The organism is Massilia sp. CF038 (genome assembly GCF_900129765.1).
GTDB lineage: Bacteria > Pseudomonadota > Gammaproteobacteria > Burkholderiales > Burkholderiaceae_D > Telluria_A.
Map to the genome: position 1 here is coordinate 56,763 of NZ_FQWU01000004.1, position 112,363 is coordinate 169,125.

Here is a 112,363-nt window from a genome sequence, read left to right on the forward strand (position 1 = left end):
TGGCAGCGGTCGCGTCGCGATCGCACAGATCGACTTCAAACAGGTCGGGGCCCGGCTCCTCGCCGGGCAGGATGGTGCCGAACACGCGATAGCCTGCCTGGCGCAGCTCCTGCTCCAGATAGCGGCCGGTGAAGCCGCGCACGCCGGTGATCAGGGCACGCTTGCCCTGGCCTTCGCCGTTCAGTTCCAGGGCTGCAAAACGCTCACTCGCGGTCCCGCTCATGTCAGAAGGAGAAGCCGATTTCGTTGCGGCGCATGTCAGCGTCAACCATCATCTGGCACAGCTGTTCCAGCGTGGTATGCGGCTCCCAGCCGAGTTCCTTGCGCGCCTTGGCCGGGTCGCCGATCAGCAGCTCGACTTCGGCCGGGCGGTAGAATTTCGGGCTCACGCGCACCAGCAGCTTGCCGCTCTCGGCGCAGTGACCGGTTTCGTGGTCGCCCGTGCCTTTCCATTCGATGCCGATCTTGGCTGCCTTGAAAGCCATGGTCACGAAGTCACGCACGGTCTCGGTGCGATTGGTGGCCAGAATGAAGGTGTCTGGCGCGTCCGCCTGCAGGATGCGCCACATGCCTTCGACGTAATCCTTGGCGTAACCCCAGTCGCGTTTGGCGTCCAGATTGCCCAGCTCGAGCACGTCGAGTTTGTTGAGCACGATCTTGGCGACCGAATCGGTGATCTTGCGGGTGACGAATTCACGGCCCCGCAGGGGCGACTCGTGGTTGAACAGAATGCCGCTGGAACCGAAAATGTCGTAGGACTCACGGTAATTGATGGTCATCCAGTGCGCGTACAGCTTGGCCACACCGTACGGGCTGCGCGGATAGAACGGGGTGTCTTCCAGCTGTGGCACCGCCTGCACTTTGCCGAACATTTCCGAGGTCGAGGCTTGATAGAAGCGCACCTTCGGATTGACGATGCGGATCGCTTCGAGCAGGTGCACCGGGCCCAGGCCGGTGATGGCGGCGGTGGCCACTGGCTGTTCGAACGAGACACCGACGAAACTTTGCGCAGCCAGGTTATACACCTCGTCGGGCTGGGTGGTCTGGATCAGGCGGATCGACGAGGACAGATCGGTCAGATCGTATTCGACCAGGCGCAGCTTGGGATGGTTTTCGATGCCCAGCTCTTCGATGCGCCAGAAGTTGACGGAACTGGAACGGCGGTACGTGCCCGTCACTTCATAGCCTTTTTCAAGCAGCAATTGCGCAAGGTAGGCGCCATCTTGGCCAGTAATGCCGGTGATCAAGGCTTTTTTCGTGATTTGCATAAGTAGAGGTCGTTGGTATTGGGCAGGGCGGCGGCCGCACACCCGAGGAAATGGCGTGATTAATCTCGGGATTATATCAGAATCGTCTGTACGTATCTTGCGGAGGGGCAACAAAATATAAAAAAAACATGGTGCGCGGGAGTATTATGCCCCTGTTCGACGCGCAGGCAGCACGCCATTACCGTTTGTTACGCATCCCACTAACTTGTATGACAAATTAAATACTGGGGTTTTACAAAAGACAATAAAAAATTGGGAAACCGCCGCCAGGGCGCTTTCCCATTTTTTTTAGAGACAGCAGTCTAACGGTCGGAAATGGCGTCCACCACGCACAGCGCCGTCATGTTCACAATGCGGCGCACGGTAGCCGAGGGCGTCAGAATATGCACCGGCTTGGCACAGCCCAGCAGAATCGGACCGATCGCGATGCCGTTGCCAGCAGCCGTCTTGATGAGGTTGTAGGCAATGTTGGCACTGTCGATATTGGGCATGACCAGCAGATTGGCGTCGCCCTGCAAGGTCGAGTGCGGCATCAGGGTCTTGCGCAGCTTGGCGTCGAGCGCCACGTCGCCATGCATTTCACCGTCGATTTCCAGGTCCGGCTTGTGCTGCTGCACCAGCGCCAGGGCGCTGCGCATCTTTTTGGCCGAGTCGCTGTTGGCCGAGCCGAAGTTCGAATGCGACAGCAAAGCCGCGCGCGGGATCAGGCCAAAACGGCTCATCTCGTCAGCAGCCATGATGGTGATTTCGGCCAGCTGCTCGGCGCTCGGGTTTTCGTTGACGTGGGTGTCGACGATGGCCATCTGGCGCTCGGGCAGGATCAGGAAATTCATGGCGGCGTACACATTGGCGCCGGCGCGCTTGCCCAGAACCTGGTCGATGTAATGCAGGTGCAAATTGGTGGTGCCAAAAGTGCCGCAGATCATGCCGTCTGCATCGCCCTTGTGGATCATCATCGCGCCGATCAGGCTGTGGCGGCGGCGCATTTCCAGCTTGGCGTATTCTTGCGTGACGCCCTTGCGCATGGTCATCGCGTAATACGTCTGCCAGTAGTCGCGGTAGCGGTCTTCGTGGTCCGGATTGATGACCTCGAAGTGCTCGCCCTGCTTGAGGCGCAGGCCGAATTTTTCGATGCGCTGTTCCAGCACGCTGGGGCGGCCCACCAGGATCGGGCGCGCCAGTTTTTCATCGACCACCACTTGCACGGCGCGCAGAACGCGTTCGTCTTCGCCCTCGGCATACACGATGCGCTTGAGTTCGGGCGGGGCCTGCTTGGCCATGGCGAACAAGGGCTTCATGAAGGTGCCGCTGCGGTACACGAATTGCTGCAGACTCTCGGCGTACGCTTCCAGATTGGTGATCGGGCGCGTGGCCACGCCCGACAGCTCGGCCGCCTTGGCCACGGCTGGCGCGATGTGCATCAGCAGGCGCGGGTCGAACGGCATCGGAATCAGGTATTCAGGACCGAACGACAGGTTGCTGATGCCGTAAGTGGTGGCCACCACGTCCGACTGCTCGGCATGGGCCAGGTCGGCAATCGCGTGCACGACCGCGATTTCCATTTCACGCGTGATGGTGGTGGCGCCGCAATCGAGGGCGCCGCGGAAGATGTACGGGAAGCACAGCACGTTATTGACCTGGTTCGGATAATCCGACCGGCCGGTGGCAATGATGGCGTCGCCGCGGACCGCCTTGACTTCTTCGGGAAGAATTTCCGGGGTCGGATTGGCCAGCGCCAGGATCAGGGGATTGGCCGCCATTTCCTTGACCATATCCTGCTTGAGCACGCCGCCTGCGGACAAGCCAAGGAAGATGTCGGCGCCCGGCATGACCTGGGCCAGCGTGCGCAGCGGGGTATCCTGGGCAAAGCGTTCCTTGTCCGGATCCATCAGTTCGGCGCGGCCCTTGTAGACCACACCGGCCAGATCGGTGACGAAGATGTTCTCGATCGGGAAGCCGAGGTCGACAATCAGTTCCAGGCAGGCCAGCGCGGCAGCGCCAGCGCCTGACACCACCAGCTTGCAATCGCGCATTTGCTTGCCAACGACCTTGATGCCGTTCAGGATCGCGGCGCCGACAATGATGGCGGTGCCGTGCTGGTCATCGTGGAAGACAGGAATCTTCATGCGCTCGCGCAGCTGGCGTTCGATGTAGAAGCACTCAGGTGCCTTGATGTCTTCCAGATTGATGCCGCCAAAGGTCGGCTCCAGCGAAGCGATGATGTTGACCAGCTTGTCGGGATCCTGCTCATTGATTTCAATATCGAAGACATCAATGCCGGCAAATTTCTTGAACAGCACGCCCTTGCCTTCCATCACAGGCTTCGATGCCAGCGGGCCGATATTTCCCAGGCCCAGCACGGCAGTCCCGTTGGTGATTACTGCCACCAGATTGCCGCGCGCCGTGTATTTATAAGCGTTTCCCGGGTCCTTGACGATTTCCTCGCAGGGCGCCGCGACGCCGGGCGAATAGGCCAGGGCCAGGTCGCGCTGGTTGAGCAACTGCTTGGTGGGAGTGACGCTGATTTTGCCCGGACGCGGGCATTCGTGGTATTCGAGCGCTGCCTGGCGCAGTTGCTGGCGTAATTCTTCTTTCTTGTCCGATGACGAATCCATGCTGGTGCGGCCTTCTCTGTTGCTGTCGGGGATCATTGATTTTAGCAGACGTGCGAAAACAGCAAACTACGTATTTTTACCAACAATCCCTGTCTATACAGATATCGCGGACGCAGGGGGCGAAAAGTTGACATTTACATCAGTGCGTTTATGCTGTGCTTCCATTTTTATGAAATGCGTTCACCAGCATGGGCTATCACCTTACCATCATGCGCACCAGCGGCGCGCAGCATGTACCCATCTTGCGCCACGAGATCATGGCGGCGCTGCCGGCGCTGAATGGACGGCTGACGCCCTGGCCTACGGCAGGGTCGGAATTACAGTTGGTCGACCCGCAGGCAGGTGAGGCCAGTGCGCTGCTGGTATTCGATGAGGCGGCAGGCGAACTGTGGAGCAGCGGGCCGGACGACAGCTTCCTGGCGCGGATGCTTGCCTTGGCCGGCCAGCTCGGCGCCCGGGTGCGCGGAGACGAAGGCGAGACCTACCGCACGGCCCAGGAGACTTACCGCCACCCCGACGACGGGCCGGCAGCGCCGGCTGCCAGCGCCAGGCGCCGCTGGAGCATCTGGCATTGGCGCGGCTTGTTCTTCGGCGTGTGGGCGCTGGGGATGGCAATCATGATGGTGTGGAAGCGGCTGGGCGGGGCGTGACACGCAGAGGCTATCACATCAATAACATCTATTGATTTTCAAAATTGATCCAATAAAGCTATTATCCTCCCACTATATATCGGGGAGAACAGCATGGCTTTCACAATCGCGTTCGGACTGGCCTTTGCCGACCTGCTTGACAGCGCGCGCACCGTCTTGCGCGGGCCCTGAACCAGATCCCCTAGCGCCGTCCATTGGGCAGAAACAGATAGCGCCGCATGCGCAGCCGCGCACGGATCGCCAGCACCAGCATGTACCCCAAGCCCAGGGTGAGCATGCCGACCGCCAGCGGCGCACCGTAGCTGAACCACTTGTCGCCGGCACCGGTGTCCAGCAGCGACTGGCCCGGATTGTGAGGATTGTAAAAGACCGGATTCAGCGCGCCCGGCGCGAACCTGGGTGCCTTCAAGCGCTTGGCCTGTTTGCTGGTGCATGCGACGGCGTATTGATTGCTGTAAGCGCGTCCCGCAACGCTGTAGTGATAGCGCACTTCGGCGCCGCTCCGACCGTTCGGACAAGCCCCTTGCGTCGGCAAGCCTTCGATCACGCTGCTGGTCTGCGGCCAATCGCGACGGATGCCGTACTCGCTCCAGGCATTCGCTGCCAGCGCGGCAGTCAGGGAAGCGAACAGTAACGCAAGCGCGCCCATGGACAAGGTCAAGGCGGCAAATTTGAGCGGGGATAGAACGCGCGGGCCAGTGGCGGACATGGATGCAATCGAATCAACAAGCCGGCCAGTATAAACGGCGGCGGGATCGCGCCGCCAATTCGGTAGAATGCGCCCATGCTCTCCGAATTCGACCTCATCAAACAATACTTCCAGCGCGCCCGCCCCGGCCGCGCCACGCTTGGCATTGGCGACGATTGCGCCCTGCTCTCTCCCACACCGGGGCGCCAGATCGCCATCTCCTCGGACCTGCTGGTCGAAGGCCGCCACTTCTTTGCCGGGGCCGACGCGCGCATGCTCGGTCACAAATGCCTGGCCGTGAATTTGTCGGATCTGGCGGCCATGGGCGCCACCCCGGTGGCGTTCACGCTGGCGCTGGCCTTGCCGGGGGCCGATCCGGCCTGGCTGGCCCCATTTGCCGACGGCTTGTTTGCGCTGGCCGACCAGGCTGGCTGCGAATTGATCGGCGGCGACACCACCAAGGGGCCGCTCACTATTTGCATCACCGTGTTCGGTGAGACCCGGCCTGGCCACGCGCTGCGCCGCGACGGCGCCCGTGCCGGCGACGATGTCTGGATTTCCGGCAGCCTGGGCGATGCACGTCTGGCGCTGGCGCACTACACCAGGGAGCTGCAACTGAGCGAAGCACAACTGGCCCTGGCCGCCCCGCGCATGCACATGCCGTCGCCGCGGGGCGCACTGGGCATGGCCTTGTCGGCGGTGCCACTGGCGCACGCGGCGATTGATATTTCGGACGGTCTGGCCGGCGACATTGGTCACATCCTGGCCGCCTCCGGGGTGGGCGCCACGCTGAACGCCGACGCCCTGCCCGCCGGCCCCGTGCTGGCCACGCAGGAAGCGGCCTTGCGGCGCCGTTTTTGCGCCGCCGGCGGTGACGATTACGAGTTGTGCTTCACGGCGCCGGCGAGCGCACGCGCAGCCGTGCTGGCCGCAGCGGAAAGCGCCGGCACGCCAGTCACGCGGGTCGGCCGAATCGAGGCCGAACCCGGCCTGCGCTGGACCGACGCTGGCGGCGTCCCCTTGTCACTGGCGCTGCGCGGGTTCGATCACTTCGTCAGCTAACAAAGGGCCCAGGCGCTCGCGCGGATAGCGCCGCTCGTCGCGGGCGCCATTCACCAGCCAGTAGTGGTGGAAGGCGAGCCGGATATTGTCGCGCAGCTGCGTGTCGTCCCAGGGCTTGGTATAGAAGCGGTAAATGGCGCCGCGGTTGATCGAATCAAGCACCGCCTCCAGGCCCGTGTAGCCGGACAGGATGATGCGGATCGTTTCGGGATACATCTCCTTGACCTTGCTTAAGAATTCCGTGCCGCTCATGCCAGGCATGCGCTGGTCGCACACAATCACATGCACCTGGTGCAGGGCCAGCATTTCGAAGCCTTCTTCAGGCGAGAGCGCAGTCAAAATCTTGTAGTTGTCACGTCTGAACAGGCGGTGCAGCGAGGACAGCACGTTGGCATCATCATCGACCAGCAGCAAGGTCTGGCGGTTCGATTCGCGCGCTTCTTCTTCCGACGGCAAGGCGCGGTTGGCCACCAGCAGCTCGCCCATTTCGCGCGGCGGCAAGGGGCGGCTGAAATGAAAACCCTGGATCTCGTCGCAGCGGTGGCGCCGCAAGTACGCCATTTGCGCGCGCGACTCCACCCCTTCGGCAATGACCAGCATCTTCATGCTGTGCGCCATGCTGATGATGGCCAGCGCAATGGCGGCATCGTCCGGACTGACGGTGATGTCGCGCACAAACGCAATGTCGATCTTCAGTTTGTCGATCGGGAAGCGCTTGAGGTAAGCCAGGCTGGAGTAACCCGTGCCGAAATCGTCAATCGCCACCTTGATGCCCAGCGCTTTCAGGTTGCTCAACACGCCGATGGTGCGCTCGGCGTTGCTCATTAAAGCGCTTTCGGTCAGCTCCAGTTCCAGCAGCGCCGGGTCGATATTGTGGCGCGTGATGGCGGCGCGCACATCGGCCTCGAGGTCGCCCTCGACGAACTGGCGGCTCGAGACATTGACCGCCACGCGCAGCTCGCCCACGCCGTCACTGATCCACTGGGCGATCTGGCGGCATGCCTCATCAATGATCCAGGCGCCGACCCGCACAATCAGGCCGGTTTCTTCCATCACGGGGATGAACTCGGCGGGGAAGACCAGGCCATAGCCGGGCCGGTTCCAGCGCAGCAGAGCTTCGACCCCGCTGATATGACCGGTCGAGAGCTTGATCTTGGGCTGGTAGTACAGCATCAGCTCCCGGTTTTCCAGCGCGCGCCGCAACGCCAGTTCCAGATCCAGCCGCGCCAGCACTTGCACGTTCATGCCGGCCGTGAAGAAGCGGTAGCCGTCACGCCCGGCTTCCTTGGCCCGTACCATGGCCGTGTCGGCGTAGCGCACCAGCGTTTCGGGATCGGTGGCGTCGTCCGGATACATGGCGATGCCAATGCTGGTGGTCAGGCCCACGTGCTGGCCCTGCAGGTCAAACGAGGCGCGCAGCGCTTCGCGCACATCATTGGCGACATTGACCGCATCTTGCTGGTTGCGCGTCATGGTCAGGATCAAGCCGAATTCGTCGCCGCCCAGGCGTCCCACCGTGTCGCGGATGCGCACGCATTGCACCAGGCGGTTGCTGAACTGGCGCAGCAATTCGTCGCCCAGCGCCGCGCCCAGCGAATCGTTGACGATCTTGAAGCGGTCCAGCGCGATGAACAGCACGGCGATGCGCCACTGCTTGTCCTGCGCGATTTCAATCGCTTCACGCAAGGTCTGATAGAACAGGGTGCGGTTGGGCAGGCCGGTCAGTGTGTCGTAACTGGCCAGGTGCTTGAGACGCTGGGCTGCCAGCAGGCGCTCGGTAATGTCGCGCGCCACGGCGATCAGCACGCGGGTGCCGCCCAGGGTCTGTACCTGCCAGTAGGTTTCCACTGGTACCAGGGTGTCGTCAATGCGGCGCAGCTTGGCTTCGACCAGTTCGGCCTCGCTGCCGTCGTCGGTGCGCGCGGCCTGGCGCGCCAGCTCTTCCGGGCTGGCAATGCCCAATGCGGCCGGCGCCATGCCAAGCAACTGCTCACGCTCGAAACCGAGCATGCGGCAGGCGCCTTCATTCACATCAACCAGGGCCATGCCCGCCATATCGATCAGGAAGATGGCGTCGGCGGTGGCATCCATGGCACTGCGAAAGCGCTGCAGTTCGGCGGTGCGTTCGCGTACGGTCTGCTCCAGCAGGACGCCGTAGTCGCGCGATTCACGGTGCATCAGGCGCACCTCGAGCATGTTGCGGATGCGGGTGAGCACTTCAATCGGATCGAAGGGTTTGCTGACAAAATCGCGCGCGCCGGCATCAAGTGCGGCCAGCTTCTTGTCCGGTTCGGCCGTCACCACCAGCACTGGCAGATAGGCGCCGCTCTCCATTGGCTTGAGCGCTTCCATCACCTCGAAGCCGCTCATGCCGGGCATGTGCAGGTCCAGGATGATCAGGTCGTAGCGGTTTTGCGCATGCCAGGGCGCGACCACGGTGGGGTCGGTGGTACTGCTGACATTGGTGTACCCGGTATTGGTGAGCAGGTACTCTAGCAGCTGTACGTTGACGCTCTGATCGTCGACGATCAGGATGCGCGCCGCATGGATATCGTCCAGGGAGATCATGACTGCCCCGCTTTCGGTTCATTGCGCTGTTGTTCGATCAAGGCCAGCGTGGCATCGATGGCGTCATTGAATTCATCGATGTTGATCGGCTTGGTGAGGTAGCGGTAAAAGCCCGCGCTGATGCCCTTTTCCACATCGCGCGGCATGGCATTGGCGGTCAGCGCCAGCACCGGAATGTGGCTGGTGCGCCGATCGCGGCGCAGCTCGGCCAGGGCATCGATGCCGCTCATGCCGGGCAGGTTGATGTCCATCAGGATCAGATCCGGGGCATGGGCCTTGGCCATCTCGATGCCGAGGTGGGCGTCGTGCGCGGTCAGCAGGCGCAGCTCGGGCCGGAAACCGACGATTTCCTGCACCAGTTTCAGATTGGCTGGGTTGTCTTCCACATACAGCAGCGTGTGGCCGGCAGCGGGACGGGCCTGATCGCGCCGGCCCAGCGCCAGCACCGTGCCCGAAGCCAGGGCCGATGGTACCGGCTGGGTCAGTTCCAGCTCGATCCAGAACACGGTGCCCACGCCAACGCTGCTGGTCACGCCGATGGCACCGCCCATCAGTTCGACCAGGCGGCGCGTGACCACCAGCCCGATGCCGGTGCCCTCCTCGCTGCCGTTTTCCTGGCCCAGGCGGTTAAACGGCTGGAACAAGGCGTCGACCTGGTCCGGGCGCAGACCCAGGCCGGTGTCCTGCACCGACAGGCGCACCCGGTTCGGTCCTTGCGGGGTGCAGTCGAACACCACTGCCCCCATCTCGCGATTGTATTTGACCGCGTTTGAAAACAGATTCAGCAGCACCTGCTTGAGGCGGGTGCGGTCGGCCAGCAGCACGGCCCCGGTATGATCGGGGAACAGCATGCGGATGCGGCGCGCGCGGCCCATCGGCTCGACCATGTCGCGGCATTCGGCCAGCATGTCGTCCAGCGCCACCGGTTCCATCGACAGCGCCACGGTGCCCGATTCCACCTTGGCCAGGTCGAGAATCTCGTTGATCAGGGTAAGCAGGTGGCGGCCCGACTTGAGGATGTGGTTGGCGAATTCCTTTTTCTGCGCGGTGGTCGTGGGCAGCGTATCGGAGGTCAGAATCTGGGCAAAGCCCAGGATGGCGTTGAGCGGGGTGCGCAGTTCGTGGCTCATGGACGACAGGAAGGCCGACTTGGCGGCGTTGGCGCTCTTGGCAGCCTCCATGGCCAGCTCCAGCTCGTGGTTGATGACTTCCAGCTGGCGCGTGCGCTCCTGCACCCGGCCTTCCAGGCGCTCGTTCAGGCGCATCACTTCTTCCTGCGCCGCGGCGCGCTCTTCCGACTCGCGCGCGATGGTCTGGTTCGATTCCTCCAGCGCGCCCGTGCGCGCCTCGATCTCGGTCAGCATGGCGTTGAAGGACTGCACCAGTTCGCCCGCTTCGTCGTTGCTGATGCGCTGGGCGCGCTGCGAATAGTCGCGTGAACTGACCACCTCGCGCGCGACTTCGGTGATCGAGGTGATCGGGGTCGTCAGCGCGCGGCCCAGGCGATGGGCCAGCAGCCAGGCGATGATCAGCGCCAGCGCAATGACCACCAGCGCCACCAGCGCGTAGTCGAGCGTGCGCGCCAGCAAACCATATTCGGCGCGCAAATACACGGTACCGAGACGCTCGCCGTTTTCAAACACGGCCTTGGTGATCAACAGCGCATCGCCGTCGACCCGCACACTGGGTTCAAAGGCGCGCGGCGGCAGGGGCAGCGTTTCGCCGGGCGCGGTGTAGGTGGCAAACAGGGCGCCGTCGGCGTCATACAGGGCGCCGGCGCGCACGCCGGGGCGGATGCGCAGCAAGGCCAGGTTGTCGCTGGCCAGGCGCTTGTCGTCAAAGGTAAGGGCCGCCGCCGTCATGCGCCCCAGCAGTTCGGCCTGGGTCGACATGTCCGACAGCAGCGCGCGATGGTAGGCGCGCAGGTCGTACACAATCAGGGCGCTGATCGACACCACCAGCGCGGCCAGGGTGGACAGCAAAACCACGGTGACCAGCTTTTTACGGATCGAGCGGATGCGGATCATGCCGCCCCCTGCGCAGGCGCGCGCCGCGCCGGCCAGGCCCGCGGGCGCAACAATTTTGGCATCCGGCTCAGTTCTGCCATGAACGCTCCGTGATCATGAGAATGGACGGCATTTTTATCAGTTTCAACAGCGCTCAGTCTTCTTACTCAAACGCAATTGAAGAATAGCAGGCTGATGAGCGGGGACGGCGCACGGCTGGCGAACGATCCTGATCAAGATCAAGACACTCTACGCCGCTTTATGATCGCGTGCTAAGCTTTTTGCAAACATTGCTTCCGGAGCAGGGGACATCTTTCGAGGCTGCATGGTAAAGTAGCCTCACCCGACGACCAGCACAAAAAGGAGCTCACGTGACGAACGACATTATCGATCTGGCGGCCAGGGTAGGCCGCGCGCTGCAAGACAAGGGTTTGCTGCTGGCGACGGCCGAATCATGCACGGGCGGCGGTGTGGCCCAGGCCATCACGGAAATCGCCGGCTCGACCGGCTGGTTCGACTGCGGCTTTGTCACCTATTCCAACGCGTCCAAAACCGAGCTGCTGGATGTGTCCGCCGCGCTGATCGCCCAGCTGGGCACGGTCAGTGAAGAGGTCGCTGCCGCCATGGCGCAGGGCGCGCTGGCCAACAGCAATGCGCATGTGGCGCTGTCGACCACGGGCATTGCCGGCCCCACTGGCGCAGTGCCGGGCAAGCCGGTCGGGACGGTCTGCTTTGGCTGGACCCGTGGCGAGCACACCCACACTGAGCGCCTGGTATTTACAGGCGACCGCCAATCGGTGCGCGAGCAAACCGTGATTCATTCTCTGCAGGGGTTGCTGCGGTTTATTGAATAGACAAGAACGCAAATTACCGCCACATCGTCCTCGGGCTCGGCGGCCCCCTTGGCGGGGACCCATACCATGCTGAACAACTTCGGTGACGTGCTATGGGTCCCCGCCTGCGCGAGGACGATGCATTTCAGCGAAAATGGGCGACAATAGCGCCACAGCATACTTCTCGGGAGTTCCTCGATGCACAACACGGTTCATTTCATCCTCCAGGGCAAGGGCGGCATCGGCAAGACGCTGGTCTCGACCATCCTGGCGCAATGGCTCGCGACCAAGGACGAACGGCCGCTGCGCTGCTACGACACCGACCAGGAAAACGCCACCTTTTCGCGCTACAAGGCGATGGACGTCAAGCATGTGCCGGTGATGACCGACAGCCGCAATATCGACCCGAAACGCTTTGACGCGCTGATGATCGATCTGCTCGAGGAAGAAGGCAACTGCGTGATCGACAATGGTGCCAATACCTTTTCGCCCCTGATGGGCTACCTGCTGGAAAACGATTGCTTCGATCTGCTCAAGGAATCGGGCCGCAAGGTCTACATTCACAGCATCGTGGGCGGCGGCGACACCCTGCACGATACCGCCATGGGGTTTGTTTCGACTGCCAAGTCGACCGATGTGCCGCTGGTGCTGTGGGAAAACGAACACTTCGGCCTGCTGCAATCGGCCACCGGCAAGGTATTCACCGAATCGCAAACCTATGCCGACCATGCCGCGCGTGTGGTGGGACGGGTGGTGCTGGCCCAGCGCAACGCCGATACCTTCGGGGCCGACATCAAGAAAATGAACATCGCCCGCCTGACCGCCAACGAAGTACGCGAAAGCGACAAGTTCAACGTCATGGAAAAACAGCGCATCAAGGTCGTGTTCCGCGACCTGTTTGAACAACTCGACAACGTCAGCTGGTAACGCGATGGACCAGCAAAAACTGCGCACCCTGGTATTTGAAAAGACCGGCGTCAAGATCGATATTGACGACCCGATCTTTGCCCTGGTGGCGCTGAACGAGGCCGTGCTGGCCGAAGCCGTGGAGCGCCACGTGGCGCTGCTCGATCAGGCCAGCGCCAGGCTGGCGGACCAGGCCGGTCTGCCGCAGGACGCTCCGCCTGCCTGGCGCGCCGAGGGCGACAGCACCAGCGCGCCGCCTGCGCCGCTGCCCAAGCCCGCCTTGGCGGCACCGTCAGGCAAGCAAGACTGGCACCAGCCCGCCACTGCCGCTGGCGCCGCCCTGCTGGGCGCCGTGCTGGTGCTGCTGGGCCAGGCGCTGTGGTTCAAACCAGCGCCGATACCGCCTTCAACCGTGATCGCGAAGGAACTCACGCCCGAACAGGCGCAGGCGATCCGCAACGGCGAGAAGCTGGGCGCGATCGTCCAGAAGCTCGACGCCAAAACCCGTAATGCCATTCAGGCAGAAATGCAAAAGCCGTGACCAAGTCTCCCCTTTCCTTGCTGGCCGTGCCCGCCCTCGTGCTGGGCCTGGGCGGCGCCGCACCCGCACTGGCCGTACCCGCACTGCCGATTGAAAAATACACCCTGCCCAACGGCCTGGAAGTGATCCTGGTCGAAGACCACAAGCTGCCGCTGGTGACCGTCAATATCTGGTACCACGTGGGCGCGGCCAATGAGACGCCGGGCCTGACCGGCTTTGCCCACCTGTTCGAACACATGATGTTCGCCGCCACCAAGCACGCGCCGCGCGGCCTGGTCGACAAGCTGCTGGAAGGCGCGGGCGTGACCGATTCGAACGGCAGCACCGACTTCGACCGCACCAATTACTACGATACGCTGCCGTCGAACCAGCTGGAACTGGCCCTGTGGGCGCACTCGGACCGCATGGGCTACCTGCTCGATGTGCTGGACCAGAAGGCGCTGTCGAACCAGCAGGACGTAGTGCGCAACGAGCGCCGCGAAAGCGTGGAAAACGAACCGTATGGCGTGGTGGCCGAAGCACTGCACCACAATCTGTTCCCGAAAACGCACCCGTACCACGGCAACATCATCGGTTCGCATGCCGACATTCAGGCTGCGCGGCTGTCCGATGTGCGCGCCTTCTTCACGCGCTACTACGCGCCCAACAACGCCAGCATGGTCATTGCCGGTGACATTGACAAGGCGGCCGTGCGCAAGCTGGTCGAGAAGTACTTCGGCAGCTTCCAGCGCGGCGCCGATGTGCCCAAGCCGAACGTGGTCACCCCGCCCATCACGGCCGAGCGGCGCGTGGTGGTGACCGACCGGGTCGAACTGCAGCGCGTGATCATGGGCTGGCTGACTTCCCCCGCCTACCAGAAGGACGACGCCGAACTGTCGATTGCCGCGCAAATTCTGGCGGGCGGCAAAGCCAGCCGCCTGTACCACGCGCTGGTCTACGACAAGCAGCTGGCACAGGATGTCAGCGCGGCCCAGCATGGCAGCGCCCTGACCTCGGTATTTGAAATTGACGTCACGGCCCGGCCCGGCCACACGGCCCAGGAAATCGAAGCGGCCATCGACGCAGAACTGGACCGCCTGCGCAGCGCCGGCCCGACCGTGCAGGAAGTGCAGCGCGCCCAGTATGCCATCGAGACCGCGCTGTTCGCCTCGATGGAAAAGCTGGGCGGCGATGGCCTGGCCGATCTGCTCAACGAATACAACCAGTTCGTGGGCGACCCGAACTATCTGGCGCGCGATCTGGCCCGCTATCGCAAGGTCAGCCCGGCCGATGTGCAGCGCGTGGTCGCCGCCCAGCTGGGCAAGCAGGCGCGCGTGGTGGTCCACGGCGTACCAGGCACGCCCCAGCTGCCGCCGGACGTGCCGGTGACCAAGCCGGCCGGCCGTCAGTCCAAGCCGACCGCGGTCAACCGCGATCAAGACTGGCGCCACACGGTGCCGGCGGCGGGACCGGCGCCGGAAGTCAAACTGCCGGCAGCGCAATCGTTCAAGCTGGCCAATGGTCTGACCGTGCTGCATCACTACAACCCGGCGCTGCCCCTGGTGGCGGCCGAGATCGTGGTCAAGGCAGGCGCCAGCGCCAACCCGGCCACCCTGCCCGGCCTGGCCAGCTTCACGGCCAGCATGCTCGATGAAGGCACGGCCACCCGCAGCGCCCCCCAGATCGCCGAAGAACTGGCGCAATTGGGCGCGCACCTGAGCGCGGGCAGTGGCGCCGAAACCTCGCTCATTTCGCTCATGTCGCTCAAATCGAATTTCGGCAAGACGCTGGCGATTGCGGCCGACGTGGTGCGCAACCCGGCCTTCCCGCCCGCCGAAGTCGAACGCCAGCGCGCCAGCCGCCTGGCGGACCTGGGCCAGCAGCAGGACGACGCAGCAGCGATTGCCGACGAGATGGCGGCGCTGGCCGTGTACGGCAGCGCCCACCCCTTCGCCTACGGCGGCCTGGGCACGGAAGCAGCACTCAAGGCCACCACCGGGTCCGACTTGCGCAGCTTTTGGCAGCAGCATTACGTACCGAACAATGCCGCCCTGGTCCTGGTGGGCGATCTGACCCGCGACGAGGCACAGGCACTGGCCGAGACGTACTTTGGCAGCTGGCAGGCCGGCGCCGTCACCCGGCGCGAGACGGCAGCGCCGGTGGCCGGCAGCACGCGCGTGATCGTGGTGCCCAAAGCCGACGCCAGCCAGACCGCCCTGCAAGTGACCCTGCTTGGCGCGGCCCGCAACACGCCCGACTACGCCGCACTGGAAGTGATGAACGCGGCCCTGGGCGGCCTGTTCACCAGCCGCATCAACACCAATCTGCGCGAAGACAAAGGCTACAGCTACGGCGCCTACTCGCAGTTCGACTACCGCCGCACGCCAGGTCCGTTCGAGATCGTGACCAGTGTGCGCACGAATGCCACCGGCGCGGCCGTGAGCGAAATCTTCAAGGAAGTACGGGCCATGCGCGAGCACCCGCTGCCCGAGCAGGAGCTGCACAACGCCATCAATGCGCAGGTGCTGTCGCTGCCTGGCCACTTCGACACCAACGAAGGCATCGGCGGCAGCCTGGCCAGCATTTTTGCGTACGACCTGCCGCTCGACTATTACAGCACCCTGGCGCAGCAGTACCGGGCCGTGACGGCACAGCAGGTGCAGGCCGTGGCGCAGCAGTACCTGGTGCCGGAAAAAATGGTGGTGGTCGCGGTGGGCGAGCGCAAGAAGATCGAGCCGCAGCTGAAAAAGCTCAAGCTCGGCCCCATCGACGTGCGCGCGGCCGACGCCAGGCCGCACTGACAGCAGCACTTTTTTGAATTGACTGAAACGCGCAATGACATCTGCCCCACACGAACACCACGACCACGATCACCACGATCACGATCACAAGCACGATCACAAGCACGATCATGGTCACGACCATCATGGCCACGGTCACGGCCATCATCACCATCATGCAGCGCCCAACGGCAATGAACGTGCCTTCGCGCTGGCGATCGGTCTGAACACGCTGTTCGTGGCGATTGAATTCGGCTACGGCTTCATCGCCAACTCGACCGCGCTGATGGCCGACGCCGGCCACAATCTGTCGGACGTGCTGGGCCTGATGCTGGCCTGGGGCGCCGCCGTGCTGGCCAAGAAGTCACCCAGCGGCCGGTATACCTATGGCCTGCGCAGCTCCTCGATCCTGGCCGCCCTGCTCAATGCGCTGCTGCTGATGCTGGCCTGCGGCGCGATCGGCTGGGAAGCGATCCAGCGCATCACCAACCCGGCCCCGGTGGTCGGCATGACGGTGGCCATCGTGGCCCTGATCGGGGTGGCCATCAACGGGTTTTCGGCCTGGTTGTTCATGGCCGGCAGCAAGGATGACATCAACATCCGCGGCGCCTACCAGCACATGGCAGCCGATGCCGTCATTTCATTGGGGGTGGTGGTGTCGGGCCTGGCCATTCTGGGCACCGGCTGGACCTGGATCGATCCGGTGGCCAGTATCGTGATTGTGCTGTTCATTCTGGGCAGCACCTGGGCGCTGCTGAAGGAATCGCTGCGCATGGTGCTGGCAGCGGTGCCCGACAATGTCGATCCAGCCAAGGTCAGCGCGTTTCTGCTGGCGCAGCCAGGCGTGAGCACCATCCACGATTTGCACATCTGGGCCATGAGCACGACCGAAAACGCGCTCACCGCCCACCTGGTGATTCCCTCGGGGTATCCGGGCGATGCGGCGATTGACACCATCGTCGCCCATCTGAAACAAGAGCATGCCATCCACCACGTCACGCTGCAGGTGGAACAAGGGACCACCGTGCACGCTTGCACGCTGCACGGCGAGACCCACTAGGCCAACTCAAGCAAGATTGGCGTACAGCGCAGTCGAGAGGTAGCGTTCGCCGAAGGAAGGAATGATGGTCACGATCAGCTTGCCCGCGTTTTCAGGGCGGCGCGCCACCTGCAGCGCGGCCCACAGCGCTGCGCCCGACGAGATCCCGACCAGCAAGCCTTCCTGGCTGGCTGCCGCGCGTGCGGTGGCAAAGGCATCGTCGTTCTTGACGGTGATGACTTCATCGTAGCTGTGCTGGTTGAGCACGGCCGGCACGAAACCGGCACCGATACCCTGCAGCGGGTGCGGTCCCTTGGTCCCCTTCGACAGCATGGGTGATGCTTCCGGTTCCACCGCAATGGCTTGAAAGCCCGGCTTGCGCGACTTGATCAACTCGCTCACACCCGTGATGGTGCCGCCGGTGCCAACACCGGCAATCAGGATGTCGACCTGGCCATCGGTATCGCGCCAGATTTCCTCGGCCGTGGTGCGGCGGTGAACCTCGGGGTTGGCCGGGTTGTTGAATTGCTGCGGCATGAAGTAGTTGGGGTTGGCCGCCACCATTTCTTCAGCCGTGCGGATCGCGCCCAGCATGCCTTCGGGGCCTGGCGTGAGCACCAGCTCGGCGCCATAGGCGCGCAGCAGGATGCGGCGCTCGCTGCTCATGGTTTCTGGCATCACCAGCTTGCAGCGGTAGCCGCGCGCAGCACACACCATGGCCAGTGCGATGCCAGTGTTGCCACTGGTAGGCTCGACAATCACGGTGTCGGGGCCGATTTTGCCGGCCGCCTCGGCCGCCTCGATCATGGCCAGGCCGATCCGGTCCTTGACGCTGTGCGCCGGGTTGTAGAACTCCAGCTTGGCCAGCACTTCCGCGCCAGCCCCCTTGGCCAGACTGCGAATCCGTACCAGCGGTGTATTGCCGATCAGTTCGGTGACGTCGTTTGCGATTCTCATGCTCTGACTCCCACGTTGGCCTGTTAAATTATTTCACGTCTACCAGTTGTACATCGAAGATCAGGTCGGCGCCCGGGCCGATCATGGTGCCGGCGCCACGCGTACCGTAAGCCAGGTGGCTCGGAATGATCAGGGTGCGCTTGCCGCCCACGCGCATGCCCTTGATGCCCTGGTCCCAGCCTTTGATCACGCGGCCGCTGCCGAGCACGAACTCAAGCGGCTCGCCGCGGCTGATGGACGAATCGAACTGGCGCCCGCGCTGACGCGGTGCCATGGGCTTGTACAGCCAGCCGGTGTAATGGACGAATACCTTGGAGCCGGGCATCGCTTCTGCGCCCTTGCCAATCACGGTGTCGGTTTTGACCAGCGGCTCGAGCACAGGTTCAGCCGGCACCACGGGGGTCGGCGCCACCACCGGCGCGGGTGGCACAGGGGCGACTTCGGGCGTCGGCGCTGGCGTCGGGACCGGCGCTGGTGTTGGCACTGTCGTTGGCGGCAGGGGGGCAACGGGCGAGACCGGCGTTTCTTGCGGCTGAGCCGTCGCACTGGCGGACGCGTTCTGGCCGGCATTCTGGGCCATCGCTGCACCAGCGGCGCAGATCATCAGGACAAACAGGGAACGACGCATCATGTGTGTACTTTCAAATTAGAAAAAATTGGACTTGCACGAGGCTATCATAACAAGGCAGGGTCAGGCTGCACAGCCTGCGTTCTGACAGCTTGCGCAAGCTGGTTCAGCACATGTCCCGCGGCGATCATGCCAAATGTGGCGGTGACCACCATACTCGAGCCAAACCCGGCGCAATTGAGACCGGTGACGGCGTCGATCTCGCAACTGCCATCGGTTTCCGGCATGGCCAGCGGCTCCATCGAAAACACGGCGTCGACGTGGAACTTGGTTTTCAGGCTGCGCGGAAAACCGTAGTCGCTGCGCAGGCGCTTGCGCACCATCTTCAGCAGCGGCTCCTGTTCCGTCTTGGACATGTCGCGTACTTCAATCTTGGCGGCATCGGTCTTGCCACCGGCGCTGCCAATGGTCACTACCGGCAACTGGTGATCACGGCACCAGGCAATCAAGGCGGCCTTGGCGCGCACGCTGTCGATGGCATCGACCACATAGTCGAAATTCTTCCCGCCCAGCATTTGATCGAGATTGTCGGGATCAATGAAGTCTTCGACCAGATGCACGCGGCAAAATGGGTTAATCTGGACAATGCGCTCGGCCAGGGCCACGATCTTGGCCTGACCGATGGTATTGCTCAGGGCCTGGATCTGGCGGTTGATATTCGATTCGGCCACGTTGTCGAGGTCAATCAGCGTCAGCTGGCCAATCGCACTGCGGGCCAGGGCTTCGACAATCCAGGAACCGACCCCGCCCACGCCGATCACACAAATGTGGGCGCTGCGAAAACGCGCCAGCGCGTCCTGGCCGTACAGGCGGCCTATGCCGCCAAAGCGGCGCTCGGCGTCGATGGGTTCGGCGTCGTCCTGGAAAATATGGGTGTTGATGGTATTCATCCCCCCATTTTAACGGACGCGGCCGTTCCGACTGCTCTAAAATACCGCTTGTATCCAGACTGGCAACCATCGAAAGCTCCCCATGACGAACGCCCTTCCCGACAGCGCGCCCGGCTTTGACCAGCCAATTGCCGTGCTCAAGCACTGCCATGACCGTATTCGCAAGCAACTGGCCACCCTCGAGAAACTGCTTGCGCACCTGCCTGCCCATGGCGCAGACGAACAGGCGCAACAGGCGGCCGCGGCCGTGATCAAGTATTTCGACAAGGCGGCGCACCTGCACCACGAAGATGAAGAGCAGGATTTGATTCCGATGTTGCAAGCGACGGCGCAAGGCGACGATGCCGCCCTGCTGGGCCAACTGGTGCCCCTGATTCTGAGCGAGCACCATCAGATGGATGCCATGTGGCAAAACCTGCACGAAGCGCTGAGCGGCATTGCCAACGCCAGCGCGGCGACGCTGAACGCCAGCGAGGTGCAGCGCTTTGTCCACATGTACAGTGGCCACATGGAGCGCGAGGAAAGCCATGTTGCACCGATGGCCAAGCGCCTGTTCAGCGCACAGCAAATGGCGCAGCTGGGCCAGGCCATGCAGCTGCGGCGGGGCATTGCCGTGCCCGTGGCGGCGGGCGATGCCGTGGCCGGCTTGCGCAAAGACTATGGCCAGGCCACGCTGAGCGAGAACGATGTTGCTGCCGATCCCATCGTCCAGTTCAATCAGTGGTTCGAACAGGCACTCAAGGCGGAGGTCAATGAACCGAATGCCATGAGCGTGGCGACCGTGGACGAGCGCGGGCGGCCCAGCTCGCGCATTGTGCTGATCAAGCAATTCGACGCGCGCGGCTTTACCTGGTACACCAACTACGACAGCCAGAAGGGGCGCCAGCTGGCTGCCCAGCCATTCGCCGCCTTGTTATTCTTTTGGCCTGAACTTGAACGCCAAATCCGCATCGAAGGAAGAGTGGAGCGCACGGGCGCAGATGAAAGCGACAAGTATTTCCACAGCCGGCCACTAAAAAGCCGGCTGGCCGCCATTGCATCGGCGCAAAGCATGCCCATCGCAAGCCGTGCAGCACTGGAACACAATTACGACGCCGTGGCGCAGCAATACGGCGAGGAACCACCACGTCCCGACAACTGGGGCGGGTTCCGCCTGGTACCGGAACGGCTGGAATTCTGGCAGGGTCGCCGTTCCCGTTTTCATGACCGCATCGTGTACACGCTGCAGCCGGACGGCAGCTGGGCGCGGGAGCGCTTGCAACCCTGACGCAGACCTGCGCCGCCTGGCGCATGCCGCCTGCGCCAGTCATTCGCAGGAGGTAAGGTGTTCGATCAGATTCGTCTCGATGCCTGGAGCACCGGGCTGCGCAGCAAACTGACTCTGCCCTTGCGGGTGGAATTATGGAACGGGCAGCAGCTCGATTTTTCTGCCGAGCCGCCGCGCGTGACCTTGCGCATTCCGCACGCGCGCGCGCTGCGCTATCTGCGCTCGCCATCGCTGTACAACCTGGGCCGAGCTTACGTGGAGGGCGCCATCGATGTGCGCGGGCGCGCGCGCGACATGCTCGAGGTGGTGGGGGCGCTGGCCGCCCACAGCGTGCCGCGCAACGGCTTGCTGCGGGCCTGGCGCCGGGCCACCCACACGCGCGCCATCGATGCCGCTGCCGTGCGCTACCACTACGATGTATCGAATGCCTTTTATCAGGCCTGGCTCGATCCGGCCATGGTCTACTCGTGCGCGTATTTCGAACACGGCAACGAAACGCTGGCCGAAGCCCAGTGCAAAAAAATCGACCATATTTTGTGCAAGATCGGGCTGCGCCCTGGCCATACCCTGCTTGATATTGGCTGCGGCTGGGGCGCACTGGCGATCCGCGCAGCCCAGCGCCATGGGGCGCGCTGCGTGGGCATCACCCTGTCCGACAATCAGGCCCGGCTCGCGCGCGAGCATGTGGCGCGTGCGGGCATGCAGCATCTGGTCGAGATCCGGCTCGAAGATTACCGCGATGTGGGCGGCACCTACGACCGCATCACCAGCGTCGGCATGTTCGAGCATGTGGGCTTGCGCCATCTGCCGGCGTACTTCCGGCGCATGGCAGGCCTGCTGCGCGATGATGGCGTGGCGCTCAACCACGGCATTACCACCACAGATACTGCCAGCAAGGCGGCGCCGTATGGCGGGGGTGAATTCATCAGCCGCTACGTGTTTCCGCATGGCGAGCTGGGGCACCTGGGCACGGTGCTGCGCGCCATGCAGGAAGGCGGCCTGGAAGCGCGCGATGTGGAAAATCTGCGGCGCCACTATGCGCGCACCTGCGCCATCTGGACCGATAACTTCGAGAGCAATGCGGCGCGCATTCAGACCCTGGCAGACGCGCGCACCTTTCGCATCTGGCATGTGTATCTGGCCGGCTGCGCGTATGCCTTCATGCACGACTGGATCAGCGTGTATCAGGTGGTGTGCAGCAAGGCGGGCAAGGGGCCGGGGGAGATACCGTGGTCGCGCAGGTATATGTATCAGTAGGCGCGTAAATTACCCTCGCAGCTGCCGCCCCCACCACATCGTCCTCGCGAAGGCGGGGACCTATAGCACGCTGAACGACTTCGGAAACGTGGAATGGGTCCCCGCCTTCGCGAGGACGATGTGCGGCTTATTTGCCCATCGCTTCGGGCCCGGCCGCGATCAAGGCATGCAATGCCGCATACACTTCATCAACTGCCCCGCCCAGCTCCTGCGCCTGGCCGCGCCACTGCGCCGCTTGCGCCGGTTCATGCAAACTGGTCGACAAACGCTCGGCTTGCGAAATGGCGCGCTGCGCGCCAAAGTTGACCAGCACGCCCTGCAAACTGTGCACGGCCCGCTGCGAGGCAGGCAAGTCGTCGGCAGCGAGCGCCTGGTACAAGGTCTGCATCAGCTGCGGCCCGTCGTCAATGAACAGTGCCGCCAGCTCCAGCAACAGGCCAGTGTCGCCATCGAGGCGCAGCAAGGCCGCGCGCCAGGCCAGCACGGGACCGGCCTGCTCCACATGGAAGCGGCTCACCAGCTGGCGCAAATGTTCGCTGTCGATCGGCTTGGACAGGTAATCGTCCATACCGGCTTCCAGGCAGCGCTCGCGGTCGCCCTGCATGGCACGCGCCGTCATGGCCACAATCGGCACATGGCCGCCATGCGCCAGTTCCCACTGGCGGATGCGGCGCGCGGCACTGAGGCCATCCAGCTCGGGCATCTGCACATCCATCAATATCAGGTCAAAGCCACCCTGCATGGTGCGCGCCAATGCATCCTGGCCGTTGTCGACCAGGGTGATGCGATGCCCCATTTTTTCAAGCAGGCGCAACGCCAGGCGCTGGTTGACCGGATTGTCTTCGGCCAGCAAGATGCGCAAGCCGCTGCCGCCGCTGTCGGGCGCCTGCACCTGCGGCAAGGCGCTGAGCACCAGATCGGGCGCCACCGGCGCGTCAGGCGCCGCCAGCACGCTGCGCGCCATCGGATCCTGGGTCGCGTGGCGCAGCGGCACACTGAAGCGGAAGGCACTGCCCTTGCCGGGCGCGCTGTCGACCGCGATGTCGCCCTGCATCAGGATCACCAGGCGCCGGCAAATGGTCAGTCCCAGACCGGTGCCGCCAAACTGGCGCGTGGTGGAACCGTCGACCTGGGCAAACGGTTCAAAAATCATTTGCTGCTTTTCCAGGGGAATGCCAATGCCGGTATCCGTCACGATGAATTCGATCTCGCAGCGGTCTTCCGTTTCAAAGCCTTGAACCAAGTCGAGGGTCACGCTGCCCTGCTGGGTGAACTTGATGGCGTTGCCAAGCAGATTAAGCAGCACCTGGCGCAAGCGCCCCGGGTCACCCTTCATCATGCGGGGAATTTGCGGCGGCATGTCGCAGCTGAGCTGCAAACCTTTTTTCTGCGCGCGCGGCGTGAGCGAGCGGATGGTTTCGCGCACCAGCTGGCGCAAGTCGAAGGGCACTTCCTCCAAGTCCAGCTTGCCTGCCTCGATCTTCGAGAAATCCAGAATTTCGTTGACGATGGTCAGCAGCGCATCCGCCGACGCCTTGACCAGGGCAATATCGTCGCGCTGCTCGGGCGCCAGCGGCGACTCCAGCACCAGTTCGGTCATGCCCAAAATGCCGTTCATGGGCGTGCGAATTTCGTGGCTCATGTTGGCCAGAAACTCGCTCTTGGCGCGGCTGGCGGCCTGGGCCGATTCCACCGCGCGCTGCATGGCGTCGCGCGCGGCGCGCTGCTCGCTGATGTCAATTGAAAAACCCAGCAGGTACGATTCGCCGCCACTGTGGATCACGATGCGATTGACCACCAGGTCGACCGGCGGATCGATCTGGGTCACGCGCCGTTCGCTGCTGACCATCAGGCCGGTGCGCCAGGCCAGGGTGTCTTCCTGCTGGGTCACGCTGGCCCAGGCCGGCGGGGTAAAGTCTTCAATGCGCGCGCCCATCAATTGCTCGCGCGTGAGCTGGTAAAACTGCTGGAACTGGCGGTTAAAGCGCACGAAGCGGCCTTCGCGGTCCTTCAGGAATACCGGGATGGGCAACTGGTCCAGAATCTGTTCGGTCAGCTCGCGCGCTGTTTCGCGTTGCTGCACCAGTTTTTCCAGCGCGTGCGTCAGGCCCAGCAAGTCATGGTCGGCGTCCGCTGGCGCCGGCTCGGGCGTGCCGCCCGCATCGAAGGTCAGGCGCTGGACGCTGGACTGGAGCGATTGCAGCACCTGGCGCTGGCGCGCGCCTTCGGCACGCAATTGGGCGTTGGCGCTGAGCAGTTCCTCGGAGCTGATCTCGAGCATGCGCGTGCGCACTTGCAGGTCACGGTCATATTCTTCGTAGCTGCGCTGGATCGACACCAGCAGCGATGCAATGCCGTGCGCCAGTGGCGCGTGCCCGCCGGCCGCAATCTGACCCAGCATGTCCTGCAGCGCCTGTTCGCTTTCGACCCCGAAGGCGCGGCGCACCTGGCGCACAAGTTTCTTGTGGCGCATGCTTGGCGGCTCAGGCCGCGTCCTGGGCGGCGCTGTCGTCAAGGCGCTCGCGGATGGCCAGCACATCGCTCCAGCGGCGCATCAGTGCCTCCACGCAGTTCGGATCAAAATGGCTGCCGCTATTTTCCAGCAGGAAGTTGCGCGCTGCATCGAGCGACCAGGCTGTTTTGTAGGGACGCACATTGGTCAGCGCGTCGAACACATCGGCCACCGCCACGATCCGGCCAGCCAGGGGAATCGCTTCGCCCTTGAGGCCGTTGGGATAGCCGCTGCCATCGTAGCGTTCGTGGTGCGAGTAGGCGATCTCGGCGGCGAGCTGCAGCATGCGCGTTTCGCTGCTTTTCAAGATGTTGTACCCAATTAAGGCGTGCTGGCGCATCACTTCCATCTCGTCCGGATTGAGGCGTCCCGGTTTCAGCAAAATGGTGTCGGGCGTGCCGACCTTGCCAATGTCGTGCATGGGCGCGGCATTGAGGATGTGTTCCTGTTCTTCCTCCGACATGCCGAGCTCGGCGGCAATGAGGCGTGAATAGTGCGCCATGCGCTGGATGTGGGCGCCGGTTTCAGGGTCGCGGTATTCGGACGCCCGGCACAGCAGCACAATGGTTTCCTGCTCGCGCGCGCGCAAGGCGGCCGTGGCCTTGGCCACTTCGCTGGCCAGCCAGCTGGCGCGGCTTTGCAGTGCCACCGTGGCACGGCGCAGCTCGAGCATGTTGCGCGTGCGCGCCAGAAATTCCACCTTGTCGATGGGTTTGATCAGGAAATCGTTGGCCCCATTTTCCAACGCGCGGTGGCGAATTTCCACATCCTGGCTGGCGGTCACCATCAGCACCGGCGGGCGCGCGCGCAGGTCGGGGTCGAGCCCGGCCATGAATTCAAGCCCGTTGATATCGGGCATCATGTAGTCCAGGATCAGCAAGTCGTACGGATGGGCGCGGCACCACTCCAGCGCCTCGCGCGCGGACTGAAAGGCCACGGTCGAGACATCCTCGAGCTTTTCCATCAGGCGCGACATCAGCACGAGATTGATGTGCGTATCGTCGACGATCACTACCTTCATCGAGAGTCCGATCCGGTTACAAATTAAGACACCTTGCGGCAAGGTGTCAGGCGGTCGCTATTTTAACCTGTCGGTAAATGTCTTACGAAATTTGGCGACTTTCGGTGCAACCACAAAGGCGCAATACCCTTGCAATGGGTTCTGGGCAAAATAATTCTGGTGATAGGCTTCGGCCTTATGCCAAGTGGCAACCGGCGACACTTCCGTCACGATCGGCCCATCCCACACCACCGCCATCTCGGCAATGACCTTGCGCGCGACCGCTTCCTGCTCCGGCGAATCGGTAAAAATTACCGAGCGGTACTGGGTGCCGACATCATTGCCCTGGCGATTCAGGGTGGTGGGATCGTGGATGGTGAAAAACACTTCCAGCACGTCGTGGTAACTGACCTGCGCGGGATCGAAGGTGATCTTGACCACTTCGGCGTGGCCGGTGCCGCCATTGCAGACCGCGTCGTAGGTCGGTGCCGGGTCGTGTCCGCCCATGTAACCCGATTCCACCTCAAGCACGCCGCGCATTTCGAGAAACACCGCTTCCAGACACCAGAAGCACCCGCCGCCCAGCACGGCTGTTTGTGATCCAGACTGGCTTGTCATTGCACACCTCAATCGACAGAAATCATGGTCTCAACTGTAACGCAAAAGCGCGCCGATGTGCCACGGTGCAGCCGTGGCTGGCCAAAATTTGGCATAATGTCATATATTACACAGCGCCATGCGGCGCAAGGCAACGATGAACACTAGCTCCCCCCGCGCGGCCGCGCGCGACTTCGACGAAGCCCAGTTTCGCCAGGCACTGTCGCAGTTCGCCACTGGCGTTACCGTGATCACCACCCGCCTTGCCGACGGCAGCTTCCGCGGCCTGACGGCCAGCTCCTTCAATTCGGTCTCGCTCGACCCGCCCCTGGTCCTGTGGAGCCTGGGGAACGTGGCCAACAGTTTGCCTGTGTTTAGCGGCAACTCCCACTATGTGATCAATGTCCTCGGTGCCGAGCAGGCCGAACTGGCCAAGCGCTTTTCGCGCCGCGGCGAGAAACCCTTCGAGGGCGTCGATTACGAATTGTCGCGCACTGGCCAGCCCATTCTGAAAGGGGTGTCGGCCTGGTTTGAATGCCACAACCGCAGCCGCTATCCGGAAGGCGACCACGTGATTTTTGTGGGTGAAGTCGAGGATTGCGCAGTGCACCCGCAAGCGTCGCTGATTTTTCACAGCGGACAGTTTGGAAGCACCCAAACGCGGTAAAATTATGGATTCGGCAAGTAGTCTATACAACTTGCCACCCGCTTTACAATATGACGTCAAACTGAGACAGGAACTGCCATGAGCCAAGCCAAAGCCCAATTTCACTGGGATGATCCCCTTCTGCTGAACAACCAGTTGTCCGACGACGAGCGCATGGTGCGCGACGCCGCCGCTTCGTATTGCCAGGACAAGCTGGCGCCGCGCATTCTGGAAGCGTTCCGCCACGAGAAGATGGACACCCCGATCTTCCGCGAAATGGGCGAGCTGGGCTTGCTGGGACCGACCATCCCGGAGCAGTACGGCGGCCCTGGCCTGAACTATGTGGCGTATGGCCTGATCGCGCGTGAAGTCGAGCGCATCGATTCGGGCTACCGCTCGATGATGAGTGTGCAGTCGTCGCTCGTCATGGTACCCATCTACGAGTTCGGCACCGAAGAGCAGCGCCAGAAATATCTGCCAAAACTGGCCACCGGCGAATGGATCGGCTGCTTCGGCCTGACCGAACCGAACCACGGTTCCGATCCGGGTTCGATGATCACTCGCGCCAAGAAAGTACCCGGTGGCTATGCCCTGACCGGCGCCAAAATGTGGATCACCAATTCCCCGGTGGCCGATGTGTTCGTGGTCTGGGCCAAGGACGATGAAGGCGCCATCCGCGGTTTCGTGTTGGAAAAAGGCATGGCCGGCCTGTCCGCGCCTGCCATCCATGGCAAGTTTGGCCTGCGCGCTTCGGTGACCGGCGAAATCGTCATGGACAATGTGTTCTGCCCGGAAGAAAACGCCTTCCCCGACGTGCGCGGTCTGAAAGGCCCGTTCACCTGCCTGAACTCGGCCCGCTACGGCATCGCCTGGGGCGCACTGGGCGCGGCCGAAGCATGCTGGCATACGGCGCGCCAGTACACGCTGGACCGCCACCAGTTCGGCCGGCCATTGGCTGCCAACCAGCTGGTGCAGAAAAAGCTGGCCGACATGCAAACCGAAATCACCCTGGGCCTGCAAGGCTGTTTGCAACTGGGCCGCATGAAAGATGCCGGCACGGCTGCCGTGGAAATCACGTCGATGATGAAGCGCAATTCCTGCGGCAAATCGCTGGACATCGCCCGCGTGGCGCGCGATATGCTGGGCGGTAACGGCATTTCCGACGAGTTCGGCGTGATCCGGCACATGGTCAACCTTGAAGTGGTCAACACCTACGAAGGCACGCACGACATTCATGCCCTGATTCTGGGACGGGCCCAGACTGGCATTCAAGCGTTCCAATAAGCAGTCACCCAACCCGCTTCGGCGGGTTTTTTATTCCATGGAACATAACATCTTCGTCCCCCTGCTGGCTGTTTGCGTACTCGCGCTCTACCTGTACGTGGACGTGCCGCGCGGGTACCGGCGCTGGGCCTTCCTGTTCGTGTTCCTGCTGCTGCCATTCCTGTTCGGCTCGCCTGTGCGCGACTTGCGCCTGGCGTTCTGGGGCGTAAAGGTCACGGGGACCGTGCTGGAAGCGCGCTGCGTGCGTGGCAAGGGCAGGTACATGCTGCTCACGTATGGTTTTGTTGCCGATGGGGTGAGGATGACGGGCCAGGGTCGCGCCGGTCAGGGCAATGGCGGCTGCGAGATGCAGGTCGGCGATCCGGTCTACGTGAACTATCTGCCCCAGGAACCGACCGTCAGCCAGGCCGTGCGCAATCCCATGCTGGCGGCTCTGGGCAAACTGCTGGTGTGGCTGGCGGCATGCCTGTTCCTGACCTGGATGAAAACGGACCAGGCCAAGCGCTTCAAGGAGCATCTGAATCAGTTCTCGTTTTTCAGGCGCTGAGCATGCCATCTGCCGATAGCGCCCCGCAGAAATGAAAAAACCCGCCGTGGCGGGTTTTTCCTGCTGACTGGGCGCCGGGTTCAGAACTTGTAGCCCACACCCAGCGTCACTGCCTGCGGATCGAGTTTCATGTCCTGGGTCTGGCCCGAGGAGAACGAGACCTTGGTCTTGAGCCAGGTCTTGCTGATGTTGCCGTCGATGAACCAGCGCTCGTTGAGCGCCCACACCACGCCGATTTGCAAGGTCGCGGCCAGCTTGTTCTTGATCGAGAAGGTGGTCGGTGGACCGCCAATGTCGGACAAGGTGGTCAGGCGGCCGGATCCGGTTTCGCTGGCGAAGTAGGCATACGTGGCGCCCAGGCCAGCATACGGACGGAACTGCGCGTCGGGCTTGAAGAAGCGGTAATGCGCAAACAGGGTGGGCGGCAAGGACTTGACGGTGCCAATCACGCCCACGCCTTCAATCGCGCCTGCGCCCGAGATCTCGTGCTTGTAGGGCAAGCCCAGGTCCAGTTCCAGCGAGACGTTGTCGGTCAGGCCGTAGGCGACCGCAAAGATCGGTTTGGTGTCGGCGCTGACCGCGCCCTTGCTGCCAGGCAGCGCCGGTGCGCTGACGTCGCCGCTGGTGACTTTGGGCGTGATCTTGCCCAGACCGCCCTTGACAGTCCATTGTCCGGCAGCCTGCGCCGCGGCGCCCTGGGCCACGGCCATGGCGGCAATGGCGGCCAGCACGCGCAGTGCGCTATTCAAACGTAATTTCATGTGTTCTCCGTATTCTTATGGGTGCGGGGGCTTACAGCCAGCCCTTGACGATCATGCGCTCGGCCACATACTTGGCAATGAGCGAGTTTTCATACGGCGTCGGCAGCACGTCGTCGGCGAACATAAAGTGACTCACGTCGCCAGCGATCAGATTGCTGCCATTGCACACCAGTGAAGAATTGCTCAGCGCGTTGGGGCCACAGGCGGCCGTGGTGGTGTTGGTCAAGCCATACGGCGCCGGGTTGATGATCTGGTCATGGCTGGTGGCAAACAGATCCACGTACAGGATCTTTGTTTCACCAGCCACGCCGTTCATCAATTGCGTGTTGTAGGTCGACACCATCGTGTTGATCAATGCTTGCGTCGAGGCATCCTGTGCCTTGCCAGCCGGCGCGCCGCCCAGATCAGGCAAGTTGTTGACCACAACATAGTTGGCGCCCTTGGCCACCAGCTGCGTTTTGACCAGGCCAGCCAGTTCGGCGCCGGCGACCCCCATGGCTTGTACCAGTGCCGGCGCTTGCGCGGCAGCGTAGGCGGCCGCAGCCGCTTTGCCGGCGGCAGCGCCTGCCGTGGCACCGGCTGTTTCGGCAGCCGTCTGCGCCTTGACGACCATCGGTCCGTACACTTCAGGCAGCCCCACGGCAGCGTTACCCGGCTGCTGCGCCGCGGCGGTGACCGCAGCATTGGTGATCGTGACATTGGTCGCGCCGGGGGTTTGCGCGGCAGTCTGCAAAGCGGTGCCAATGGCCACGGCAGCGGCGCTCGGGTCGGTCGCGCCAGCGGCCAGCAAAGCAACCAGGGTGCTGGCATACGTCTGAGCACCGACCTTGGCGCCTTCTGCCGCACCGGCCGCCTGGCCGGCGGCCGTGGCGCCAGCGGTCAGCTGGCCCAGCAGCGCCAGCACATCATTACCGCCGGCGGTGACGAACACCACCTCGGTTCCACTGAATTTGCCGCCCACCTTGGCCAGGTGATTAGCAATCTGCGTGGCCACCGGCACTGTCAGCATACCCAGGGGCGAACCGGTGAGCTTGTGGCCAGGGCCGACAGGATTGCTGACGCGGGCGCCACCCTGGGCGTAACTGAGGCATTCGGGGTGGTTCACCACTGGCACCGAGAAACCTTTGGTAGGGTCCCCATCCAGACCGGTTTGCGCGGCGCAGGGCGCAGGCAGGCCGAACTGGGTGGCCATCAGCTCGGTCCAGTTTTTGCCGGTCAAGGTGGGCGCCTTGGCGGTGTTGTTGCCATTGATGGTGAACTTGCCGCCACCCAGGGCCGTGATGGTGCCGACGTTGTAGCTGCCGACGTCCGACAGGCTGTCGCCAAAGTTGACCATGGAACTGAATTTGGTGCGAAGCGTTTGATCGCCGGGTTTTTCTTCGCCGGCGCCGCCGCCGCAGGCGGACAGCAGCGCGGCTGTGATCATTGCCAGCGCTAATTTGGTTTGACGCATTGTATCTCCTGGTGTTGTACTTTTTAGACATGCGCAAGCGCGCAGCGGGCCTGTTGCCACGCATAGCAGACTACGTAGCGGCCGGGTTCGCGTCTTGCTCTTTTGTGACAAAGCACTTGCGATAACATGCCAGCGGCCAGTCACCCTGCATGAAATCGTGTTCCCAGATGCAAAATGCCGTCCAGTGTGAACCGGACGGCATTCTGGGGGCGCACCGCTAGCAAGCGCGGTGTGCAGGATACGGCGGTATTACAGCCAGCCGCGCGCCTTCATCTGATCGGTCACGTACTGTGCGATCAGGGTGTTGGCGTAAGGCGTCGGGTGCACCGTGTCGGCAAACATGTACTTGCTCACGTCCACGCCGGCCAGGGTGTTGGTCGCGTTGCAGACCAGCGAGGTGCCGCCCAGCAGGTTGGTGCCGCAGGCAGCCGCACTGGTGTTGGTGTAACCGTAGGTGGCAGGGTTGGCCACTTGCAGCTGGGTTTGTGTGAACAGGTCGACATACAGGACCTTCGATTCCAAACCATCGATGCCGACGCGCAGCGCGATGTTGAAACCGTTGACCATGCCGGCGATCAGCTGCTGGCTCGAGGCCGACTGCGATTTGGCCGATGGCGAGCTGGCCAGATCAGGCAGGTTTACCAGCACCACGTACTTGGCGCCCTTGCCAACGATCTGGTTGCGCACCAGGTCGGCCAGTTCCTTGCCCGCTTGCGCCATGACTGGCACCAGTGCAGGTCCGTTGGCCGCGCCGTAGTCAGCGCCGGCCTTGGTACCGGCATCGGCCGCTGCCTGGATGATCGGACCGCGCACCGCAGCATCGGTGCTCATGCCTTGCAAAAACGCGGCGTTCACGGCAGCAGCCGTGATGGTGGCCTGGGTCGCGCCTGGCGCGACCGATGCCGTTGCCACGGCGCTGGCGATGGCAGGGCCAGCAACCGCAGGATTGGCGGACTTCGCGGCCAGCCCCTGGATCAGGGTGCTGAAGTAGACCTTGCCGCCTTCAGCCGTGGATGCGGCCGTCAGATCGGCCAGCAATTGCAGCGCATCGTTGCCGCCTGCCATGACATACACGACATCGGTGGCGCTGAAGGTGCCGCCTTTGCGGGCCAGGTGACGCGTAACCTGGTCAACCACTGGATAGGTCAGCTGGCCCAGGGCCGAACCGGCCGCCAGGCTGCCCGGGCCCTTGGGATTGGTCACGCGCGCGCCACCCATGGCGTACGAATTGCAGCTTGGGAAATCGGTCACTGGCACGACGAAGCCAGGATTGACGGCGGCATTGCCGGTCAGGCCGGTCACGGCCGGGCAAGGTGCGGCCAGGCCGGCATTGGCGGCCATGATTTCGGTCCAGTTCTTGGCAGTGGCGCCATTGACGGTGTACTTGCCGCCGCCGAGCGCGGCGACGGCGCCAACTTTGTACGTGCCAACGTCCGACAGGCTGTCGCCGAACGAAACCTGCGCTGCGAATTGCGGTTTTGGCTGGGCGGCCGGGGTGTCATTATCGCTGCCGCCGCAAGCCGAAAGAACGGCTGCCGTGAGAATAGCCAGCGCAAGATTGGTTTGACGCATTTTGTCTCCTAGGTGTTAAATATTTTTTGGTATAAAACGAACGCGCGTGCTATTCGTATCCCAGCTAATATGCCAGTCTTCCCCAGTCTTGTATAGGAATAAACGAGGCATAACGTCAGTTCAATACAACATCATCGGAAGCAAGTTTTTAGCCGGTGGATGTCGCTGAAATTATACCAATCGAAATCGGCCTCTGGCGTTCAGACAACGCGCTTATTTAACAAACCGTGCACGATGCCAACGGAGCCATGGGCAGCGCGGCGCAAGCGGTCATTCACGCCCAGCCAGGCACCATCTTGCGGGGGCGCTTCCACCAGAATCAGCTCGGCGCCAGCCGTGTCCATGGCGCGCAGCGCCGCGTACAAGGCATGGGCAAACCCGTCGGGATGGGCAGGCAGGCGGATGGCGGCGTGGGTCGGCGCAAAATCGGAGTAATGCACCAGGGCGACGCGGCGTTGCGCCGCTGCCAGGGTGGCGAGCGTGCTGGCCAGTTGCGCACTGTCTTGCATGGCAACCGGCGTGTGCGGCGCGTAATGCGATTCGAGCGTGCCGGAGGCGCGCGGTGCGGCGGCATCGGCGCCCACCGGCAGCATGTCGATCACGGCGGCAATCGCATCCGCGCTGATCTGGCCAGGACGGAGCAGCACCGGACCGTGGGTCGCCAGGCGCGACAAGTCAACAATGGTCGATTCGATGCCGACCTGGCTCTGGCCGCCGTCCAGAATCGCTGCCACGCTGCCGTCGGCGTCAAATTCATCGCGGACATGCTGGGCCGTGGTGGGGCTGACGTTGCCAAATTTGTTGGCGGAGGGCGCGGCCACCCCGCCCTGGCCCCCCTTGAATGCCTGCAGCAAGGCAATGGCAACCGGGTGCGCGGGGCAGCGCAGACCGACTGTATCCTGCCCCCCCGAGACGGCGTCGGGAATGCCGGGCGCGCGCTTGAGGATCATGGTCAGCGGGCCTGGCCAGAAGGCATCGGCCAGCTGGCGCGCGGCAGCGGGAATGTCCGTGGCCCAATGGTCAAGCGCGGCGCCTGGCGCCAGGTGCACAATCACGGGATGGTCTTGCGGGCGGCCTTTGGCGGCATAAATGCGCGCCACCGCTTGCGGATTTTCCGCGTCGGCACCGAGCCCGTACACGGTCTCGGTTGGCAGGGCCACCAGCTGGCCCTGTTCGAGCAGGCGGGCGGCAGCCGCAATGGCGGCCTGGTCCAGGGTAACGTCCATGTCAGGGAGCAATGCCAAGCAAGGCGCAGGCCGCCTGCAGTTGTTGCTGCGCCTCGGCCAGCGTCGGTGCAATGAAAGTCACGTGGCCCATTTTGCGTCCGCGCCGCGCTTCTTCCTTGCCATACAAATGCAGACAGGCGCCAGGCAGCGCCAGCAGCTCGGCCCAGGCCGGTTCACGGGCTTGATCGGTGCCGGCTGCAAACCAGATGTCGCCCAGGATATTGAGCATCACAGCTGGCGAATGCTGGCGCACCTCGCCCAGCGGCAGGCGCGCCATCGCGCGCACTTGCTGTGCAAACTGGCTGGTGACACAGGCATCCATCGTGTAGTGACCGCTGTTATGCGGCCGAGGCGCCATTTCATTGACCACCAGGCTGCCATCGGTGAGCACAAAGAATTCAATGCACAGTACGCCCACGTAGCCAAGCTCTTCAACGATGACGCGGGCCGCCTGCTGCGCCTGCGCGGCACTGGCGGCCGAGACATTTGGCCCCGGCACGGTGGTGGTAAACAGAATGCCGCCACGGTGCACGTTTTCGGCGATCGGATACACCACCGAGGCGCCGTCGGCGCCGCGCGCCGTCAGCACCGACACTTCATAGGCCAGTGGCAGCATTTTTTCGAGCAGGCATGTCACCCCGCCCATGGCCGCAAACGCGGCGCGCACATCGTCGCGCGTGCGCACCACCGACTGGCCCTTGCCGTCGTAACCCATGCGCACAGTCTTCAAAATACCGGGCAGCAGCAGATCCTCGATGCTGTCGATATCCGCGGCACTGGCAATGGTTTTGTGGGGCGCGGGCGCCACGCCCGAGCGGGCTGCGCAAGCGGCCAGGAAACGCTTTTCGGCAATCCGGTCCTGGGCAATGGCGACGCAGGATGCGGCCGGGGCCACGAAGGCATGCGTGGCCAGCAACTGCAAGCTGTCAGCCGGCACGTTTTCAAATTCGGTAGTGACGGCCACGCAGGACTGCCCCAGCTGGCCCAGAGCTGCCGCATCGTCGTATGCGGCAGCGATCAGGCTGTCGGCGGCTTGCCCGGCAGGACTGTCGGGCGCCGCTTCCAGCACGGCCACCTTGTACCCCATGGCCTGGGCGGCGTGCACGAACATACGGCCCAGCTGGCCACCACCCATCACACCAAGGCGTGCGGGCGGCAAAAACGGTGCTTGCTTCATGCTCATACTGGCAGGATCATGGCCTTGGCAGCGGCGGTTTGCTGCAGGCGGAATTGCTGAAGTTTTTCGGCCAGGGCGTCGTCCGTGCAGGCGATCATGGCAATGGCGGCCAGCGCGGCATTGGCGGCACCCGCTTCACCAATGGCGAAGGTGGCAACCGGAATCCCTTTTGGCATTTGCACGATGGACAGCAGCGAATCCTTGCCCGACAAGTAGCGCGACGGGACCGGCACACCCAGGACCGGCACGATGGTCTTGGCGGCAATCATGCCAGGCAAGTGGGCGGCGCCGCCCGCACCGGCGATGATGGCGCGCAAACCACGGTCACGCGCAGTTTCCGCATAGCTGAACATTTCATCGGGCATGCGGTGGGCCGACACGACTTGCGCTTCGTATGGCACGCCGAATTCCTTGAGCATGTTGACGGCATGCTGCATGACTTCCCAGTCCGACGAGGAACCCATGACGATGCCGACCAGCGGCTTGTTGACAGTGGCATTCATGGGTTACGCCTTGATGGTGGTGCCGGTCAGGCGCTCAAGCGCTTCGACATACTTGGCGCGGGTCTTGGCAATCACCTCATCTGGCACGGCTGGCGCGGGCGCGGCCTTGTTCCAGCTGGTCAGCGTTTCCAGATAGTCGCGCACGAACTGCTTGTCATACGACGGTGGCGACATGCCCACCTGGTAGCTGGACATGGGCCAGAAACGCGAGGAATCGGGGGTCAGAATTTCATCAATCAGGTGCACGGTGCCATTGGCGTCGAGCCCGAATTCAAATTTGGTGTCAGCAATGATGATGCCGCGCGTGGCGGCGTATTCGGCCGCGGCGCTGTACAGCTGGACCGCGTAGTCGCGCACCTGGCGCGCGATATCGGCGCCAACGATCTGTTCTGCTTGCTCGAAGGAGATGTTTTCGTCATGGGCACCGGCCGGGGCCTTGGTCGATGGCGTGAACAGCACTTGCGGCAGCTTTTGCGCTTCCTGCAGGCCGGCCGGCAAATCGATGCCGCACACCTTGCCCGTCTTCTGGTAATCCTTCCAGCCAGAACCGATCAGGTAACCGCGCACGATGGCTTCGATGCCCAGCGGGGTCATTTTCTTGACCACGATGGCACGGCCTTCCACTTGCGCGCGCTCTTCCGGCGCCACCAGCGAGACCGGATCGATGCCGGTATCGTGGTTCGGCATCAAGTCCTTGTATTTGGCAAACCAGAAGTTCGACATGGCCGTCAGGATCTTGCCCTTTTCCGGGATCGGCTCATTCAGGATGACATCGAAGGCCGACAGGCGGTCAGTCTGGATGACCAGCAATTTGTCGTCGCCCACGGCGTAAATGTCGCGCACTTTTCCGCGGTGCAGGAAAGGCAGGGACTTCAGATTTGTTTCGAGAACGCCAGACATGTGAATCCTTGAGGTAATTAGGGCAGCCAGCCCGGTTTGCTTTCGAGGTGCAGGTCGTGCGTGACCTTGCCTTCGTAGGGTGTGTCGAAGGTGCCCAGCGTGACGGCATTGCGCTCGCTGTGGCTGGCCGACTGCCAGGTCAAGGTCGAGCCGCACACTTTGCAGAAGCTGCGTTCGACACCGGGCGAAGACGCATAGCGTGCGATCGCGTCGGCCCCCTGCACCCAGTGCAGGTCGCTTGACGCCACGTTGGCATACGGTCCGGAAGCCGCACCATGTTGCTTTTGGCACATTTTACACCAGCAGTTGCTGGTGCGATCGATCGGGCCCCGGATCTCGTAGCGGACTGCGCCGCACAGGCAGCTGCCTTTGTACATGATAAAGACGAGTAAAAACGCGCCCGAAGGCGCGTGGTTGCAAACGTGTTACTTGACGATCTGGGACAGTTCGCCCTTGGCGTAGCGCTGGGCCATCGCTTCCAGCGTGAGCGGCTTGATCTTGCCGGCCATGCCTTCGCAGCCGAAGGACAGGAAGCGTGCCTTGCACACTTCGGTGGCCGCTTCGCGCGCTGGTTTCAGGAAGTCGCGCGGATCGAACTTGGACGGGTTCTGGAACATGTACTTGCGCACCGCGGCGGTCATGGCCAGACGGATGTCGGTGTCGATGTTGATCTTGCGAACGCCGTGACGGATGCCTTCCTGCACTTCTTCCACCGGCACGCCATAGGTTTCTTTCATGTCGCCACCGAATTCACGGATGATGGCCAGCAATTCCTGCGGCACAGCCGAGGAACCATGCATCACCAGGTGGGTGTTCGGAATGCGCGCGTGAATTTCCTTGATGCGGTCGATGGCCAGAATGTCGCCGGTTGGCTTGCGGGTGAACTTGTAGGCGCCGTGCGAGGTACCGATGGCAATGGCCAGGGCGTCGCACTGGGTGCGCTGCACGAAGTCGGCAGCCTGGGCCACGTCGGTGAGCAATTGCTCGCGCGTCATGGTGCCGTCGGCGCCGTGGCCGTCTTCCTTGTCGCCCTTCATGGTTTCCAGTGAACCGAGCACGCCCAGTTCGGCTTCCACGGTCACGCCGATGGCGTGCGAGAACTTGACCACTTCACGCGAGACTTCCACGTTGTACTCGTACGAGGCGACGCTCTTGCCGTCGGCTTCGAGCGAACCGTCCATCATGACTGACGTGAAGCCGGAGCGGATCGCGCCCATGCACACGGCTGGTGACTGGCCGTGGTCCTGGTGCATGACGACCGGGATGTGCGGGTAAGCTTCGACAGCAGCGTCGATCAGGTGGCGCAGGAAGGCTTCGCCAGCATACTTGCGGGCGCCTGCCGAGGCTTGCATGATGACCGGCGAGTTGACCGCGTCGGCAGCAGCCATGATGGCTTGCACCTGTTCGAGGTTGTTGACGTTGAACGCAGGCAGGCCGTAACCGTGTTCAGCGGCGTGGTCCAGCAATTGGCGCATAGATACGAGGGACATGGTAAATCTCCAAACAATAGAAAAACTGGTGTTGCCGGGGCGCGCTGGTGGCGCGCGGCGCTGCGGCAAAGGGTGGTTGACATCGGGTGGACGCCAACCACTACATCGCCCTCGCGAAGGCGGGGGCCTATACCACGCTGAACAACTTCGGTTACTTGGTATAGGCCCCCGCCTGCGCGAGGGCGATGTGGTAGCTACACTGCTACCACGATTCTTTAATCAAACTCGCCCACACGGACGATCTTCAATGCATTGGTGCCGCCTACCTGCCCCATTGGCTCGCCCCAGGTGACGACGATCATGTCACCCTTTTTGACGATCCCTTTGGCGACCATCAAGTCCTCGGCCTGGCGCAGCACTTCCGAGCTGTCGCCGTGCTGCAGCAAATGATAAGCGCGCACATTGCGGTACAAGGACACCTTGCGCTGGGTGGTGATCGACGGCGTCAGCGCGTACAGCGGCGTATCAATGCTGTGCCGGCTCATCCACAGCGCAGTCGAGCCGGACTCGGTCAGGGCCACGATCGCCTTCACGCGCAAGTGATGCGCAGTAAACAGGGCGCCATAGGCAATCGACTGGTCGATGCGCGAGAAACGCACATTCAAAAAATCGGCATCGAGCTTGTTGTATTCAGACGCTTCGGCTTCGGCGCAAATGGCCGCCATCATTTCGACCGTTTCGACCGGGTACTTGCCGCTGGCTGTTTCCGCCGAGGTCATCACGGCGTCCGTGCCGTCCAGCACCGCATTGGCCACGTCCGAGACTTCGGCGCGGGTCGGCACGGCGTTGACGATCATCGATTCCATCATTTGCGTGGCCGTGATGGCCAGCTTGTTCGACTCGCGCGCCATGCGGATCATGCGCTTTTGCAGCGCCGGCACGGCCGCGTTGCCCACTTCCACTGCCAGGTCGCCGCGGGCAACCATGATGCCGTCGGACGCGTCCAGGATTTCCTGCAGCACAGGAATGGCTTCGGCACGCTCGATCTTGGCGATCATCTTCGGCTTGTGATGGTAAGGCTCGCCGGCAATGTTGGCCAGCTGACGCGCCATTTCCATGTCGGTCGCGCTTTTCGGGAAGGAGATCGCCAGGTAGTCGCACTGGAAACTCATGGCGACCTTGATGTCTTCCATGTCCTTGGCGGTCAGCGCTGGCGCGGTCAGGCCGCCGCCCTGGCGGTTGATGCCCTTGTTGTTGGACAGTTCGCCACCGATTTTGCAGACGGTGAAAATTTCGTGGGCGACGATGCGTTCGACCACCAGCACGATCAAGCCATCGTTGAGCAGCAGCTTGTCGCCCGGCTTGACGTCGCGCGGCAAGGCTTTGTAGTCGAGGCCCACGCGTTCCTGGTTGCCCAGTTCGCCGTTGTCGCCCCACTTGGCGTCGAGGATGAACTTGTCGCCGTTTTCGAGGAAGATCTTGCCCTGTTCGAACTTGCCAACGCGGATCTTGGGACCCTGCATATCAGCCATGATCGCCACTTCGCGCCCGCACTCGGCCGCGGCACGCCGCACAAGGTTGGCACGGTCAATATGGTCTTGCGCCTTGCCATGCGAAAAATTCAAACGCACGACGTCGACGCCGGCTTGAATCATGCGAACGAGAATATCGAAGTCGGTGGAAGCCGGTCCGATGGTTGCGACGATCTTGGTACCACGATACATAGAGATCCTTCAAGTAAAAGCGCAGCCGTCGGGCTGCGCTGGGGTTTTTACTGGGAACTACGCTGCAACAGGATTTCCACCGCTGGCAGGGTCTTACCTTCGAGGAACTCGAGGAAGGCGCCGCCACCGGTCGAGATATAACCGATCTGCTCGCTGATGCCGTACTTGGCAATGGCCGCCAGGGTGTCGCCACCGCCGGCAATCGAGAAACCGCTGGACGCGGCAATGGCCAGCGCCAGCGTTTTGGTGCCTTCGCCGAACTGGTCGAATTCGAATACGCCCACCGGGCCGTTCCAGACGATGGTGCCGGCCTTGGCAATTTGCGCGGCCAGGGTGGCCGCTGTTTTCGGGCCGATGTCGAGGATCATGTCGTCGTCCGCCACGTCGGCGACATCTTTCACGGTCGCCACGGCAGTTGGGGAGAATTCTTTGGCGCAGACCACGTCCACAGGAATCGGTACTTGCGCGCCGCGCGCTGCCATCATGTCGATGATGGCCTTGGCTTCGCCAACCAGGTCGGCTTCGACCAGCGACTTGCCGATGTTCAGGCCGACGGCTTTCATGAAGGTATTGGCGATGCCGCCGCCCACGATCAGATTGTCGACCTTGTCAGCCAGTGCTTTCAAGATGGACAGCTTGGACGAGACCTTGGAGCCAGCCACGATGGCCAGCAACGGCCGGTTGGGCGCGCCCAGGGCTTTGCCCAGTGCGTCGAGTTCGGCTGCCAGCAACGGGCCGGCGCACACCACGGGCGCAAACTTGGCGATGCCGTGGGTGGTGGCCTCGGCACGGTGGGCGGTGCCAAAGGCATCGTTCACATAGATATCGCACAGCTTGGCCATTTTTTGCGCCAGCTCGTCGCTGTTTTTCTTTTCACCCTTGTTGACGCGGCAGTTTTCCAGCAGCACGACCTGGCCTGGCGCGACATCGACGCCATCGACCCAGTTCTGCTTGAGTTCGACGCTCTGTCCCAGCAACTCGGCCAGGCGCGCGGCGACGGGCGCCAGCGAGTCGTCGGCTTTGAATTCGCCTTCAGTCGGACGGCCCAGGTGGGAGGTGACCATGACGGCGGCGCCTGCTTTGACGGCGGCAGCAATGGCTGGCACGGAGGCGCGAATGCGGGTGTCTTCGGTAATTTTGCCGCTGTCATCCTGCGGCACGTTCAGGTCGGCGCGAATGAAGACGCGCTTGCCAGCGAGGGCGTTACGATCGATCAGGTCTTGCAGACGGGTAAAATTTAAAACAGCGTGCATAGCGATCCACGAGTCAAATGATGAAAGATCGCTATTTTACCGCAAGCACAGGCCGAAAACGGCATTCAAAACCAGATCCGCAGGCCGGTAAAGAACAGCATTCCGAAAATAATCATCTCAAGCATGTTGCGGCGCAACAAGTAGTACCCGGTGGCAGCAATCCCGGCCAGGAGCTTGAGGTTGTGGATGTCCAGCTGCACGGCGCCGGCCGGCGTCATCAAGAGATCCGGGGCCACGATCGCGGCCAGCGCGCAGGCGGGCGCGTAGCGCAGCATTTCGTTGACGCGCTTGGGAATAGTGATGTGGTGGCCCACCAGCCAGAACGTGCTGCGGGTCACGGCCGTGGCCACCGTCAGCACGGCAATGGTGATCCAGATCTCCAGTTCAGTCATGCTTGTGCCCTTTTCCACTGAGTTCTTCCACCGCCATTGCGCACAGCATGCCCACGAACACGGCCGCCAGCAAGCCCAGCTTGTAAGGCATGCGGTACGCCAGCACGGCCACGGTGCCAGCCACGATGACGCCCACCAGGGAAGCGCGCGTCATGGCGGCAGGCACCAGAATGCAAATGATGGCCAGCGTACCGGCCAGGCCCAGGCCCCAGTGCGGCGGTACCATGCTGCCCAGGAAGACGCCGATCAGCGAGCCGGCCTGCCAGGCGCACCAGTTGGGAATGATCAAGCCTTTTAAATACGATACTTTGCCGGGCGCCGGCGCTTCGGTCGGGTAGCGCTGCTGGAACAGGTTGACGGTGATGTCGCCCGAGACATAGCCAAGCAGGAAACGCTGCTTCCAGGGCAAGTGCACAAAATGGGGGGCGAGCAAGGCGGAAAAAATCACGAAGCGCAGATTGACCACCAGGGCCGTGGCAAACACCACCCAGATCGGGGCGCCGGCGGCAATCAGGGGCAAGGAAGCCAGCTGGGCCGAGCCGGCAAACACCAGCAGCGTCATGCCGATGGCTTGCGCCAGGGTCAGACCGCTATTAATCAGTGCCACGCCCACCACCAGGCCCCAGGCGCCGATCCCGAACAGGGTGGGCGCGCCGGTTTTCAGGGCTTCGCGATAAATGGCGGGGTCTTCGTCAGGCGGGCGCACGGCCGGGGGCGCTGGGGGCAGGTTCATCGGTGGTTCGGCCACGGCGGGCAGTGGTGGCCATGCAGCTTTAGCGAGCACGGCGGTGATTCGGGAGCGCCCTATTTTACCGATCATTTCGGCAAGCTGCCGGAATCGTCTAAAATCGTGGTTTTGCATTGCATGACGGAGAATGTATGAACCAACAAACAGCGCCCGCGGTCGAACTGGGTGAAAAAGATCTGCCTGCCCACTGCCCGAATCCTGCCATGACGCTGTGGTCGTCGCACCCGCGCGTGTTTCTCGACTTCGGGCACGACGGTCTGGCCAAGTGCCCGTACTGCGGCACCGAATACCGCCTCAAGCCAGGCACCGTCCTGTCGCATCACTAAGCACGGCGCGGCGCCATGAAACGGGGTAAACAACTCAATGGCAGCGCTGCCGAAGTCGAGGCCGCTTTCTACGAAGCCCTGAACCGGGCTGACACCGAAGCGCTCATGGCGCTGTGGGCCGAGGACGAAGAAATCGTCTGCGTGCATCCGGGCGGGCCGCGTCTGCACGGGCATGCCGCCATCCAGGCCTCGTGGGAAGCCATCCTTGAGCGCGGCGGCTTGCAGATCCGGCCCTCCCAGCTATTCGAAAGCAATAACCTGATGAGCTCCGTGCACACCGTGATCGAGGGCGTGACCGCCACCGGCGGCGCCGAACCGGCGCACCTGGTCGCCACCAATGTGTATCACAAGACGCCGCAGGGCTGGCGCATGGTGCTGCACCATGTGTCGGTGGCACCCGGTCCGGTCCCGGCCACGCATCCTGCCGGCGCCAGCCTGCATTAAAACCATGCACTACAGCGGGCCAAGGTGGCTGCCTGGCGGCCACCTGCAAACCATCTACCCGGCCCTGTGCATTGCCACCCCGGCCAGCGCGCTGCGGCGTGAGCGCTGGCCCACCCCGGACGGCGATTTCATCGATGTCGATTTTCTTGAGGGCACCCCGGGCCAGCCCTGGGTGGTGCTGTTTCATGGACTGGAAGGCTCATCGAACAGCCATTACGCGCGCGCCCTGATGGCAGCATTGGCGGCGCGCGGCTGGTCGGGCGCCATTCCCCATTTTCGGGGCTGTTCGGGTGAACTCAATCTGGCGCCGCGCTTTTACCATTCGGGCGACGCGGGCGAAGTCGACTGGATTGTACGGCGCTTGCGAGAGCGTGCCAGCGGCAAATTCTATGTGACGGGCGTCTCGCTGGGCGGCAACGCGCTGCTGCGCTGGCTGGGCGAATCCCAGCACCAGGCCGAGCTGGTCGACGCGGCGTGTGCGGTATCGGCCCCGCTCGATCTGGCGCGCGGCGGTGAAGCATTGTCGTCGGGTTTGAACATGGTCTACACGCGCATGTTCCTCAAGTCGCTGAAACCCAAATGCCTGGCCAAGCTGGACCAGTTCCCCGGCTTGTTTGCGCGCGACGCCCTGCTGGCGGCGCGCGACCTGTATGCCTTCGACAATGTGGTGACCGCGCCGCTGCACGGCTACCGCAACACCGACGACTACTGGGATCGTGCCAGCGCCCGCCACGTGCTGGGCGACATCACCGTGCCGACCCTGGTGCTCAACGCCCGCAACGATCCTTTCTTGCCGGGGCAATACCTGCCGCGCCATGCGTCCTCGCACGTGCGCCTGGACTACCCCGCGCACGGCGGCCACGTGGGCTTTGCCAACGGCGGCCCGCCCGGCCGGCTGGACTGGCTGCCGCAAAAACTGCTGCATTTCCTCGAAGGCAAAGCGGACTCGCGCGCGCCTGCGCAAGCCGAACTGTGCCAAGCTCCCGAACATGGATGACATCGTAAAAAAAGCCATGGCCAAGTGGCCCAATGTACCGCACTGCTACGGCTGGCTGGCGCTGGATGCGCGCGGCGCCTGGCGCATGCGCGACGAACGGGCCCAGCATCTGGGCCTGGCCGGTGACAAGGTGATCCAGTCTGCCTTGCTGGCCTTCATCAACCGCAACTACCTGGCGGACGAGCGCGGCTGCTGGTATTTCCAGAACGGCCCGCAGCGCGTGTACCTGAATCTGGAAACCACGCCGTATGTGGCGCGCACCGACCCGCAGCACGGTCTGGTGCTGCACACGGGCGAGGCCCTGGACAGGCTCGATGCCGCGTATCTGACCGACACTGGTGCGCTGATCGTGCAAAGCGGCGCGCGGGTCGCCCAGCTCGATGACCGTGATATGGCGCAGCTGCTGCCCGCCATGCACATTGACGGCGTGCCTGTCAGCGACGAGGCGCTGCTGGCCTGGCTGACCGATGGCGCTGGCACGCTGAGCTTGCGCTACCGTGATGCGGCAGTCATGGTCCAGCCGCTGGCAAGCGCCAGCGTGCCGGCCCACTTCGGTTTTGTGCGCCTGCCCCAGCCAGCCTAGTTTTTTTCTTTCGGCGCGTCTTTCATTTCTTCGCGCACTTGCTCTTTCCACTCGCGCTCGCGCGCATCGATCAAGGCCATGTCGTAGAACGAGGCGTCGGCCGACTTGCGCGCGATGTCAAGCTGGTCCAGCGCCGACTTCTTGCCGCCGGCCAGGGCATAGTATTCGGCCAGGGAAATATGCTGCAGCGCCAGCTTGCCCTGGGCCGCGTAGGCCTTGGCCAGCAATTCATGGATTTTCTCTTCTTGCCGGTAAGACTGGGACTGGTCGCGCAGATAGGTGGTCGCTTCGGCCAGCCTGCCGGTGTCAATCAGGGCTTCGGCATACTGGTGGGCGATGCCGCGCGAGAGCGGGAAGCGCTGGTGGGCCGCCGCTGCGTCTTTCACGCCCTGTTCGCGCACGGCGGCACTTTGACCCGGCGCCATCTTGATTTCCAGCTCCAGCGAAGCGAACATGGCGGCGCCATCGGAAGCGGCCTGACCGGTCGAGAACGTGCCCTCGCTGCGGCGCATGGTGCCGCGCGCCTTGTCCAGCCAGCTCTGCGCCTTGGCCAGTTCGCCCCGTTTCAGCGCGAGGAAGGCCAGGCCATACTGGGCGCCAGCCTGATGTTGCCGGTTCTGCGACTGCAGCTGTGCCTCAAGCGCGGCCTGCGCCTCGCTGCGTCCGCGCGCGCTTTCATCCTGCAGCACCCGGACCCGCCCACGTACTAAATAGAACTCGACATTATCGATGCGCTGGCGGTAGGGCACTTCGCGGATCCGTGCCTGGATGTCGGAAATGCGTTCGGTGGTGAGCGGGTGACTGCGCAGATAGGCCGGCACCAGATCGGAGTAGGCCCGGCTGGCCACTTGCATGCGCTGGAAAAAAGCCACCATGCCGGAGGTATCGTAGCCGCCCGCGCCCATGATCTGGAAACCGACCCGGTCAGCTTCGCGCTCGGCGTCGCGGCTGAAATTGAGCTGGCGCTGGATGGCCAGGCCCTGGCCACCCATGAAGACGCCCATGGCTGCGTCGCTCGAGGAACGCGCCGCCAGCGCGGCCAGCACCAGGGCGGCCAGGGGAATCAGTACATCCTGCTTTTGCTGGCCGATCATGCGCGCAATGTGGCGCTGCGCCACGTGGCCGATTTCGTGGCCCAGGACCGAAGCCAGCTCGCTCTCGGACTGGGCCGACAGCAGCAAGGCCGAATGCACGGCAATGAAACCGCCCGGCAGGGCGAAGGCATTGAGCTGCGGATCGCGGACCGCGAAAAAGAAAAAGTCGTTATTGGTTTCGCCGCGCGCCCCCGGATAGGCCGCCACCAGGCCGCTGCCGAAATTGTTCAGGTATTCCAGGACCGCTTCATCATTGAGATAATCATTGTTGCGCCGGATATCGCGCATGATTTCTTCGCCCAGCTTGCGCTCGATGATGGGCGAGAGGTCGCCGCGGGCAGCATCGCCCAGCGTCGGCAGGGCCGTATTATTGGGAATGGCCTGGGCCTGCCCGGCAGCAGTGGGGGCGGCCAGGGCCGCCAGCAGCGCAGTGCCCAGCGCGAGGCCCCGCAGGGAGTCGGTTTTCGATTTCACGGTGCTATGATACCCGCATCTGCCCGGGCAACGCGACCGGGCCCGCCATCGAAACACTTTGTTACCAGCCCCTTATATATGAGCCAGAATACGCCAGACCAGCTTAGCCATTTCGACGCCAGCGGCCAGGCCCACATGGTCGATGTTGCCGCCAAGGCCGATACGCACCGCATTGCCGTGGCGGCAGGCACCATCCGCATGCAGCCGGCCACGCTGGCACTGATCACGTCCGGTACGGCAAAAAAAGGCGATGTGCTTGGCATTGCCCGCATCGCCGCCATCATGGCCTCGAAAAAAACCAGCGAACTGGTGCCGCTGTGCCATCCGCTGGCACTGACCCGGGTCACGGTCAGCTTCGACATCGACCAGGCCGCCTGCGCGGTGCACTGCCAGGCCCAGGTCGAGACCGTGGGCAAGACGGGGGTCGAGATGGAAGCCCTGATGTCGGTCCAGGTCGGCCTGCTGACGATTTATGATATGTGCAAGGCAGTCGACCGGGGCATGGTCATGACCGATGTGCGGGTGCTGGAAAAGCACGGCGGCAAGACCGACTGGCGGCACAGCGGCAGCTGACACCCGTTTTATGCGGCTGGCATCCCGCCAGGGCTGCCATTTTTTGTCAGCACCGCCGCCTGGAACCACCCGGCGCCCCTTTCGGGGGTGTCAAGACAGGGAAAAGAAATGCCACACGGCAGTACTTGCCCCTCAGAGCATTGGTTTACGGACAACTCAATTGCTGGCACGGAAGATGCTTATAGTGATGCATGGCAGACGAACTGCTAGTTATCACCTTAAACCCACGGAGAAATCATGAACGTTTCGAAAAAAATCCAAGCCGGCTTCACCCTGATCGAACTGATGATCGTTGTTGCAATTATCGGTATTCTGGCTGCTGTTGCACTGCCTGCTTACCAGGACTACACCGCTCGCGCTAAAGTGACCGAGGTAAACCTGCAAGTTGGCGCATGCAAAGGTGCTGTTTCGGAATTCATCCAGACCAACGCCAAGTTCCCAACCGACGCTGAACAAGCTGGTTGCAGCAAAGACGTGCAAACCAAATACATGGCTGGCGGCATCACCGTTGATTCGACCACCGGCAAAATCACCTCGGGTCTGATCCGTAACGTCGCTACCGGCGCTGATGGCAAGAGCATCATTCTGCAGCCAACCACCGACGACAAGCGCACCAAGCCAATGACCACCGCTGCTGACGCGATCCTGGGCTGGTCCTGCGGTACCGACGCTGCTACCAAGGACTACAAGTTCTTCCCAGCAACCTGCCGTCAAGCAGTTCTGGCTGGCCTGTAATAGTTCTGATCGCCACCTGGCCTTGGCCGGGTGGCATGCAAGTAAAAACGCCCGCAACTGCGGGCGTTTTTTATTGCTCAGCAAAAATCCGTATCGGAACGCTGGCCCTAGCGGCTGGCGCCACTGACCGTGTCGCGCACGTGCTGCATTTGCGCCGCTGCCACGGGATCGCCCAGGACGGCGGCCCGCAGAATCCAGATCAGCCCCTCGTTTTCATTTTTCACGACCCCGATCCCATCGGTATAGCAGCGCCCTAAAAAGTACATCGCACTGGGGAAATTCTGCTTGGCCGCCAGTTCCAGCCAGTAGCGACCGGCCTTTGGCTGCTGGTAAAAGAGAAAATGCAAGGCCAGATCGCTTTGCGCCCAGGCAGCACCGTCATCGGCCGCCTTGATCAACGCCAGATCAGTGTCGTCCAGCGGCAACACGACGTGCGGCCGGATCGAGGCGAAGTCCACCATGGCGCGGCCGTTCGCGCAGCTCTCCATGCGCCGGGTGACCGTGCCTTCGGCAATCCGCCTGCGCATCGTACTTTCACTCCAGGTGGTCAGGCTGAGCGCGGCGGCCACACTGATGAAGTCCAGATTTGTTCCTGTCGAGCCGACTTCCACATCACCTCCGTTTGAGACCGTCAGGCACCCTTCAAATGGGTGTCAGCGGCTGTTTCTAGGCAAGATGATAGCGCGTTGGGGATGTCAATGGGCACTTTTTGCCTATCCTATGGGCAAGAAAGCTGGCACGCCGGTTGCTTAGTAATAATCAAGGCAAACGCTGCCGGTAATTTAACCCCCTAGGAGAGAATGATGAAAGTTTCCCAAAAAATCGAAGCTGGCTTTACCCTGATCGAACTGATGATCGTTGTGGCAATTATCGGTATTCTGGCTGCTGTTGCACTGCCTGCTTACCAGGATTACACCGCGCGCGCTAAAGTGACCGAGGTAAACCTGCAAGTTGGCGCATGCAAAGGTGCTGTTTCGGAATTCATCCAGACCAACGCCAAGTTCCCAACCGATGCTGAACAAGCTGGTTGCAGCAAAGACGTCCAGACCAAATACATGGCTGGCGGCATCGCAGTTGATTCGACCAACGGCAAAATCACCTCGGGTCTGATCCGTGGTGTTGCTACCGGCGCTGACGGCAAGAGCATCATTTTGCAGCCAACCACCGACGACAAGCGCACCAAGCCAATGACGACCGCTGCTGACGCGATCCTGGGCTGGTCCTGCGGTACCGACGCTGACACCAAGGACTACAAGTTCTTCCCAGCAACCTGCCGTCAAGCAGTTCTGGCTGGTCTGTAATATAGTATGATCTCCACCCGGCGCAGGCCGGGCGGATGCAAGTTTAAAACGCCCGCTGCTGCGGGCGTTTTTTATGGAAGAAGGAGATTGACAATGGCACCACAGATGGCTGATCGCTTGCGTGCATCAGGCTTGCATTTGCTTATTTCGCTGTGTGTTGCGGCACTCAGTGCTGCGCTGGTGTTTTTGGTGCTGTACCCGACACCGCTGGCCCAGGCCTGCGGTGTGACCGAGATTTTCCTGCTGCTATTGGTGGTCGATATTTCCCTCGGCCCCTTGATCACCCTGTGCGTGTTCAACCGCGCCAAACCCGAACTCAAGCGCGATCTGCTCATTGTCGGGCTGATCCAGCTGGCCGCGTTGTGCTACGGCTTGCACACGGTGTACATAGCGCGTCCTGCCTACGTGGTGTTTGCGGTCGATCGCTTCGACCTGATGTATGCCAACGACCTCGATGACGCCAAGCTGGCGCCGGTCACGCTGAGCGAATTCAAACAGGTACCCTTGCTCGGTCCGAAGACGGTGGCCGCGATTCTGCCGGCCGACTCAGGCGAGCGTTCGGCACTGACGTTCTCGTCCGCTACGGGCGGCGCCGACCTGCATCAATTGCCCAAGTACTACCGCCCATTAGTCCAGGCGAAGGCGGACATCATTGCCAAGTCCAGGCCCCTGGCGGAACTGAACAATTTCAATCGGGCCGAGACGGCAAAAGTGACGCAGCTGGCGGAGAAGTACCGGGCCAGGCAGATCGATGCCGGCTTCTTGCCGCTGAAAGGAAAAGCCCAGGACGTCACGGTGCTGATCAACCGCGCCGATGGCACCGTCCTGGAGATGGTGGACTTGCGTCCCTGGCTGTAACGCTGCGCGCGCTCAGCGCGCGTGGAAGGTCATGCGGGTGCCAGCCAGGTTGATCACGTCGCCGTGCTCGAGTCGCTGCGGCACATCGCCCAGGCCGCTGCCATTGACTTGGGCACCGGTTTCACCTTCGATGTTGGAAGCGAAATAGGTGCCGGCGGCAAAACTGATGGCCACCACGGCCGTACCGGGCTTGCCCACGGTCGTGAGCGGCTTGGTCAAGGGCAGCTTGGTGCCCACATGGGCGCCACTGCCGACCTCGATCCAGCCGGAACGGGCTGGCTTGGGCGGCGTGGCCAGAAATTCCATTTCGTAAGTGGCAATCACGATCTTGTCGCCATGGGCCAGCTTGTGGCGATAAATCTTCTGCCCATTCACAAACGTGCCGTTGGTGCTGCCCAAATCTTCCAGAATGGCGTCGTCGATCGACACCAGGATGCTGGCATGCTGGCCGCTGACGGCTTTATGTTCGACCACGATATCGTTGTGGGCCTTGCGCCCGAGCGTCATCCGCTCTTTGTCGAGCTCGACTTCTTTGACCACCTGCGATTCACACGAAACAATCAGTTTTGCCACTTCAATCTCCGGCCAGTCGGGCCACAAAACACACGGGAAACATCCAATCCCGATATTATCAACTAGATCACGTATATTTACAAATTAACACAGCATTGCCATGCGCGACAGTGTGGCTGCAATGCAGTACTAGCACGTTCCATGCCGAGATGAAATGATTCTCCAAATGCAAACGGGGAGCTCTCGCTCCCCGTCCTCAAGCAACAACGCTGCGTGTCAGGCTTACAGCATGTCTTTCAGCAAACGCGCCATTTCCGACGGGTTTTTGGTGGCCTTGATGCCGCATTCAGCCATGATGTCCAGCTTGGCTTGCGCGGTATCGGCACCGCCCGAGATCAGCGCGCCGGCGTGGCCCATGCGCTTGCCTGGTGGCGCGGTGACGCCCGCGATGAAGCACACCACTGGCTTTTTCATGTTGTCCTTGATCCAGTAGGCCGCATTGGCTTCGTCCGGACCGCCGATTTCGCCAATCATGATGACGGCGTCGGTATCAGGATCATCGTTGAACATTTTCATGACGTCGATGTGCTTCAGACCATTGATCGGGTCGCCGCCAATGCCCACTGCCGACGACTGGCCCAGACCAAGTGCGGTCAACTGGCCAACCGCTTCATAGGTCAGGGTGCCCGAACGCGAGACCACGCCGATGCGGCCCTTGCGGTGGATGTGACCTGGCATGATGCCGATCTTGATTTCGTCTGGCGTGATCAAGCCTGGGCAGTTCGGACCCAGCAGCAGGGTCTTGGAACCGGCTTTGGCCATGCGGTCCTTGAGGGCCATCATGTCACGCACGGGAATGCCTTCGGTGATGCAGATGGCCAGGTCCAGTTCAGCTTCAACAGCTTCCCAGATCGCGGCAGCCGCGCCTGCTGGCGGCACGTAGATCACCGACACGTTGGCGCCGGTTTCTTTCTTCGCTTCGGCCACGTTGGCGAAAATTGGAATGCCTTCGAAATCTTCGCCGGCTTTCTTCGGGTTCACGCCAGCAACGAAGGCATTCTTGCCGTTCGCGTAGTCGCGGCACATACGGGTGTGGAACTGGCCGGTCTTGCCGGTGATCCCTTGGGTAACTACTTTGGTATCTTTATTGATCAGAATCGACATGGTATTTCCTTCGAATTAAGCTTGACCGGCAGCGGCGGCAACCACGGCCTTGGCCGCTTCTTCCATCGTGTCTGCGGCGATGATCGGCAGGCCGGAGTCAGCCAGCATCTTCTTGCCGATCTCTTCGTTGGTGCCCTTCATGCGCACAACGAGTGGCACTTTCAGGGACACAGCCTTGGAGGCGGTGATCACGCCTTCGGCGATCACGTCGCAGCGCATGATGCCGCCGAAAATGTTGACCAGGATGGCTTTCAGGCCTGGGTTTTTCAGCATGATCTTGAATGCTTCGGTGACTTTCTCAGCCGTTGCACCGCCGCCCACGTCCAGGAAGTTGGCTGGCTCGCCGCCGAACAGCTTGATGGTGTCCATGGTGGCCATGGCCAGACCGGCGCCGTTCACCAGGCAGCCGATATTGCCGTCGAGCGAAATGTAAGCCAGGTCGAATTTCGACGCTTCCACTTCGGCTGGATCTTCTTCGTCCAGGTCGCGCATGGCAACGATGTTTGGCTGGCGATACAGGGCGTTCGAATCGAAGTTGAACTTGGCGTCCAGTGCGATGACCTTGCCCGAACCGGTCAGGATCAGCGGGTTGATTTCGGCCAGCGAGCAATCGGTTTCCCAGTAGGCTTTGTACAGGCCCTTGATTTGCACTGCGAAGTCAGCCAGCGATGCGGCAGGCACGCCGATCTTGGTGCCGATGTCATTGCACTCGGCATCGGTCACACCGACGGACGGGTCGATGGCGATGTGGTGGATTTTTTCCGGATTGCTGTGGGCAACTTCTTCGATGTCCATGCCGCCTTCGCTCGATGCCATCAGCACCACGCGCTGGCTGACGCGGTCGGTGACCAGCGACACATACAGTTCTTTCTTGATGTCGGCGCCTTCTTCGATCAGCAGGCGGCGTACTTTCTGGCCTTCCGCGCTGGTCTGGTGCGTGATCAGCTGCATGCCCATGATCTGGTTGGCATACTCTTTGACTTGCTCAAGCGACTTGGCCACTTTCACGCCGCCGCCTTTGCCGCGGCCGCCAGCATGGATTTGCGCCTTGACTACCCAGACTGGGCCGCCCAGCGTTTCGGCTGCCTTGACGGCTTCGTCAACGGTCAGGCACGGAATGCCGCGCGGAACCGTCACTCCGAATTGCCGGAGGATTTCTTTGCCTTGATACTCATGGATCTTCATACTGGCTTCCCTTCTTTTGAAACTGATGGTGTGGAAATACGGTTGGGGTACGTAAAAAAAACGGGATTGCTATTGCGCTGCAGGTTTGATTGCCCAGCGCGGATAATACCGGGCCACCGCCGGCGCGCGCAGCCGCAACGCGTGGCATTTTTCAAGCTGAAATGGTTGCTCGGCGAGCTGGTCGTCGCCATCGCCGTCGCGGGTCTGGATCACATCATTGGCATAGGCCTGGATCGCGGCGGTCGGCAGAATTTGCGCCAGCTCGGTCAAATGGGTGCAGCCCAGCACGCCGGACAGGCGTTCCTTGATCGCGGCACGAAAACCCTTGACCAGCGACAGGCCGATGAGTTGCTGATAGGCCGGGCCGATGGTGTCGCAATAACCAGGATAGGGAACCGCGTCGGAAGCGGCTTCGGCGCCCACAATCTGCAGCTCGCGGTTGATGGTAATGCGCAGGCTGAGGTTGTGCAGGAAAGTGCCGCCGGGGCGCGCGCCGGAGGCGAGCACCACGTCTTTCACCTTGACGTCGGAAATGCAGGCGTCAAGATCCCACAAGCCATCGTCGCGCGCATAGGCATCGATCTGGATGGCGCGCGTATGCCGCAAGGCGCGAGGGACAGGAGAAGACAGGGGCATAAAGACCAATGCCGGAAATGCGGCGTAAATAGTATGCAGCCGTGTGCTATTGCACTGATGCCGCAGCTTCTACGGCAACAAACCGCTCATGCGGCGCTGCGAAAACCCCGAAAGTTTATCACACCGGACTCGGGCGTGCCTTATTTAGAATCGACTTGTCAGATTGTTATTGCTGGACAAAATATTGATATTACGGGCAAGATGCGCCGCATGGCAGGCGTCGTTGACGCCATTTGCACAATCAGGTGGCGCAAATACGCAGCTGCGAAAACGAAAGGTTTCGATCATGAAATGGGAAACGCCCTTGGCACCGTCGCTACCCTGGTATGCCCGGCTGGCCCATCTGGCCTTGGCTGCCATGATGGTCCTGATACTGGCCATGCTGGGGATGTCGATGGCGATGGATCGATTCTCCTGGTCCGTGCATGTCATGGCCGGGCTGGTCGTCATTGCGCTGGCCGGACACATGCGTCGTGTCGCGTGGGGGCGCGCCATGGGGAGCTTGTTTAGCGTCGGTCTGGCGTTCACCCTGACCGCTGCGCTACTGCCGGATTCCGACGAGCCTAGCCCTTGGCTGGCCAACGCCCCGCTCTGGCTGAGCTGGCTGATCATTGTCAGCGCGGGCATCGTCGCCCTGCTGCCGGCAACCATCGTCGGCTTGCGTCGCGAATGGTTCAGCGACACCAAATGGTAGTAAAAAAGCGCAGCGCCTTCCACCTTTGAGGAGTATGGCCGGCCGGCGTCGGCGCATACGATGAAAGACGCTCCGCTTTTTTACCTTAATCGTCGTCGTCTTCCGGCGCGCCCTGGAGCGCGGTGCGCACGGCTTTTTGCGAAAAGCCGCGCTGCAGCAGAAAACGCATTTGCTTGTTACGCTCGGCAGGATCGGTGGCGACCGTGCCGAATTTGCGCTGCCACACTTCGCAGGCGCGGGCGGTCTCGCTGTCGGCCAGACCCGCTTTGAGTTCTTGCAATGCTTCGCCGTTGACCCCGTGACTTTGCAGTTCGGCCACGATGCGGCTGTTGCCAAAGCGCGCAGAACGGCGATGAATCAGGGATTCGGAAAAACGTTCCTGCGACAGCCAGTTATTCTTTTCCAGAAAATCGAGCAGGGCGGCGACATCCTCGCCCTCCTCGGCATATCTGGACAGCTTGCGCCCCAGTTCCAGCCGGCTGTGCTCGCGCATTGACAAATACCGCAAGGCGCGCGCCTTCAGGCTCAGCTGGGGTGCAGGCATCTTACTCGGCAACCGCCTTCAGTTTCGCTACCTTGGCAGGCGCTTCTTCACCGGCAGGCGGCGGCAGTTCGCGCACGCCCAGGGCAGCGCGCACCTTGTTCTCGATTTCGCGTGCCAGGGCGGGACGCTCTTTCAGGAACAGACGGGCATTGTCCTTGCCCTGGCCGATACGCTCGCCGTTGTAGCTGTACCAGGAACCCGACTTTTCCACGACCTTGTTGTCCGCACCCAGGTCAAGGATTTCGCCTTCGCGCGACGTGCCTTCTCCATAGAGAATATCGAAGTGGGCTTCCTTGAACGGTGGCGCGATCTTGTTCTTGACGACCTTGACCTTGGTTTCGTTGCCGATCACTTCGTCGCCAGACTTGATGGAGCCAGTACGGCGAATGTCCAGACGCACGGAAGCGTAGAACTTGAGCGCATTGCCACCGGTGGTGGTTTCAGGGCTGCCGAACATGACGCCGATCTTCATGCGGATCTGGTTGATGAAGATGACCAGGGTGTTGGTGCGGTTGATCGAGCCGGTCAGCTTGCGCAGGGCCTGGGACATCAGGCGCGCTTGCAGGCCGGGCAGCGAATCGCCCATGTCGCCTTCGATTTCAGCGCGCGGGGTCAGTGCCGCCACCGAGTCGATGACAACCAGGTCGACACTGCCGGAACGCACCAGCGCGTCGGTGATTTCAAGTGCCTGTTCGCCGGTATCGGGCTGGGAGATCAGCAGCTCGGACAGGTTGATGCCCAATTTTTGGGCATAGGTGACGTCCAGCGCATGTTCGGCGTCGATAAAGGCGCAGGTGCCGCCCAGTTTTTGCATTTGCGCGATGGTCTGCAGCGTCAGCGTGGTTTTACCGGACGATTCAGGACCGTAGATTTCGACGATACGGCCGCGCGGCAAGCCGCCCACGCCCAGCGCGATATCGAGACCGAGCGAGCCGGTGGACACGGTTTGCACTTCTTCGACCGGCATGCTGGCATCCATGCGCATGACCGAGCCTTTGCCAAACTGCTTTTCAATCTGGGCCAGGGCGGCGGCCAGCGCCTTGCCCTTTTCGCCAGCATTCATTACGTTTCTTTTGTCGTCCATGATTTTCTTTCAGTCTGAAAAAGGGCGGTTGTCACATCACAGGTGACACTGTACAAGCGTACAGTAGTCTTGGCAAGCGCAACTTGCGCCCTTTTCTAAAAAAATTCCCCGGCCCCGGCCAAATGAAACACAATACGGGCACAGCCACATAGGGAAAGCATGCGTATTTTACTCGCCGAAGATGATAGCGTATTGGCCGATGGACTGACGCGCTCCCTGCGCCAGTCAGGCTATGCCATTGATTGTGTGAAGAACGGGCAGGAGGCCGACACCGCGCTGTCGACCCAGGAATTCGACCTGCTGATTCTCGACCTGGGCTTGCCCAAATTGTCCGGACTGGAAGTGCTGCGCCGCCTGCGCGCGCGCTCGTCGCTGCTGCCGGTGCTGATTCTGACGGCAGCCGATTCGATTGAACAGCGCGTCAATGGACTGGACCTGGGCGCCGACGATTACATGGCCAAGCCGTTTGCCCTGTCCGAACTGGAAGCGCGCGTGCGCGCCCTGACCCGGCGCGGCGCCGGCGGCGGCCCCACCGTGGTGCGCCACGGCCCCCTGGTATATGACCAGGTCGGGCGCAGTGCCTATATTAATGATCAGATGCTGGAACTGTCGGCGCGCGAACTGGGCCTGCTGGAAATTTTGCTGGCGCGGGCCGGCCGCCTGGTCTCGAAAGAGCAATTGGTCGACCATTTGTGCGAATGGGGCGAGGAAGTGTCCAACAACGCCATTGAGGTGTATGTGCACCGGCTGCGCAAGAAGATCGAAGTGGGCGGCGTGCGCATTGCCACCGTGCGCGGTCTGGGCTACTGCCTTGAGAAATTCGCCCCTGGCGGCGCGTCTGACAGCGCTGCCGAGTGAGCATGGACGAGCGCGACGCCGGCCTGGAACGCGCCGCCGCGCTGGCGCGCGCGCCCGAGCCGCAGTTGTATGTCCCGCCCAATCCGGAGCCCGAAGAAAACATCCAGCACTCGCTGTTCGGCGAGATCCTCGACTGGATGCTGGCGCCCCTGCTGCTGCTGTGGCCCATGAGTATCGCCATCACCTACCTGGTGGCCAAGTCGATTGCCAACCAGCCCTTCGACCATGCGTTGGAAGACAGCGTGACGGTGCTGGCGCAGCAGGTGCGCGAGGTGGATGGCAAGGTCGTCTCGCGCCTGCCCGGCAGCGCGCGCGACATCCTGCGCGCCGACGACGTCGACAATGTGTATTTCCAGATTGCCGGCCCGGGCGGCGAACATGTGGATGGCGACCGCGAACTGCCGCATCCGCAGGACGCCGATCGCTTTCGCCTGGGCCGGGTCCACTTTCGCAATGATGTGATGTATGGCAGCCAGGTGCGGGTGGCTTTTTCCTACCTCGACCTGCGCCCCCTGGCCGAACGCAGCGACGAGCCGCACGCGGCCCTGGTGCAGGTGGCCGAAACGCTGGACAAGCGCGCGCGCCTGGCCAACGAAATCATTAAGGGTGTGATTCTGCCGCAGTTCATCATCCTGCCGATCGTGCTGGCCCTGGTCTGGTTTGCGCTGGCGCGCGGCCTGTCGCCGCTGGCCCAGCTGCAGGAACGGATTCGCGCGCGCCGCCCGGATGACCTGTCACCGATCGAATCGCACCAGGTGCCGGAAGAGATCTCGCCCCTGGTCGGCTCGCTCAACGACATGCTGGAACGGCTGTCGCAAACCATCGACATGCAAAAACGCTTCATCGCCGACGCTGCGCACCAGATGAAGACCCCGCTGGCCGGCATGCGCATGCAGTCCGAGCTGGCGCTGCGCCAGCTCGATCCGGATGAAATCCACCGCTCGCTCGAGCAGCTGTCCAAAAGCTCGGAATCGGCCACGCGTCTGGTCAACCAGCTGCTGGCGCTGGCGCGCGCGGAAAACCAGACCCATACCGGCGCCGCTTTTGAAGAACTCGATCTCGATGCGGTGGCGCGCGCCGTGGTGCAGGACTGGGTGCAAGCTTCGTTTGCGGCCCGTATCGACCTGGGCTACGAAGAACCCTGGCATCCCGTCTTCATCCGCGCCAATGCGCTGATGCTGCGCGAGCTGCTCTCGAACCTGATTGACAATGCCCTGCGCTACACCCCGGCCGGCGGCAGCGTGACCGTGCGTGTGCGGGACGACACAGGCCAGGCGATCCTGGAAGTGGAAGACACCGGACCGGGCATTCCCCCGGCCGAGCGCAGCCACGTGTTTGAGCGCTTTTACCGCATTCTTGGTAACACCGCACCAGGCAGCGGACTGGGGCTGGCGATCGTGCGCGAGATCGCGCTGCAGCACGGCGCCGAAGTCGATATTTTTAATAATCCGCGCAGCGAAGAGAAAAAGCGCCCGGGCTGCCTGTTCCGCCTGACCTTCCCGGCGCCCGCACCCGATCAGGAAACCGATGCATGAGTGAAGACATCAAAGCCCTGCTGGCCGCACGCGCGGCGCACTGGCAGCGCACGCGCCGCCTGACCGCCGTGCTGCTGGTGCTATGGTTCGGCAGCACCGTCGGCACCGTGTTTTTTGCACGCGAACTGGCCACCGTCACGGTATTTGGCTGGCCGCTCTCGTTCTACCTGGCCGCCCAGGGCGCGTCACTGCTGTACCTGGCGATTCTGGGCGTGTATGCGCTGTTCATGGCGCGCCAGGACCGGCGCTTTGCGCGCGCACTGGCACAGGCCGGAGCGCCGTCATGACCATCCAGAACACCTACCGCCAGCGCCTGGCGCGCTACTACGGCTGGTACAGCGCCTGCTTCGTGGCCTTCCTGATTTCGCTGTTCATCCTGGAACGCGAAGGCATGCCGCGGGTCTGGATCGGCTATCTGTTCATGATCGCCACGATCGGCTTGTACGCGGCCATTGGCGTCATCAGCCGCACTTCGAACGTGTCCGAGTATTACGTGGCGGGGCGGCGGGTGCCGGCCATTTTCAACGGCATGGCCACCGCCGCCGACTGGATTTCGGCGGCCAGTTTCATCAGCCTGGCCGGCGGCCTGTATCTGCAAGGCTTTGACGGCCTGGCCTACATCATGGGCTGGACCGGCGGCTATGTGCTGGTAGCGCTGCTGATTGCGCCCTACCTGCGCCGCTTTGCCCAGTACACCATTCCCGATTTTCTGGCCACCCGCTACGGCGGGGTGCGCGGGCGCGGCACGGCGGTGCGCATCATGGCTGTGGGGGCGACCATCATCGTCTCGTTCACCTACGTGGTGGCGCAGATTTACGCGGTCGGCCTGATCGCCTCGCGTTTTACGGGCGTCGATTTTTCGGTCGGGATTTTCCTTGGCCTGGCCAGTATCCTGGTGTGTTCCTTCCTGGGCGGCATGCGCGCCATCACCTGGACCCAGGTGGCGCAGTACATCATCATCCTGGTCGCCTTCCTGATTCCTACCATGTGGCTGTCGGCCAAGCACACCGACAATCCCCTGCCGCAAGTGGCATACGGCACCGTGCTGCCCAAGCTGGCCGCGCGCGAAGCGCAGCTGCAGGCCGACCCGCGCGAGCTGGAAGTGCGCGCCATTTTCCTCCAGCGCGCCGGCCAGTATGGCGAACGCCTGCGCACCCTGCCCGGCTCGTGGGAAGCAGGCTTGAAAGAAGTGCAGCGCGGCCTGGACGCGGTGCGTCTGCGCAACGGCTCGCTGGGCGAAATCCGGGCGGCGGAAAAGATCCTGATCGCGTACCCCAAGAATGCCGAGGAGGCGGCGCGTGAATGGCAGACGCTGCGCGAAGCCAACCTGGCCCGGGCGCGGGCGCCGCAGCCCCACGCCACGCCCTTTGCCGCGCCCGACGCGGACCAGTCCGACATCCGGCGCAACAACTTTCTGGCCCTGGTGCTGTGCCTGATGCTGGGCACGGCCGCGTTGCCGCACATTCTGATGCGCGCCTACACCACGCCTGGCGTGTCCGACACTCGCATCTCGGTGTTCTGGACCCTGTTCTTCATTTTGCTGATCTACCTGACCATTCCGGCATTGGCGGTGCTGGTCAAATACGATATTTACAGCACGCTGGTGGGCAGCGATTTTGGCCACCTGCCGACCTGGATCTCCTACTGGGCCAATGTGGACAAGATTCATCCCTTGATCAGTGTGAGCGACGTCAACGGCGACGGCATCGTGCAGCTGGCCGAAATCGCCATCGACGGTGACGTGCTGGTGCTGGCCACGCCCGAAATCGGCGGCCTGCCGTATGTGATTTCCGGGCTGGTCGCCGCAGGCGGCCTGGCAGCGGCGCTGTCAACGGCCGACGGCTTGCTGCTGGCCATTTCCAACGCGCTCTCGCACGATGTGTATTACAAGGTGGTGGACCCGACTGCCTCGACCCAGAAGCGGGTGACCATTTCCAAGTTGCTGCTGCTGGGGGTGGCCTTTATTGCAGCGTACGCCGCCTCGACCAAGCCGGGCGACATTCTGTCGCTGGTGGGCGCGGCCTTTTCGCTGGCCGGGTCGACCTTGTTCCCTGCGCTGGTGCTGGGGGTGTTCTGGAAGCGCGCCAACCAGGCTGGCGCCATTGCCGGCATGGCAGCCGGGTTTGCCGTATGCGCCTGGTATATGCTGCATACCAACCCGATCCTGGGCGGCAGTGCCAGCGCGCAGTGGTGGCATATTGCGCCGATTTCAGCTGGTATATTTGGAGTGCCGGCGGGGATGGCGGTGCTGGTGCTGGTGAGTCTGGTCACGCGCAGGCCGGATGCGCAGACCGAGGCGATGGTGGACTATGTCCGTTCGCCGGAGTAATGTATAGCATGCAACATCGTCCTCGCGAAGGTGGACGATGTCCGTTCGCCAGAGTAATCAGCTAGCTTGCAACATCGCCCTCGCGCAGGCGGGGGGCCATGGCACGGTGAACGACTCCGGTAAAGTGGTATGGGTCCCCGCCTTCGCGAGGACGATGTTGGTTCATTTTTTTGCGGAGCTCATCATGCGTGTGCCTGTCCTGACTGTTTTGATCCTGCTAAGCACCCAGGCCAGCGCCGGCACGCTGTATAAATGCGTCGGCGCCGACGGCAAGATCACCTTTTCCGACAGCGCCTGCCAGGCCAACACCCGCGCTGAACGGCGCCTTGAGGTACCGCCCCCCGCTGCCGACAGTACCCGCGCAGCGCGCCTGCAAGCCGAATCGGAACGCCTGGCCGAAGCCAACGCCGAGTTCAACAAACGCTACGCCGAGCGCAGCAAAGCCGACGCGGAAGACGCACGCCGCGACGCCGAGCGCTGGGCCGCGCGCCAGGAAGCTGAACGCGCCGCCGCCGCTGCCCGTCAGCGCGAACAGGAAGAACTCGACCGCCAGGCCGAGCTGATGGTGCGCGCCGCCCGGCTGGAACGCTGCCGCCGCAGCCGGTTCGGCTGCTGAGCTGCACACCGCGCGCAAACCGGGGTAAGCTACCCCTTGCCGGTTCACCCACTCAAGGAGATGCGCATGTCGTCGGGAAAAATTCTGGTCGCTCAGGGAGGCGGCCCCACCGCCGTGATCAACCAGTCGATGGTGGGCGTGGTGTTGGAGGCGCGCCGCTTTCGCAACGTCACCCGCATCTACGGCGCCCTGCATGGGGTGCGCGGGATCGTCAACGAAGACTTTGTCGACCTGACCCAGGAAACCAGCCATAACCTCGAGCTGGTGGGCGCCACGCCCTCGTCGGCGCTGGGCTCCACGCGCGACAAACCCGACATCGCGTATTGCCAGAAAATTTTTGCCGTGTTGCGCGCCCACGAGATCGAGCATTTTTTCTATATCGGCGGCAATGACTCGTCGGACACCGTGCGCATCGTGGCCGAGGAAGCAGCCAAGGCAGGCTACCCGCTGCGCTGCATCCATATTCCCAAGACCATCGACAACGACCTGGTCGGCAATGACCACACGCCCGGTTTCCCCTCGGCAGCGCGCTTTGTTGCCCAAGCCTTTGCCGGCGCCAACCTGGACAACGCTGCCCTGCCCGGCGTGTATGTGGGCGTAGTGATGGGGCGCCACGCCGGCTTCCTGACGGCGGCAGCGGCGCTCGGCAAAAAATTCCCGGACGACGGCCCGCACCTGATCTACCTGCCCGAGCGCGTGTTCGTGCTGGAGAACTTCCTGGCCGACGTCAAGCGCACCTACGAACAGTACGGGCGCTGCGTGATTGCCGTCTCGGAAGGCATTCACGATGCGTCCGGCGAAGCCATTGCCAGCCTGCTGGCGGCCGAGGTCGAGCGCGATGCCCACGGCAATGTGCAATTGTCCGGCACCGGCGCGCTGGCCGATCTGCTGTGCGACGAGATCAAGTCCAAGCTGGGCATCAAGCGCGTGCGCGGCGACACCTTTGGCTATCTGCAGCGCTCCTTTATTGGTTGCGTCTCCGATGTCGACCAGCGTGAAGCGCGCGAAGTGGGCGAGAAGGCGGTCCAGTTTGCCATGTGGGGCGATCGCAACGGCTCGGTGGCCATCAAGCGCACCGGCTTTTACTCGGTCGACTACGAACTGATGGCGCTGGAAGATGTGGCCGGTAAAACGCGGGTGATGGAAGACGCCTTCATCAGCGCCAGCGGCACCGACGTGACCGACGCTTTCCGCCTGTATTTGCGGCCGTTGCTGGGCTCGGGCATGCCGGATGCATACCGGCTGCGGCACGCACCGGTGGAAAAAATACTCAACAAATAGCGCCGTCAAAAATACTCAAGCGCTGCGCTGGATGGCCTGCTAACATTGTTTTTTTATCAACCAGTTCACAGCCTCTACCGGAGCGTCTTGATGTCTTTTGTTCGTCTGTCTGCACTCGCTCTATCCCTCGCCGCAAGCGCCGTGTGCGCCGCGCAAACCCTGCCGGCAGCGGCGGTGGCGGCCCGTCCACCTGTGGCGGCCTTCTTCGACAATACGCCCTTCAGCGCCCCGCTGCTCTCGCCCGACGGCAAGATGCTGGCGGTGGTGGTCGGCGTGCCCGGCAAGCGCGAGGGTCTGGCCGTGATCGACCTGGCCGACAACAAGATCTACCCGACGGCCAGCTTCGCCGATGTCGATATCGGCAAGGTCCAGTGGGTCAATGACAAGCGCCTGATCTTCGACACCACCAACAAGCAATTGGCCACCGGCGACCGCGAATACGGTCCCGGCCTGTATGCCGCCAACTTCGATGGCAGCGGTTTCCGCCAGCTGGCGGAGCGGCGCAACAACCATCGCGGCGCCAAGCCGGGCTCATCGAATAACAAGCTGCTGCCCTATAACACCTTGCTGATGAATCAGCCGGGCGCGCAGAATTCGGACAGCGTGTATGTGCAAAGTCCTGACTTCTCCAAGGGCAATAGCTTCGACAATTTGAACTTGCTGCTGCTCGACACCACCACTGGCCGCGCGCGCACAGTGGAACGTCCCCAGCACACCCAGGGCTGGCTGCTGGACGCCAAGGGCGAGCCGCGCATGCTCGGCACCGTCGAAGAAAACACAGCCACCCTGCACTACCGCGATCCGACAACCCAGGCCTGGCGCAGCGTGGTCAGCTTTAATCTGTACCCGGCGTCCAAGGGCGTGTTCAGCCCGCTCGCCTTTGGCGCGGACGGCACCTTGTATGTGAGTGCACGCGCGGGCCAGGACAAAAGCGCCGTACACACCTTCGATCTGGCCACCGGCAAGCTGAGCGAAAAGGCACTGATTACCCTGGCCGACTACGATTTCAGCGGCCGCCTGATTTTCAGCAACGGCAAACTGCTCGGGTTCCGCACCCGCACCGACGCTGAAGCGACCATGTGGCTCGACCCCGGCATGAAAGCACTGCAGGACAAGGTCGACGCGCTGCTGGGCAACACGGTGAACCTGATTTCGGTGCCGGCCCGTCCCCAGTCGCCATGGGTGCTGGTGGAATCGTATTCGGACGTCCAGCCCAAGACCATCCGCATGTACAACACGGCCAGCGGCGCCTTCAATCTGGTGGGCAGCACCCGTCCGGACATCAATCCGGCCCAGATGGGACAGCAGCAATTTGTCCGCTACAAGGCGCGTGACGGGCGCGATATCCCGGCCCTGCTGACGCTGCCTGCCGGCGCCAGCGCCAGTGCGGCCAAGCCACCGATGGTGGTGATGGTGCACGGCGGACCGTATGTGCGCGGCAGCGCCTGGGGCTGGTCGGCCAATGCCCAGTTCCTCGCATCGCGCGGCTACGCGGTGCTGGAACCGGAATACCGTGGCAGCGCCGGTTTTGGCGATAGCCACTTCCGCGCCGGCTTCAAGCAATGGGGCCTGGCCATGCAGGACGATGTGGCCGACGGCACCCAGTGGGCCATTGACAAGGGCTACGCCGATCCACAGCGCATCTGCATTGCCGGCGCCAGCTATGGCGGGTACGCCACCCTGATGGGACTGGTCAAGCATCCCGAGCTGTACAAATGCGGTATCGACTGGGTGGGCGTGACCGACATCAAACTGCTGTTTGACGGCCACTGGAGCTTTGAGGACGACCTGCCCGAACTGTGGCACAAGTACGGCATGCCGGAACTGATTGGCGACCCGGTCAAGGATGCGGCCCAGTTCACTGCAACGTCGCCGCTGGCACAGGCAGCGCGCATCAAGCAGCCGCTGCTGCTGGCCTACGGCAGCGCTGACCGGCGCGTGCCTTTGATGCACGGGAAAAAATTCTACGAAGCCGTCAAGCAGACCAACAATGATGTGGAGTGGGTGCTGTACGAGGGCGAAGGCCACGGCTGGGCCACGGTGGCGAACCGGATTGACTTCTGGAGCCGGGTGGAGAAGTTCCTGGATCGCCAGATTGGCACGCAAAAGTAAGCGCACTTACTACATCGCCCTCGCGCAGGCGGGGGCCCATACCGCGTTGAACGACTTCGGGGACATGGTATAGGCCGCGAGGCGTCGCACCGCCGCCTTCGCGAGGGCGATGTGGTGGTACAAAAAAGGGAGGAAGCGGCAGCGCCGTCTTCCTCCCTTTCTATTTAGCTGCTGCCGGCTTATTCGACAATGGTCTGGTGCTCATCACCCACGCGGGCGCGGATGGTACCGATGCGCGATACCGTTTCGCCAGCAGCAGCCAGCTGGGCAAAGGCCGCGTCCGCGTTCTCTTTCGAGACAATCACGATCATGCCAATGCCGCAGTTGAACACGCGGTGCATTTCAGCGTCCGCCACGCCGCCATGCTGCTGCAGCCACTGGAACAGCGGCGGCATGGTCCATGCCTTCGAATCGAGCACGGCAGTCAAGCCATCCTGCAGGACGCGCGGCACGTTTTCCACCAGGCCGCCGCCGGTGATGTGCACCATGCCCTTGACTTCCATGGCTTCCATCAGCGCCAGCAGCGGCTTGACGTAAATACGGGTTGGCTCCATCAGCACGTCGGCCAGCTTGCGGCCGTGGAAGTCGCCATTCAGGTCCGGCTTGGCCACTTCAATGATCTTGCGCACCAGCGAGTACCCGTTCGAGTGCACACCCGACGAGGCCAGGCCCAGCACCACATCGCCCGGCACAATCTTGGTGCCGTCGATGATCTTCGATTTTTCCACCGCACCAACCGCGAAACCGGCCAGGTCGTATTCACCAGCCGGGTACATGCTTGGCATTTCCGCCGTTTCGCCGCCGATCAGGGCGCAACCGGCTTGCTCGCAGCCCTGGGCAATGCCCTTGACGACGGCGGTGGCGGTTGGCACATCGAGCTTGCCGCAGGCGAAATAGTCGAGGAAGAACAGCGGTTCGGCGCCTTGCACCAGGATGTCGTTGACGCTCATGGCCACCAGGTCGATGCCGACCGTGTCATGGCGGTTCAGCTCGAAAGCGAGCTTGAGCTTGGTGCCGACGCCATCGGTACCGGACACCAGCACCGGCTCCTTGAACTTCTTGCTGATCTCGAACAGGGCGCCGAAACCGCCGATACCGCCCATGACACCCTCGCGCATGGTGCGCTTGGCAAACGGCTTGATCGCTTCGACCAGGGCATCGCCCGCATCGATATCGACACCCGCATCGCGGTAGGAAAGAGAAACATTAGAAGATTGGCTCATGGTGTATTTGGCAGCGGAGGCGGTAAAATAGAAGGCGGCAACCCGATTTTGGCCGCAAAACGGTCAAAACTGGACAATCCGCTATTTTATCAAACTGGACCGGCCACGGCCCATTTAACCGACAAATCCACGCCCTGATGCCATTTCTTTCAACCCCGGAGCAGAAACAAACCGCGTTTTGGCTGGTGCTCTGGCTGGCATTCGGTGTCCTGATTTACGCGCTCGGCCCCATCATGGCGCCGTTTATTGCCGCCGCCATCCTGGCCTATGCCCTGAATGGCGCGGTCGACTACCTTGACAATATCCGCCTGGGCAACCGCCTGACCATCCCGCGCACGGTCGCGGTGATCATCGTCATGACGGCCTTCATTGCCGCCCTGCTGGCGCTGGTGCTGATCGTGGTGCCGGTGCTGCAGAAGGAAATCCCCCTGCTGCAGGCGCAAATACCCCTGGCCCTGACCAAACTCAATCTGATGCTGGCGCCCCACCTGGCCGCTGCCGGCATCCACGTCCAGCTCGACCCGTCCGGCATTCGCGCCCTGCTGAGCGAACAACTGGCCACTAGCGGCGACGGCATCTGGACCATGGCGCTCGGTTACGCGCGCGCCGGCGGCGTGGCGGTGCTGAGCTGGATCGTCACTCTGACCCTGGTGCCGGTGGTGCTGTTCTATATGCTGCTCGACTGGCACCAGATCCTGCGCAGCATTGCGCTGGCGGTGCCGCGCCGCTGGGTGGTGCAAACGCGCGCCATGGCGCTCGAAGTGGACGCCCTGCTGGCCCAGTACCTGCGCGGCCAGCTGCTGGTGATGCTGGTGCTGGCCATTTTCTACTCCAGCGTGCTGGCCCTGTTCGGGCTGGAAGTGGCGCTGCCGGTCGGGATTTTATCGGGCCTGCTGGTGTTCATTCCTTACATCGGCTTCGGTCTGGGCCTGGCGCTGGCGCTGGTGGCCGCGGTGCTGCAGTTCCCCGGCTGGTACGGCCTGATCATGGTCGCCGGCGTGTATGGCGTGGGCCAGGTCCTGGAAGGCTTCATCCTCACGCCGCGCCTGGTGGGCGAGCGCATCGGCCTCAATGCCCTGACCGTGATCTTCGCCTTGCTGGCCTTTGGCCAGCTGTTCGGCTTTGTCGGCGTGCTGCTGGCGCTGCCCGCGTCCGCCGTGCTGATGGTCGCGTTCCGCCATCTGCGCCGCCACTACCTGCGCAGCAGCTTCTATAATGCGTAGATGATGAAACAGCTGGTACTCGATTTAGGCGCGGAACAGGCGCACAGCCTCGACAATTTTGCGGTGGGCGGACAAAACGCCGAACTGGCGCACCTGATGCACCAGTTCGCCGAACGCAGCTCGCGTGAGCATTTTGCCTACCTGTGGGGCGAAAGCGCGGCCGGCAAGACCCACCTGCTGCACGGTCTGGCCGCCACCCCGGGCGCGCGCTACATCGGCCCGGATGCATCGGACGCCGAATTTACCTACGCGCCCGAGGTGTCGCTGTATTTGCTGGACGACTGCGACCGCCTGTCGGCCGCGCGCCAGATCGACGCCTTTGCCCTGTTCAACCAGATCCGCGAGCACGGCGCCTACATGGTCAGCACCGGCCCGGTACCGCCAGCGGTGCTGCCGGTGCGCGAAGACCTGCGCACGCGCATGGGCTGGGGCCTGATCTACCAGATCCACGGACTGTCGGACGAAGAAAAGATCGCCGCCCTGACCAACGCCGCCGAAGCGCGCGGTTTGACCCTGTCGGCCTCCGTGTTACCCTATCTGCTATCCCATTTCAAGCGCGACATGCGCTCCCTGTCGACGATGCTGGACGCCCTCGATCAGTATTCCCTCGAAACCCAGCGCCCGGTCACGCTACCGCTGCTGCGCGACCTGCTATTGACCGCCCCGCCGGCGGAGTCCAAAGAATGAAGAATCTGGCCCTGTTCGACCTCGACCACACCCTACTGCCGATCGACTCGGACTACGAATGGGGCCAGTTCCTGGTCCGCATCGGCGCCGTCGACCCGGTTGAATTCAAGCGCAGCAACGATGCGTTTTTTGCCCAGTACCAGGCGGGCACGCTGGACCCGGTCGAGTATCTCGAATTCGCGCTCGGCACCCTGGCGCGCTTTCCGCGTCCCCAGCTCGACGCCATGCACGCGCAATTCATGCGCGAAGTGATCGAACCAGCCCTGCTGCCGCAGGCGCGCAAGCTGCTGCAAGACCATCTCGATGCCGGCGACCTGGTGTGCATCATCACCGCCACCAACCGCTTCGTGACCGCGCCGATTGCAAAGGCGCTGGGGGTCGAACACCTGATCGCCGCCGTGCCCGAGGAAGATGAACACGGCAACCTGACCGGCAAGCTGCTGGGCAGCCCCACCTCGGGTCCCGGCAAAGTCACCCACACGCATGCATGGCTCGAACAGATTGGCACCCCGCTGGACGGATTCGGGCGCAGCCACTTCTACAGCGATTCACACAACGATATTCCCCTCCTGTCCGTCGTCACCCACCCCGTAGCGACCAACCCGAACGCAGCGCTATCGGCGCATGCAACGAGCCTTGGCTGGCCTTTACTCCAACTATTCAATGATTAAAAAATTTATCCGCAAAATTCTTGGCGTTAAAGACAAAAAGGCAGCGCGCGACATGACCGAGCCGGTCGTGCTGACGGCGGCGGAACACGGGATCGACCCCAAGCTGCTGTCGTCGAACGCGATCCGGGTCACCTCCTCGCTGCAGGAAGCCGGCTTCAAAGCCTTCGTGGTGGGCGGCGCCGTACGTGACCTGCTGCTGGGAGTGAAACCGAAAGACTTCGACATCGCCACCAACGCCACGCCCGAGCAGGTCAAGCGCCTGTTCCGGCGCGCCTTCATCATCGGCAAGCGCTTCCAGATCGTGCACGTCATGTTTGGCCAGGACCTGCTGGAAGTGACCACCTTCCGTGGCGCGGGCGAAACCAACGCCCCCAAAGACGAACATGGCCGCGTCCTGCGCGACAATAACTTCGGACCACAGCACGAAGACGCCATGCGGCGCGACTTCACCATCAACGCCATGTACTACGACCCGGCCACGCAAGAAGTGCTGGACTACCATGGGGGCATCGCCGACATCCGCGACAAGACCCTGCGCATCATCGGCCAGCCCGAAGCGCGCTACCGCGAAGACCCGGTGCGCATGCTGCGCGTGGTGCGCTTTGCGGCCAAGCTGCAGTTCACCATCGAGCCGGCCACGCGCGAACCGATCGCGGTCATGGCGCCCCTGATCAACAACGTACCGGCCGCGCGCGTGTTCGACGAAATGCTCAAGCTGCTCATGAGCGGGCACGCCCTGGCCTGCCTGCAGCAGCTGCGCAAAGAAGGCCTGCATCACGGCCTGCTGCCGCTGCTGGACGTGGTGCTGGAGCAGCCGATCGGCATGAAGTTCGTGACCCTGGCGCTCGAATCCACCGACAACCGCATCAAGGCTGGCAAGGGCGTCTCGCCCGGCTTCCTGTTTGCCTCGCTGCTGTGGCACCAGGTGGTGGAAAAATGGACCGCCTACCGCGCCGCGGGCGAGTCGCCGATTCCAGCGCTGCACCTGGCCGCCGACGACGTGCTGGAATCGCAGACCGAAAAGCTGGCCCTGCAGCGCAAGATCGGTTCGGACATGCGCGATATCTGGTCGATGCAGCCGCGCTTCGAGCGGCGCAACGGCAAGGCCCCGTACAAGCTGCTGGAACACGTGCGCTTCCGCGCTGGCTACGACTTCCTGCTGCTGCGTTGCGAGTCGGGCGAAATCGACATGGACATCGGCGAATGGTGGACCGCGTTCTACGAAGGCGACGAGATCGAACGCGAACGCCTGCTGACCAGCGCCGCGCAAGGCCCGTCGGGCGGTGCCAAGCGCAAGCGCGCGCCGCGGCGCGGACCACGCAACCGGGGCGGCAGCGATAACGCCGGCGGGGGCGACGGTGGCGGAAGCGGCGGCGCCGGCGAACAATGATCGCCTACATCGGCATCGGCGCCAATCTGGGTGATGCCAGTGCCAACGTGGATGACGCGCTGGCGCGGCTGGCGGCACTGAACGGCTGCACCCTGCTGGCCAGCTCCGCCAAATACTGCACCGCGCCGATCGACTCCTCCGGTGATGACTACATCAACGCCGTCGCCAGCATCGACACGACCCTGAGCGCCCCGGCCCTGCTGGACGCGCTGCACGGCATCGAACTGGCGCACGGGCGCGAGCGGCCTTACCGCAACGCCCCGCGCACGCTGGACCTGGACATCCTGTTGTACGGCGACGAACAGATCGACCAGCCGCACTTGCATATTCCCCACCCACGCATGCTGGAGCGCGCCTTTGTGCTGGTGCCGCTGCTGGAAATCGCGCCGGACGTGACCGTGCCAGCGCGCGGCGCCGCAAAAAACTACCTGGCCGCTGTATCGGGCCAGGCCATCAGCAAAGGGAACTGAGATGCAAATTCCTGTCATCGTCCAGACCACGGGTCTGCTGGTCATGTCCAACGTGTTCATGACGATTGCCTGGTACGGGCACCTGAAAAACATGTCGAACCGGGCCTGGTGGTATGCGGCCATCGTCAGCTGGGGCATTGCCCTGTTCGAGTATCTGTTGCAGGTACCTGGCAACCGCATCGGCCACACCCAATACAGCCTGGCGCAGCTCAAGATATTGCAAGAAGCGATCACCCTGACCGTCTTCGTCCCCTTCGCCATGTTCTACATGAACGAACCGTTCAAGCTTGACTACGTCTGGGCCGGCCTGTGCCTGGTCGGCGCCGTCTACTTCATCTTCCGCAGCTAACCCCAAAAAACGTTGCACAATCGGGGTCAGACCTCAATTAAAAAACATTTTTTAATTGAGGTCTGACCCCGATTAAAAAACATTTTATATTGAGGTCTGACCCCGATTGGGATGGCAATAGTGGCGGGGCTCTAGGCGGGGGGAGGCAGGTTTCGGCGCTTGGCATTACACTAGCGCCGTCGGTACTTATTTTGATATCAAAGGATTATTATGAGCGGTTATTTGCAGGGTAAAGAATTGGCCGGCGGCGATGCCCCGGCACCAGTGAAGCCGCCTGTCACCAAGGCGGTGACGATTCCTTCGCTAAATGCCATGCGTGCGTCCGGGAACAAGATTTCGATGCTCACGTGCTATGACGCCAGCTTCGCCAGTTTGATGGACCGTTGTGGCGTGGAAGTGTTGCTCATCGGTGACTCGTTGGGGATGGTGTGCAATGGTCATACGTCCACTCTGCCTGTCACCGTGGCGGAGGTGGCCTATCACACGGCGGCAGTGGCGCGGGGTAACAAGAGCGCGATGGTGCTGGCCGATATGCCCTTCGGCAGTTATGCCACTCCGGAGTCGGCTTTCCACAATGCGGTGCAGCTGATGCAGGCCGGGGCGCATATGGTCAAGCTCGAAGGCGGCGCCTGGCTGGCCGACACGGTGCGTTTTTTGACCGATCGCGCCGTCCCTGTGTGTGCGCATCTGGGCCTGACCCCGCAGTCCGTGCATCAGCTGGGCGGCTACAAGGTGCAGGGCAAAACCATCGAGAGCGCCGACATGCTCAAGGCTGATGCCAAGCTGCTGCAGTCGGCCGGCGCGGCGATGCTGGTGCTGGAGGCGATTCCGACCGCGCTGGGCAAGGAGGTCACCGATCTGCTGGCCATTCCGACCATCGGCATTGGCGCCGGCCCGGATTGTTCCGGCCAAGTGCTGGTCATGCACGATCTGCTGGGGGTGTTCCCGGGCCGTAAAGCCAAATTCGTGAAGAACTTCATGGATGGCCAGACCAGCATCGATGCTGCGGTCAGCGCGTACGTGGCGGCCGTCAAGGATGGCAGCTTCCCGGCCGCGGAACACTGCTTCTGATGGCATGAACGCGCGCCTGTTCCTCGCGTTGTGGCCCGATCCGGCCGTGCGTGAACAACTGGCGCAGGCGCGCGATCGCTGGACCTGGCCTAGCGCAGCTTCACCAGTGCGCACCGAGCGCTTGCATCTGACGCTGCATTTCATTGGCGATGTGGCGCAGGAACGTGTCGCTACTGTCGCCGATGAACTGGCGCTCACCTCCCCCCGCTTCGACGTTCACCTGGGCCACCATCACCTTTGGCCGCATGGTATCGCGGTGCTCGAGCCGCTGCATGTACCGCCTGCCCTTTGTGCGCTCCAGGACAAGCTGGGCTCGCAATTGCGCGCGCTTGCTCTTCCCGTCGACGCACGCAGTTACAGGCCGCATGTCACGCTGGCGCGCCGTGCCGGGAATGCGCATCCGGCGCAGGGTGACGCCGCCATCGTGTGGTCCGTGGACCGCTACGCACTGGTGCAATCGCAGTCGGGCCACTATCAGGTCGTGCGCGAATACGCTTTCTGATCGGCCAGCCGGTGCAGCGTCCAAGGCACTGCGCATCCGACCAGCGCAGCGCCGGCTGCCACTACGCTCATGTTGATCAGGCGTCCATCCTCGCCTTCGGCCAGCAGATAGCTGGCGGTGATCGCGGCAGCGGCGATCGACAAGTCCTGCACCATGCTTTGCAGCGCCATGAAGCCGGCGCGCTCGTGCGCGCTTGGCACATGGCTCAGGGCCGCGCCCACGCTGATGTTGCGCCCCGCATTACCGGCCATGAAGAGCACGAAGGTGGCTATCGCGAACGCACCCAGGTCGGCAAAAAAAGGTAGCAAACCGAGGCCCATGGCGGCGCTGGCCAGCGCCAGCGCCATTTTTGGTCCGCGCCGGTCCACCAGGCGCCCCAGCACTTGCACGGCCAGCAGCGCGGTGACACCGCCAGTCAGATACAGCAATCCCAGACGCTCGCGCGGAAAGCCAAGGTTGAGCAGGAAGTAGGCGGAAAAATGGGGAATCAGCAGGAAGGCCGAGAACTGGCTCAGTGCCTGCACCAGGCAGGCCTGGCGTACCAGCGGCTGGCGCAGCAGGCCACCCAGCGTGGCGCCGCGCCCAATGCCGCGCTGCCCTGAAGGCAGCAGCCGGGCGGCGCAGATCCACAACAACACTGCGATCAGCGCCAGTGCCTGGAATGGCGTTTGCCAGCCGCCGATGCGTGACAATTCCAGCGCAAGCGGTACGCCAGCCAGGGCTGCGGCTGAGAAGCCAAGCATCACTTTGGCGATGGCGCGGCCTCTTCCTGCCGGTGGCGTGATGTCAATGACCATGGCCATGCCGGTGGCCATCAGCGGTGCGCCGGCAAAGCCGGTCAGTGCACGCGCCAGCAGCAGACCAGCCGCACTGTCGGCCAGTGTGGTGGCGAAGGTGGCCAGGGCCAGCGCGGCCAGCGACAGCAGCAGTACGCGCTTGCGCTCGAAGCGGTCCAGCAGGCGCAAGGCGATCAGACCGGAGAGCAGTGACGCCAGCGTGTAGCTGGCCGTCAGCATGCCCAGCTGGTCCGCCGGAAAGCCCAGCGCATGCGCCAGGTCGGGACCCAATGGCAGCAGCATGATGAAGTCGAGGATGTAGACAAACTGCAGCCCTGCGACCAGCGCGATGATCCGCTTCATTGCAGTGCGCCGTGGGCCAGGCGCAGCATGGCCTGGGTGGTGGGCCAGTCGACACAGGGGTCGGTGACCGAACAGCCGTAGCGCAGCTGGCTGCGGCTGGCCGCCATCGGCTGGTTGCCCGCTTCGATGAAGCTTTCGATCATGACGCCGACAATGCTGTCATTGCCGTTCAGTTTTTGGGCGATCACGTCTTCCAGCACCAGCGACTGGCGCCGGTGGTCCTTGCTTGAATTGCCGTGCGCGCAGTCGACCAGGATGGTGGGGCGCATGTCTGCCTCGCGCATGGCGCGCTCTGCCCGTGCGACGCTGGCGGCGTCGTAATTCGGTCCGCTGCTGCCACCGCGCAGAACAAGGTGCGCGTGCGGATTGCCGTCGGTGTGAACCACGGCCGCCCTGCCCTGGGCGTCAATGCCAAGGTAGGCGTGGCTGCGTCCGGCCGCGCGAATGGCGTTGATGGCGGTGTCCACGCTGCCGTCGGTGCCGTTCTTGAAACCCACCGGCACCGGCAGACCGGATGCCATTTCACGGTGGGTCTGCGATTCGGTCGTGCGCGCGCCAATCGCTGCCCAGCCAATCAAGTCGTTCAGGTAATGCGGCGAGACGGGATCGAGCGCCTCGACTGCGGCGGGCAATCCCAGCGCGCTCACTTCAAGCAGCAGGCGGCGCGCCATGTGCATGCCTTCGGCGACTCTGAACGAGTCATCCAGGTGCGGGTCGTTGATCAATCCCTTCCAGCCGGTGCTGGTGCGCGGTTTTTCGAAGTACACGCGCATCACGACCAGCATTGAGTCGGCCACTTCACGCGCCAGTCCGGCCAGACGCTCGGCATAGTCCAGCGCGGCGACCGGATCGTGGATGGAACACGGGCCGACCACCACCAGCAGGCGCTGGTCGCGCCGTTCAAGGATGTCGCGAATCGCGCGCCGTCCCGCCGCCACCGCCAGCGAGGCGGTTGCGGGCAGTGGCAGCATGGCGCGCAGTTCGGCCGGACTGGGCATCGCGATGCTGCGCGGCTCTTCAAAGCCGGCCAGAAGGTCTCGTTTCATACGTCGCTTTCTGCGGAGAGTTAAAAGCGGGAGGCCAGGCTCACGCGGATATTGCGGCCGGTCTCCGGCAAGGCGGCGACACTGCCCCAGCGCGGGTGGAAGCCAAAGCTGCTCTGGTCGTAGTAGAACTTGTCGCCCAGGTTGGAGACGGTCAGCGTGAGCGACAGCTTGTCGCTGCCCAGCGGCTGCCATTGGGCGTAGATGTCATGCACGGTGTAGCCAGGCTTGGATGCGGCGCCCGCAGGGACATACTCCAGACGCTCGGTGGCGCGCGCAGTCCATCCCATCTTCATATTTTGTTGCGGGATGCTCTGGTCGAACTGGGCTACCCAGGTGCGGCCCGATGCATTACCGAGCAAGAAGGCTTCATCGCTGGACAACGGCTGGTCGTTCAGGCGCGGTTTGGCGTGCGACATACCGATACTGGCAGACCACAGCTGGCCATGGTAGCCCGCGCTGGCGCTGTAGCCTTTGGTACGCACCTGGCCCAGGTTTTGGCGCGCGTCGTCGTAGCCGATGTAATTGTCGATCTGCTGATTGAAGATGGTGGCGTTGGCTTGCCAGCCGCCGTTCTGCCATTGCACGCCCAGATCGGTATTGCGCGCTTTTTCCGCCTGCAGGGCAGGATCGTTGGTCTGGAAGGCTTTCAGGAACGGCTCCATCACGCCCACGCCACGCAGCGCGCGCGCGTGGCCAAGGCGTACCGTGATCTGCGCGCTCGGCATGAACGACAGGCTGGCACTGGGCGACGCGGCCGAGGCGTCGAACTGGCGGCCTTCCATGTCGGTGTAGTCGTAGCGGTCGTAGCGGCCGCCCAGGCCCAGCATCCACTGCTCACCCAGGGCCAGGTCGTCCTGCACGAATACGCCGGTCACGCTCGCCTTTTCGTCCGCCAGGGCGACGCCGGCGACGCTGGCAAAGCCAATGTCGCGACGGTAGTCCACGCCGTAACTGAGTTTGTGCTCACCGAGGCGCGAGACGTTGACCAGGTTGATGCCGCGCGTTTTGGTGCCGTCCTTTTCGCGCTGCGCACTGTCAGGCGCCAGCTGCACCGCGTTCTCGTTGGCGTAGGCGGTCAGGTGCAGTGCGACCAGTTTGCCGCCGGGGGCGAAGTCGTAATTGGCGGTGGCCGAGCTGCGCTCCATGCGCTGGCGCTGGGCTGGATTGATGGCGTTGACGATCAGGTTGGTGCGCTTGTTACGCAGGCCTTCGTCGCGGTTTTCCTCGTAGGCCAGGGCCAGCCGGTGCGCGGCGTGATTCAGATCGAGCTTGACGAAGCGTGACTCGGCGTCGGCTGCCGTGTTGGCGACTTTGCCGCCGTTGCCAGCTTCGTAGTCATCGCTGTCGAAGCGGGTGTCGCTCACCATCAGGCCCACGTTCTCGTTCAGACGGCCAAACACCGTCACGCCCAGCTTTTTGCCTTCGCTCGCGCTGAAGTAACTGCCTTTGACGATGGCGCCAATGCGCTCGTCCGGGCGCAGCAAATCGGTCGCGCTCCTGGTCGTAAAGCGCAGCGCGCCGGCCAGCGCGCCGGGGCCGGCGGTGGCCGCGCCAGTGCCGGCTTCCACTTCCACGCGCTTGAGCAGCTCGGGCTCGACCATCACCTGGCCCGCGTGGTGGTAGGCCGATTCGGGCTGCGCGGCGCCGTCAATGGTCACAGCCAGCATGCGCTCACCGATGCCGCGTACGTAAAGCTTCTGGGCGACGGGCAGGCCGCCGCCGCCAACGCTCACTTCCGGCGTTTGCTTGAACAGGTCTTGCAGGCTGACGGCTTGTTCCACCTCGATCCGGTTGGCGCCCACCACGGTGTTGGTGTCGTTGCCGCGCTGGGCGGTGACCTGGATCGTGCCCAGCGTTTGTTCGGTGACGGGCGTTTGGGCTTGAGCGCTGGCGCAGCACGCCAGGGAGACGATGGCGACAAGGGGATGGAGGCGGGGACGGCGTTGCATCTGGTCGGACATGGCTACTTTCTTTTGGTTCGTTATTGACGAAGTTGAAATGCTGTTGTAAATATATCGTAGCATTAATCTAAATGAGAATCAATCTCATTATTATTCGCGTTTGCTATTGCAAACGATTCTCATTGTGTTTACGATTTAGCACTCTTGACCAGATGCTCACCTTCCGAGAGGTTCCTCATGAACGACCGATTGCACCACCTGCTGCCCGCGACCCCGGCCGCAGACGATCCGCTGCGGCATTACCAGCCCGGCGCCACTTTGTTTGCATCCCCCCGTCGCGTCCTGATCGGGCGCGGCGTCAAGGCGATCGCCGCCCCGTCCACGCCGGCAAACCGTGCTGCTGACGCCATGCGCCTGTTACGCGAGGAAGGTGAGCACGGCGACGTCCTCATGGGTGCGCTTCCATTTGCGCAGCACGCGCCCCAGCGTCTCTTCATTCCGGCGCAAGTGAGTACTTACAAATCCCGCCCTGCCGATGGCGCCGCCGGGGCCCCGGTCCACCGCCGTCCGCACGCGGTACGCATGCTGCCCAGCCCCGAAAGCTATCGCGCCAACGTGGAAAAGGCGCTGGCCTGCATTCGCGCGACGGGCCTGGACAAGGTGGTCTTGTCGCGCAGTTTGTCGATCGACGTGCGCATCGATCTGGCCGCGCTGTTGCAGCGCCTGGCCGCGCGCAACCCGATCGGCTATACGTTTGCCATAGATCTGGCCGACCGCCCCGCGCCGCGCCGCACGCTGATCGGCGCCAGCCCGGAACTGCTGCTGTCGCGGCGCGGCACTCAGGTCGTGTCGCACCCATTGGCCGGCTCCATCCCGCGCAGCAGCGATCCGGCCGAAGACCGGCGCCGCGCCGACGGCCTGCTGCGCTCCGCCAAAGATCTGCACGAGCATGCGCTGGTGGTCAACGCCGTGGCCGAAGGTCTGCGCCCGTTCTGCCAGCAGATCTGGGTGCCGCCGCAGCCGTCGCTGTTGTCGACGCCGACCATGTGGCACCTGGGGACGCAAGTGCGCGGCGAGCTGGCCGATCCTGCCCTTTCCTCGCTCGAGCTGGCGCTGGCGCTGCATCCTACGCCAGCCGTGTGCGGCTACCCGACTCCGGACGCCTATGACTTCATCGGCGAAGTCGAAGGGTTTGAACGCGGCTACTTTGCCGGCCTGGTGGGCTGGTGCGACGCCAGCGGCGACGGCGAATGGGCAGTCACGCTGCGCTGCGCGGAAGTGGGCGATGAAGATGCAACCTTGTATGCGGGTGCCGGCATCGTGGACGGCTCAGTGCCCGCTGATGAATTGCTCGAAACCTCGGGCAAGCTTCGCACCATGCTCAGCGCAATGGGACTGGAATCGATCCTGGAGACGGCCCAATGACGCGGGCATTCCTGGACGGGTGCACCCCGTGGCCGGCCGAAGCCGCCGCCTATTACCGTGCGATGGGCTACTGGCGCGGTCAATCGCTGGGCGCCATGCTGCGCGAACGGGCCGCATCGAATCCCGAGAGCGTCGCCCTGGTGTGCGGCGAACGGCGCCTGAGCTACGCGCAGCTGGACCAGCTTTGCGACCAGTTTGCAGCTGGCCTGGCCCGCATCGGCATCACCGCGCAGGACCGCGTGGTTGTGCAACTGCCGAATGTGGCGGAATTTTTCATTGCCTGCTTTGCCCTGTTCCGCCTGGGTGCGGTGCCGGTGCTGGCCTTGCCCGCCCACCGCCGCTCTGAAATCGCCTATTTTTGCCAGCTGGCCGAGGCCAAGGCATATGTCATCGCCGCCACCGACGGCGGTTTCGACTACCGCGAACTGGCGCGCGAGGTAATGCGCGAATCGCCCTCGCTGCAGCACGTGATTGTGTGCGGCGATGCGCAGGAACTGACCGCGTTCGACGCCCTTTACGACGCGCCGCGCAGCTTCCCCTGCCCCGATGCCGGCGCTGTGGCATTCCTTCAGCTCTCGGGCGGCAGCACAGGTTTGCCAAAACTCATTCCGCGCACCCATGACGACTACCTGTACAGCGTACGTGCCAGCGCCGCCATCTGCGGACTGGATCGGCATAGCGTGTACTTGTGCGCGCTGCCGGTCGCGCACAACTTCCCGCTCAGTTCACCCGGCACCCTGGGCGTGCTGTATGCGGGCGGACGCATCGTACTGGCACGGCAGGCGAACCCGGACCATGCGTTTGCGCTGATCGAGGCGGAACAGGTGACCATCACGGCGCTCGTGCCACCGCTGGCGATGGCCTGGCTTGACGCCGCGCCGCGCCGCACGCACGACCTGGGTAGCCTGCAAATGCTGCAAGTGGGCGGTGCACGCCTGTCGCGCGAGAGCGCACTGCGCGTCGGCCCCGTGCTTGGCTGCGCCCTGCAGCAGGTATTCGGCATGGCTGAAGGCCTGGTCAACTACACACGCCCCGATGACGACTTCGAGCTGGTGGTCGGCACCCAGGGCCGCCCCATTTCGCCCGATGACGAAGTGCGCGTGGTTGACGAAGACGATCAGCCACTGGCCCCCAGCGCACTGGGCCACTTGCAGACGCGCGGCCCGTACACGATCCGCGGTTACTACCGCGCGGAACTGCACAATTCGCGCGCGTTCACGGCCGACGGTTTCTACCGCACCGGCGACCTGGTAAGGCAACTCGCCTCGGGGCACCTGGTGGTCGAGGGCCGCGCCAAGGACCAGATCAATCGCGGCGGTGACAAGGTCGCCGCCGAAGAAGTAGAGAACCACCTGCTGGCCCACAGCGCCGTGCACGACGTTGCGCTGGTGGCGATGCCCGACGCTTACCTGGGCGAACGCAGCTGCGCTTTTGTCATCGCACGTGGCGCCCCGCCGCGCAAAGGCGAACTGACGGCATTCCTGCGCGCGCGCGGACTGGCGCAATTCAAGATCCCGGACCGGATCGAATTCGTCGGCCATTTCCCGAAAACCGGCGTCGGCAAGGTCGACAAACGCCAGCTGCGCGAACGCATCGCCCAGCGTCTGATCAACGACTCCAACCACATCACATCATGAGTATTCCAAGAATTGCTACCTACCCCATGCCGGCCGCCACGGCCATGCCATCGAACCGCGTTGACTGGAAGATCGAACCCGCCCGCGCGGTGCTGCTGATTCATGACATGCAGGACTACTTCCTGGACTTTTACGACAGCGCGGCCGCGCCGATTCCTGCCTTGCTGGCACAAGTGAACGCGCTGCGCGATGCCTGCGATGCGGCCGGGGTGCCGGTGGTGTACACCGCCCAGCCAGCCGAGCAAGGTAAAAAGGAACGTGGCCTGCTGACCGACTGGTGGGGTCCGGGCGTCACTGCGCAGCCGCACCGCGCCAGCGTTGCCGCTGCGCTTGCGCCGCGCGCGCACGATACGGTACTGGTCAAGTGGCGCTACAGCGCCTTTGTCCGCAGCGATCTGCTGGCGCGCATGCAGGCGCAGGGCCGCGATCAGTTGATCGTCTGTGGTGTGTACGCCCACATCGGCTGCCTGATGACGGCTGCCGACGCATTCATGCATGACATTCAGCCCTTCCTGGTGGGCGATGCGCTGGCCGACTTCTCGGCTGAACAGCATGCCATGGCGCTTGACTATGTATCGCAGCGCTGCGGTGTGGTCAGCAGCGCGGAACAGGTGATGGACGCCTTGCACCAGCGCGGCACTTTGCCAGCATCGCCGGCGGCCCTGCGTACAGAAATCGCGGCCTTGCTGGACGTGCCGGCCAGTGAGCTTGAGGACGACGAAAATCTGATGTTCAGCGGCCTCGATTCGATCCGCCTCATGAGCCTTCTGGAGCGGTGGCGCCGCGCAGGCGCCGTTATCACGTTCGTGGAACTGGCCGAGCAGCCAATCCTGGCACATTGGTGGCAGCTGCTTGACGCACACACGAGGACGCATTGACATGGGTGCACGCGAACCGCTGGCGCTGACGTCTGCACAGTACGGCATCTGGCTCGGTCAGCAGCTTGATCCGATGAGCCCTGCCTACTGGACCGCGGAAGCAGTGGAATTGACAGGAAAACTCGACGCAGGCCAATTCGAGAATGCGCTGCGCCAGGCGATCGCCGAATGCGAGGCCCTGCATCAGTGCTATTTCAGCGACGGAGAACACGCCTGGCAGCAGTTCGCCCCCCGCGACAACTGGGTCCTCGGCAAGCTCGTTCTCGACGAAGCTGCGGCGCAGGCCTGGATGCTGGCAGACTTGCGTCAAACCGCCGACCTTGCGGGCGGACCGGTGTTCGCCAGCACCCTGCTGGAGATCGGCCAGGACCGTACCTTGTGGTACATGCGCGTGCATCACGTGGCACTGGACGGCTTCGGCTATGCGCTACTGGCCCAACGTGTCGCCACCTTGTATTCCAGTTTCGTTGCTGGAATCACACCGCCCGCGCCGCGCTCAGGTTCCCTGGCGCCGGTTGTGGCCGAGGATGCGGCCTATCTGGCCTCTGCTGCGCACCAGCGCGACCAGGATTTCTGGCTGGCCCATTTGCGCGATGCGCCGCCGCCCGTCCTGCTCGCGCCATCGGCGCCCGCCTCGCACGACGTGCTGCGCCGGCGCGGCACCCTTTCCACGGCGTCCCTCGAGCGCTGCAAGCGCATTGCGCAGGCGGCAGGCACCGACTGGACGGCGGTGCTGATCGCCACGTTCGGGGCATGGTTGCATGCCGAGACAGGCGCACATGAGCTGACGATCGGCTTGCCAGTGATGGGAAGACTGGGCTCTGTCGCGCTGGGTGTTCCCTGCATGGCCATGAACATCGTCCCGCTTCGCATGAAAGTCGATTCCTCCGTGACGCTCACGCAGTTGTCGCAAGCCGTCGCGCAGGAACTGCGCCACGTGCGCCCACATCAGCGCTATCGGTACGAACATCTGAAACAGGCGCTGGGGCTGGCCGGCGGCCGCCAGCGGCTGTTCGGCGCAGTCATCAACATCATGCCGTTCGACCGTCCACCGGTGTTCGGCCCGCTGACCGCCTGCGCGCATCCTGTATCAGCCGGCCCTGTGGAAGACCTCTCCCTTACCATCGCACCGCGCGCGGATGGCGTGCGCTGCGACCTTGAGGCAAATCCGGCCGCGTACGACACGCCGCGAGTTCAAGCACTTCACGCCGCATTTGTCGCCTTGTTCGAGAAGCTGCTTTCGGCACCGGACGCGCCCCTGGCCAGCATTCTCCCGCCACCGCCGGCGCCCGCGCTGCTGCAGGGCGAGGCGCTGGTCTGCGCGCCGGAACAGGTTCTGGCCGCCCTGGCGCGTCATGCCGCCGCCACGCCGCAGCAGATCGCGCTGGAACAGGACGGTGTGTCGATCAGCTATGCCACTTTGCTCGCCGAGGTGCGATCCCTTGCGGCAGTTCTGCGCGAGCGCGGGGTCGGCCCTGATTCGCGCGTCGCTCTGCTGTTGCCGCGTGAACCACGTACCATCGTTGCGCTGCTGGCGGTCCTGTGGGCAGGTGGTGCCTACATACCGCTCGACTCTGCCGGCCCGTCGTTGCGCATCGCGACGGTGCTTGCCGATGCCGCGCCGCAGCTGGTAATCACCTTGCGGCACCTGGCGTCGTTAGCCAGTGGCGAAGTGCTGATTCTGGACGACGCGAACGCATCAGCGGCCGCGATGTTCGAAGCCGCAGCACATGCCGACCTGGCCTATGTCATCTACACCTCCGGCTCCACGGGGCGGCCGAACGGCGTGATGGTGGACCGCGACGCCCTTGCCCACTTTGTAGCCGCAGCCAGCCTGCGCTACCACATCAGTGCTGGTGACCGCGTGCTGCAATTCGCGCCCCTCCACTTTGACGCCAGCGTGGAGGAGATCTTCCTGCCGCTGTGCACGGGCGCCACGCTGGTGCTGCGCAACGATGCAATGATCGAGTCGCTTCCGCAGTTTCTCGATGCCTGCGCCGAGCGCCGCATCACGGTACTGGACCTGCCCACCGCTTTCTGGCACGAGCTGGCCTGGTGCGTAGACCAACAACAGGGCGCCTTGCCGGACTGCGTACGGCTGGTCATCATCGGCGGCGAGGCAGCCATGGCAGCGCGTGTCGCGCAATGGCGCTCGCACGCAGTGCTGCTCAATACGTATGGGCCAACGGAAGCGACGGTGATCTGTACCACTGCGGTTCTGGCCGGACCCGGCGCAGCGCCGATTGCGGATGCAATCCCGATCGGAACCCCACTGGCCGGCTTGCGCATGGCGGTGGTGGACGACCGTTTGCAGCCAGTGGCCGCAGGCCAGGAAGGTGAGCTGTGCCTGATCGGCCCGACGCTGGCGCGCGGCTATCTGGGCCGCCCGGAATTGACAGCACAACGCTTTGTCATGCTCGACGCCCTGCCTGATGCGCCACGCGGCTATCGCACGGGCGACCGGGTGATCTTGGGCAGCGACGGACAGTTGCGCTACCTGGGCCGCCTTGATGGCGAGCTTAAAATCAGCGGGCAGCGCATCGATCCGCTGGAGATCGAGGCGGCCTTGCTGCAGTTTCCAGGGATGCGCGAAGTGGCAGTGGTAGCAGACGACAACAAGCGCCTGACCGCTTTCATGGTCGCCGCCGATCCCTTGCCACCTGCGCCGGCACTACGCGCGTTCCTCGCCAAGCACCTCGCTGGCGCTGCCATTCCCTCGTTCTACGCAACTCGCGCAAGCCTGCCGCGCAATCACAATGGCAAAATCGACCGCAAGGCGCTGCTGCTCGATGCCGCAATGCCAGATGCGCGCACCAGCGCTGCGGCGAGCAAGCTTGAAGAAGCGGTCATGCAGGTGTGGCGCGATGTTCTTGGCATCGATATCCTGCATATTGACGACGACTTTTTTGCACTGGGCGGCAAATCGCTGCAGGCCATCCAGGTTGCAAACCGCCTGGCCATCGCCCTGCAGCGCGAAGTGGCCGTAGCATCTCTGTTTCGCCACTCGACGGTCGCGGCGCTGGCACAGTCCCTGAGCACACTCGCCGGCCACGCGCCGCCGCCCAACGCGCAAGGTGATGAACTCGCCCCTCTCCTGCCGATTCAGCCGGGCGTGGGAGCGCCCCTGTTTTGCATTCACCCGGCCGAGGGTCTGGCATGGTGTTACCTCGGCCTTGCACGCCACCTGCCCGGCACGCCAATCTTCGGCATCCAGGCACGCGGACTGTGTGGCGCGCTACCGGCGGATGCTGACGCGATGGTAGACGACTACGTGGAATTGATCAGGTCTGCGCAGCCCCACAGCCCATACCGCCTTCTCGGCTGGTCTTCCGGCGGCGGTCTTGCGCATGCCATTGCCACGCGCCTCCAGGCCGCTGGCGAAAAAATCGCACTGCTGGCGATGATGGACGCCTATCCAAGCGATATCTGGGAAGGCAAGCCAGAACCAGCGGAGCGCGACGCCGTGATGGCGCTGCTGGACGTGATTGGCGCTTCGGCAGTCGACGAGCATGGCGAACCACTCGAACGCGAGGCGCTGCTGGCGCGTTTCCGCGAGCCTGGCAGCACACTGGGTGCAGCGACTCAAACGCAGCTGCTGCGCATGATTGATACGGCGCTTCACACCATGCGCATCTACCGCGGCTTGCGGCACCAGCGGTTCGACGGCGGCCTGCTGTTCTTCCGCGCCGCGGAGCGCAACGCAGGTGCGCCTGAATGGTCGGCCTGGTCGTCGTATGTAAGCGGCCAGGTGGATGTGATCGACATCGCGAGCAACCACAATTCCATGAGCCGCCCGGCACCGCTGGCCCACATCGGGCGCACGCTGGCCGCACGGCTCCTTCATGATCGAGGTCCCGCATGACAAACAAACGAACTCCTCCCCGCCTGCTGCGTGTTGTGCGCACCGAACAATTGAGCCCATCCATGCGACGCGTCGTGCTGGGTGGGCCCGAATTGACCGGCTTCCCGGTCGATTCAGCTGGCGCCCATATCAAACTCCTGCTGCCGCGCCCGGGGCAAATACAGCCCATCCTTCCCACGCTGGGTCCGGAGGGCCCGGTCTGGCCGCCAAACGATGTAAGGCCCATTGCGCGAACTTATACCGTAAGCAGCTACGACGCGAAGGCAGGTGAGCTTGCCGTCGATTTTGTACTTCACGACGATGAGGGGCCTGCTTCGCAATGGGCCACGCGCGCACGGGAAGGCGACGCGATTGGCGTTGCCGGACCGGGCGGGCCGCGCCGCTTTGTGCCGGACGCAGCGTCCTATCTATTGTTGGGTGATCCAAGTGCCGTGCCGGTGCTGGCCGCGGTGCTTGCCAACCTGCCCGACCATGCAAGCGGCCATACGTTGATCGAAATCGGGAACCACGCTGACGTCCAGAATTTGAAACGGCCCGCCGGGGTTGAACTGGTCTGGCTGGTACGCGGTGCGCAGCGACCTGGCGACAGCACCTTGCTGCTGGACGCCGCGCGCGCACTGGACTGGCCAATGGAGCCGGTGTCGGTCACGCTGGCAGGGGAAAGCCGGCAAGTCGTCACGCTAAGGGACTATTTGCTGCACGAGCGTGGCGTCGCCGCGGACGCGATGTATGCCGTGCCTTACTGGAAAGACCGTCACACAGAAGAGGCGTATCACGCCGAACGCCATCAGATCATGGACCGATTCGAGGCCGAAGAAAAAATGGAAGCGACCGCATGAAAATTATCCCTCTGATCCTGGCCACGATACTGGCCTTGCCCGCCATGGCCGCCGAACGTGTTGTACTTGACGCGCTTGAACGCAAAGCGAGCGTACCGCAAACGCCGGTGCGCGTGCTGACAATGTCCGAACTCGATCTGGACGCCCTGCTCGCACTCGGCATCAAGCCGCTGGGCGCCACACGCGGGCGTGGTCAGCAATCGATGCCGCGCTATCTTGGCAAAGAAGCAGGCGCCATCACCAGCGTGGGCAATTTTGCCAGCCCGGTTCCCGATCTAGCCATCGCTTTGCAACCCGACTTGATTCTTGCAGGGGGCGTGCCGGATCCAGAACTGCTGGCACGCTTGTCGAAGATTGCGCCCACCGTTGTCACCTACCGCCCCGGCGAGAATTGGCAAAGTGCCTTGCGCCGCATCGGCGCGGTGGTGGGTAGATCAGCGCAGGCGGAATCGGTGCTGGCGGCATATTCGCAGCGCGTTGCGAAGCTGAGCGAGCGCTTGCAAAAGCAGCAAGGCGCCAGCGTCAGCGTGGTCCGCTGGAATCCGCAAGGCCCGGCCTACATGCTGCGCGACGCCTTTGCCAGCCTGGTACTGGCAGACCTGAAGCTGCGCCGACCCGCCTCGCAGCAGCAAAGTGGCGCCGCCCATTCGCCGCCGTTGAGCATGGAGGCACTGTCGCTGATTGATGCCGACTGGCTGTTCATCGGCACGCTCGACGGCACGGCGGACAAGGCACTCGCCACCGCGGCTGCCAGCCCGGCCTTCAGCCGACTGAGCGCGGTTAAACAAGGCCGCATGCGGGCCGTGGATGGCAGCCTCTGGACCGGCCCCGGCGGGCCGCTGGCGGCCAACGCGCTTCTCGACGACATTGAAAAGGCGATGCTGGCTCGATGAACCGTGCTGCATATCCGGTGCTAATCCTGTGCACCGCCATTCTGATGATTGCCTCCATGGCGAACGGCGCCGGTACACCCGGGTTGGCGGATCTGTTTGCACTGTCGTCCGGTAGCGAGGCAGCGATGATCATTCTGGATTTGCGGCTGCCGCGCACCCTGGCAGCTGTGCTGGTTGGCAGCGCACTTGGCGCTGCGGGCATGCTGATGCAAGCGGTGACACGTAATCCTCTGGCCGAGCCGGGTCTTCTGGGCGTCAACTCCGGTGCCGCCCTCGGGGTGGTCGCCGGTATCGCATGGGCTGGCGCGGCTGCCGGACCGGGATACCTGGTATGGGCTCTCCTGGGCGCGTTGGTAGGCAATGGCTGCGTGCTGGCCGTGGCGCACGTTGGTGGGAGCGTCAAAGGGCCGCTGCGGCTCGTGCTTGCCGGGATTGCGCTAGGCGCCACCTTTCACGGCGCCAGCTCCGCAATCCTTCTGAGCGAGCCTGCCGGGTACGACCAGTACCGTTTCTGGGTGCTTGGCTCCCTGGCTGGGGCAACGCAGACTGCCATCGCATGGGTTGCAGCACCGATCCTGGGCGCGCTGATTGCAGCGCTGATGCTGGCACGCCCATTGTCCGCGCTGCAGCTTGGGGACGACAGCGCGCGTGCACTGGGCCACAGGCCCGCACTGCTGCGTGCCGCCGTTGCAGTGGTCGCGACGCTACTTACGGGAAGCGCCGTCGCGCTGGCCGGTCCGATCGCATTTCTTGGATTGCTGGCGCCGCATCTGGCGCGCGCATGCAAGCCGGGGACTCTTGCACAACAGATCGCGCTCTCGGCGATGCTGGGTGCCGCATTGCTGCTGCTTGCCGACCTGGGCGCGCGTTTGTTCGCCCAGCCGTTCGAAACGCCAGTGAGCGTGATGACGGCCATGCTTGGTGCGCCACTGCTGGTCTGGCTGGCACGAAGGGGCAGCCTGTGATCGGCCTGCACGCGATCGAGCCAGGGATACTGGCCGCGCGCGGCCGACATTGGTCAGTGATTCTGTCCACACGCGCGTTGTGGACCACGCCGGCGCTGCTTGCGGCACTGATCGTATTGTCATGCATTGCCTTGTGTGCCGGGCCGACCTGGCTATCTTGCGCTGAACTGTACGCGGCGCTGACAGGTACCGGCCCCACCGGCCTGCAACTGCTGGTGAACGAATTGCGCCTGCCACGCATCGTGGCGGGCGTTCTGGCCGGCGCGGCGCTCGGCTGTGCAGGGTGCCTGATTCAGGCACTGAGCCGCAACCGACTCGCAACGCCCGACATGCTGGGTGTATCGGATGGCGCTGCGCTTGGAATTTTCATCGGACTGGCCGCCGGTGGCACGGGCCTGATGGGGCCGTGGTGGGTGGGTCCACTTGGCGCGCTCGGCGCCCTCGCGCTGCTTGCATTGGCCGCTGGCCGCATTGGTCCTTCTGTGCTGATCGTTGGCGTAGGCGTGGCCAGCCTGCTGCGCGCGCTGACGGAGCTGGCACTGTCGCGCCAGGAGTTAATGCATGCGAGTGCCTTGTACACATGGAGTGTCGGCAGTCTGACGGGACGGGGCTACGCTGCTGCCCTGCCGCTGGCGGCGGGACTTTTGCTGCTGCTCCCATTGGCTTCCATGCTGTCACGCCGCCTTGCATTGCTGGGCCTTGGGCCGGATCTGGCAAGCGCACTTGGTGTGCCGCTGCGGGCTACCCAATGGCAGGCGCTGTTTCTGGCAGTGATCCTCTCTGGATTGGCCGTCGGTGTGTGCGGCCCTATCGCTTTCGTCGCGCTTGCGGCGCCATACATTGCAACGCGACTTCAAGGTGGCATCGCACCAGCCGCCAGTGCCGTGAGCGGCGCCATGCTGGTGCTTGCCGCTGATGCCTTGGGGCGCATTGTGCTCGATGGCGCCGAGCTGCCTGCGGGCGTGATTTGCAATCTGCTCGGTGGCCCTTTCTTGTTATGGCTGGTGCTCAGCGAACGCGCAGGAGAATCAAATTGAAAATCGAGGGACTCATTGCCTCGCATGGCAATACTCAAATCCTCAAAGGTATCGACCTTGTCATCGCACCCGGTCAGGTGACGGTGATCGCCGGACCGAATGGCTGCGGCAAATCCACGCTGCTGCGCTGCATGGCGCGTTTGCACCGTCCCGACACCGGCACGCTCAGTATCGACAGTCAGGAAATATGGTCGCTGTCAGGCCGCGAGGCGGCGCGCCGTATCGCCTTGCTGCCGCAGTCGCCGCTCACCCCTGAGGGGGTGACGGTGGCGGCGCTGGTTCGCTATGGCCGCCATCCACACCAGTCGCTGTTTCGGCAATGGTCCGATGCCGATGAACGCGCGGTCGAACAAGCCCTGCGCGACACCGGCACGCTCGACCTGGCCAGCCGGCCGCTTGAACAACTGTCCGGCGGCCAGCGCCAGCGCTGCTGGCTTGCCATGGTGCTGGCGCAGGCGACGCCGCTGCTGCTGCTCGATGAACCAACCAGCATGCTCGATCTTGGACACCAGGTGGAGGTGCTTGAACTGGTGCGCACGCTGGCCAGGAACGGCAGACAGGTGGTGATCGTGCTGCACGATCTGGGCGCAGCGGCGCGCTACGCGGACACCCTGGTGGCGATGCAGGCCGGGCGGATTATCGCTGCGGGTTGCCCGCGCACGATCGTCACGCCGGCACTGGTGCGTCAGTTATACAAGGTTGACGCAGATGTGCTGTACGCGCCCGGCGATAGCGCCCCGGTGGTGATGCCGCGCGCACGTGTCGAACCCATTTTAAAAACAGGATAAGGAACAAGCATGCAATTTCACGGAAAAATTGCCATCGTCAGCGGCGCAGCGCAAGGTATTGGCGCAGCCGTGGCCAGGGCTTTGGCACAACGGGGCGCCATCGTGGCCGGATTCGACATCAGGGGAGTGCGCAAGGAAGAAGTGGCGCTGGGGCTCGCGGTGGATGTCGCCGACAGCCAGGCTGTCGATAATGCCGTTGACAAGGTGGAAGCGGAGCTGGGCCCGGTCGGCATTCTGGTCAATGTGGCTGGCATTTTGCACGCCACGCCGGCGCTGCGCATGACCGATGCGCAGTGGGACCAGACCTTCAATGTGAATGCCGGCGGCGTGTTCCGCCTGAGCCGCGCGGTTGCCACGCGGATGGTCGCACGCCGCAGCGGCGCGATCGTCACGGTTGCATCGAACGCTTCGTCTGTACCGCGCCAGCAGATGGCGGCATACGCGGCGTCCAAAGCCGCCTCGACCCAGTTTACCCGCTGCCTCGGCCTGGAGCTGGCCGAATTCGGCATCCGCTGCAATGTGGTCTCGCCCGGGTCCACCGACACCGAGATGCAGCGCCAGCTCTGGACCAATCCGGACAGCGAGCGCCAGGTCATTGCCGGCAGCCCCGCCAGCTACCGGGTCGGCATTCCACTCGGGCGCATTGCCAGCGCTGCCGACATTGCCGACGCAGTCTGCTTCCTTGCCTCGGACAGCGCGCGCCACATCACAATGCACGATTTGCGCGTCGATGGTGGCGCGACCTTGTAGCGCTAGCCGATCTGGATCCAGGTGGTCTTGAGCTCCGTGTACTTGTCGAACGCATGCAGCGACTTGTCACGCCCATTGCCGGACTGCTTGTAGCCGCCGAACGGCACGGTGATATCGTCGCCGTCGTACTGGTTCACGTGCACGGTGCCGGCGCGCAGGGCGCGCGCTGTCTGGATGGCGCGGCTGATATCGCGCGTCCACACGGCCGCCTGCAGGCCATACGGCGTGGCGTTGGCTTGCCGCACAGCGTCGTCGATATCGGTAAAGCTCAGCACCGACAGTACCGGGCCAAAAATCTCTTGCGAGGCGATGCTCATGCTGTTGTCGACCTGATCAAACAAGGTGGGTGCAATATAGAAGCCGCCCGAGTCTTCGCGCGCAGCCGCACCGCCAAACAGCAGCTTGGCGCCCTCCTGCTTGCCCTGGTCGATGAAGCCCATCACGGTCTTCATCTGGGTCGCATCGACAATGGCACCCATGATGGTTGCCTCGTCAAGCGGATCGCCAGGCTGGAAGCGCGGCAGCATCGGCAGCGCTTTTTCAAGAAACGCGTCTTTGATCGATGCTTCCACAAACAGGCGCGATGGCGCGTTGCAGCTCTCGCCCTGGTTGAAATAGATCGAGCCAATGGCGGCGCTGACAGCCGCGTCCAGATCGGGGCAATCGGCACACACGATGTTGGCCGATTTGCCGCCCAGTTCCGTCCAAGCGCGCTTCAGGTTGGACTGGCCAGCCATTTGCAGAATCTGTTTGCCAACCCTGGTCGAACCGGTGAAGCCGATGCAGTCAACATCCATGTGCAGCGCCAGCGCGGCGCCGGCTTCGTGCCCGTAACCGGGAACCACGTTGAAGACGCCGGCCGGAATGCCGGCTTCGAGCGCGATTTCGGCCAGGCGCAGCGCCGTCAGTGGCGATTTTTCGGACGGCTTGAGGACCACGCTGTTACCGGCTGCAAGCGCCGGTGCGATCTTCCAGGCTGCCATGATCATCGGATAATTCCACGGTACGATGGCAGCCACCACGCCCACGGGCTCGCGTGTGATCAGCGCCAGGCTGTTGTCAGCCGTGGGCGCGATCTCGTCGTAGATCTTGTCGATCGCCTCGCCGTACCAGCGGATGCAGTTGGCTGCCGCCGGCACGTCCACGCTCTGGCTGTATTTAATGGGTTTACCCATGTCCAGCGTTTCGAGCAGTGCCAGCTCTTCGGCATTGTCCAGTATGAGGTCGGCGAATTTGATCAGGATGCGCTTGCGCTGCGCCGGCGCTTTGCCGGCCCAGCGCTTGTCCTCGAACGCGGCGCGGGCAGCTGCCACGGCCAGATCCACATCGGCGCCGTCGCATTGGGCCACCGCACCGAGCAGGCGGGCGTCGATGGGCGATAAATTGTCAAAACGGCGCTCGGAACGGGACCACACGCGTTCGCCGCCGATAAAGGCGCGCCCGTCCGTTTCCAGCGCTGCGGCGCGGTCATGCCATTGCTGTTCTGCCATTACATCCTCCGTTTGTCCGCTTCGGGCCAGCGCTTGCACGGGTGCGCAACGGCGCACTGTCGCGTCGATGCAGCGCGCTGGCGGTTTTTCAATTACTGTGACACTTTTGACAGGATTCACCGGATATAATCCACGGATTTTCCAGCCGTCTTTCATTTCCCTGCGGCACTATTCAGCCTTTGTTTCCTCTGGAGTAAACATTACATGAATTACACACTGATCACCTGTGTGGTGCTGTACATGCTCGCCACGCTCGGCATCGGCGTCTGGGCGGGCACGCGCATCAAGAACACGGCCGATTTTGCGATCGCCGGCCGCAGTCTGCCGCTGATCATGGTGATCACCACCACCTTCGCGACCTGGTTCGGCGCCGAGACGGTGATGGGGATCCCCGCGCGCTTTGTCCAGGGTGGCCTCAATTCGATTGTTGAAGATCCGTTCGGCGCCGGCACCTGCCTGATTTTGGTCGGTATGTTCTTTGCCGCGCGCCTGTACAAACTCAATCTGCTCACCATTGGCGACTACTATCGCCAGCGTTACGGCAAAGGCGTGGAGGTGTTCTGCTCGGCCGCCATCATCCTGTCCTACCTGGGCTGGGTGGCCGCGCAAATCACCGCGCTTGGCCTGGTGTTCTCGGTCCTCACACAAGGCCAGATGACGGAAGCCTGGGGCATGATCATCGGTACCCTGCTGGTGCTCATCTACGTTGTAGCCGGCGGTTTTCTGGCCGTCGCCGTGACCGATTTCATTCAAATGATCGTACTGGTGATCGGCCTGTCCGTGATCGCCTTCTTCTCGGCCGACCTGGCTGGCGGTGCCGACAAGGTCATCAACATGGCCAACCAGAAGGACTTGTGGAACTTCCTGCCGCCACCGACCTTCCATGATGTCGCTTTCTTTATTGGTGCGGCACTGACCATGATGTTAGGTAGTATTCCGCAGCAGGACGTGTTCCAGCGCGTGATGTCGGCCAAAAACGCCCCGACCGCGCGCGCCGGCGCCATCATCGGCGGCGCCAGCTACATCATGTTCGCTTTCGTCCCGATGTTCATCGTCGCTTCCGCCGTGCTGGTCATGGGCGAGAGCGGCATGGACATGGCCAAGAACGACTACCAGCGCCTGCTGCCTACTTTTGTGATGACCAAGATGCCGCTGGTGATGCAGATTCTGTTCTTTGGTGCGCTGCTGTCCGCCATCAAGAGCACGTCGTCGGCCACCTTGCTGGCGCCTTCGACCAGCTTTGTCGAAAACATCTACAAGCACCTGCGCCCAGGCCTGACTGACCGTCAGCAGCTGTTTGCGGTGCGCTGCACGATCATCGTGTTCGCGGCCCTGGTGCTGGCGTATGCGATCAAGATGAACGGCACGCCGATTTACGATCTGGTGTCGACCGCTTATCAGGTGACGCTGGTTGCTGCCTTCGTGCCGCTGGTGATGGGCTTGTACTGGAAGCGTGCCACCAGCCAGGGGGCGATTGTGTCGATTGCCTGCGGACTGACGACCTGGATTGTTTACTTCCCGCAGATTTCCACCTTTGGCGAACACTTCCCAGGGCAGCTGGCCGGTTTGATTGCGGCCTTGGTGGGGATGTTTGTGGGGTCGCTGACGCCGCAGGTGTTGACAGACTTAAAGGAGCGCTAACAACATCGTCCTCGCGAAGGCGGGGACCCATAACCCGTTATCGAAGTTGTTCAGCGTGCTATAGGCCCCCGCCTTCGCGAGGGCGATGTGAGTTTATAGCCAGCCGCGCTGGCGGATATCGGCAAGGGTGGCGTCCAGAGCCGACCTGATACGCGTGATCATTTCGTCGATCTGCGCCGTCGTCATCACCAGCGGCGGCGCGATGATCATCCTGTCGCCCACCGCCCGCATGATGATGCCGTTGTCGAACATGTAGCCGCGGCAGACCATCCCTACCCCAAGATCGGGATTGAACAGCACGCAGTCATGCGGCTTGTCGGCGCGCTTTTTCACCAGATTAAGTCCCGCCACAAAACCAAGGCTGTTGGTGTAGCCCACCAGCGGATGGTCACCCAGCGAAGCAAATTTCGATTTCAGATACGGCCCCGTTTCCAGCGCCACCTGCTGCACCAGCTGCTCTTCCACGATGATGCGCAGGTTTTCCAGCGCCGCGGCGCAAGCCACGGGATGCCCGGAATAGGTGAAGCCATGATTGAAGTCGCCACCTTTTTCCGTCAGCACCTTGGCCACGCGGTCGCCCACCAATACGCCGCCCAGCGGCACATAGCCTGATGTGACGCCCTTGGCAAAGGTGATCAGGTCGGGCTTGATCTGCATGAGTTCCGACGCAAACCACGCGCCCAGTCGCCCGAAACCGCAAATCACTTCATCGGCAATGAGCAGCACGCCGTACTTGTCGCAGATGCGCTGGATTTCTGGCCAGTAAGTGGCCGGCGGAATGATCACGCCGCCCGCGCCTTGCACGGGCTCACCGATAAATGCGGCTACCTTGTCGGGACCGATTTCCAGAATTTTCCGTTCCAGCCAGCCGGCAGCGACGATGCCGAATTCGTTCTCGCTCATGCCCTGGCCCGACTCGAACCAGTTGGGCTGGCCGATATGTTCAATACCCGGCAGCGTGCCGGCCTGCTCGTGCATGCCTTCCATGCCGCCCAGGGCGGAGCCGGCAACCGTGCTGCCGTGGTAAGCGTTGTAGCGGCTGATGATGGTGTGGCGCCCAGGGCAGCCCAGCAAATCCCAGTAACGCCGCACCATGCGCAGATTGGTGTCGTTCGCTTCCGACCCGGACCCGGTAAAGAACACATGATTGAACTGCGGCGGCGACAGTTCGACCAGCAGCGCGGCCAGGTTCACGGCCGGGATGTTGGTGGTGTTGAAGAAGCTGTTATAGAAAGGCAGCGTCTCCATCTGGCGATACACCGCTTCGGAAATGCGCGTGCGGCCATACCCAACATTGACACACCACAGGCCGCTCATCCCATCGAGGATCTTGTTGCCTTCGGAATCCCAGAGGTAGATGCCTTCGCCGCGCACCATGACGCGCACGCCTTTTGACTTGAGCGCGGCGTGATCGGTGAACGGGTGCAGGTAGTGGGCGGCATCGAGCTGGCGCAGCGCCGCGGTGTCGTAGACGTCGTTGACAGCAGCCTTGACGGAAGCCAGCACGCTGGCGGCCGGGACTAGGGATTGGGGTGGCATGATGGACCTCGCTTTTTATTGTGTTGGAATCAGACGTGCAGCAGCAGGTGCTCGCGCTCCCACGGACTGATGACGGTCATGAATTCCTGATGCTCCAGGTCCTTGATGGCGGCGTAGACGTCGATAAAGCGCTCGCCCAATACGGTGCGCAGCTTGTCCTCGGCGCGCAGCATGTGCAGCGCTTCGGGCAGGCCCTGGGGCAGCTCGAACGGCATTTCGTAGGCGCTGCCGGTCATCATCGGGGTAGGCTCGAGCTGCTCGGTCATGCCAAGGTAGCCGCAGGCCAGCGTAGTGGCCAGTGCAAGGTAGGGATTGGCGTCGGCGCCGATGATGCGGTTTTCCACTCGCCGGTCCTGCACACCCGATTCGGGAACGCGGAAGCCCACGGTGCGGTTGTCCAGCCCCCACTGAATGTTGATCGGCGCGGCCGTGTGACGCACGATGCGGCGGTACGAGTTGACGTAGGGTGCGACGATGGCCATCGCCGATGGCATGTAGCGCTGCAGGCCGCCGATGTACTGTTTGAACAGTGCCGACGCCGAGCCATCCTCGTTGCTGAAGATGTTCATGCCGGTCTTGGTGTCCACCACGCTCTGGTGGACGTGCATGGCCGATCCCGGCTCGCCCGCCATGGGCTTGGCCATGAAGGTGGCGTACATATCGTGCTTGAGCGCTGCTTCACGCAAGGTTCGTTTGAAGAAGAACACCTTGTCGGCCAGGCCAAGCGGGTCGCCGTGCTGGAAGTTGATCTCCATCTGGCCGGCGCCGATTTCGTGAATCAGCGTGTCGACGTCCAGGTTCATCAGATCGCAGTAGTCGTAAATGTCTTCGAACAGAGGATCGAATTCGTTCACGGCGTCGATGCTGTAGACCTGGCGGCTGGTCTCGGCGCGGCCGCTACGGCCAATCGGCGGTTTCAGCGGCAGATCCGGATCGGTATTCTTGGCGGTCAGGTAGAACTCCAGCTCTGGCGCCACCACCGGCTTCCAGCCCTTATCTTCATACAGCTTGAGCACGCGCCGCAGCACGGTGCGCGGCGCAAAATCGACCAGCTTGCCGTCAGCGAAATAGCAGTCGTGGATCACCTGCGCGGTGGGGTCAACCGCCCACGGCACCATGGTGATGGTGGTGGGATCGGCCTTGAGGATCATGTCGCGGTCGGTGGTGGAAATGGCGCGGTCGTACGGTCCGTCCGCAACGGGGTAATTGCCCGTCACGGTCATGCCCAGCACCGCTTCCGGGATGCGCATGCCGCGCTCCTGGGTAAATTTTGCGCGCGGCAGAATTTTGCCGCGTGCGACACCGGTCAGGTCGGGAATCAGGCATTCGATTTCCGTGACCCGTTTTTCGTTCAGCCACAGATCCATGTCTGTGTACGTAAAGTTTTCGCGAATTGCCATATGGTTCTCTCTGAAGTTTTGCTCAAACGCCCGGCCGCGTTGGGCCGCGTGCGTGCTTTTGGAACTGGAGGATGGCAAGCGAAGCTAGGGAATATGACTCCCATGGCGCGCCCGGTAGGCGCGGCAGGCATCGCCGAAGGCGCCGAACATGCGCATTGAATCCGGGTTCTCGGCCAGGCGCCATTCGGGATGCCATTGCAGCGCCAGCGAGAAGCCGGGCGCCGACGGCACCGAAAACGCTTCGACCAGGCCATCGGGCGACCTGGCTTCCACCGCGATGCCGGGCGCCAGGCGATCGACACCCTGGCCATGCAGGGAATTGACCATGGTTTCGGTGGCGCCGCCCAGTATTTGCTGCAGCATGCCGCCCGGCTCGAGATGAATCTTGTGGGCCGGGCCGTACTGGTCGTCAATCGACAAGTGCGGATTTTCGCGGTGGTCCATCTTGCCTTCGACCTCTTGCACCGCCTGGTACAAGCTGCCGCCAAGGGCCACGTTCATTTCCTGAAAACCGCGGCAGACGGCGATGATGGGAATGCCCCGCTCCAGTGCCGCACGAATCAGCGGCAAGGTGGTCGCGTCGCGCGCCTGATCCTGCGGCAGCTCGGGATCATAGACATCTTCGCCGTAATGGCTGGGATGCACGTTCGATGCCGAGCCGGTCAGCATGACGCCGTCGCATACGGACAGCATGGTTTCCAGGTCGAGCCTGCCACCCAATGCCGGCACGATCAGGGGCGCACAAAGCGCGCCGCTGACGACTGCTTCGACATATTTGATCTGCGCCGCGTAGTAGGGATGGTCTCCTAATTGCCGCGTGCATGCTGGGACGAGGACGATTGGACTGCGCATGATGCCTGCTTTGGGTTGGGCACTCGGTTCATCATAATTCCAAATTCCCTCGCTGGCGAGTGCCTGTTGATCTACATCAAACTGGTATCCAGCTTACCCGGAAGGGCGAAATAATGCCAACACGACAGGTTTTTAGGCGTTCCCCGTAGGCAATTCTGAGGCAGAGGAGGAGGCAGGGAGCGGGATTTTTCTCTGGTTGGGACAACGCTGCGCGCATACGCACGATTCGGTGCGCATGTGGCCGAAAACGCCTCGAGAATGCGCGAAGCCGCCGCGGGAGCGCACGATTTACATACGATTTCGCGCGCGCGCTCCACGATTTTGCGCGACAGGGGCATCGCGCAAAATCGGGCCACGGCATCGTGAAAAATCGCGCTCGATGCGTGAAAAATCGTGCGCAAATCGTGCAGTCGCGCGTCGTCTGCGTGGGAACCCGTGCGCGAATCGGCCGGTCCCGCGCATATCGCGCATTTGCGCGCGGGGTTGGCGACTTCCCCGAAAAATCGCCTCCCCAGGTCCGCTCTCCGGCACCGGACAACATGGCAACAGGCATGCGCGCTTTGCGCTAACATGTTCGTTTCGCCATTCTTCCTCAAGGTGCGCCATGCTCAAGCTGAAAGACCCTTCCCTCCTGCGCGAGCAGTGCTTCATCAACGGCGAATGGAGCGCGGCCGATGATGCCAGCACCATCAAGGTGATCAATCCCGCCACCGGCGAAACGCTGGGAACGGTGCCGCACATGGGTGCGGCAGAAACGAAGCGCGCAATTGACGCAGCAGGCGCGGCATGGCCAGCATGGCGCAAAAAGACGGCCAAGGAACGCAGCGTCATCTTGCGCAAGTGGAACGACCTGATGCTGGAAAACGCCGACGACCTCGCCCTGATCATGACAGCCGAGCAAGGCAAGCCGCTGACTGAGTCAAAAGGCGAGATCGTCTACGCGGCCTCGTTCATCGAGTGGTTTGCCGAGGAAGGCAAACGGGTCGAAGGCGACACTTTGCAGTCACCCTGGCCTGACCGGCGAATGGTGGTCACGAAGGAGCCGATTGGCGTGTGTGCGGCCATCACGCCGTGGAATTTCCCGGCGGCGATGATCACGCGAAAAGTTGGCCCAGCGCTGGCAGCCGGCTGCCCCATGGTGGTCAAACCGGCCGAGCTGACCCCGTTCTCGGCGCTGGCGCTGGCGGTGCTGGCCGAGCGTGCAGGCGTGCCGAAGGGTGTGTTTAGCGTCGTCACGGGCGACTCGAAAGCCATCGGCGGCGAGATGACCTCCAACCCGACGGTCCGCAAGCTGACCTTCACAGGCTCGACGCAAGTCGGCCGCATTCTGATGGAGCAGTGCGCGCCAACGATCAAAAAACTGTCGCTCGAACTGGGCGGCAATGCGCCGTTTATCGTGTTTGACGACGCCGATCTGGATGCAGCGGTCGAAGGCGCCATCGCGTCCAAGTATCGCAACGCCGGCCAAACGTGCGTGTGCGCTAACCGCATCTACGTGCAGGACGGCGTGTACGACGCCTTTGCCGACAAGCTGGTGGCGGCGGTGGCCAAGCTCAAGGTCGGCAACGGCCAGGAAGACGGCGTGACGCAAGGCCCGCTGATCGAAGAAAAAGCCGTGCTCAAAGTCGAACAGCATATTGCCGATGCGCTGGCCAGGGGCGGACGTCTGCTCACCGGCGGCAAGCGCCACGCGCTGGGCCACAGCTTCTTCCAGCCGACCATCATCGCCGACGTTGATTCAAGCATGCAGGTGGCGACCGAAGAGACGTTCGGACCGCTCGCGCCGCTGTTCCGCTTCAAGACGGAAGAAGACGTCATTGCCATGGCCAACAATACCGAGTTCGGATTAGCGGCCTACTTCTACGCACGCGATATCGGCCGTGTGTGGCGCGTGGCTGACGCGCTGGAAAGCGGCATGGTGGGCGTGAACACGGGCCTCATTTCGAGCGAGGTCGCGCCGTTTGGCGGCGTCAAGCAATCGGGTCTGGGACGCGAAGGTTCGCGCTACGGGATCGAGGATTATCTGGTGGTGAAGTACGTCTGCATGGGCGGGATTTGACGATCAGTCCTTGGGATATTGATCGTACTTGCGCGCGTCGCCGCGCACTATATCGGCTGGATACTTGGCGCGGTTGAGGACCATTTTGTCCTCGACCGCTTTGCCTAGATCGATGTCGAGCTTGTCGGCCAGGCGCACCAGGTAGACCAGCACGTCCGCCATTTCGTGGGCGACTTCCTGGTGGCGTTGTTCACCGAGTTCGGCGCGCACGCCGGTGTGCAGCCATTGGAAATGTTCGAGCAGCTCGGCTGCTTCCACCGACAGGGCCGATGCGAGGTTCTTCGGCGTGTGGAACTGGTCCCAGTCACGTTCTGTGACGAAGGTGCGGACGGTGTCGCGGATGGCGTGCAGGTCGTTGGTGCTCATGGCTGTTTCTCAGATCGAAGGTGGTATGGGGCTGGCGCATGCGCCAGCACCTTCGCGAGGGCGATGTGTTGGCTGCAGCACGTCGCCCTCGCGCAGGCGGGGGCCCATACCATTTGAGAGTCGAGACGGCGCCGGCCACGGTCACCGGCTGCATCCCCGCAGTTCCCCTTGGCTTCTCTATTGCTCGTTGTACTGCGCCAGCCGCAACGACAGCGTCGGCGCCAGCTCTTCCGGCGAACTCACGCTCATGCCCAGATTGCGCAAAATGCCATCGTGCAGGCCATACACCCAGCCATGCACGTGCAGCTCCTGGCCGCGTTCCCAGGCATCCTGCACCACGGTGGTTTGCGCGGTATTGACCACCTGCTCCACCACGTTCAGTTCGCACAAGCGGTCCGCGCGCGCCCGCGATGGCAAAGCATCGCCCAGATACTTCTCGTGCTTTTGCGCGACGTCCTGCACGTGGCGCAGCCAGTTGTCGGCCAGGCCCACGCGCTTGTTGACCATGGCCGCGTGCACACCGGAGCAGCCATAGTGGCCCACAATGATGATGTGCTTCACCTTGAGCACATCGATCGCAAACTGCAGCACCGACAGGCAGTTCAGGTCGGAGTGCACCACGACGTTGGCGATATTACGGTGGACGAACAACTCGCCCGGAGCCAGGCCCAGTAATTCATTGGCGGGCACACGGCTATCGGAACAGCCGATCCACAGATATTCGGGCGACTGTTGCGCCGTCAGTCCCTTGAAGAAGTTCTCGTCCTTGGCAACCATGCTGCTTGCCCAATCGGCGTTGCGCTGCAGTAGTGCGTCAATGGCCAATGTTGTTTTTGCGTCCATGGGATTCCTGATGATTGATGCGCCGCCGTCCTGCCGCGGCAGCAAATTCGGCGATTTTTTATGGGTCCCCGCTTTCGCGAGGACGATGCAGCTCAAAAAAAACCGCTGGAACCTTACGGCACCAGCGGTTCCGAGACCGTCATTTTATTCGAAAAAATCTTTAACCTTGTCCATCCAGCCTTTGCTCTGCGGGCTGTGCTTGGCGCCACCTTCCACGGTCAGGCGCTCGAACTCCTTGAGCAAGTCCTTCTGCTTGTCGGTCAGCTTCACCGGCGTTTCGACTGCAACGTGGCAGAACAGATCGCCCGCGTAGCCGGAACGCACACCCTTGATGCCCTTGGACTTGAGACGGAAGGTCTTGCCCGACTGGGTGCCTTCAGGGATCGTGAACGATACCTTGCCAGACAATGTCGGCACTTCGATCTCTCCGCCCAGCGTGGCTTTGACGAACGAGATCGGCATTTCGCAATGCAGGTCGTCGCCTTCGCGCTGGAATACGGCGTGCGGCTTGATGTGGATTTCAACATACAGGTCACCTGCCGGGCCGCCGTTGGTGCCTGGTTCGCCGTTGCCGGACGAGCGGATGCGCATGCCGTTGTCGATCCCGGCCGGGACCTTCACTTCCAGCGTCTTGTTGCGCTTGATCCGTCCCTGGCCGCCGCACGGTGTGCACGGGTCGGTGATGACCTTGCCGCTGCCATGGCATTTCGGGCAGGTCTGCTGGATGCTGAAGAAGCCCTGCTGCATGCGTACCTGGCCATGGCCGGCGCACGTGGTGCAGGTGGTGGGCGAGGTGCCGGGCTTGGCGCCGCTGCCGTGACAGGTTTCGCACTTGTCCCAGCTTGGCACGCGGATAGTGGTATCAAAACCGTGCGCGGCCTGCTCGAGAGTGATCTCGAGGTTGTAGCGCAGATCGGCGCCGCGGTACACCTGCGGGCCCGAGCTGCGGCCGCGGCCACCGCCGCCGAAGATGTCGCCAAAGATGTCGCCGAAGCTGTCAGCGAAGCCGCCGCCGCCGCCAAAGCCGCCACCACCGCCACCCATGTTCGGATCGACGCCAGCGTGACCGTAACGGTCATACGCTTCGCGCTTTTCCGGATTGGTCAGCATTTCGTAGGCTTCTTTGACTTCCTTGAACTTCTCTTCCGATTCTTTACTGTCCGGATTGCGGTCCGGATGGTATTTCATCGCAAGCTTGCGATACGACTTCTTGATTTCTTCTTCCGAAGCATTCTTGGCGACCCCGAGGATCTCGTAAAAATCACGCTTTGCCATTTGTCGGCACCTTGCTGTCTGACTGAAAACGTACTTCGTTTATGCAAAAAAACCGAGCCGCAATGGGCTCGGCCGTATCGAGGGGGCCGCCCGCAGGCGGCCACTCCGCAGATTACTTGGCGTCTTTGACTTCCTTGAAGTCGGCGTCCACCACGTCATCTTGCGCCTGCTGGCCGCCCGCGTTGCCGCCAGCTTGCTGGCCAGCGTCGCCGCCGCCTGCTGCTGCCTGCTGCGCCTGCATGTCAGCGTACATCTTCTCGCCCAGCTTCTGCGACGCGGTCGACAGTGCTTCGACCTTGGCATCGATCTCGCCCTTGTCGCCGGACTTGATGGCGCCTTCGACGTCGGTGATCGCTGCTTCGATCTTTTCCTTTTCGCCTGCTTCCAGCTTGTCGCCGTATTCGGTCAGCGACTTGCGGGTCGAGTGCACCAGCGCGTCGGCCTGGTTGCGCGACTCGGCCAGTTCCTTCACTTTCTTGTCTTCTTCGGCGTTGACTTCAGCGTCCTTCACCATCTTCTGGATTTCCGCTTCGGTCAGGCCGGAGTTGGCCTTGATCGTGATCTTGTTCTCTTTGCCGGTGGCCTTGTCTTTGGCGCCCACGTGCAAAATGCCGTTGGCGTCGATGTCGAAGGTCACTTCAATCTGTGGCGTGCCGCGTGCTGCTGGCGGAATGCCTTCGAGGTTGAATTCGCCCAGGCCCTTGTTGCCAGCCGCGATTTCGCGCTCACCCTGGTAGACCTTGATGGTCACCGCAGGCTGATTGTCGTCAGCAGTCGAGAACACCTGGCTGAACTTGGTTGGAATCGTGGTGTTCTTGTGAATCATCTTGGTCATCACGCCACCCAGGGTTTCGATACCCAGCGACAACGGCGTTACGTCCAGCAGCAGCAAGTCCTTGCGCTCGCCCGACAGAACCGAACCCTGAATGGCGGCGCCAACGGCAACCGCTTCGTCCGGGTTGACGTCCTTGCGTGGCTCTTTGCCGAAGAACTCTTTGACCTTTTCCTGCACCTTCGGCATACGGGTCATGCCGCCGACCAGGATGATGTCGTCGATGTCGGTGACCTTGACGCCAGCGTCCTTGATGGCGGTCTTGCATGGCTCGATGGTCGCGATGATCAGTTCCTCAACCAGGGACTCGAGCTTGGCGCGGGTCATCTTCAGGTTCAGGTGGACCGGCGCGCCGTTCGCCATGGCGATGTACGGCTCGTTGATTTCGGTCTGCTGCGACGACGACAGTTCGATCTTGGCGCGCTCGGCCGACGCTTTGATGCGCTGCAGGGCGATCGGATCTTTTTTCAGATCCAGGCCGTTGATCTTCTTGAATTCGTCGATGATGTAATCGATCACGCGCTGGTCGAAGTCTTCGCCGCCCAGGAAGGTGTCGCCGTTGGTCGACAGCACTTCGAACTGCTTTTCGCCATCGACATCAGCGATTTCGATGATGGACACGTCGAAGGTACCGCCGCCCAGGTCATACACGGCGATCTTGCGGTCGCCCTTGTCGGTCTTGTCCAGGCCGAAGGCCAGCGCTGCCGCGGTTGGCTCGTTGATGATGCGCTTGACGTCCAGACCGGCGATACGGCCAGCGTCTTTGGTGGCTTGACGCTGCGAGTCGTTGAAGTACGCAGGTACGGTAATGACCGCTTCGGTCACTTCTTCGCCCAGGTAGTCTTCGGCCGTCTTTTTCATCTTGCGCAGCACTTCCGCCGAAATTTGCGGTGGCGCCAGTTTTTTGTCGCGCACGCCGATCCACGCATCGCCGTTGTCGGCTTTGGTGATCGAGTAAGGCATCAGGCCGATGTCCTTCTGCACTTCTTTTTCGTCAAATTTGCGGCCGATCAGGCGCTTGACGGCGAACAGGGTATTTTTCGGGTTGGTGACGGCCTGGCGTTTTGCCGGGGCGCCCACGAGAATTTCGCCATCTTCTTGGTAAGCAATAATGGAAGGCGTCGTACGCGCGCCTTCAGCGTTTTCGATTACCTTTGGCTGACCATTTTCCATGATCGCGACGCAGGAGTTGGTGGTTCCCAGGTCGATACCGATAATTCTGCCCATGATTTTTTCCTTTTATTTACTTAGTTTCAGATGACTCAGATATTTGGTAAAACACCGTGCTTTCAAGATGGCACGTATGTATTTATTTCGCTTGTGCTGCAGTGACAATGGCCGGACGCAACAAACGGTCGGCAATCATATAGCCCTTTTGCAACACATTAACCACGGTATTGGCTTCCTGCTCGGCTGGCACCACGGCCACGGCCTGGTGCTTCATCGGGTCGAGCTTGTCGCCCTGGACCGGCATGATTTCAACCAGACGGTTTTTCTCGAACGCCGAAGTGAGCTGCTTGAGGGTCATTTCGACGCCTTCCTTGAGCGACTCCAGTGACGGGGTTTCGACCTTGAGCGCCATTTCCAGGCTGTCGCGCACGGGCACCATGGCTTCGGCGAAGCTTTCGATCGCGAATTTATGGGCCTTGGACACGTCTTCCTGGGCGCGGCGGCGGATGTTTTCGCCTTCGGCCTTGGCGCGCATGAAGGCATCGTGCATTTCGGCCAGCTTGGCTTCGGTGGCGCTCAGCTGCTCTTCCAGGCTCGGCTCGGCCGACTCGGGCGCGGCAGGTGGATTGACTTCTTCCGGGTGATTGGACACTTGCTCGTTTTCTTGGTCTTGCATCGAAAAAACTCCTACTATCAATGACTTAGCTGTTTATTTGACGTGTCTTGCTAACCACACAGTCCCGCAGATGGGGATATAACCTACACTTTCAAGGGGTATTCGGCAGCGAGTGTTGCAAGCGCGCGAAAACGCGACGCAACGTTACAACAATTACCAATTTGGAGATTCAAGGCAGCCCCGAACGGTTTACACTGGATCATGCGCCGTTGTTGCGAATCGTCGTGATGCGGTCCCGGGAGTACCCTATGAAGTTGCCGCTGCTTGCTGCCAGCGTTGTCGTCTACACCGTCGTCACCCTGGCGTGGATTGTGTACGCCGGTCTGGATCCCCAGAACCCGCTATTCTAACATTGCCGGGCAGGCCGCCCGCCCCGTCAGGCGGCGCCCAGCTTTTGCGCCTGGACTCGCCCTGCTTCCCGGTCCGCCTTGATGGCATCCTGCTGCGCGCTGGTGAGCAGCGTCGGCCACCCAGCCAAATGCTGCTCGGCAATATCGGCCATCCCGCTGACCCAAGCCATGTTTTCGTTCAGGCAGGCGATGTAATTGAACTGCTTGCCGCCGGCAGCGAGGAAGTCATGACGCGCCTCGATCGAAATTTCCTCCAGCGTTTCCAGACAATCGCTGGTAAAGCCTGGACAGATCAGGTCCACGCTCTGCAAGCCTTCCTGCGCCAGTTTTTGCAGGGTGGGCGCGGTATAGGGCTGCAGCCATTCGGCCTTGCCAAAGCGCGACTGGAAGGTCACCAGATACTGGCCTTCGCGCAAGCCGAGCTCGGTAGCCAGCAGGCGCGCGGTCTTGTAGCACTCGCAATGGTACGGGTCGCCCAGCAGCAGAGTGCGCTTGGGCACGCCGTGGAAACTCATCACCAGCTTGTCGCCGCGGCCGTTTCGCTCCCAATGCGCCAGCACACTGTCGCGCAGCGCATGGATATAGCCGGGATGGTCATGGTAGTTGCGCACCAGGCGCAGTTCCGGCACGTTGCGCACGGTGGCGTAATGGGCGAACACGGCGTCGTTGATTGACCCGGTGGTCGTGCCCGAGTATTGCGGATAGGCGGGCAGGATCAGGATGCGCTCGCACTGCTCGGCTTTGAGCTTGCTCAGCACCTCGGGCAGCGACGGCGAGCCGTAGCGCATGGCCATCACCACCTGGGCCTTGTGACCGCGCTGGCCCAGGGCGCCGCGCAGCAGCATGGCTTGCTTCTGGGTGTGGACTTTGAGCGGCGAGCCTTCCTTGGTCCAGATCTGGGCGTACTTGGCGGCCGACTTGGACGAGCGGAACGGCAAAATGATCAGGTTCAGAATCAGCCACCACACGGCACGGGGAATTTCCACCACGCGCGGGTCGGACAAGAATTCTTTCAGATAGCGCCGCACGGCCGGGGTGGTCGGCGCGTCGGGCGTACCCAGGTTAACCAGAACGACCGCAGTCTTGGGGACGCTGCCATGGGAGTGCGGGGGTTCTTTTTGAAAGGTCATGACAATCGCGCCGGTTGCAGTGGGGCGCACAGTTTATCCCAAAATCCGCGGCCCGCGTCCGGCCGGGGTGACTTCCGGCACTGACTGGTGAAGGGCGCGGTGCCGTAGAATGCGCCGGCACTCCCGCCTCTTCTTGTTCAGACATCGGATCGATCACATGCGCAACTGGTATCGCAACAACCGCATCGGCGCGGCCGGCGTGCTGGCCGCGCTGTTTTTTGGCGGCATTGAAGTACTGGTGTTTCTGGCCGATGGGGTGCAACGCGCCGACCTGAATTCGCCGGCGGGCCTGCTGGCCGAACTGCTGACATCCAGGCGCGGCCTCATCTTCCGAGTTGTAGTCGGAGTGCAGTTGGCTATCGTGCCACTGTTTGCCGCCGCGCTGTGGCACTGCACCGCGCTGCGTGCGAAGCCACGCACCATCCATGCGCTGCTGGCACTGCAAACCTTGCTGTGCGCGCTGACCATGTCGTCCATGGTGTATGTGCTGGCGGCCGAACTGGCCGTCGTTCTGCCCCTGCGCAAGGCGCTGGCCTGGCTGGCGGTACAACTGGGGCTGACAGCATGCGCCGTCGCGGCCATCACGGTGATGCACAGCCTCGCACAGCGCGACGGCAACCTGGTCCTGATTATTCTGTTCGCCAGCGTAGGGCTGCTGGTGCAAGCGATCGTGTTCGGCGTGACCTGGCTGGCCATGCGCGCGCAAGCCGCGCGCAGTCATCTGGCACAAACCAACGCGTGCCTGCGGGCGACCCAGTCGCTGTTATCAGACACGGTACGCGCGTCGGAACGAACGCGCATTGCACGCGACCTGCATGACGCGATTGGCCACCATCTGACGGCACTGAATCTGCATCTCGAACTGGCCCTGCGCCAAAGCGGCGCCACAGCGCCCGAAGCCCTGCTTACTTCGCGCGAACTGGCCAGCAGCCTGCTGGCGCAAGTGCGCGTGGTGGTCGGCACCGAACGGCGCACCATCATTGACCTGAAAGCGGCGCTGACGGCGCTGTGCCAGGCGATTCCCACGCCCGCCATCCGGTTTGACTGCGAAGACGAATTTGGCATCGAGTCGCCGCTGCTGGCCAATACCTTGTTCCACTGCGCGCAGGAAGCCTTGACCAACGCCCTGCGCCATGCCCGCGCCACGCAGATCGCCATTACCTTGCGCAGGCAGGAAGGCATGCTGCTTCTGACGATACAAGACGACGGCGGCGGTGCCCAAGGTGCGCCTGAAGGCAATGGCATGCGCGGCATGCGGGAACGGGTCGAACTGGCCGGCGGCCGCATGGAAGCCGGCAGCGTGGACAGACGCGGACACCATATCGCGATCAGCATCCCGCTGGCAGGAGGCGCGGCATGATCGGCGTGCTGCTGGTGGACGACCAGACCCTGGTGCGCAGTGGCATTCGCGGTCTGCTCGACCTGACCGCGGACATTCGCGTGGTCGCCGAAGCGGCCGATGGCAACGAAGCCCAGGCGATGCTGGCAGCCAGCCAGCCGGAAGTGGTGCTGCTCGACGTGCGCATGCCCGGCTGCACGGGCATCGAGCTGCTGCAGCGCCAGTTGCCGGCCATGCCGCCGACGATTCTACTGACCACGTTCGACGACGATGCAGCGCTGTTTGACGGTATGCGCGCGGGAGCGCGTGGCTTTCTCTTGAAGGATATTTCGCTCGAGCGTCTGGCCGCCGCGATCCGCCATGTGCATGCAGGCGGCACCATGTTCCGGCCGGTCCTGACTGAACGCACGCGCAGCGCCTATCAGCGCGCTTTGGCGCCTGTGAGCGCGCTGCCCGGTACCGGCCTGACGGAGCGGGAGACGGAAATCTTGGCGCTGATGGCAACCGGCTGCAACAACGCCGAAATCGCCGCGGCGCTGGGCCCCAGCGAAGGCACGGTCAAGAACCACGTCTCCAGTATTCTCGCCAAGCTGGGGGTGCGCGACCGGCTGCGCGCGGTGCTGCGCGCAGTCGAACTGGGCTACATCTGAACCACGGGTTCAGAAGCGCAGGTTGATCCCTGCTTCAAACTGGCGCAGTTTCAGTTCCCCGGCGCCAGTGCGCAATGTGCCGTAATCGACCACCTCCAGCGTCAGGTCGACCTGCTCGCTGAGGCGGTAGGCCACACCGGCACCCAGCAGCGCGCGTGCCTTGCTGTCGCTGCCGTTATCGCTCGCCGTGCCGGTTAGCTTGAGCGTATGGCGTGCCACGCCGGCCTTGCCAAACACGGAAAACTTGTCGTTCAAGGCGATACTGCCTTTGACGGCCAGCGACAACGCGCCCATATCCACGCTGGCGCCCGAGGCAAAGCGGTGTTTGCCAAAACTGGTGTAAGCAGCCTCGATGCCGACATTGTCATTGACCTGGTAGCCGCCGCGCAGGGAGAAGGCGCGCGGCTGTCTGGTATCGCTTTGACGCGTGCCGTAGAGTACCAGATCGACGCTGCTGCGCTGACCGATGGTGGCCCCTGCATACAGCGAATCGTCGGCCTGCGCCAGCGGTGCGGAGAAAATGGCGGCCAGGGCCAGGGTGGAGGCGAACAGCTTGTTCATCGATTTCCTTTCTAGTGAAGACAGAAAGGCCAGTGTAGGAAATCGATGGCGGCAGCGCATGTGCCGGAAGATAGAGACGATCAGGCTTCGGGCAGTTTGACCACGCGGCCATGGCCGATGGTCACGCCTTCCCACAGCGTGAATTCATTCAGCACCTTGAAGAACGGCAGTGCCAGCTCGGGGAACATGAATTCGATGTCGACGGTGGCGGTCACGCCTGGCGCCAGTCCGCCCTCGGGCATGCGGCAGCGGAACGAGAACTGCTGCCCGCGCGCGGCCAGAATGCCGGTGAATTCGCCACCGGGAATCGGGCTGGCGCGCCCGCCCCGCTCTGGCGTAAGCATGCGGATTTTGGCGGTGATGTGGTGATAGCTGGGGATCGTCATGATGGCCTCAGGATGCAAGCAGTTCGCGCGCGTGCTTGCGCGTGGTGGCGGTGATTTCCAGCCCGCCCAGCATGCGCGCCACTTCTTCCACGCGCGCCTTGTTGTCGAGCACATCGATATGCGAAACCGTTTTACCACTGTCGGTGGTGCCCTTGGCCACCTGGAAGTGCTGATTGGCCTGGCTGGCTACCTGCGGCAAGTGCGTCACGCACAGGACCTGGCGCTCCTGGCCCAGGCGTTTGAGCAGGCGCCCCACCACCTCGGCCACGGCGCCGCCGATGCCGCTGTCGACTTCATCGAAAATCAGGGTCGGGGTCGTGGTGGCGTTCGACGTGATCACGGAAATCGCCAGCGCGATGCGCGCCAGTTCGCCGCCCGAGGCCACTTTGGCCAGCGGGCGTGGGGCAACGCCGGCGTGGCCGGCGACCAGGAATTCCACCTGTTCGAGGCCGCTGGCTGTCGGCTCGGAGGGATTGAGGCCCACCACAAAACTGCCGCCGTTCATGCTTAGTTCCTGCATGGCCGCGGTCACCTGCGTGCTCAGCAGCTTGGCTGCCGCCGTACGCGTTTTCGACAGGCGCGCCGCCGCCGTCATGTAGCCCGCCTTGATTTTTTCTTCCTGCTTGCGCAAGCCGTCCAGGTCACTGGCGTCGGCCAGCTGCGCCAGGCGCTCGGCCAGCGCGGCGTGCTCGCCCGGCAGTTCTTCGGGGGTGACGCGGAATTTGCGCGCGGTGCTGTGGATCGCGTCCAGGCGCGCTTCCACTTCGCGCAGGCGGGCCGGATCCAGGTCCACCTTGTCCAGGTAGTCGTTCAGCGCATACACCGCTTCCTGCAGCTGGATCAGGGCCGGCGCCATGCAGTCCAGAACCGGCTGCAGCTGCGCATCGACGTCCACCAGCTTGCCGATCTTCTGGTTCAGCGACGACAGCTGCGAGATGATCGGATGGTCCGACTCGGAAATGGCTGCCAGCGCTTCCTGCGCGCCTTCGAGCAAACTGGCCGCATGCGACAGGCGGCTGTGCTCATTGCCGATCTCGGCCCACTCGCCCGGCTTGACGGCCAGCTTTTCCAGTTCGGCCACTTGCCACTCAAGCCGTTCACGTTCGATCAGCACGTTTTTGGCATTGGTCTCGAACTCCTCGCGCTGACGTGCCAGGGCGCGCCAGGCTTTGTAAGCGGCAGCGACGCTGCGCGCGTCGTCGGCGGCGCCAGCATCCTTGAAGGCGGCCTGGTTGTCAAGCAGGGCGCGCTGGGCGTCGGCCTTGAGCAGCGACTGGTGCGCGTGCTGGCCGTGGATGTCGACCAGCAGGTCGCCCAGGTCGCGCAACTGGGTGGCGGTGGCGGCAATGCCGTTGATGTAGGCTTTCGAGCGGCCCGCGTTGTCGATCACGCGGCGCAGCAGCGCGCCGCCTTCGTCAAGCGCGAATTCATTGGCGGCGAGCCAGTCGGCGGCCGCGCCGCTGGCGCTGAAGTCGGCGCTGATGTCGGCCTTGGGCGCGCCTTCGCGCACCACGCTGGCGTCGCCGCGCCCGCCCAGGGCCAGCTGCAGCGCGTCGATCAGGATCGACTTGCCTGCCCCGGTCTCGCCGGTAAACACGGAAAAACCGCTGGCAAATTCAAGTTCAATCGATTCAACAATGACAAAGTCGCGGATGGAGAGTGTACGCAGCATGAAGGTTCTGACAGTATTCGACAATGATGGACGGCTAGCGCAATTTGCCTTGCGCCGATGGATATTCGTTCCAGTGCAGCTTTTCGCGCAGGGTATCGTAGTAGCTCCAGCCTTCCGGATGGAGGAAGGTGATGTGGTTGGGCGAGCGCGAAATGACGATCTGGTCGCCGTGCGCCAGGCTGGCAAAGGTCTGCATGTCGAAATTGACGCTGGCGTCGCGCGCGCTGACAATTTCGACCACGATTTCGCTTGAGTCGGGCACCACGATCGGCCGGTTCGACAGCGCATGCGGCGCAATCGGCACCAGCGCAATCCCGCCCAGGCTGGGATGCAGCAAGGGGCCGCCGGCCGACAGCGCGTAGGCGGTGGAACCGGTCGGGGTGCTGATGATCAAACCGTCGGAGCGTTGGTTGTACATGAAATTGCCGTCGACCGTGACCTTCAGTTCGGCCATACCGGCGCCGGCGCCGCGCGCCACCACCACGTCGTTCACGGCCAGGCCGCTGGCAATGACCTGGCCATCGCGCCGCACCCGGCCTTCCAGCAGGGTGCGCTTTTCAGCCCGGGTTTTGCCGCTCAGTATTTCGCCCAGCACGGGGATCATGCGCTCGCTGGGAATGTCGGTCATGAAGCCGAGCCGGCCCTGGTTGATCCCGATCAGCGGCACATCGTAGGGCGCCAGCTGGCGCGCCAGGCCCAGCATGGTGCCGTCGCCGCCCATGACGACCACGGCGCTGGCGCTGGTGCCGATCTCGGGGACGGTCATGGCGGCCAGCCCGGGCATGCCCAGATGGGCCGCCGTTTCCGCCTCCAGCACCACGCTATAGCCGGCACCGCGCAGGAATTCAACGACGCGGCGCACCGGCTCGTCGATCCCGGCGGTGTTATGGCGTACCACCAGCGCGATGGTTTTTTGCGTTTGTGGCGTAGCGGGCATAGAAATCTCGGCGGTTGGGGGGTAGCGACACGCAGCAGAGTAACCCATAATGCCTGCTTCTGCCATACAGGGCGCCGGCGGCAATGCTGTATGCATGCACAGTATAGTAGGCTGCGCCACATTCGGGCAAGTTATGGCATCGTTATCCCCTTTTTTCAGGAGCGAACATGGCGAAAGCACTTGGCGTCGGCGGCATTTTTTTCAAATCCCCCAATCCGCAGGCCTTGATGGCCTGGTACCAGTCGGCACTGGGCTTGCCCACCGATTCGGCTGACTACGCCAGCTTCTTTGCCACTGCCGTGCCTCCGGGCGGCTGCACCGTGTTCAGCCCGTTCAAGGAAGACAGCGACTATTTCGCGCCGTCCACCAAGGGTTTCATGTTCAACCTCATGGTCGACGACCTGGACGGCGCCCTGCAGCAAGTGCAGGCAGCCGGTGCGGCCCTGGCCGGCGAGGTGGCCGACTACGACTACGGCCGCTTCGGCTGGTTCATCGACCCGGACGGCAACAAGGTCGAACTGTGGGAACCGAAGCCCTTCTTCAACTTAGAATCGTAACGCCCAGCACGCTGACGATGGCGGCGATCATGCTGATCATGTGCGCCATCACCAGCACCATCCAGCGCAAGCCCGTGGCCCAGCGCGAGCCGCGGTACACCCGCCGCATCGCCAGCGGCAGGTAAGCCACCAGCCACACCATCAGCACGAACACCACGAAGTCCAGCTGCAAGGCGCCGGCCACCATCATCAGACTGAACATGGCAAAAGCAAAGGCGTTGCTGTGCAAGGCAAACAGCAAGTGTTCGCCGTAGCGCCGGCCACTACCCAGGTACAGCAGTTTCAGATACAGCGCAAACAGCGGCATCAGGCAGAACATGGCGTACGGCACCCAGGCGAAAAAGCCCGCTGCCAGTGTCTTGAACTGCTCGCCCGAAGACTTGCCCAGGAAGGCGGTGAGCTTGGGGCCGATCTGGGGCACGTTGACGAACTTGTCGACACTGTCGCCCGGGTCGAGCTGGATCACGCTCATTGACTCCTTGCGCACCTGGGCGGCATGTTCAACCTGGGCGCTGCGCGCCGACGGACCGTTAAAGTTGACCACCGGCGGGCCAATCACCTTGAGCAGGGCAAAGAACAAAATACTGAAGGTCAGGTAGACGCGCAGTGGCTCGACATAGCGCACGCGCCGGCCTTCGATGTACTCGGCCGTCAGAAACCCCGGCCGGCACAGCAGGTGGGCCACGGTTTTCCACAGGCGGCCCTCCAGCGCGACATAGTGGCCGATGAATTCGTGAATGAATTCGCTGGCGCTGGGCACGTGCAGCTTGGTTTCCTGCCCGCACAGAGCGCAGTAATGGTAATCGACCGCCGCGCCACAATTCAGGCAGTAGCGGCATTCGTCGTGGTGAGCCTGGCTGGAAGTCACTGAAATATCCCGGGAATGGAGCAACCGCTATGGTAGCTGGTTTTGTTGCGCAATAGCATGGTGCAATCGGGCGACTTTGACGGGCGCAACGCGCTAGGATAGGGCCGAACCCACGCACAGGAGCAGCACATGGTAGCCGAAACCAAGGATCGCAAGATCAATACCGATGCAAAAATCACCGATGACGGCGGCAAGCGCCTGCCGCACGAGCGCGACGAATCGCCAGACGGCCACAACAAGGCGCCACGCGGCGTCATGCAGCAGGCGGCTGACGATCTGGCCCAGGGCCTGGTTGACACCGATCTGCGCGGCACACCGGGCATCGATCAGGCCGTCAACAACGGTACGGGCAGCGGCCAGGCCCGTCCACGCGAGGACGCCGCGCAAGGCATGCGTCATGCCGATACCACCATCCCAGGGAGAAAACCATGATCAAACGTTCCGGTAGCGCCGCCTGGAGTGGCGGCATCAAAGATGGCAAGGGCAGCATTTCGACCCAGAGCGGGGTGCTGGACAATACCCAGTACGGTTTCAACACCCGCTTTGAGAACGGGCCGGGCACCAATCCTGAGGAGTTGATTGGCGCGGCCCATGCGGGCTGCTTTACCATGGCGCTGTCGGGCAAGCTGGGCGAAAAGGGCATGACGGCCAAGAGCCTCAATACCACTGCCACAGTGTCGCTCGACAAGGTGGAAGGCGGGTTTGAGATCAGTGCGGTGCACTTGACGCTGGTGGCCAATATTCCGGGTGCGGATCAGCAAGCGTTTGATGCAGCGGTGCAGGATGCGAAGCAGAATTGTCCGGTGTCTAAGTTGCTGAAGGCGACGATTACGATTGAGTCGAAGCTCGAGTCCTGAGAAGTCGTCCTCGCGAAGGCGGGGACCCATACCACCTTACCGAAGTTGGTCAGCGTGGTATGGGTCCCCGCCTGCGCGAGGACGATGTAACGACTGCTTCACTTCCCCTATCTTCTTCATTCGCCGTCTTGCGCTAGAATCGCATCTTTCGCTTCTTTCAAGGACCAACGATGCGCATCCTGCACACCATGCTCCGGGTCGGCGACCTGCAGCGCTCGATCGAGTTTTACACCAAGGTGCTGGGCATGACGCTGCTGCGCACCAGCGACAACCCGGAATATAAATACACGCTCGCCTTTGTCGGCTACGGCAGCAATCCGGACCACGCGGAACTGGAACTGACCTATAACTGGGGCGTGGACAAGTATGAACTGGGCACGGCTTACGGCCACATTGCCATTTCAGCCGACGACATCGTCGCTGCCTGCGACGCGGCGCGCGCCAATGGCGGCAACGTCACGCGCGAGCCAGGTCCGGTCAAGGGCGGCACCACCGTCATCGCCTTTATCACCGATCCGGACGGCTACAAGATCGAGCTGATCGAACGCAAAGGTGGCGTGCGCGGCGGTACC

General features: G+C 62.8%; 106 protein-coding genes (2 of these 106 only partly in view). 54 read left to right on the top strand and 52 right to left on the bottom strand.

Annotation, left to right across the window (positions count from 1 at the left end; genetic code table 11):
• The 3 genes from BUC24_RS21615 to BUC24_RS21625 form a co-directional block, all read right to left on the bottom strand.
• Positions 1-223 carry the start of an NAD-dependent epimerase/dehydratase family protein gene (locus BUC24_RS21615; protein WP_083599082.1) on the bottom strand. The gene continues 719 nt to the left of window position 1, outside the view, so only the first 223 of its 942 coding nucleotides appear in the window; the start codon lies at positions 221-223; its stop codon lies off the left edge, out of view.
• A 1-nt stretch (position 224) separates the two neighbouring features.
• Positions 225-1,268: a GDP-mannose 4,6-dehydratase gene (gene gmd / locus BUC24_RS21620; RefSeq protein WP_073221845.1), complete on the bottom strand. Its 1,044-nt coding sequence runs from the start codon at positions 1,266-1,268 to the stop codon at positions 225-227.
• Between the two features lie 302 nt (positions 1,269-1,570).
• Positions 1,571-3,883, bottom strand: a complete 2,313-nt coding sequence (locus BUC24_RS21625; RefSeq protein WP_073222472.1) for an NADP-dependent malic enzyme — start codon at positions 3,881-3,883, stop codon at positions 1,571-1,573.
• 188 nt (positions 3,884-4,071) lie between these two features.
• Here BUC24_RS21625 and BUC24_RS21630 point away from each other — a divergent pair, with 188 nt between their 5' ends.
• Positions 4,072-4,533, top strand: coding sequence for a hypothetical protein (locus tag BUC24_RS21630; RefSeq protein WP_073221848.1), 462 nt, complete (start codon positions 4,072-4,074; stop codon positions 4,531-4,533).
• Between the two features lie 181 nt (positions 4,534-4,714).
• Here the strand turns inward: BUC24_RS21630 and BUC24_RS21635 are convergent, their stop codons facing one another.
• The gene (locus BUC24_RS21635) at positions 4,715-5,242 is read right to left on the bottom strand and encodes a DUF3592 domain-containing protein (RefSeq protein ID WP_073221850.1); all 528 of its coding nucleotides are present in this window, start codon (positions 5,240-5,242) and stop codon (positions 4,715-4,717) included.
• A 75-nt stretch (positions 5,243-5,317) separates the two neighbouring features.
• Between BUC24_RS21635 and thiL the strand changes: the two genes are divergently transcribed.
• Positions 5,318-6,283: a thiamine-phosphate kinase gene (thiL, locus tag BUC24_RS21640; RefSeq protein ID WP_073221851.1), complete on the top strand. Its 966-nt coding sequence runs from the start codon at positions 5,318-5,320 to the stop codon at positions 6,281-6,283.
• Here thiL and BUC24_RS21645 read toward each other — a convergent pair.
• Both BUC24_RS21645 and BUC24_RS21650 read right to left on the bottom strand, forming a co-directional pair.
• Positions 6,245-8,851 (bottom strand): EAL domain-containing protein, encoded by a 2,607-nt coding sequence (locus BUC24_RS21645; RefSeq protein WP_073221853.1) that lies wholly within the window; start codon positions 8,849-8,851, stop codon positions 6,245-6,247. The genes thiL and BUC24_RS21645 overlap by 39 nt on opposite strands.
• Entirely contained in the window at positions 8,848-10,878 is a 2,031-nt protein-coding gene (locus BUC24_RS21650) for a sensor histidine kinase, YfiR-like protein-associated (protein WP_073221856.1), read from the bottom strand. Before BUC24_RS21650 ends, BUC24_RS21645 begins: the two co-directional genes overlap by 4 nt.
• A 350-nt stretch (positions 10,879-11,228) precedes the next feature.
• Here BUC24_RS21650 and BUC24_RS21655 point away from each other — a divergent pair, with 350 nt between their 5' ends.
• The 5 genes from BUC24_RS21655 to BUC24_RS21675 all read left to right on the top strand — a co-directional run bounded on the left by BUC24_RS21655 (position 11,229) and on the right by BUC24_RS21675 (position 16,956).
• Positions 11,229-11,711, top strand: a complete 483-nt coding sequence (locus tag BUC24_RS21655; protein WP_073221859.1) for a CinA family protein — start codon at positions 11,229-11,231, stop codon at positions 11,709-11,711.
• Positions 11,712-11,888: 177 nt separating this feature from the next.
• Positions 11,889-12,617 carry a nucleotide-binding protein gene (locus BUC24_RS21660; RefSeq protein WP_073221862.1) on the top strand — a complete coding sequence of 243 codons (729 nt, stop codon included), beginning with the start codon at positions 11,889-11,891 and terminating at the stop codon, positions 12,615-12,617.
• A gap of 4 nt (positions 12,618-12,621) precedes the next feature.
• Positions 12,622-13,137 carry a hypothetical protein gene (locus tag BUC24_RS21665; protein ID WP_073221864.1) on the top strand — a complete coding sequence of 172 codons (516 nt, stop codon included), beginning with the start codon at positions 12,622-12,624 and terminating at the stop codon, positions 13,135-13,137.
• Entirely contained in the window at positions 13,134-15,917 is a 2,784-nt protein-coding gene (locus BUC24_RS21670) for a M16 family metallopeptidase (RefSeq protein WP_229448551.1), read from the top strand. The genes BUC24_RS21665 and BUC24_RS21670 overlap by 4 nt, the downstream gene beginning before the upstream one ends.
• 34 nt (positions 15,918-15,951) lie before the next feature.
• A complete protein-coding gene (locus BUC24_RS21675) occupies positions 15,952-16,956 on the top strand; it encodes a cation diffusion facilitator family transporter (protein WP_073221868.1) in 1,005 nt (334 codons plus the stop codon).
• A 6-nt stretch (positions 16,957-16,962) separates the two neighbouring features.
• Here the strand turns inward: BUC24_RS21675 and cysK are convergent, their stop codons facing one another.
• The 3 genes from cysK to tcdA are packed head-to-tail and all read right to left on the bottom strand — an operon-like array spanning position 16,963 to position 19,410.
• Positions 16,963-17,892 (bottom strand): cysteine synthase A, encoded by a 930-nt coding sequence (gene cysK, locus BUC24_RS21680; protein WP_073221871.1) that lies wholly within the window; start codon positions 17,890-17,892, stop codon positions 16,963-16,965.
• Between the two features lie 28 nt (positions 17,893-17,920).
• Positions 17,921-18,523, bottom strand: coding sequence for an FKBP-type peptidyl-prolyl cis-trans isomerase (locus tag BUC24_RS21685; protein WP_083599083.1), 603 nt, complete (start codon positions 18,521-18,523; stop codon positions 17,921-17,923).
• Between the two features lie 44 nt (positions 18,524-18,567).
• Complete coding sequence (gene tcdA / locus BUC24_RS21690; RefSeq protein ID WP_073221873.1) at positions 18,568-19,410, bottom strand: tRNA cyclic N6-threonylcarbamoyladenosine(37) synthase TcdA; 843 nt, start codon at positions 19,408-19,410, stop codon at positions 18,568-18,570.
• A gap of 82 nt (positions 19,411-19,492) precedes the next feature.
• On the opposite strand from tcdA, the gene pdxH reads away from it, so the two are divergent.
• On the top strand, positions 19,493-20,677 hold the full coding sequence (gene pdxH / locus BUC24_RS21695; RefSeq protein ID WP_073221876.1) for a pyridoxamine 5'-phosphate oxidase: 1,185 nt from the start codon (positions 19,493-19,495) through the stop codon (positions 20,675-20,677).
• Between the two features lie 57 nt (positions 20,678-20,734).
• Positions 20,735-21,934: an SAM-dependent methyltransferase gene (locus BUC24_RS21700; protein ID WP_073221879.1), complete on the top strand. Its 1,200-nt coding sequence runs from the start codon at positions 20,735-20,737 to the stop codon at positions 21,932-21,934.
• Positions 21,935-22,061: 127 nt separating this feature from the next.
• Here the strand turns inward: BUC24_RS21700 and BUC24_RS21705 are convergent, their stop codons facing one another.
• Genes BUC24_RS21705 through msrA form a run of 3 tightly spaced genes read right to left on the bottom strand, consistent with a single transcriptional unit; the run spans position 22,062 to position 26,064 of the window.
• Positions 22,062-24,407 (bottom strand): hybrid sensor histidine kinase/response regulator, encoded by a 2,346-nt coding sequence (locus BUC24_RS21705; RefSeq protein ID WP_073221882.1) that lies wholly within the window; start codon positions 24,405-24,407, stop codon positions 22,062-22,064.
• Between the two features lie 10 nt (positions 24,408-24,417).
• Entirely contained in the window at positions 24,418-25,467 is a 1,050-nt protein-coding gene (locus tag BUC24_RS21710) for an HD domain-containing phosphohydrolase (protein WP_073221885.1), read from the bottom strand.
• Positions 25,468-25,524: 57 nt separating this feature from the next.
• Positions 25,525-26,064 carry a peptide-methionine (S)-S-oxide reductase MsrA gene (gene msrA, locus BUC24_RS21715; protein WP_073221888.1) on the bottom strand — a complete coding sequence of 180 codons (540 nt, stop codon included), beginning with the start codon at positions 26,062-26,064 and terminating at the stop codon, positions 25,525-25,527.
• A gap of 136 nt (positions 26,065-26,200) precedes the next feature.
• On the opposite strand from msrA, the gene BUC24_RS21720 reads away from it, so the two are divergent.
• The 3 genes from BUC24_RS21720 to BUC24_RS21730 all read left to right on the top strand — a co-directional run bounded on the left by BUC24_RS21720 (position 26,201) and on the right by BUC24_RS21730 (position 28,520).
• Positions 26,201-26,710: a flavin reductase family protein gene (locus BUC24_RS21720; RefSeq protein WP_073221891.1), complete on the top strand. Its 510-nt coding sequence runs from the start codon at positions 26,201-26,203 to the stop codon at positions 26,708-26,710.
• A gap of 78 nt (positions 26,711-26,788) precedes the next feature.
• Complete coding sequence (locus BUC24_RS21725) at positions 26,789-27,973, top strand: acyl-CoA dehydrogenase (RefSeq protein WP_073221894.1); 1,185 nt, start codon at positions 26,789-26,791, stop codon at positions 27,971-27,973.
• Between the two features lie 37 nt (positions 27,974-28,010).
• The gene (locus BUC24_RS21730) at positions 28,011-28,520 is read left to right on the top strand and encodes a hypothetical protein (protein ID WP_073221897.1); all 510 of its coding nucleotides are present in this window, start codon (positions 28,011-28,013) and stop codon (positions 28,518-28,520) included.
• A gap of 80 nt (positions 28,521-28,600) precedes the next feature.
• Here BUC24_RS21730 and BUC24_RS21735 read toward each other — a convergent pair whose 3' ends face one another.
• The 13 genes from BUC24_RS21735 to BUC24_RS21795 all read right to left on the bottom strand — a co-directional run bounded on the left by BUC24_RS21735 (position 28,601) and on the right by BUC24_RS21795 (position 41,644).
• Positions 28,601-29,281, bottom strand: a complete 681-nt coding sequence (locus BUC24_RS21735; RefSeq protein ID WP_073221899.1) for an OmpW/AlkL family protein — start codon at positions 29,279-29,281, stop codon at positions 28,601-28,603.
• A gap of 31 nt (positions 29,282-29,312) precedes the next feature.
• The gene (locus BUC24_RS21740) at positions 29,313-30,734 is read right to left on the bottom strand and encodes an SGNH/GDSL hydrolase family protein (protein WP_073221902.1); all 1,422 of its coding nucleotides are present in this window, start codon (positions 30,732-30,734) and stop codon (positions 29,313-29,315) included.
• 249 nt (positions 30,735-30,983) lie between these two features.
• Entirely contained in the window at positions 30,984-32,306 is a 1,323-nt protein-coding gene (locus BUC24_RS21745) for an SGNH/GDSL hydrolase family protein (protein ID WP_073221904.1), read from the bottom strand.
• A 200-nt stretch (positions 32,307-32,506) separates the two neighbouring features.
• Positions 32,507-33,532 carry an L-threonylcarbamoyladenylate synthase gene (locus BUC24_RS21750; RefSeq protein ID WP_073221907.1) on the bottom strand — a complete coding sequence of 342 codons (1,026 nt, stop codon included), beginning with the start codon at positions 33,530-33,532 and terminating at the stop codon, positions 32,507-32,509.
• Between the two features lies 1 nt (position 33,533).
• Positions 33,534-34,715 carry a 5-(carboxyamino)imidazole ribonucleotide synthase gene (locus BUC24_RS21755; RefSeq protein WP_073221910.1) on the bottom strand — a complete coding sequence of 394 codons (1,182 nt, stop codon included), beginning with the start codon at positions 34,713-34,715 and terminating at the stop codon, positions 33,534-33,536.
• Positions 34,712-35,212 carry a 5-(carboxyamino)imidazole ribonucleotide mutase gene (gene purE / locus BUC24_RS21760; RefSeq protein WP_073221912.1) on the bottom strand — a complete coding sequence of 167 codons (501 nt, stop codon included), beginning with the start codon at positions 35,210-35,212 and terminating at the stop codon, positions 34,712-34,714. Before purE ends, BUC24_RS21755 begins: the two co-directional genes overlap by 4 nt.
• A gap of 3 nt (positions 35,213-35,215) precedes the next feature.
• Positions 35,216-36,112 carry a phosphoribosylaminoimidazolesuccinocarboxamide synthase gene (locus tag BUC24_RS21765; protein WP_073221915.1) on the bottom strand — a complete coding sequence of 299 codons (897 nt, stop codon included), beginning with the start codon at positions 36,110-36,112 and terminating at the stop codon, positions 35,216-35,218.
• A 17-nt stretch (positions 36,113-36,129) separates the two neighbouring features.
• On the bottom strand, positions 36,130-36,489 hold the full coding sequence (locus tag BUC24_RS21770; RefSeq protein ID WP_073221918.1) for a GFA family protein: 360 nt from the start codon (positions 36,487-36,489) through the stop codon (positions 36,130-36,132).
• 48 nt (positions 36,490-36,537) lie between these two features.
• On the bottom strand, positions 36,538-37,602 hold the full coding sequence (fba, locus tag BUC24_RS21775; protein WP_073221920.1) for a class II fructose-bisphosphate aldolase: 1,065 nt from the start codon (positions 37,600-37,602) through the stop codon (positions 36,538-36,540).
• A gap of 215 nt (positions 37,603-37,817) precedes the next feature.
• Positions 37,818-39,266: a pyruvate kinase gene (gene pyk / locus BUC24_RS21780; protein ID WP_073221922.1), complete on the bottom strand. Its 1,449-nt coding sequence runs from the start codon at positions 39,264-39,266 to the stop codon at positions 37,818-37,820.
• 47 nt (positions 39,267-39,313) lie between these two features.
• Positions 39,314-40,519 (bottom strand): phosphoglycerate kinase, encoded by a 1,206-nt coding sequence (locus tag BUC24_RS21785; RefSeq protein ID WP_073221925.1) that lies wholly within the window; start codon positions 40,517-40,519, stop codon positions 39,314-39,316.
• Between the two features lie 65 nt (positions 40,520-40,584).
• The gene (locus BUC24_RS21790) at positions 40,585-40,911 is read right to left on the bottom strand and encodes an AzlD domain-containing protein (protein ID WP_073221928.1); all 327 of its coding nucleotides are present in this window, start codon (positions 40,909-40,911) and stop codon (positions 40,585-40,587) included.
• Positions 40,904-41,644: an AzlC family ABC transporter permease gene (locus BUC24_RS21795; protein WP_073221929.1), complete on the bottom strand. Its 741-nt coding sequence runs from the start codon at positions 41,642-41,644 to the stop codon at positions 40,904-40,906. The genes BUC24_RS21790 and BUC24_RS21795 overlap by 8 nt, the downstream gene beginning before the upstream one ends.
• Before the next feature lie 146 nt (positions 41,645-41,790).
• Between BUC24_RS21795 and BUC24_RS21800 the strand changes: the two genes are divergently transcribed.
• The 4 genes from BUC24_RS21800 to BUC24_RS21815 are packed head-to-tail and all read left to right on the top strand — an operon-like array spanning position 41,791 to position 44,009.
• The gene (locus BUC24_RS21800) at positions 41,791-41,985 is read left to right on the top strand and encodes a zinc-finger domain-containing protein (protein WP_073221932.1); all 195 of its coding nucleotides are present in this window, start codon (positions 41,791-41,793) and stop codon (positions 41,983-41,985) included.
• A 15-nt stretch (positions 41,986-42,000) separates the two neighbouring features.
• Positions 42,001-42,429: a YybH family protein gene (locus BUC24_RS21805; RefSeq protein WP_073221935.1), complete on the top strand. Its 429-nt coding sequence runs from the start codon at positions 42,001-42,003 to the stop codon at positions 42,427-42,429.
• Between the two features lie 4 nt (positions 42,430-42,433).
• Positions 42,434-43,426 (top strand): YheT family hydrolase, encoded by a 993-nt coding sequence (locus BUC24_RS21810; RefSeq protein ID WP_073221938.1) that lies wholly within the window; start codon positions 42,434-42,436, stop codon positions 43,424-43,426.
• Entirely contained in the window at positions 43,419-44,009 is a 591-nt protein-coding gene (locus tag BUC24_RS21815; RefSeq protein ID WP_073221940.1) for a DUF2946 family protein, read from the top strand. Before BUC24_RS21810 ends, BUC24_RS21815 begins: the two co-directional genes overlap by 8 nt.
• On the opposite strand, the gene BUC24_RS21820 is transcribed toward BUC24_RS21815, so the two are convergent.
• On the bottom strand, positions 44,006-45,577 hold the full coding sequence (locus BUC24_RS21820) for a M48 family metallopeptidase (protein ID WP_229448554.1): 1,572 nt from the start codon (positions 45,575-45,577) through the stop codon (positions 44,006-44,008). The two genes, BUC24_RS21815 and BUC24_RS21820, sit on opposite strands and share 4 nt — an antisense overlap.
• Before the next feature lie 78 nt (positions 45,578-45,655).
• Between BUC24_RS21820 and moaC the strand changes: the two genes are divergently transcribed.
• Positions 45,656-46,150, top strand: coding sequence for a cyclic pyranopterin monophosphate synthase MoaC (gene moaC, locus BUC24_RS21825; protein ID WP_073221942.1), 495 nt, complete (start codon positions 45,656-45,658; stop codon positions 46,148-46,150).
• Between the two features lie 237 nt (positions 46,151-46,387).
• Positions 46,388-46,885, top strand: a complete 498-nt coding sequence (locus BUC24_RS21830; RefSeq protein WP_073221945.1) for a pilin — start codon at positions 46,388-46,390, stop codon at positions 46,883-46,885.
• A 107-nt stretch (positions 46,886-46,992) separates the two neighbouring features.
• Here BUC24_RS21830 and BUC24_RS21835 read toward each other — a convergent pair whose 3' ends face one another.
• The gene (locus tag BUC24_RS21835) at positions 46,993-47,496 is read right to left on the bottom strand and encodes a tetratricopeptide repeat protein (RefSeq protein ID WP_083599085.1); all 504 of its coding nucleotides are present in this window, start codon (positions 47,494-47,496) and stop codon (positions 46,993-46,995) included.
• Positions 47,497-47,688: 192 nt separating this feature from the next.
• Here BUC24_RS21835 and BUC24_RS21840 point away from each other — a divergent pair, with 192 nt between their 5' ends.
• Entirely contained in the window at positions 47,689-48,186 is a 498-nt protein-coding gene (locus tag BUC24_RS21840) for a pilin (RefSeq protein ID WP_073221948.1), read from the top strand.
• A 93-nt stretch (positions 48,187-48,279) separates the two neighbouring features.
• Positions 48,280-49,044 (top strand): TfpX/TfpZ family type IV pilin accessory protein, encoded by a 765-nt coding sequence (tfpZ, locus tag BUC24_RS21845; protein ID WP_083599086.1) that lies wholly within the window; start codon positions 48,280-48,282, stop codon positions 49,042-49,044.
• Between the two features lie 12 nt (positions 49,045-49,056).
• Here tfpZ and BUC24_RS21850 read toward each other — a convergent pair whose 3' ends face one another.
• The 4 genes from BUC24_RS21850 to BUC24_RS21865 all read right to left on the bottom strand — a co-directional run bounded on the left by BUC24_RS21850 (position 49,057) and on the right by BUC24_RS21865 (position 52,542).
• The gene (locus BUC24_RS21850; protein ID WP_073222481.1) at positions 49,057-49,617 is read right to left on the bottom strand and encodes an FHA domain-containing protein; all 561 of its coding nucleotides are present in this window, start codon (positions 49,615-49,617) and stop codon (positions 49,057-49,059) included.
• A gap of 222 nt (positions 49,618-49,839) precedes the next feature.
• Positions 49,840-50,721: a succinate--CoA ligase subunit alpha gene (gene sucD, locus BUC24_RS21855; RefSeq protein WP_073221951.1), complete on the bottom strand. Its 882-nt coding sequence runs from the start codon at positions 50,719-50,721 to the stop codon at positions 49,840-49,842.
• 15 nt (positions 50,722-50,736) lie between these two features.
• Complete coding sequence (gene sucC, locus BUC24_RS21860) at positions 50,737-51,906, bottom strand: ADP-forming succinate--CoA ligase subunit beta (protein ID WP_073221954.1); 1,170 nt, start codon at positions 51,904-51,906, stop codon at positions 50,737-50,739.
• Between the two features lie 69 nt (positions 51,907-51,975).
• Positions 51,976-52,542, bottom strand: coding sequence for a DUF2889 domain-containing protein (locus tag BUC24_RS21865; protein WP_073221956.1), 567 nt, complete (start codon positions 52,540-52,542; stop codon positions 51,976-51,978).
• 286 nt (positions 52,543-52,828) lie between these two features.
• On the opposite strand from BUC24_RS21865, the gene BUC24_RS21870 reads away from it, so the two are divergent.
• Positions 52,829-53,236: a hypothetical protein gene (locus tag BUC24_RS21870; RefSeq protein WP_073221959.1), complete on the top strand. Its 408-nt coding sequence runs from the start codon at positions 52,829-52,831 to the stop codon at positions 53,234-53,236.
• Positions 53,237-53,321: 85 nt separating this feature from the next.
• Here BUC24_RS21870 and recX read toward each other — a convergent pair whose 3' ends face one another.
• On the bottom strand, positions 53,322-53,780 hold the full coding sequence (gene recX, locus BUC24_RS21875; protein ID WP_073221962.1) for a recombination regulator RecX: 459 nt from the start codon (positions 53,778-53,780) through the stop codon (positions 53,322-53,324).
• Position 53,781: 1 nt separating this feature from the next.
• Positions 53,782-54,864 carry a recombinase RecA gene (gene recA, locus BUC24_RS21880; protein ID WP_073221965.1) on the bottom strand — a complete coding sequence of 361 codons (1,083 nt, stop codon included), beginning with the start codon at positions 54,862-54,864 and terminating at the stop codon, positions 53,782-53,784.
• Positions 54,865-55,023: 159 nt separating this feature from the next.
• Here recA and BUC24_RS21885 point away from each other — a divergent pair, with 159 nt between their 5' ends.
• From BUC24_RS21885 to BUC24_RS21915, 7 genes are all read left to right on the top strand, one after another.
• Positions 55,024-55,722, top strand: a complete 699-nt coding sequence (locus BUC24_RS21885) for a response regulator (protein WP_073221968.1) — start codon at positions 55,024-55,026, stop codon at positions 55,720-55,722.
• Between the two features lie 2 nt (positions 55,723-55,724).
• A complete protein-coding gene (locus BUC24_RS21890; RefSeq protein ID WP_073221971.1) occupies positions 55,725-57,257 on the top strand; it encodes a sensor histidine kinase in 1,533 nt (510 codons plus the stop codon).
• Positions 57,254-57,544 carry a DUF4212 domain-containing protein gene (locus BUC24_RS21895; protein ID WP_073221974.1) on the top strand — a complete coding sequence of 97 codons (291 nt, stop codon included), beginning with the start codon at positions 57,254-57,256 and terminating at the stop codon, positions 57,542-57,544. The genes BUC24_RS21890 and BUC24_RS21895 overlap by 4 nt, the downstream gene beginning before the upstream one ends.
• On the top strand, positions 57,541-59,586 hold the full coding sequence (locus tag BUC24_RS21900) for a sodium:solute symporter family protein (RefSeq protein WP_073221976.1): 2,046 nt from the start codon (positions 57,541-57,543) through the stop codon (positions 59,584-59,586). Before BUC24_RS21895 ends, BUC24_RS21900 begins: the two co-directional genes overlap by 4 nt.
• Positions 59,587-59,770: 184 nt before the next feature.
• Positions 59,771-60,202 (top strand): DUF4124 domain-containing protein, encoded by a 432-nt coding sequence (locus tag BUC24_RS21905; RefSeq protein WP_178372599.1) that lies wholly within the window; start codon positions 59,771-59,773, stop codon positions 60,200-60,202.
• Between the two features lie 66 nt (positions 60,203-60,268).
• Positions 60,269-61,483 (top strand): 6-phosphofructokinase, encoded by a 1,215-nt coding sequence (locus BUC24_RS21910; protein WP_073221980.1) that lies wholly within the window; start codon positions 60,269-60,271, stop codon positions 61,481-61,483.
• A 90-nt stretch (positions 61,484-61,573) separates the two neighbouring features.
• Positions 61,574-63,595 carry an alpha/beta hydrolase family protein gene (locus tag BUC24_RS21915; RefSeq protein ID WP_073221983.1) on the top strand — a complete coding sequence of 674 codons (2,022 nt, stop codon included), beginning with the start codon at positions 61,574-61,576 and terminating at the stop codon, positions 63,593-63,595.
• Positions 63,596-63,774: 179 nt separating this feature from the next.
• Here the strand turns inward: BUC24_RS21915 and purM are convergent, their stop codons facing one another.
• Complete coding sequence (purM, locus tag BUC24_RS21920; RefSeq protein ID WP_073221986.1) at positions 63,775-64,818, bottom strand: phosphoribosylformylglycinamidine cyclo-ligase; 1,044 nt, start codon at positions 64,816-64,818, stop codon at positions 63,775-63,777.
• 137 nt (positions 64,819-64,955) lie between these two features.
• Between purM and BUC24_RS21925 the strand changes: the two genes are divergently transcribed.
• The 8 genes from BUC24_RS21925 (at position 64,956) to thpR (ending at position 71,181) form a co-directional block, all read left to right on the top strand.
• Entirely contained in the window at positions 64,956-66,041 is a 1,086-nt protein-coding gene (locus BUC24_RS21925; RefSeq protein WP_073221989.1) for an AI-2E family transporter, read from the top strand.
• Between the two features lie 3 nt (positions 66,042-66,044).
• Positions 66,045-66,728 carry a DnaA regulatory inactivator Hda gene (hda, locus tag BUC24_RS21930; protein WP_073222482.1) on the top strand — a complete coding sequence of 228 codons (684 nt, stop codon included), beginning with the start codon at positions 66,045-66,047 and terminating at the stop codon, positions 66,726-66,728.
• Positions 66,725-67,399: a histidinol-phosphatase gene (locus BUC24_RS21935; protein WP_073221992.1), complete on the top strand. Its 675-nt coding sequence runs from the start codon at positions 66,725-66,727 to the stop codon at positions 67,397-67,399. The genes hda and BUC24_RS21935 overlap by 4 nt, the downstream gene beginning before the upstream one ends.
• Positions 67,392-68,789 (top strand): polynucleotide adenylyltransferase PcnB, encoded by a 1,398-nt coding sequence (gene pcnB, locus BUC24_RS21940; RefSeq protein WP_073221995.1) that lies wholly within the window; start codon positions 67,392-67,394, stop codon positions 68,787-68,789. Before BUC24_RS21935 ends, pcnB begins: the two co-directional genes overlap by 8 nt.
• Positions 68,786-69,259 (top strand): 2-amino-4-hydroxy-6-hydroxymethyldihydropteridine diphosphokinase, encoded by a 474-nt coding sequence (folK, locus tag BUC24_RS21945; protein ID WP_073221998.1) that lies wholly within the window; start codon positions 68,786-68,788, stop codon positions 69,257-69,259. The genes pcnB and folK overlap by 4 nt, the downstream gene beginning before the upstream one ends.
• A gap of 1 nt (position 69,260) precedes the next feature.
• Positions 69,261-69,608: a DMT family protein gene (locus BUC24_RS21950; protein WP_073222000.1), complete on the top strand. Its 348-nt coding sequence runs from the start codon at positions 69,261-69,263 to the stop codon at positions 69,606-69,608.
• A 210-nt stretch (positions 69,609-69,818) separates the two neighbouring features.
• Positions 69,819-70,679 (top strand): 3-methyl-2-oxobutanoate hydroxymethyltransferase, encoded by an 861-nt coding sequence (panB, locus tag BUC24_RS21955; RefSeq protein WP_073222003.1) that lies wholly within the window; start codon positions 69,819-69,821, stop codon positions 70,677-70,679.
• A 4-nt stretch (positions 70,680-70,683) separates the two neighbouring features.
• Positions 70,684-71,181, top strand: coding sequence for an RNA 2',3'-cyclic phosphodiesterase (gene thpR, locus BUC24_RS21960; RefSeq protein ID WP_073222005.1), 498 nt, complete (start codon positions 70,684-70,686; stop codon positions 71,179-71,181).
• Here the strand turns inward: thpR and BUC24_RS21965 are convergent.
• From BUC24_RS21965 to BUC24_RS21975, 3 genes are read right to left on the bottom strand one after another with little or no spacing between them, the layout of a single operon-like run.
• Positions 71,154-72,320 (bottom strand): MFS transporter, encoded by a 1,167-nt coding sequence (locus tag BUC24_RS21965; protein WP_073222008.1) that lies wholly within the window; start codon positions 72,318-72,320, stop codon positions 71,154-71,156. The two genes, thpR and BUC24_RS21965, sit on opposite strands and share 28 nt — an antisense overlap.
• Positions 72,317-73,366, bottom strand: coding sequence for a 3-deoxy-7-phosphoheptulonate synthase (locus BUC24_RS21970; protein ID WP_073222011.1), 1,050 nt, complete (start codon positions 73,364-73,366; stop codon positions 72,317-72,319). Before BUC24_RS21970 ends, BUC24_RS21965 begins: the two co-directional genes overlap by 4 nt.
• A 20-nt stretch (positions 73,367-73,386) precedes the next feature.
• Positions 73,387-75,327, bottom strand: a complete 1,941-nt coding sequence (locus BUC24_RS21975) for a TonB-dependent receptor domain-containing protein (protein ID WP_073222014.1) — start codon at positions 75,325-75,327, stop codon at positions 73,387-73,389.
• 177 nt (positions 75,328-75,504) lie between these two features.
• Here BUC24_RS21975 and BUC24_RS21980 point away from each other — a divergent pair, with 177 nt between their 5' ends.
• From BUC24_RS21980 to dhbA, 10 genes are read left to right on the top strand one after another with little or no spacing between them, the layout of a single operon-like run.
• On the top strand, positions 75,505-76,692 hold the full coding sequence (locus BUC24_RS21980; RefSeq protein ID WP_073222016.1) for an isochorismate synthase: 1,188 nt from the start codon (positions 75,505-75,507) through the stop codon (positions 76,690-76,692).
• Positions 76,689-78,329: a (2,3-dihydroxybenzoyl)adenylate synthase gene (locus BUC24_RS21985; RefSeq protein WP_073222019.1), complete on the top strand. Its 1,641-nt coding sequence runs from the start codon at positions 76,689-76,691 to the stop codon at positions 78,327-78,329. The genes BUC24_RS21980 and BUC24_RS21985 overlap by 4 nt, the downstream gene beginning before the upstream one ends.
• Positions 78,326-79,207, top strand: a complete 882-nt coding sequence (locus tag BUC24_RS21990; RefSeq protein WP_178372600.1) for an isochorismatase family protein — start codon at positions 78,326-78,328, stop codon at positions 79,205-79,207. The genes BUC24_RS21985 and BUC24_RS21990 overlap by 4 nt, the downstream gene beginning before the upstream one ends.
• A 1-nt stretch (position 79,208) precedes the next feature.
• Positions 79,209-83,069: a non-ribosomal peptide synthetase gene (locus BUC24_RS21995; protein ID WP_073222023.1), complete on the top strand. Its 3,861-nt coding sequence runs from the start codon at positions 79,209-79,211 to the stop codon at positions 83,067-83,069.
• Positions 83,066-83,908: a siderophore-interacting protein gene (locus tag BUC24_RS22000; protein ID WP_073222026.1), complete on the top strand. Its 843-nt coding sequence runs from the start codon at positions 83,066-83,068 to the stop codon at positions 83,906-83,908. The genes BUC24_RS21995 and BUC24_RS22000 overlap by 4 nt, the downstream gene beginning before the upstream one ends.
• Entirely contained in the window at positions 83,905-84,801 is an 897-nt protein-coding gene (locus BUC24_RS22005) for an ABC transporter substrate-binding protein (RefSeq protein ID WP_073222030.1), read from the top strand. The genes BUC24_RS22000 and BUC24_RS22005 overlap by 4 nt, the downstream gene beginning before the upstream one ends.
• Positions 84,798-85,766 (top strand): FecCD family ABC transporter permease, encoded by a 969-nt coding sequence (locus BUC24_RS22010; protein WP_073222032.1) that lies wholly within the window; start codon positions 84,798-84,800, stop codon positions 85,764-85,766. The genes BUC24_RS22005 and BUC24_RS22010 overlap by 4 nt, the downstream gene beginning before the upstream one ends.
• Positions 85,763-86,803 carry a FecCD family ABC transporter permease gene (locus tag BUC24_RS22015; protein ID WP_178372601.1) on the top strand — a complete coding sequence of 347 codons (1,041 nt, stop codon included), beginning with the start codon at positions 85,763-85,765 and terminating at the stop codon, positions 86,801-86,803. Before BUC24_RS22010 ends, BUC24_RS22015 begins: the two co-directional genes overlap by 4 nt.
• Positions 86,800-87,591: an ABC transporter ATP-binding protein gene (locus BUC24_RS22020; protein ID WP_229448556.1), complete on the top strand. Its 792-nt coding sequence runs from the start codon at positions 86,800-86,802 to the stop codon at positions 87,589-87,591. Before BUC24_RS22015 ends, BUC24_RS22020 begins: the two co-directional genes overlap by 4 nt.
• Before the next feature lie 9 nt (positions 87,592-87,600).
• A complete protein-coding gene (gene dhbA, locus BUC24_RS22025) occupies positions 87,601-88,341 on the top strand; it encodes a 2,3-dihydro-2,3-dihydroxybenzoate dehydrogenase (RefSeq protein ID WP_073222035.1) in 741 nt (246 codons plus the stop codon).
• A gap of 2 nt (positions 88,342-88,343) precedes the next feature.
• Here the strand turns inward: dhbA and BUC24_RS22030 are convergent, their stop codons facing one another.
• Positions 88,344-89,831: an aldehyde dehydrogenase gene (locus BUC24_RS22030; protein WP_073222036.1), complete on the bottom strand. Its 1,488-nt coding sequence runs from the start codon at positions 89,829-89,831 to the stop codon at positions 88,344-88,346.
• A 204-nt stretch (positions 89,832-90,035) separates the two neighbouring features.
• Here BUC24_RS22030 and BUC24_RS22035 point away from each other — a divergent pair, with 204 nt between their 5' ends.
• Positions 90,036-91,472, top strand: a complete 1,437-nt coding sequence (locus BUC24_RS22035) for a high affinity choline transporter 1 (protein WP_073222039.1) — start codon at positions 90,036-90,038, stop codon at positions 91,470-91,472.
• Between the two features lie 93 nt (positions 91,473-91,565).
• Here BUC24_RS22035 and BUC24_RS22040 read toward each other — a convergent pair whose 3' ends face one another.
• The 3 genes from BUC24_RS22040 to BUC24_RS22050 all read right to left on the bottom strand — a co-directional run bounded on the left by BUC24_RS22040 (position 91,566) and on the right by BUC24_RS22050 (position 95,263).
• Entirely contained in the window at positions 91,566-93,011 is a 1,446-nt protein-coding gene (locus BUC24_RS22040; protein WP_073222041.1) for an aspartate aminotransferase family protein, read from the bottom strand.
• Between the two features lie 29 nt (positions 93,012-93,040).
• Positions 93,041-94,411, bottom strand: a complete 1,371-nt coding sequence (locus BUC24_RS22045; protein WP_073222044.1) for a glutamine synthetase family protein — start codon at positions 94,409-94,411, stop codon at positions 93,041-93,043.
• An 84-nt stretch (positions 94,412-94,495) separates the two neighbouring features.
• On the bottom strand, positions 94,496-95,263 hold the full coding sequence (locus BUC24_RS22050; RefSeq protein WP_073222047.1) for a gamma-glutamyl-gamma-aminobutyrate hydrolase family protein: 768 nt from the start codon (positions 95,261-95,263) through the stop codon (positions 94,496-94,498).
• A gap of 604 nt (positions 95,264-95,867) precedes the next feature.
• On the opposite strand from BUC24_RS22050, the gene gabD reads away from it, so the two are divergent.
• On the top strand, positions 95,868-97,322 hold the full coding sequence (gene gabD / locus BUC24_RS22055; RefSeq protein WP_073222049.1) for an NADP-dependent succinate-semialdehyde dehydrogenase: 1,455 nt from the start codon (positions 95,868-95,870) through the stop codon (positions 97,320-97,322).
• A gap of 3 nt (positions 97,323-97,325) precedes the next feature.
• Here the strand turns inward: gabD and BUC24_RS22060 are convergent, their stop codons facing one another.
• From BUC24_RS22060 to hemH, 6 genes are all read right to left on the bottom strand, one after another.
• Entirely contained in the window at positions 97,326-97,688 is a 363-nt protein-coding gene (locus tag BUC24_RS22060; protein ID WP_073222052.1) for a nucleotide pyrophosphohydrolase, read from the bottom strand.
• A gap of 177 nt (positions 97,689-97,865) precedes the next feature.
• Positions 97,866-98,531 carry a carbonate dehydratase gene (gene can / locus BUC24_RS22065; RefSeq protein WP_073222054.1) on the bottom strand — a complete coding sequence of 222 codons (666 nt, stop codon included), beginning with the start codon at positions 98,529-98,531 and terminating at the stop codon, positions 97,866-97,868.
• Between the two features lie 144 nt (positions 98,532-98,675).
• Complete coding sequence (dnaJ, locus tag BUC24_RS22070; RefSeq protein WP_073222056.1) at positions 98,676-99,806, bottom strand: molecular chaperone DnaJ; 1,131 nt, start codon at positions 99,804-99,806, stop codon at positions 98,676-98,678.
• A 112-nt stretch (positions 99,807-99,918) separates the two neighbouring features.
• Positions 99,919-101,865 (bottom strand): molecular chaperone DnaK, encoded by a 1,947-nt coding sequence (gene dnaK / locus BUC24_RS22075; RefSeq protein ID WP_073222059.1) that lies wholly within the window; start codon positions 101,863-101,865, stop codon positions 99,919-99,921.
• 82 nt (positions 101,866-101,947) lie between these two features.
• Complete coding sequence (grpE, locus tag BUC24_RS22080; protein WP_073222062.1) at positions 101,948-102,484, bottom strand: nucleotide exchange factor GrpE; 537 nt, start codon at positions 102,482-102,484, stop codon at positions 101,948-101,950.
• A 376-nt stretch (positions 102,485-102,860) separates the two neighbouring features.
• Positions 102,861-103,964: a ferrochelatase gene (gene hemH / locus BUC24_RS22085; protein ID WP_073222065.1), complete on the bottom strand. Its 1,104-nt coding sequence runs from the start codon at positions 103,962-103,964 to the stop codon at positions 102,861-102,863.
• 157 nt (positions 103,965-104,121) lie between these two features.
• On the opposite strand from hemH, the gene BUC24_RS22090 reads away from it, so the two are divergent.
• Positions 104,122-105,324: a sensor histidine kinase gene (locus BUC24_RS22090; RefSeq protein WP_073222066.1), complete on the top strand. Its 1,203-nt coding sequence runs from the start codon at positions 104,122-104,124 to the stop codon at positions 105,322-105,324.
• Complete coding sequence (locus tag BUC24_RS22095; RefSeq protein WP_073222069.1) at positions 105,321-105,953, top strand: response regulator; 633 nt, start codon at positions 105,321-105,323, stop codon at positions 105,951-105,953. Before BUC24_RS22090 ends, BUC24_RS22095 begins: the two co-directional genes overlap by 4 nt.
• 9 nt (positions 105,954-105,962) lie before the next feature.
• On the opposite strand, the gene BUC24_RS22100 is transcribed toward BUC24_RS22095, so the two are convergent.
• From BUC24_RS22100 to BUC24_RS22115, 4 genes are all read right to left on the bottom strand, one after another.
• Positions 105,963-106,514 (bottom strand): outer membrane beta-barrel protein, encoded by a 552-nt coding sequence (locus BUC24_RS22100; RefSeq protein ID WP_073222072.1) that lies wholly within the window; start codon positions 106,512-106,514, stop codon positions 105,963-105,965.
• An 80-nt stretch (positions 106,515-106,594) separates the two neighbouring features.
• On the bottom strand, positions 106,595-106,900 hold the full coding sequence (locus BUC24_RS22105) for a hypothetical protein (protein WP_073222075.1): 306 nt from the start codon (positions 106,898-106,900) through the stop codon (positions 106,595-106,597).
• Between the two features lie 7 nt (positions 106,901-106,907).
• The gene (gene recN, locus BUC24_RS22110; protein ID WP_073222077.1) at positions 106,908-108,572 is read right to left on the bottom strand and encodes a DNA repair protein RecN; all 1,665 of its coding nucleotides are present in this window, start codon (positions 108,570-108,572) and stop codon (positions 106,908-106,910) included.
• Positions 108,573-108,606: 34 nt separating this feature from the next.
• The gene (locus BUC24_RS22115) at positions 108,607-109,509 is read right to left on the bottom strand and encodes an NAD kinase (protein ID WP_073222080.1); all 903 of its coding nucleotides are present in this window, start codon (positions 109,507-109,509) and stop codon (positions 108,607-108,609) included.
• 167 nt (positions 109,510-109,676) lie between these two features.
• Between BUC24_RS22115 and BUC24_RS22120 the strand changes: the two genes are divergently transcribed.
• Positions 109,677-110,066 (top strand): VOC family protein, encoded by a 390-nt coding sequence (locus BUC24_RS22120; RefSeq protein ID WP_073222083.1) that lies wholly within the window; start codon positions 109,677-109,679, stop codon positions 110,064-110,066.
• On the opposite strand, the gene BUC24_RS22125 is transcribed toward BUC24_RS22120, so the two are convergent.
• Positions 110,050-110,934 carry a DUF3667 domain-containing protein gene (locus tag BUC24_RS22125; protein ID WP_073222086.1) on the bottom strand — a complete coding sequence of 295 codons (885 nt, stop codon included), beginning with the start codon at positions 110,932-110,934 and terminating at the stop codon, positions 110,050-110,052. The genes BUC24_RS22120 and BUC24_RS22125 overlap by 17 nt on opposite strands.
• A 129-nt stretch (positions 110,935-111,063) precedes the next feature.
• Here BUC24_RS22125 and BUC24_RS22130 point away from each other — a divergent pair, with 129 nt between their 5' ends.
• The 3 genes from BUC24_RS22130 to gloA all read left to right on the top strand — a co-directional run.
• The gene (locus BUC24_RS22130; protein ID WP_178372602.1) at positions 111,064-111,366 is read left to right on the top strand and encodes a hypothetical protein; all 303 of its coding nucleotides are present in this window, start codon (positions 111,064-111,066) and stop codon (positions 111,364-111,366) included.
• On the top strand, positions 111,363-111,791 hold the full coding sequence (locus BUC24_RS22135; protein ID WP_178372603.1) for an OsmC family protein: 429 nt from the start codon (positions 111,363-111,365) through the stop codon (positions 111,789-111,791). Before BUC24_RS22130 ends, BUC24_RS22135 begins: the two co-directional genes overlap by 4 nt.
• Positions 111,792-111,961: 170 nt before the next feature.
• Positions 111,962-112,363, top strand: the 5' portion of a protein-coding gene (gloA, locus tag BUC24_RS22140) for a lactoylglutathione lyase (RefSeq protein WP_073222087.1). It continues 12 nt past the right edge of the window; only the first 402 of its 414 coding nucleotides appear in the window; it begins with the start codon at positions 111,962-111,964; its stop codon lies beyond the right edge, outside the window.

What these genes read in the sequence shown, in the direction of transcription:
- gmd (WP_073221845.1), bottom strand. Translation starts at nt 1,268, where the DNA reads ATGCAAATCACGAAAAAAGCCTTGATCACCGGCATTACTGGCCAAGAT.
- BUC24_RS21625 (WP_073222472.1), bottom strand. Translation starts at nt 3,883, where the DNA reads ATGGATTCGTCATCGGACAAGAAAGAAGAATTACGCCAGCAACTGCGC.
- BUC24_RS21630 (WP_073221848.1), top strand. Translation starts at nt 4,072, where the DNA reads ATGGGCTATCACCTTACCATCATGCGCACCAGCGGCGCGCAGCATGTA.
- BUC24_RS21635 (WP_073221850.1), bottom strand. Translation starts at nt 5,242, where the DNA reads ATGTCCGCCACTGGCCCGCGCGTTCTATCCCCGCTCAAATTTGCCGCC.
- thiL (WP_073221851.1), top strand. Translation starts at nt 5,318, where the DNA reads ATGCTCTCCGAATTCGACCTCATCAAACAATACTTCCAGCGCGCCCGC.
- BUC24_RS21645 (WP_073221853.1), bottom strand. Translation starts at nt 8,851, where the DNA reads ATGATCTCCCTGGACGATATCCATGCGGCGCGCATCCTGATCGTCGAC.
- BUC24_RS21650 (WP_073221856.1), bottom strand. Translation starts at nt 10,878, where the DNA reads ATGATCCGCATCCGCTCGATCCGTAAAAAGCTGGTCACCGTGGTTTTG.
- BUC24_RS21660 (WP_073221862.1), top strand. Translation starts at nt 11,889, where the DNA reads ATGCACAACACGGTTCATTTCATCCTCCAGGGCAAGGGCGGCATCGGC.
- BUC24_RS21665 (WP_073221864.1), top strand. Translation starts at nt 12,622, where the DNA reads ATGGACCAGCAAAAACTGCGCACCCTGGTATTTGAAAAGACCGGCGTC.
- BUC24_RS21675 (WP_073221868.1), top strand. Translation starts at nt 15,952, where the DNA reads ATGACATCTGCCCCACACGAACACCACGACCACGATCACCACGATCAC.
- cysK (WP_073221871.1), bottom strand. Translation starts at nt 17,892, where the DNA reads ATGAGAATCGCAAACGACGTCACCGAACTGATCGGCAATACACCGCTG.
- BUC24_RS21685 (WP_083599083.1), bottom strand. Translation starts at nt 18,523, where the DNA reads ATGATGCGTCGTTCCCTGTTTGTCCTGATGATCTGCGCCGCTGGTGCA.
- tcdA (WP_073221873.1), bottom strand. Translation starts at nt 19,410, where the DNA reads ATGAATACCATCAACACCCATATTTTCCAGGACGACGCCGAACCCATC.
- pdxH (WP_073221876.1), top strand. Translation starts at nt 19,493, where the DNA reads ATGACGAACGCCCTTCCCGACAGCGCGCCCGGCTTTGACCAGCCAATT.
- BUC24_RS21705 (WP_073221882.1), bottom strand. Translation starts at nt 24,407, where the DNA reads ATGCGCCACAAGAAACTTGTGCGCCAGGTGCGCCGCGCCTTCGGGGTC.
- BUC24_RS21710 (WP_073221885.1), bottom strand. Translation starts at nt 25,467, where the DNA reads ATGAAGGTAGTGATCGTCGACGATACGCACATCAATCTCGTGCTGATG.
- msrA (WP_073221888.1), bottom strand. Translation starts at nt 26,064, where the DNA reads ATGACAAGCCAGTCTGGATCACAAACAGCCGTGCTGGGCGGCGGGTGC.
- BUC24_RS21720 (WP_073221891.1), top strand. Translation starts at nt 26,201, where the DNA reads ATGAACACTAGCTCCCCCCGCGCGGCCGCGCGCGACTTCGACGAAGCC.
- BUC24_RS21725 (WP_073221894.1), top strand. Translation starts at nt 26,789, where the DNA reads ATGAGCCAAGCCAAAGCCCAATTTCACTGGGATGATCCCCTTCTGCTG.
- BUC24_RS21730 (WP_073221897.1), top strand. Translation starts at nt 28,011, where the DNA reads ATGGAACATAACATCTTCGTCCCCCTGCTGGCTGTTTGCGTACTCGCG.
- BUC24_RS21735 (WP_073221899.1), bottom strand. Translation starts at nt 29,281, where the DNA reads ATGAAATTACGTTTGAATAGCGCACTGCGCGTGCTGGCCGCCATTGCC.
- BUC24_RS21740 (WP_073221902.1), bottom strand. Translation starts at nt 30,734, where the DNA reads ATGCGTCAAACCAAATTAGCGCTGGCAATGATCACAGCCGCGCTGCTG.
- BUC24_RS21745 (WP_073221904.1), bottom strand. Translation starts at nt 32,306, where the DNA reads ATGCGTCAAACCAATCTTGCGCTGGCTATTCTCACGGCAGCCGTTCTT.
- BUC24_RS21750 (WP_073221907.1), bottom strand. Translation starts at nt 33,532, where the DNA reads ATGGACGTTACCCTGGACCAGGCCGCCATTGCGGCTGCCGCCCGCCTG.
- BUC24_RS21755 (WP_073221910.1), bottom strand. Translation starts at nt 34,715, where the DNA reads ATGAGCATGAAGCAAGCACCGTTTTTGCCGCCCGCACGCCTTGGTGTG.
- purE (WP_073221912.1), bottom strand. Translation starts at nt 35,212, where the DNA reads ATGAATGCCACTGTCAACAAGCCGCTGGTCGGCATCGTCATGGGTTCC.
- BUC24_RS21765 (WP_073221915.1), bottom strand. Translation starts at nt 36,112, where the DNA reads ATGTCTGGCGTTCTCGAAACAAATCTGAAGTCCCTGCCTTTCCTGCAC.
- BUC24_RS21770 (WP_073221918.1), bottom strand. Translation starts at nt 36,489, where the DNA reads ATGTACAAAGGCAGCTGCCTGTGCGGCGCAGTCCGCTACGAGATCCGG.
- fba (WP_073221920.1), bottom strand. Translation starts at nt 37,602, where the DNA reads ATGTCCCTCGTATCTATGCGCCAATTGCTGGACCACGCCGCTGAACAC.
- pyk (WP_073221922.1), bottom strand. Translation starts at nt 39,266, where the DNA reads ATGTATCGTGGTACCAAGATCGTCGCAACCATCGGACCGGCTTCCACC.
- BUC24_RS21785 (WP_073221925.1), bottom strand. Translation starts at nt 40,519, where the DNA reads ATGCACGCTGTTTTAAATTTTACCCGTCTGCAAGACCTGATCGATCGT.
- BUC24_RS21790 (WP_073221928.1), bottom strand. Translation starts at nt 40,911, where the DNA reads ATGACTGAACTGGAGATCTGGATCACCATTGCCGTGCTGACGGTGGCC.
- BUC24_RS21795 (WP_073221929.1), bottom strand. Translation starts at nt 41,644, where the DNA reads ATGAACCTGCCCCCAGCGCCCCCGGCCGTGCGCCCGCCTGACGAAGAC.
- BUC24_RS21800 (WP_073221932.1), top strand. Translation starts at nt 41,791, where the DNA reads ATGAACCAACAAACAGCGCCCGCGGTCGAACTGGGTGAAAAAGATCTG.
- BUC24_RS21805 (WP_073221935.1), top strand. Translation starts at nt 42,001, where the DNA reads ATGAAACGGGGTAAACAACTCAATGGCAGCGCTGCCGAAGTCGAGGCC.
- BUC24_RS21810 (WP_073221938.1), top strand. Translation starts at nt 42,434, where the DNA reads ATGCACTACAGCGGGCCAAGGTGGCTGCCTGGCGGCCACCTGCAAACC.
- BUC24_RS21815 (WP_073221940.1), top strand. Translation starts at nt 43,419, where the DNA reads ATGGATGACATCGTAAAAAAAGCCATGGCCAAGTGGCCCAATGTACCG.
- moaC (WP_073221942.1), top strand. Translation starts at nt 45,656, where the DNA reads ATGAGCCAGAATACGCCAGACCAGCTTAGCCATTTCGACGCCAGCGGC.
- BUC24_RS21830 (WP_073221945.1), top strand. Translation starts at nt 46,388, where the DNA reads ATGAACGTTTCGAAAAAAATCCAAGCCGGCTTCACCCTGATCGAACTG.
- BUC24_RS21840 (WP_073221948.1), top strand. Translation starts at nt 47,689, where the DNA reads ATGAAAGTTTCCCAAAAAATCGAAGCTGGCTTTACCCTGATCGAACTG.
- tfpZ (WP_083599086.1), top strand. Translation starts at nt 48,280, where the DNA reads ATGGCACCACAGATGGCTGATCGCTTGCGTGCATCAGGCTTGCATTTG.
- sucD (WP_073221951.1), bottom strand. Translation starts at nt 50,721, where the DNA reads ATGTCGATTCTGATCAATAAAGATACCAAAGTAGTTACCCAAGGGATC.
- sucC (WP_073221954.1), bottom strand. Translation starts at nt 51,906, where the DNA reads ATGAAGATCCATGAGTATCAAGGCAAAGAAATCCTCCGGCAATTCGGA.
- BUC24_RS21865 (WP_073221956.1), bottom strand. Translation starts at nt 52,542, where the DNA reads ATGCCCCTGTCTTCTCCTGTCCCTCGCGCCTTGCGGCATACGCGCGCC.
- BUC24_RS21870 (WP_073221959.1), top strand. Translation starts at nt 52,829, where the DNA reads ATGAAATGGGAAACGCCCTTGGCACCGTCGCTACCCTGGTATGCCCGG.
- recX (WP_073221962.1), bottom strand. Translation starts at nt 53,780, where the DNA reads ATGCCTGCACCCCAGCTGAGCCTGAAGGCGCGCGCCTTGCGGTATTTG.
- recA (WP_073221965.1), bottom strand. Translation starts at nt 54,864, where the DNA reads ATGGACGACAAAAGAAACGTAATGAATGCTGGCGAAAAGGGCAAGGCG.
- BUC24_RS21885 (WP_073221968.1), top strand. Translation starts at nt 55,024, where the DNA reads ATGCGTATTTTACTCGCCGAAGATGATAGCGTATTGGCCGATGGACTG.
- BUC24_RS21890 (WP_073221971.1), top strand. Translation starts at nt 55,725, where the DNA reads ATGGACGAGCGCGACGCCGGCCTGGAACGCGCCGCCGCGCTGGCGCGC.
- BUC24_RS21895 (WP_073221974.1), top strand. Translation starts at nt 57,254, where the DNA reads ATGAGTGAAGACATCAAAGCCCTGCTGGCCGCACGCGCGGCGCACTGG.
- BUC24_RS21900 (WP_073221976.1), top strand. Translation starts at nt 57,541, where the DNA reads ATGACCATCCAGAACACCTACCGCCAGCGCCTGGCGCGCTACTACGGC.
- BUC24_RS21905 (WP_178372599.1), top strand. Translation starts at nt 59,771, where the DNA reads ATGCGTGTGCCTGTCCTGACTGTTTTGATCCTGCTAAGCACCCAGGCC.
- BUC24_RS21910 (WP_073221980.1), top strand. Translation starts at nt 60,269, where the DNA reads ATGTCGTCGGGAAAAATTCTGGTCGCTCAGGGAGGCGGCCCCACCGCC.
- BUC24_RS21915 (WP_073221983.1), top strand. Translation starts at nt 61,574, where the DNA reads ATGTCTTTTGTTCGTCTGTCTGCACTCGCTCTATCCCTCGCCGCAAGC.
- purM (WP_073221986.1), bottom strand. Translation starts at nt 64,818, where the DNA reads ATGAGCCAATCTTCTAATGTTTCTCTTTCCTACCGCGATGCGGGTGTC.
- BUC24_RS21925 (WP_073221989.1), top strand. Translation starts at nt 64,956, where the DNA reads ATGCCATTTCTTTCAACCCCGGAGCAGAAACAAACCGCGTTTTGGCTG.
- hda (WP_073222482.1), top strand. Translation starts at nt 66,045, where the DNA reads ATGAAACAGCTGGTACTCGATTTAGGCGCGGAACAGGCGCACAGCCTC.
- BUC24_RS21935 (WP_073221992.1), top strand. Translation starts at nt 66,725, where the DNA reads ATGAAGAATCTGGCCCTGTTCGACCTCGACCACACCCTACTGCCGATC.
- pcnB (WP_073221995.1), top strand. Translation starts at nt 67,392, where the DNA reads ATGATTAAAAAATTTATCCGCAAAATTCTTGGCGTTAAAGACAAAAAG.
- folK (WP_073221998.1), top strand. Translation starts at nt 68,786, where the DNA reads ATGATCGCCTACATCGGCATCGGCGCCAATCTGGGTGATGCCAGTGCC.
- BUC24_RS21950 (WP_073222000.1), top strand. Translation starts at nt 69,261, where the DNA reads ATGCAAATTCCTGTCATCGTCCAGACCACGGGTCTGCTGGTCATGTCC.
- panB (WP_073222003.1), top strand. Translation starts at nt 69,819, where the DNA reads ATGAGCGGTTATTTGCAGGGTAAAGAATTGGCCGGCGGCGATGCCCCG.
- thpR (WP_073222005.1), top strand. Translation starts at nt 70,684, where the DNA reads ATGAACGCGCGCCTGTTCCTCGCGTTGTGGCCCGATCCGGCCGTGCGT.
- BUC24_RS21965 (WP_073222008.1), bottom strand. Translation starts at nt 72,320, where the DNA reads ATGAAGCGGATCATCGCGCTGGTCGCAGGGCTGCAGTTTGTCTACATC.
- BUC24_RS21970 (WP_073222011.1), bottom strand. Translation starts at nt 73,366, where the DNA reads ATGAAACGAGACCTTCTGGCCGGCTTTGAAGAGCCGCGCAGCATCGCG.
- BUC24_RS21975 (WP_073222014.1), bottom strand. Translation starts at nt 75,327, where the DNA reads ATGTCCGACCAGATGCAACGCCGTCCCCGCCTCCATCCCCTTGTCGCC.
- BUC24_RS21980 (WP_073222016.1), top strand. Translation starts at nt 75,505, where the DNA reads ATGAACGACCGATTGCACCACCTGCTGCCCGCGACCCCGGCCGCAGAC.
- BUC24_RS21985 (WP_073222019.1), top strand. Translation starts at nt 76,689, where the DNA reads ATGACGCGGGCATTCCTGGACGGGTGCACCCCGTGGCCGGCCGAAGCC.
- BUC24_RS21990 (WP_178372600.1), top strand. Translation starts at nt 78,326, where the DNA reads ATGAGTATTCCAAGAATTGCTACCTACCCCATGCCGGCCGCCACGGCC.
- BUC24_RS21995 (WP_073222023.1), top strand. Translation starts at nt 79,209, where the DNA reads ATGGGTGCACGCGAACCGCTGGCGCTGACGTCTGCACAGTACGGCATC.
- BUC24_RS22000 (WP_073222026.1), top strand. Translation starts at nt 83,066, where the DNA reads ATGACAAACAAACGAACTCCTCCCCGCCTGCTGCGTGTTGTGCGCACC.
- BUC24_RS22005 (WP_073222030.1), top strand. Translation starts at nt 83,905, where the DNA reads ATGAAAATTATCCCTCTGATCCTGGCCACGATACTGGCCTTGCCCGCC.
- BUC24_RS22010 (WP_073222032.1), top strand. Translation starts at nt 84,798, where the DNA reads ATGAACCGTGCTGCATATCCGGTGCTAATCCTGTGCACCGCCATTCTG.
- dhbA (WP_073222035.1), top strand. Translation starts at nt 87,601, where the DNA reads ATGCAATTTCACGGAAAAATTGCCATCGTCAGCGGCGCAGCGCAAGGT.
- BUC24_RS22030 (WP_073222036.1), bottom strand. Translation starts at nt 89,831, where the DNA reads ATGGCAGAACAGCAATGGCATGACCGCGCCGCAGCGCTGGAAACGGAC.
- BUC24_RS22035 (WP_073222039.1), top strand. Translation starts at nt 90,036, where the DNA reads ATGAATTACACACTGATCACCTGTGTGGTGCTGTACATGCTCGCCACG.
- BUC24_RS22040 (WP_073222041.1), bottom strand. Translation starts at nt 93,011, where the DNA reads ATGCCACCCCAATCCCTAGTCCCGGCCGCCAGCGTGCTGGCTTCCGTC.
- BUC24_RS22045 (WP_073222044.1), bottom strand. Translation starts at nt 94,411, where the DNA reads ATGGCAATTCGCGAAAACTTTACGTACACAGACATGGATCTGTGGCTG.
- BUC24_RS22050 (WP_073222047.1), bottom strand. Translation starts at nt 95,263, where the DNA reads ATGCGCAGTCCAATCGTCCTCGTCCCAGCATGCACGCGGCAATTAGGA.
- gabD (WP_073222049.1), top strand. Translation starts at nt 95,868, where the DNA reads ATGCTCAAGCTGAAAGACCCTTCCCTCCTGCGCGAGCAGTGCTTCATC.
- BUC24_RS22060 (WP_073222052.1), bottom strand. Translation starts at nt 97,688, where the DNA reads ATGAGCACCAACGACCTGCACGCCATCCGCGACACCGTCCGCACCTTC.
- can (WP_073222054.1), bottom strand. Translation starts at nt 98,531, where the DNA reads ATGGACGCAAAAACAACATTGGCCATTGACGCACTACTGCAGCGCAAC.
- dnaJ (WP_073222056.1), bottom strand. Translation starts at nt 99,806, where the DNA reads ATGGCAAAGCGTGATTTTTACGAGATCCTCGGGGTCGCCAAGAATGCT.
- dnaK (WP_073222059.1), bottom strand. Translation starts at nt 101,865, where the DNA reads ATGGGCAGAATTATCGGTATCGACCTGGGAACCACCAACTCCTGCGTC.
- grpE (WP_073222062.1), bottom strand. Translation starts at nt 102,484, where the DNA reads ATGCAAGACCAAGAAAACGAGCAAGTGTCCAATCACCCGGAAGAAGTC.
- hemH (WP_073222065.1), bottom strand. Translation starts at nt 103,964, where the DNA reads ATGACCTTTCAAAAAGAACCCCCGCACTCCCATGGCAGCGTCCCCAAG.
- BUC24_RS22090 (WP_073222066.1), top strand. Translation starts at nt 104,122, where the DNA reads ATGCGCAACTGGTATCGCAACAACCGCATCGGCGCGGCCGGCGTGCTG.
- BUC24_RS22095 (WP_073222069.1), top strand. Translation starts at nt 105,321, where the DNA reads ATGATCGGCGTGCTGCTGGTGGACGACCAGACCCTGGTGCGCAGTGGC.
- BUC24_RS22100 (WP_073222072.1), bottom strand. Translation starts at nt 106,514, where the DNA reads ATGAACAAGCTGTTCGCCTCCACCCTGGCCCTGGCCGCCATTTTCTCC.
- BUC24_RS22105 (WP_073222075.1), bottom strand. Translation starts at nt 106,900, where the DNA reads ATGACGATCCCCAGCTATCACCACATCACCGCCAAAATCCGCATGCTT.
- recN (WP_073222077.1), bottom strand. Translation starts at nt 108,572, where the DNA reads ATGCTGCGTACACTCTCCATCCGCGACTTTGTCATTGTTGAATCGATT.
- BUC24_RS22115 (WP_073222080.1), bottom strand. Translation starts at nt 109,509, where the DNA reads ATGCCCGCTACGCCACAAACGCAAAAAACCATCGCGCTGGTGGTACGC.
- BUC24_RS22120 (WP_073222083.1), top strand. Translation starts at nt 109,677, where the DNA reads ATGGCGAAAGCACTTGGCGTCGGCGGCATTTTTTTCAAATCCCCCAAT.
- BUC24_RS22130 (WP_178372602.1), top strand. Translation starts at nt 111,064, where the DNA reads ATGGTAGCCGAAACCAAGGATCGCAAGATCAATACCGATGCAAAAATC.
- BUC24_RS22135 (WP_178372603.1), top strand. Translation starts at nt 111,363, where the DNA reads ATGATCAAACGTTCCGGTAGCGCCGCCTGGAGTGGCGGCATCAAAGAT.